This is a genomic window from Nonomuraea thailandensis, assembly GCF_024172165.1.
In the GTDB taxonomy this organism is placed as follows: domain Bacteria; phylum Actinomycetota; class Actinomycetes; order Streptosporangiales; family Streptosporangiaceae; genus Nonomuraea; species Nonomuraea thailandensis.
In genome coordinates this window covers 11,481,166-11,594,947 of sequence record NZ_JAMZEB010000002.1, presented here as the reverse complement: position 1 = coordinate 11,594,947, position 113,782 = coordinate 11,481,166, and the positions used below count along the sequence as shown (strand labels likewise).

Here is a 113,782-nt window from a genome sequence, read left to right as displayed (position 1 = left end):
CCCGAGCGGGCCGCCGACGTGCTGGAGGAGATGGGGCCCGACGACGCCGCCGACCTGCTGCACGACCTGCCCGAGGAGCAGGCGGCGAAGCTGCTGGCGCTGATGGAGCCCGGGGAGGCGGCGCCGGTGCGGCGGCTGCTGACATACCCCGAGACCAGCGCCGGCGGCGTGATGACCAGCGAGCCGGTGATCCTGCCGCCCACCGCCACCGTCGCCGAGGCGCTGGCGCACATCAGGCAGCAGGACCTGACGCCCGCCGTGGCCTGCCAGGTCTACGTCACCAGGCCGCCCACCGAGACGCCGACGGGGGCGTACCTGGGGGTCACGCACTTCCAGCGGCTGCTGCGCGAGCCGCCCTCCACGCTGCTCGGCGGCGTGCTCGACCCCTCGATCGACCCCATCAGGCCGGACTTCACGCTCCGGCAGGTGACCTACTACCTGGCCAACTACAACCTCGTCGCCGCCCCCGTCGTGGACGAGCTGGGCCGCCTGGTCGGCGCCGTGACGGTGGACGACGTGCTGGACCACATGCTGCCCGAGGACTGGCGCGAGCGGGCGGACGACCGTGACGACCTGTCGCGGGAGAACGGGCGCGAGGGAGCCGACGACCGTGACGACTGACCGCCTCGACCAGCCCCGGGACCTGCGCCGCACGCTGCGCCCGCACTACGACCCCGAGGCGTTCGGCCGCCTGTCGGAGCGGATAGCCCGCTTCCTCGGCACCGCCCGGTTCCTCGTCTACATGACCGTCTTCGTCGCGGTCTGGGTCGTCTGGAACGCCGTCGCGCCGCAGGGCTGGAAGTTCGACCCGTACCCGTTCATCTTCCTCACGCTGATGCTGTCGCTGCAGGCCAGCTATGCCGCGCCGCTGATCCTGCTGGCCCAGAACCGGCAGGACGACCGCGACCGCATCCAGTACGAGCAGGACCGTGAGGCCGCCGAGCGCAACCAGGCCGAGATCGAGTACCTGACCCGCGAGATCGCGGGCCTGCGCCTGGCGCTGAACGAGGTCGCCACCCGCGACTACCTGCGCGCCGAGCTGGGCCGGCTGGCGGAGGAGCTCAAGGGGAGCGGTCAGGAGGCGGGGCGCTGAGCTCGTCGCCGAGCTTGGCGAGCATGCGGCGCACCTGTGCGATCTCCCCCGCGTCCAGCATGCCGATGAACTGCCTCCTGATGCCGCGCAGGTAGGTCGGCGTCGCCTCGGCCAGCCGGGCCGCGCCGCGGTCGCTCAGCACCGCGTACAGGCCGCGGGCGTCGTCGGCGCACGCCTCGCGCGCCACCAGGCCGTCGCGCTGGAGCCGGTCGATGAGCCTGGTCAGGCCGCTGCGCGAGAGCAGCACCCGGTCGGCCAGGTCGTTCATCCGCAGCCGCCCGCGCGGGGCCTCGGCGAGCTGCGCCAGCACCTCGTACGAGGCCAGCGGCAGGTCGTGCGCGACGAGCAGCTCGCTCTCCAGATGGCGGGTGACGCGCACCTGGGCTCGTTGCAACATGCGCCAGACCGCCAGTTCTCCGGCGGTCAGGCCCTCGTCGCGCAGAAGAGTCACGGAGTAACCTTAGACGTTGTTGCACAGACATCTAACAGTGCGGATTAACCCAGCGCGGGCTTCGGTTCATACCATGGAGGGGCATCCTCGCTGGCGTCCTGCGCCTGTCACACATAGACCGACTAAGGAGGGACGGCACTCCCTCGTGCCGAGACTTCGATGGCACCAACCCAGGAACTCGTGACGGCGGCCCTGTCCACCGTCATCGACCCCGAGATCCGTCGCCCGATCACGGACCTCGACATGGTCAAGAACATCGAGATCGCTCCCGATGGGGCGGTGCGCGTAGGCGTGTACCTGACCGTGGCCGGATGTCCGATGAAGGACACCATCACCCGCGATGTCACCACCGCCGTCTCCAAGGTCGAAGGTGTGACCGGCGTCCAGATCGAGCTCGACGTCATGAGCGCCGAGCAGCGCAAGACGCTGCAGACCAAGCTGCGCGGCGACCGCGGGCCGGAGAAGGAGATCCCCTTCAACCAGCCGGGCTCGCTGACCCGCGTGTTCGCGGTGGCCAGCGGCAAGGGCGGGGTCGGCAAGTCGTCCGTCACGGTCAACCTCGCCGCCGCCATGGCCTCCAACGGCCTCAAGGTCGGCATCGTCGACGCCGACATCTACGGTCACAGCATCCCTCGCATGCTGGGCGCCGCCGAGCGGCCCACCAAGGTCGAGGACATGATCATGCCGCCGGTGGCCCACGACATCAAGGTCATCTCGGTGGGGATGTTCAAGCCGCCGGGCAACACGCCGGTGGTCTGGCGCGGGCCCATGCTCGACCGGGCGCTGCACCAGTTCCTGGCCGACGTCTACTGGGGCGACCTCGACGTGCTCCTGCTCGACCTGCCGCCCGGCACGGGCGACATCGCCATCTCGGTGGCCCAGCGGCTGCCCGGGGCGGAGATCCTGGTCGTCACCACGCCGCAGATGGCCGCCGCCGAGGTGGCCGAGCGCGCCGGCTCGATCGCCGCCCAGACCCACCAGCAGATCGCCGGCGTCATCGAGAACATGGCCTGGCTGCCCTGCCCCCACTGCGACGAGCGCATCGCCGTCTTCGGCGAGGGCGGCGGCCAGACGGTGGCCGACGCGCTGACCCGCACGCTGGGAGCGCGCGTCCCGCTGCTCGGCCAGGTGCCGATCGACATGCGGCTGCGCGAGGGCGGCGACGAGGGCAAGCCGCTGGTCCTCACCGACCCCGACGCGCCGGCCGCCACCGAGCTCAGGAAGATCGCCGCCGGCCTGAGCAAGCGCTCATCCAGCCTGAAGGGCCTCCAGCTCGGCCTCAACCCGCGCCGCTGACCGCTCCTGCGCGCGCACGGAGCCCCCTCTCACCGGAGGGGGCTCTTTCATGCCCTCCGAACGGCGACGGACGGCCGCCTCAGGTCGCCTCGGAGTCGTAGGGCGGCAGCTCGCCGTAACCCAGCTCATCGACCGGCTCAGCCGCGTACGGGGCCGGCGCGCCCGCGGGCTCCAGCTCGCGCTGCTTGTTGTCGTTCCAGTCGTCCTCTAGGTCGTCGAGGAGATGCTTGCGCACGAAGTTGCGCGGGTTCAGATCGGCGGGGTCGAAGTTCTGGAACTCCGGGCCCAGCCCCGCACGCAGGTCGTCACGCGCGTTGTTGGCCATCCGGCGCAGGTTGCGCAGCGTCTTACCCGCCTGCGCGGCGGCCTGCGGCAGTCTTTCTGGACCGAAGACGAGCAGCGCGATCACGATCAGCGCGCCGACCTCCATCCACCCGAGTCCGAACACCGTGAGCTCCTACCGCAGTCAAACCTCTCCGAGGACAACCCCGGCCTATCCACAGACTAAGGGCTCCATCGGGTAGGTCGGTCGTCACCCCTGGGTCATATCATCCGCCCACCCCGGGGAACAGTCACGCCGCGGGAGGCCCTAGGGCCCCGCCGCGGCGCGGTGGGCGAGGAGCGGGATGCGTCAGGAGGGGGTGGGGGTGGGCTCGTCCTCGGCCACCACCGTGAGCGTGGCGGTGCGCTCCTGCCCCGCCCGCTGGTACTTGATGTTGATCTTCGAGCCGGGGGTCTTGCTGCGGATCAGGGCGATCAGCTCGTTCCCGTCCTGCAGGGCCAGCCCGTCGATCTCCAGGATCACGTCACCGGCCTGCAGCCCCGCCTGGTCGGCCGGGCCGCCCTTGGTGACCGGCTGCTGCCCGCCGGCGGGCTCGGAGGCGATGCGTACGCCCTGGCCCCGGTAGTCCTTGTCGAGCACGATGCCGATCTTGGGCCGCTTGGCCTTGCCCGTCGTGATCAGCTCTTCGGCCACCCGCCGCGTCTGGTTGACCGGGATCGCGAAGCCGAGGCCGATGCTGCCGCTCTGGCTGCTCATCGAGCGGCCCAGGGTGGCGATGGCGGAGTTCACGCCCACGACCTCGCCCCTGCCGTTCACCAGCGGGCCGCCGGAGTTGCCCGGGTTGATGGCGGCGTCGGTCTGGATGGCGCTGATGTAGGCCGGCTCCTCCGAGCTGGTGCCGGTCTCGTCACCGGCGATGACCGGGCGGTTGAGCGAGCTGACGATGCCGGTCGTGACCGTGCCGGTCAGGCCCAGCGGGGAGCCGATCGCGATGACCGGGTCGCCGACCACCACCTGGTCGGAGTTTCCGAGGGTGATCTCCGGCGTGCCGAACGTCTCCTCCGGCTTGACCACGGCCAGGTCGGAGCCCGGGTCGCGGCCGACGATGCGCGCCGTGGTGGTCTTGCGGTTGTTGAACATGATCCGGATCTCGCCGCCGTTGGCGGCCAGCGCGACCACGTGGTTGTTCGTGACGACGTAGCCGTTCTTGATCAGGAAGCCGGAGCCGGACGCGCCCTCGGTGTTGCTGCCGTTGCCGACCTCCAGCGAGACCACGCTGGGCAGCACCCGCGCGGCCACGCCCGCCACCGAGTCGGGGGCGCGGTTGGTGGCTCCGGTCGGGAGCGGGCCGAGGCTGTAGGAGGGGTCGTTGGCGCCGCTGGGCCTGGTCAGCAGGTACGTGCCCACGCTGCCGAGCACCGAGGCCACCAGGGCGATGACCACGGCCATGGCGACCAGGAGGCCGGTGCCGGGCCCTCGCCTCACGGCGCCCGCGCCGCCCGGAGGCGGCGGCGCCCAGCCGGGGCCCATGCCGAGCGGCTGTCGGGGAGGGGGCGGCCGGCCCGGCCCGCCGTAATTCTGCCCACCGCCGAACGGCGGCCCCTCGTAGGAACGGGCGCCGCCGTCGGGTGAGCCGAAGAACGGGCTGTCGTAGGCGCGCGTGCCGTTGTCGGGCCGCGTGCCGCCCTCCGGCTGGCCGAAGGAGCCGTAGGAAGGGCTGTCGTAGGAGCGGGTCGTCCCGTCGGGCGGGCCGAAGGAGGGGCCGTCACCGATCCGGCTGCCGCCCTCGGGCGGGCCGAAGGAGGGCCGGCTGCCGCCGTCGGACTGGCCGAACGAGGGCGCGCCGTACTGGGGGCCGGTCTGCGCGCGGTTGTCCTGACCGGGGCCGGGTACGCCGTACTGAGGGCCGGACTGCGCGCGGTCGTCCTGGCCGGGTACGCCGTGCGAGGAGCCGTTCAAGGGCGGGGCGTCACCGTTGGAGGAGCCGTACGAGGGCCCGTAGGACGATTCGTACGAGCGCGACTCGTACGGCGGCGAGCCGTAGGTGTCGGGGCGCCCGGAGGGGTCGCCCCACGTGGTGCCGAACGAGGCAGGCGGCTCGGGCCGCCTCCCCTCCTGTCCGGGCCTGTCGTCAGCGGGTAGGAAGTCCGGCCGCCCCTGTGGCTCGGGGGAGTCCGACGGCGTGCGTCCCTCGGTGGACCGCGTCTCGTCGGTCATCTAAGTCTCACCACTCCTTGGCTCGGCCACCGCATCCTCGCTCCTGCGGCATACGAGGGTTATAAAGGTTTTGTCAGGACTTGCTTGTGACAATTCCCGAACCCAGATCGTATGCCCCGCGCGCCGCCGACTACGCCAACCGTTTGCTCCCCGGCATGACCCGGTCAAGGAGTGGCGGTCGAAGAGCCGTTCGTAGGCGTAGTACGGGCCTGCTGCTGGAACAGTTCAACCGGCGGGGCCGGATTGTTCTGGCCGATGCCGGTGGTGGCGAAGAAGGTGCCGATCGCCACGGCTGCCGAGACCACCCCGACCGCCACGTACGCCGAGCGCCTCCTACCACCGCGGCCAGGGCCCGTGGCTCCACCAGTGGCGTCCCTGCGCGGGCGGTTGTCCAGCGGCGCGATGGTGTGCGGCCCGGGGATGGGCACTCCCCCGAACGTACGCGTGGGGAAAGGGCGCTCCCTCGGCGGCAGCGGCCCGCCCGGCTCCGCCATCCGGAGCAGGGACATCGTCAGGTCCGCCGGCATGGCGGGGGTCTCCAGCGAGCGCAGGCGCGTCTTCAGCGCCCGCACCGACTCGACCTCGCGCCTGCAGTCAGCGCAGAAAGTCAGGTGCGCGAGCGCGCGCTCGCGCTCGGTGTGGTTGAGCTCTCCGTCGACCAGCGCGGATACACGCTCTCCAAGATGGGACATATCAGACTTCCTCCCCACGGATCACGGTCGGGGGGAGTTGTGAATTACGGGGGGCTCGATGGTCGAGCGCCTCCCGCAACTGCGCCCGGCCTCGGTGAATACGGCTTCGGACCGTACCCAGCTTGACGCCGAGCGTGGCCGCGATCTCCTCGTATGACAGGCCCTCGATGTCGCACAGCACGATCGCGGCCCGGAACTCGGGTGCGAGCGCGTCGAGGGCGGCCTGGATGTCGGGCTCCAGGTGGGCGTCGTCGAACGCCTGCGCCGGAGACGGCTCGCGGCCGCGCAGCCGCTCGGCCGCGTCGTCCGCCAGCCCCTCGAACCGGATGCGCTGCTTGCGCCGCGCCATGTCGAGGAACAGGTTGGTCGTGATCCGGTGCAGCCACCCCTCGAACGTGCCGGGGGTGTAGCTCGACAGCGACCTGAAAACCCGGACGAAGACCTCCTGCGTGAGGTCCTCGGCATCGTGGACATTGCCGGTCAGCCGGTACGCCAGCCGATACACACGCGCGGAGTGCGTCCGCACGACCTCCTCCCACGTCGGAGGAGTCCAATCAGACGACACGGGAGTATCGGTCTGGTGGTCGCTTTCGTCCACCAGAACTCCTCTCTTTGGGACCACCGCTACCGCCATAGTGCCTGGTTTCGTCCCTTCGTGCGCACTGCCTGCCTTCCGGACCGGCAAAGCCCGTTTAAACCTGCAACGCCTTAGGTCCCTCCTGAGTTCCCGTCCTGCCGCGTCTCCCCTAGGCTGCGATCGGTGCCTATCTCGCGGACCAATCGCACGAAAGTGGGGGGAGGAGGCCGATGACCACTCCGGTGGAGGCCACTCTGGCCTATGCGGAGCAGTTCCATCACGAGGATGAGATCCTGCACGCGGCGCGGCAGCGCGGGCTGGAGATGGGTGCGACGCCCGTCCTTCCCGGGGCCGGGGCGGCGTTGTGCTTCCTCGCGACCGCCGTCAACGCCAAGTCCGTCGTCGAGATCGGCACGGGCTGCGGCGTCTCGGGGCTGTGGCTGCTGCGCGGCATGCGCACGGACGGCACGCTCACCAGCGTGGACGTCGAGCCGGAGCACCAGCGGCTGGCCAGGAAGGCGTTCACGGAGGCCGGATTCTCCGGCAGCCGGGTGCGGCTGATCTCCGGCCGGGGGCTCGACGTGCTGCCGCGGCTGTCCGACGGCGGCTACGACATGGTGTTCGCCGACGGCGCCAAGCACGAGTACGCCGACTACCTGGCCGAGGCGGTACGCCTGCTGCGCGTGGGCGGCATCGTGGCCTTCGACAACATGTTGTGGCACAACCGCGTGGCCGACCCCGCGCAGCGCGACCCGGAGACGGTGACGCTGCGCGAGGTGGGCAAGCTGGTGCAGTCGGACGAGCGGCTGCGCTCGGTGCTGATGCCGCTGGGCGACGGCCTGCTCGCCGCCCTCAAGATCAGCGACTAGCCGCGGGTCAGCCACTCCAGCATCAGGCGCACGCCGAAGCCCGTGGCGCCCTTGCTCAGCACGCCCTCGTCCGCCGCGCTGCGCCCGACACCGGCGATGTCGAGGTGCGCCCACGGCCGCTCGCCCGCGAACTCCCGCAGGAACAGCGCCGCGGTGATCGAGCCCGCCCCGAACGTGGACCCGGACTCGACGTTGGCCAGGTCGGCGATCGACGACTCCAGCGCGGGCGTGTACTCCTCGATCAGCGGCATCCGCCACAGCCGGTCGTCGGCGCTCTGCCCCGCCTCCACGAGCTGCTTGGCCAGCACGTCGTCGGAGGCGTAGACGGCGCCGACGTGCGGCCCGAGCGCCACCGTGATCGCCCCGGTGAGCGTGGCGATGTCCACGACCGCGTCGGGGTCGAGCTCGGCGTCGGCGTAGGCGAGCGCGTCGGCCAGCACCAGGCGGCCCTCGGCGTCGGTGTTGAGCACCTCGACCGTGCGCCCGCCGTAGTGCGTGATGACGTCGCTGGGCCGCTGGGAGGTGCCCGAGGGCATGTTCTCGGCCGCCGCCACCAGGCCGGTGACGCGTACGGGCGCCTTCAGCGCGGCGAGCGCGCCGAGCACGGCGATGACGACGGCCCCGCCGGCCATGTCGGTCTTCTGGAACTTCATGTTGGCCGTCGGCTTGAGCGACAGCCCGCCCGAGTCGAACGTGATGCCCTTGCCGACCAGCACGACGTGCCGATCCGTCGGCTCCTCGGGCGTGTAGGAGAGCTGGATGAGCCGGGGCGGGCTGGCCGAGCCCCGGCCCACGGCGAGGATGCCGCCGAACCCGCCGGCCGCCAGCTGCTCCTCGTCCCACACCCTGACCGGCACGCCGGTCTCGGCGGCCCGCTCGGCCAGCCAGGCGGGGTTCTTGACGGAGGAGGGCGTGTTGGCCAGGTCGCGGGCGAGCGCGACCGCCCGCGCCACGGTCTCCGCGCGCCGCACCTGCTCCTCGTCCGCCCCGGCGAACGTGAGCGCGCGCACGGGCTTCTTGCCGGCGTCGCCGATCCTGAACGTGTACGCCGCCAGCAGCGCCGCCTCCACGAACGCGGTGACGTCGCCTTCGGGCGTCACCACGGTCAGCGTGTCGCGGCCCCTGGCCTTCCTGGTCAGCCCCGCGGCCGCGGTGCGCAGGGCCTTGGGCGAGCCGTCGCCCACGCCGTACAGCAGGATCCGGCCCACCCCGCCGGCCCGTGCCACCGGAACCTCGACGATCTCGCCCGCCGCGCCCTTGGCCTCGTAGTGGGCCAGCAGGTCGGACACCGGCAGGGACAGCTCGACCCCCGGGCTGAGGTCGGAGGCATAGGGAACGGCCAGCAGCTCGGGGTCGTCGGGAACGTCGGCGACCACCGTCGCAGTGGTCTCAATCGGCACGGAAAATCTCTCCTCGAACGTCAGCGACCCTGGCGCCGCTCTACGCCAGGGTCGTGGAACCAAGTTGTCTCTCGGGAGCGCTCAGCCGACGACGTTCTTCAACGCCTCGCCGAGCGCCTTTGCCTCGTCGGCGGAGATCTCCACGACGAGCCGGCCGCCACCCTCCAGGGGGACCCGCATGACAATGCCGCGCCCTTCCTTGGTGACCTCGAGCGGACCATCGCCGGTCCGCGGCTTCATCGCCGCCATGCGTGCATCCCTTCCTGCCTTGGGCTCCCGCGGCCCGCGATTTCCGACCTCCCGAGGGGGTGGTCGGCGCATTCACGTCTTCTGTGATGTCCTATTCTCCCGCATCGAGAGCCCTCATGGGTAACGATCTCCTCCCAGAATGCGTTGTCGAGGCGTGCGATGACGTCCAAACTGGACTTCGTGCACGCTCGCGCCGCTCTGTTCGACCTCTACGGAGACCACCTGCGCTCGCGCGGTGGCCAGGCGTCCGTCGCCGCGCTCGTGCGGCTGATGAAACCCCTGGACATCGCCGCTCCGGCGGTCCGCACGGCGGTTTCGCGCATGGTCCGGCAGGGGTGGCTGCGGCCGTTACGGCTTCCTCAGGGGGCCGGCTACGGGCTGACTCCGAAGTGTGTCAGGCGGCTGGATGAGGCGGCGCTGAGAATTTACCGAGCCGGGACACTCACCTGGCACGGCCGCTGGCACGTGATCGTCTTCGAGCCGGTGAAGGAGCGTCCGCGCAGGGAGCGGCTGCGGGCCGACCTGACGTTCCTGGGGTACGCGTCGCTGTCGGAGACCACCTGGATCGGCCCGCGCTCGTCCATCGAGCTGGACAACCTGCTCGAAGGCGAGGGGGTGGGCGCCGACCGGTTCGACGCGGCGCTGGAGGGCGACCCGCGCGAGCTGGTCGCCAGGGCCTGGGATCTGGCCGCCATCGGCGAGGCGTACGAGCACTGGCACGCCGAAGCTGTCACGCTGATCAGCACGCTGCCCGAAGGAGCCCCGCCCGACCAGGTGTTCGCCACCCGCAGCCGGCTGGTGCACGGCTGGCGCAACTTCCTGTTCCGCGACCCCGGCCTGCCGCCCGAGCTGCTGCCGGCGGGCTGGCCGGGCGAGAAGGCCAGGGCGTACTTCGAGCAGGAGGCCGCCCGGCTGCTGCCCGCGGCCGCCGCGTTCGTCGACAAGGAGTTGTGACGTGATCCGCTACGACCTGGCAGACGCCGTCGCCACCATCACGCTCGACCGCCCCGACGCCATGAACTCGCTGACCGTCGAGGTCAAGCAGGCCCTGCTCGACGCGCTGCGCCGGGCCGCCGGCGACCGCGGCGTGCGCGCCGTGCTGCTCACCGGCTCGGGCCGGGCCTTCTGCGCGGGCCAGGACCTGCGCGAGCACGCCGCCAACCTGGAGGCGGGCCGCGGCCTGGCCGGCACGGTGCGCGAGCACTACAACCCGATCGTGGAGCTGATCACCACGATGCCGAAGCCGGTGGTGGCCGCGGTCAACGGCGTGGCGGCGGGCGCCGGCGCGTCGCTGGCCTTCGCCTGTGACCTGCGGGTGGCCTCCGATCGCGCCAAGTTCGCGCTGGCGTTCGCCGGCATCGGCCTGGCGCCCGACTCGGGCGCGTCCTGGACGCTGCAGCGCCTGGTCGGCGCGGGCCGGGCCGCGGAGCTGATGCTGCTCGGCGAGCCGCTCGACGCGGCCCGCGCGCTCGAGCTGGGCCTGGTCACCCGCGTGGTGCCCGCGGGCGACGTGCTGAAGGCCGCCCACGAGCTCTCCGTGCGCCTCGCGAGCGGCCCCACCCTGGCCTACGCCGCCACGAAGCGCGCCCTGGCCCACGCCGCGACGCACCCGCTGCCCGACGCGCTGGCCATGGAGGCCGACCTCCAGGACGACTGCGTCGCGACCAGCGATCACCTGAACGCCACCAGAGCCTTCCTCGCCAAAGAGATGCCGACCTTCAACGGCGAGTAACCGATCGACCACGCTTCGATGGGTCAAGCTAGCGGCATGCGCTCATCCGACGCCTCGCGATCGTCTGCCACGCACGACTTCGAGGCTCTACGCACCACCGCCGTGACCCTCCTGACCGGCGGCGACTTCGACATCACCGACCCGGTCTACGCCCGGCCGCTGGCCGCGCTGAGCGAGCGGGCGGCCACCTGGCTGGCCCAGATGGTGCCCGGCCTGATCTGGCCCGACCTCCCGCTCGAAGGCCGTCCGGGGCACGTGACCGGCAGCTACGGGCGGCTGCGCGCCATCGCCGCCGCCTGGGCCACGCCGGGCACCGCCCAGCACGGCGACGACGCCGTGGCGGCGAAGGTGATCGAGGCGCTCGACCTGCTGTACGAGCGGCACTACAACGAGCGGCTGCCCGAGACCGGCAACTGGTGGTTCTGGGAGATCGGCACGCCCGCCGAGCTGAGCCGCGCCTGCGTGCTGCTCGGCGACCGGCTCGACGCGCCCCGGCTGGAGTCCTACCTCGGCGCGATCGACCGGTTCTGCCCGGACGCCGACCGCCGGGCGGGCTGGCCGGACGCCAGCGAGAGCGGCGCCAACCGGGCCGACAAGGCCGCGATCGTCGCCTTCCGCGGCGTGGCGGGGCGCCGCGCCGACAAGCTGGCGCTGGCCCGCGACGGGCTCTCGGACGTGCGCGACGGCGGGCGGCACAGCGTGTTCGGCTACGTGGACTCGGGCGACGGCTTCCACCGCGACGGCTCGTTCATCCAGCACGACGTGGTCGCCTACACGGGCTCGTACGGCCTGTCTCTGCTCATCGCGGTCTCCGAGACCGTGGCGCTGCTGCACGGCTCGCCCTGGGAGATCTCCGACCCCGGGCAACAGGTGGTGCTGGACGCCGTGGAGCGCTCCTTCGCGCCGTTCATCCACGACGGGCTGCTCATGGACACCGTCAGGGGCCGGGCGGCCACCAGGCAGGCGTTCCCCGACAGCGTGGCGGGCCACGGGGCCACCGGGGCGGTGCTGCTGCTGGCGCGCAGCGCGCCCGAGCCGTACCGCGGCCGGTTCAGGGAGCTGGCCAAGGGCTGGATCGAGCGCGGCAGGGCGCTGCCCTACCTGGAGCACGCGAGCGTGGCGGAGACCCGGCGGGCGGTCGAGGTGCTGGACGACAAGACGATCGAGGCCGCGACCGGGCCCGACGGGCACTTCGTGTTCCCCTCGATGGACCGGGTCGTGCACCGGAGGGCGGGATGGTCGGTGGCGATCAGCATGTCGTCGCAGCGGACCGCCGCGTACGAGGCGATCAACGGCGAGAACCGGCACGGCTGGTACACCGGCGACGGCATGACCTACCTCTACACCGGCGACCCGGGCCACTACGGGCACGACTTCTGGCCGACGGTGGACCCGCACCGGCTGCCCGGGACCACGGTGGACCCGCGCGAGCGCGAGGACCTCGACTTCCGCGTGCACCGGCCGCCCAGCGCGTGGGCGGGCGGGGTGGTGCTCGACGGCCTGTACGGCGTCAGCGCCATGGAGCTGATCGGCGACGGCGTGAGCCTGCGGGCGCGCAAATCGTGGTTCTGCCTCGAATCGGCCGTGGTGGCGCTCGGCAGCGGCATCTCCAGCTCCGACGGCCGGGCGATCGAGACCGTGGTCGACAACCGCGCGACCACCGCCGAGCCGCACGTCGGCGACGGCTGGGCGCACCTGCCGGGGACGGGCGGCTACGTGTTCGAGGGGGTCAGGACGCTCGTGGAGACGCGTACGGGCCGCTGGCGCGACATCAACACGGGCGACGACACCGCGGGCGCCTTCGAGCCGGTCACGCGCCGCTACGTGACGTTCTGGTTCGACCACGGCGTGGACCCGGTGGACGCCCGCTACGCGTACGTGCTGCTGCCCGGCGCCACCCGCGAGCGGACCCGCTTCTACCGTGGCGCCCGCCCCGCGCGGGTGTTGTCCAACACGCCCGAGCTGCAGGCGGTGGAGACGCGGGCGCTGTTCGGGGCCACGTTCTGGAGCCCGGGCAGCGCGTGGATCGTGAGCGTGGACCGGCCGTGCGTGGTGATGGTGCGCCGGGCGAGCCGGCGGCTCGTGCTGGCCGTGGCCGACCCGACCAGGACGGCGGACGTCATCACGGTCACGCTGGACCGCGCGGTCGGCGGGATCGTCCGCGCCGACGACACGGTCACGGTGCGGACCGGCAAGAGACCCGTCATCGTGGTCAGGGCCGGCGGCTCGCTGGGCCGCTCCCACAGCGTGGAGCTCACCGACTACGGGCCACGCAGCCCTCGAGGTGATCGTTGACCAGGCCGATGGCCTGCATCAGCGCGTAGGCCGTGGTCGGGCCGACGAACCTGAAGCCGCGCTTCTTCAGCTCCTTGGCCAGCGCCTTCGAGCCGGGCGTGACGGCGGGCACGTCGGCCATCGTCCGCGGCACCGGAGCGCCGGGGTCGGCGTGCCGCCACACCAGCTCCGACAGGCCGCCGGGCAGGTCGAGCGCGACCCTGGCGTTGTTGATCGCCGCCTCGATCTTGGCCCGGTTGCGGATGATGCCCGCGTCGCCGAGCAGGCGCTCGACGTCCTGCTCGGTGTACGCGGCGACCTTCGGGATCGAGAAGCGGTCGAAGGCGGCCCGGAAGTTCTCCCGCTTGCGCAGGATCGTCAGCCACGACAGGCCCGACTGGAACGCCTCCAGCGACACCCGCTCGAAGACGGCGTCGTCGCCCTGGACGGGGCGGCCCCACTCCTCGTCGTGGTAGGCCAGGTACATCGGGTCGGCCATGCCCGCCCAGGTGCAGCGGATCGGCTCTGTCACGGGCGCTCGTCACTCTCCTTGGCGGCCGAGATCTTGGGCTTCTCCCCGTCCGCCGCCTTCGACGCGGACCCGCCCTCGGCCTCGGGCGTGTCCTCGGGCTCGTCCGCGGCCCTGGCCTCTTCCGGCCCGTCCTCGGCCTTGGCCTCTTCGGCGGGCGGGTCGGCGGGCGGGTCGGCGGGCTCGCTCATGACCTTGCCGTTGGGCGCCGGCTCGGCGTCGCCCGGCCGCGGCACCCGCCACTCCGGCTCCTCCGGCGGCTGCGTCAGCTCCGCGCCACCGGCCCAGTCGACCGAGGCGCCGCTGACCGACACCGGGTCGCCCGACTCGGGCAACTCGCGCGGCGCGGCGGGGGCCTCGGGCTCGTGCTCGGTGCGCGGCCCCGCCCCGGGCGCGGCGTAGATCTCCTGCCGCGCGTGCAGGCGGCTGGACAGCAGCTCGGAGACGCGCTGCTCCAGCACCGCGATCCGGGTGTCCCGCGCGCTGATGGCGCCGGCGGCGCGCCGCAGGGTCTCATCGACGCTCTGCGTGTGGTAGCCGACCAGGTTGACCGGCAGTTGCAGCGCCATGAAGTCGACCGCCGTGAGATGACCGGCCTCTGGCAGGTCGAGCGGCGGCACGTCGGGCGGGAACTCGGTCAGCTCACCGCCCCTGCCCAGGGAGACCAGGACCACGCAGGCCAGGATGGCGATGGCGGCGATGGCGAGTATGACCAGCACATTGGCATCGTACTCACACGATGGGCCACATTCTGCGCGCCACCGCAAGTCGCCCATTCCGCGCGTACCGCCGCTACGCGGCTTCCGCCCAGGTCAGCCGGTGGCCTCGCCGAGCTCGGCCACGCTCGGCCGGACCGGCTGCGGGCGCGCTTCGAGCGCGGCGAACGCCTCGCCGACGGTCGAGGTCCAGGAGATCGCGTCGAAGACGTCGGGACGGGTGAAGCCCTCGTCGTACATGCCCTCGACGAGCTTCCTGAGCGGGGCGTACAGGCCCCACGGGTCAAGGAGCACCAGGGGGCGGTCGTGGATGCCGAGCACCCGCGCCGTCCAGATCTCGAACAGCTCCTCCAGGGTCCCGATGCCGCCCGGCAGCACGAGGAAGGCGTCGGAGCGGGCGTCCATGACGCCCTTGCGCTCGCGCATGTCCTCGGTGACGATCAGCTCGTCCGACTCCTCGTCGGCCACCTCCATGTCCACCAGGACCTGCGGGATCACTCCGACCGTGCGGCCGCCGGCGGCGCGGGTCGCCGCGGTGACGGCGCCCATGCACGAGACCGAGCCGCCGCCGCTGACCAGGGTGTGGCCGCGTTTGGCGAGCTCGGTGCCCACGCTCGCGGCCAGCTCGATGTACTTCTTGTCGATGCTCAGGCTGGAGGCACAGAAGACGCAGATGTTCACGTCGTCAGAGCCTATTGGGGCTCGGCGATCTGGGCCTCGGTGGCCTCCAGCTCCTCCTCACGCTGCTTGGACCTGGCCAGGTCGGCGTCCACGATGATGCGTACGGCCTCGTCGACGTCGTCGGTGACGCTGATCAGGTCGAGGTCCTGGGGCTTGATCTTCGCGGTGCTCAGCAGCGAGCCCTTGATCCAGTCGAGCAGCCCGCCCCAGAACTCCGAGCCCATCAGCACCACGGGGAACGAGGTGACCTTGTGGGTCTGCACCAGCGTGAGCGCCTCGAACAGCTCGTCCAGCGTGCCGAAGCCGCCGGGCAGGGCGATGAAGCCGCACGAGTACTTGACGAACATCGTCTTGCGCACGAAGAAGTAGCGGAACTCGATGCCCAGGTCGACGTAGTCGTTCATGCGCTGCTCGAAGGGCAGCTCGATGCCGAGCCCGACCGACACCGCGCCGTCGACGTCGCGCGCGCCGCGGTTGGCCGCCTCCATGACGCCCGGCCCGCCGCCGGTGATCACGGCGTAGCCCGCGTCGGCCAGCGAGCGGCCGAGCGCCCTGCCCAGCTCGTAGTCGGGCGAGTCGGGCGTGGTGCGGGCGGAGCCGAAGACGGTGACGGCCTGCGGCAGCTCGGCGAGCTGGCCGAAGCCCTCGACGAACTCCGCCTGGATGCGCAGCACCCGCCACGGGTCCATGTGCACCCAGTCGGACGGCCCCTGGCGGGCGAGCAGACGCTGGTCGTGGGTGGAGCTGGGGACGAGGCTCCCCCTGACGAAGGCCTGCCCCTGGCGGCGCTCCCGACGACGATTGTGTTCCATGTGGATCACGCTAGCCCTTCTCCCGGACGGCCGTTCCGCGCCCGTCCCCCTGCCCGTCGGCGCGCCCAGACTGCCTCGCCAGGGCGAACCCGCAGGTAGCACGGGTGGAACAGCGGCCTAAAAAATCTTGAAAGAAGTACGGAACCGAATTTCGGCTCCCTCGCGTCTAACCGCATGAGGGTGCTGCTCGGGACTGAAAGTGGTCTTCCCCGCCAAATGGCCGGCGAGGAAGGCCACTTTCATATGGTGAGCCAGTCGAGCATCGCCCGCTCGCTCTCCACGATCTTCGGCAGCGACACGTACTCGCCCTGCTGGTGTGCCAGATTCGGGTCGCCCGGGCCGTAGTTGACGGCGGGGACTCCCAGCGCGGAGAAGCGGGCCACGTCCGTCCACCCCAGCTTGGCGCGCGGCGTGCCGCCGACGGCCGCGGTGAAGGCCGCCGCCACCGGATGCGTCAGCCCCGGCCTGGCCGCGGGCGCGGCGTCCACGACGCTCACCGCGAACCCGTCGAACACCTCGCGTACGTGCTCCTCGGCGTCCTCGATCGACAGGTCCGGCGCGAAGCGGTAGTTGACCGTCACCACGCACAGGTCGGGGATGACGTTGCCGGCGACCCCGCCGCTCACGCCGACCGCGTTCAGCCCCTCGTGGTACTCCAGCCCGTCGACCACCGGCCGGCGCGGCTCGTACGCGTTCAGCCTGGCCAGCACCGGCTCGATGCCGTGGATGGCGTTGACCCCGAACCAGGAGCGCGCGCTGTGGGCCCGCTTGCCGGTCACCGTGACCTCGGCGCGCAGCGTGCCCTGGCAGCCGCCCTCGATCACGCCGTCGGTGGGCTCCATCAGCACGGCGAAGTCGGCCGCCAGCCATCCGGGGTGCTCCCTGGCGACCCTGGTCAGGCCGTTGCGCTCGGCCTCGATCTCCTCGCAGTCGTAGAAGACGTAGCTGACGTCCTTGTTCGGCGCGGGCACGGTGGCGGCCAGCTTGAGCGCGACCGCCACGCCGGCCTTCATGTCGGAGGTGCCGCAGCCGTACAGCAGGTCGCCCTCGACCCTGCTGGGCAGGTTGCCCGCGGTGGGGACGGTGTCGAGGTGGCCGGCGATCAGCACGCGCTCGGAGTGCCCCTGCTCGGTGCGGGCCACCACCGTCTCGCCCGACCGGGTCACCTTGAGGTGCGGCAACGCCGACAGCGCCCGCTCCACCTCGTCGGCCAGCGCCCGCTCGTCGCCGCTCACGGACTCGATGTCCACGATCGCGGCGGTCAGGTCGCGTACGTCCTGGGTCAGGTCCAGCATCAGGTGTTCACTCCATGTGCGCGCAGCGTCTCGTTGATCGCCGCCTTGTCGTGCCGCCGGCCCGGCTCCAGCCGCTTGATCACCAGCACGCACGGCAGGCCGAACGTGCCACCGGGGAACTCCTTCATCCGCGTGCCCGTCACGGCCACGCACCACGGGGGAATCTGCCCGCGGGCCAGCTCCTCACCCGTCTCGGTGTCGATCACCGGCATGGACGCGGACAGGATCGTGCCCGCGCCCACCACCGCGCCCTGCCCCACCCTGGCGCCGTCGACGACCATCGACCGGCTGCCGATCAGCACGTCGTCCTCGATCACCACGGGCACGGCGTTGGGCGGCTCCAGCACGCCGCCGATGCCCACGCCGCCGGACAGGTGCACGTTCTTCCCGATCTGGGCGCACGAGCCGACCGTGGCCCAGGTGTCCACCATCGTGCCGGCGTCCACGTACGCGCCGATGTTCGTGAACGACGGCATGAGCACCACGCCGGGCGCCAGGTACGAGCCCCAGCGCGCGATCGCCCCCGGCACCACCCGCACCCCGTCGAACGAGCTCTTCAGCGGATGCCGGTCATGGTGCTGGAAGTCGCCCACCTGCGAGCGCGCCAGGCCGAGCACCTTGAAGCTGAGCAGGATGGCGCGTTTGGCCCGCTCGTCCACGACCACCTCGCCGCCCACCACCCGTGCGGCCCTGGCCTCGCCCTTGTCGAGCAGGTCGACCGCGCCGACCACCAGGTGACGCGCCTCGGCGTCGGCGGGCGACAGCTCCGAGCGGCGCTCCCACAACTCGTCCACCACGGAGGGGAGCGGTGACGAGGTGCTCACTTGACTCATGGCCACGGAGCTTATCCGGCCGGGTAGGTTTTTCAGGGTGCGCCTGCGCTTCTCACGTGGAGTCATCACCATCGCGATCATCGTCGTCGTGCTCGCCGTGGGCGTCTCCGCCGGTCTCTACTGGGTGTTCAAGAAGGTGCCTCAGCTCGCCGCGCCACAGGACGCGTTCTGCTCCGTGACGACCCCCGACGGAGTGCGCTCCCTGCTGCCCGAGCAGGCGCAGATCGCCGCCACCATCGCGGCCGTCGCGGCGCGCCGCCGGCTGCCCGAGCGGGCCGTGGTCATCGCCTACGCCACGGCGATGCAGGAGTCGAAGATCCAGAATCTCGACTGGGGCGACCGCGACTCGGTCGGGGTGTTCCAGCAGCGCGAGTCGCAGGGCTGGGGCAGCAAGAAGCAGCTCATGGACCCGGTCTACGCCACGAACAAGTTCTTCGCCGCGCTGGTCAAGGTGAAGAACTACCGGAAGATCCCGCTGGCGGAGGCGGCGCAGGCCGTGCAGCGCTCGGCGGGCGGCTACGCGTACGCGCCGCACGAGACCGAGGCCAAGATCCTCGCCGCCGCCTTCACCGGCCGGGTGCCGAAGGCCGTGCACTGCTGGTACCCCTCGGACAGCACGCCCGTCCCCCGGCCGCGCACGGCCGAGGCCCGCAAACAGCTCGCCAGGGCGATGGGCAGCACGACGATCACCACGAAGAAGCGCGGGTGGCTGGTGGCCGCGTGGTCGGTGGCCCACGCCGAGACGTACGCGCTCAGGAAGGTGGACTACGACGGCGCCACCTGGGTCAACGACCTCGAGACCGACGGCTGGCAGCAGGGCGGCTCGGCCGGCGCGCGCAAGGTGGACCTGGCCTAGCCCGGATCAGGAGGCGCGCCGCACGATGGAGATGGAGCCCGGCGGGAGGGGCTGGGCGTAGCTCGCGGTCCAGGAGCCGCCCTGGATGCGCTCGAAGGACAGCAGCCGCCCGTCGGAGGCCCGGTAGTCGGCGAAGTCGAGCAGCCCCCTGTCGGGATTGCCCGTGTCGCCCTCGCTGCGGAAGGCGGCCGTGCCCCGGTCCATCGGGAAGAACTCCACACCCTCCATGATGATCATGCTCTTGGCCGGCACCATGCCCTGGGTGGGCACCTCGTTCCAGAGCTGCACCTCCAGGTGCGGCGGGTCCCCCGCGCGCACCTCGACCGAGAGCCACTGGAAGCGCCGCGAGGCGTCACGCAGCAGGAACTCGACCCACTGGTGCCCCTGCCAGGAGATGTGCATGGCGCCGAGCACGCGGGCGGGAGCTCCGAGCACTTCGATCCGGTCGCCGATCCGGATCGTGCGAGGGTCGGTGTAGTCGGTGCCGACATGGCCAGGGGCGCTCACCGGCGCGGCCAGCGGGGTCTCGATCGCGGCGACCTCGGCAGGCGGCGTGCTCGTACGGCGGCCCTTCCTGTCTTGCCGCAGCGTGGCCCAGAAGGCCCCGAGCAGCAGCAGGACGGTGGCGATGCTCAGCCCGAGTACGACCATGGAGGTCATGCTCATCGATCAGCTCGCTCCACTCGCGGTCTGCCTCGGCGTTAGCCCTTATTCAATGTATGCGTGACGAGCCGGCGGGCCCGGCTCGCTATGACGGGCGATCCTACTGGAGGCGGCGCACCGCCGCACCGATCCGTTCGTCGGTGGCGGTGACGGCGATGCGGATGTGCCGCCCACCTGCCGATCCGTAGAACTCGCCCGGCGCGACCAAAATCCCGATTTCGGAAAGCTTGCCTACCTGATCCCAGGCGCTCTGCCCGTTCGACGCCCAGAAGTACAGGCCCGCGGTCGAGTGGTCGATGCTCCACCCGGCCTTCTCCAGCGCGGGGCGCAGCAGGGCGCGGCGGGCGGCGTACAGCTCGCGCTGCCGGTCGGCGTGCTCGTCGTCGGAGAACGCCGCCGTCATGGCCGCCTGGACGGGCTGGGGCATCAGCATGCCCGCGTGCTTGCGGATCTCCAGCAGCCGCTTGACCAGCGCCGGGTCGCCGGTCACGAACCCGGCGCGGTAGCCGGCCAGGTTGGAGCGCTTGGAGAGCGAGTGGACGGCGAGCAGCCCCTCGTGGGAGCCGCCGCAGACGTCGGGGTGCAGGATCGAGACCGGGCGCTCCTCCCAGCCGAGCTCGATGTAGCACTCGTCGGAGGCGACGACCGCGCCGCGCTCGCGGGCCCAGGCCACGACCTTGCGCAGGTGCTCGGCGGGCAGCACCCGGCCCGTGGGGTTGCCCGGCGAGTTGACCCAGACGAGGTCCACCGGCTCGGGGCCGAGCGCGAGCGTGCTGTCGGAGGCCGTGCCGGTCGCCCCCGCCAGGCGGGCGCCCACGTCGTAGGTGGGGTAGGCCAGCTCGGGGAAGACCACCCGCTTGGCGCCCAGATAGGTGGGCAGCCAGGCGACGAACTCCTTGGAGCCGATCAGCGGCAGCACGTCCCGCTGGTCGACCGTGACGCCGTGCCTGCGGCCCAGCCACCCGGCGGCGGCCTCGCGCAGCGCCTTGGTGCCGTGGGTGAAGGGGTAGCCGGGGCTGTCGGCCGCCTGCGCGAGCGCGTCCTGGACGAGCCGGGGCACGGGGTCGACGGGCGTGCCGATCGACAGATCGACGATGCCGCCGGGATGTGCCAGCGCGCGCTCCTTGTACGGCTCCAGCCGGTCCCAGGGGAAGTCAGGCAGCTTGTTCACGATTCTCCAGGGTGTCGCGTTGCCGTACGTCGGCGCGGGCACGCCGCGCGAACGGGGCGCATCCACCTTCGCCGGATGCCCCCGTGCACGGCGTTGACGGGACGCTTAGTGGTCCTCGCCCTGCGGCGGCAGGGCCGCCACGACCGGGTGGTCCTTGTCGATCTTGCCGACCTTCGAGGCCCCACCGGGCGAGCCGAGGTCTTCGAAGAAGTCCACGTTCGCCTTGTAGAAGTCCTTCCACTGCTCGGGAAGGTCGTCCTCGTAGAAGATCGCCTCGACGGGGCACACAGGCTCGCACGCGCCGCAGTCCACGCACTCGTCGGGGTGGATGTAAAGCATGCGCTCGCCCTCGTAGATGCAATCGACGGGGCACTCCTCGATGCACGCCTTGTCCAGGACGTCCACGCAAGGCTGCGCGATGACGTAGGTCACCTCGAGCTCCTTCTTCTCCAGCACCATGGCATGACTCTGACCGCGGTTTGCTACGCCCTAGTATTGCCGTGCTTGCCGGCTGGCCGAAACGGAGGGTGGCAAACTCGTGGTCGCACGGCTCGTTATCGCCATTACAAGTCAGGACATAGGCGCACGGATCACCACTCGGAGACGGGTTCCCGGCGGGTTTCGGGATGCTGTCGGGATCCTCGTGTCGTGGGCGGACGGCGTGCTCGAAGTCCGCAAAAAAGACGGCACGGTGGTGACGATCCCCGAGGAGAGCCTGGTGGCCGCCAGGGTCGTTCCGGCCGCGCCTCCTCGACCTGGGCGAATGCAACAGTAAGTATTCGTTGTGTGACTGTACGTACCTGCGCCGCCGCAGCAGCCATCCTCGCCAGCGCCGGATGCGGCGCGTCGTCCACCGAATCCACCACCACGACGGAGAGCAAGAACCTGCCGCCCGTCAACGCCCAGGCCGGCTCGCTGAAGGCCGGCTTCGGCACCATGGAGCGCCTCGCCGAGGCCGCCAGGCGCGAGGGTGAGCTGAACGTGATCGCCCTGCCCCGCGACTGGGTCAACTACGGCGAGATCATCGACACCTTCGCCGACAAGTACGACATCAAGGTCAACCAGCTCGAACCGGGGGCCAGCAGCGCGCGGGAGCTGGAGATCGCGCCCAAGCTCAGGCCCGACGTGTTCGACCTGACCATGGACGTGGCCGTCTCGGGGGCCGACCGCTTCGCGCCGTACAAGGTGCAGGGCTGGCAGGACCTGCCCGACCACGTCAAGGACCCGTCCGGCGCCTGGTACGCCGCCTACGGCGGCTACATGTCCATCGGGTACGACCCGCGCGAGGTCAAACCGCCGGCCGCCTTCGCCGACCTGCTCAAGCCCGGCCACCGGGTCGCGCTCGACGGCGACCCCCTGCGCGCGGCGGCGGCGTTCGACGGGGTCATGGCGGCCTCGCTGCGCGCGGGCGTGCCGCGGCCCGAGCAGGGCGTGGCGCTGTTCGCCAAGCTCAAGCAGGAGGGGCGGCTCACCGAGCCGGCCAAGGCCAACGTGATCGTCGCCTGGGACCACCTGAACGCGGCCCGCGGCGCCAGCCACCCCGAGGCCTGGAAGGTCACCATCCCGCGCGACTCCGCACTCGGCGGCTACCACGTGCAGGCCGTCAGCAAGGCGGCCCCGCACCCGGCGGCGGCCCGGCTGTGGCAGGAGTTCCTGTTCTCCGACGAGGGCCAGAACCTGCTCCAGAAGGGCTTCGCCCGCCCGGCGCGCGGCGAGGCGATGCTCATGAAGGGCACGCTCGACACCGAGCAGGCCGCGAAACTGCCCAGGCCGCCCGGCCCGCCCGTGCTCATGACGATTCCGCAGGCCGACGCCGCGAAGGCGTACCTGAAGAGGGAATGGGCGAAGAGCGTGGGGTGAGTCCGAAGTGACTTGATATGTCGTAGGGACGATCAGGCTCTAAAGTGAACAGACAGCACGGCCACGGGGGCCCGATGTCTGATCGAATGTGAGCTGATCGTCTTGCGATACGACACACCGAGCTTGGAGCGGTGGAACAGTCGCGCCTACGACAGCAGCTTCGGCTACGTCTCCACGCAGGGCGCGCCACTGGTCGACCTGCTGGACCCGCGGCCCGGCGAGCGCGTGCTCGACCTCGGCTGCGGCACCGGGGTGCTGACCGCTCAGCTCGCCTTCAGGGGCGCCGAGGTCCTCGGGATCGACGGCTCCGCGGCGATGATCGAGAAGGCGCTCGCCCAGTATCCGGGCATCAACTTCATCATCGGCGACGGGCACGACTTCACGGTCGTGGATCCGTACGACGCGGTGTTCTCCAACGCCGCGCTGCACTGGATGAGCCGCGACCCCGGCGCCGTGATCGCCAGCGTCCGCGAGGCACTCGTGCCTGGCGGGCGCTTCGTCGCGGAGATGGGCGGGGCCGGCAACTGCGCCGAGCTGACCACCGCGATGCTGACCGCCTGGCGCGAGTACGGCCTGCGCGAGCCCGAGCTGCCGTGGTACTTTCCCACGCCTGCCGAGTACGCCCGCCGCCTCGAGCAGGAGGGGTTCGTGGTCAGGTTGCTCGAATACTTCGACCGGCCGACTCCCCTGGACGAGTGCCCCGGCGGGGCCGCCGACTGGGTGCGCATGTTCGCCGCCCCGGTGCTCGAAGGGCTTCCCCCCGAGATCGTGGAGCCCCTGCTCCGGCGCGTGAACGAGCTGGCCGCGCCCGCGCTTCGCAGGGAGAGTGGCTGGATGGCCGACTACGTGCGTCTACGCTTTGCCGCTGTTCGGCGTTGATGCGTCGAGCATGATGCGTAGGGCTGATTTGCCGGACTATGGTCTGTTCCGTGGGCGGCGAGATTATGGCTGCACCGCTGCGGCGGCGTGAGGGGCTGGTGAACGGAACGGGATGAACTTCTGCCTGAGCGACCTCGTACCACCGTTGAGGTGGAGCGACTCGTCGACGATCACGCTACTCACCGGGCAGCCGGACCTGCCGGATGCGTGGTGGCGCAGTTTGCCCATGCCGCTCGTCCTGGCGGCGATCGGCCCCGAGTCACTGGGTGAGCTGCTGACGGAGATCGCCCTTGAGCACTGGCCCGCGGCGGCGGTGGGCGACGTCCTGCCGGCGCTGCACGTCCTGGACCCTGAGGAGGCCGACGAGCCCGCCGTCGCGATCGCGCTCGACCGCGCCGGGTCGTGGGCCGGGCTGCTCGCGCTGACCAGCCGGGAGCTGGTGGACCAGCCGTTCATCCAGGCCCGGCCGGTGCTGAACACGCTGTTCTCGGCCGTCCTGGTGCGGCTGGCGCACCCGCGCGGCGAGGACGCGCCCAAGCACGTCACCTCCCTGCCGGCGGAGTCCTTCACCCACGCGCCAGCCGTCCACGAGCCCGTCGTCGCCCCTGAGCCCGTCGCCCCTGAGCCCGTCGCCCCTGAGCCCGTCGCCCCTGAGCCCGTCGCCCCTGAGCCCGTCACCCACGAGCCCGTCACCCACGAGCCGGTCTCCCATGAGCCCGTCGAGCAGGCGGCCGTCGAGCACGAGTCCGTCGCGCACGAACCGGGGGACGTCACCGGGCACGCTCACGTCGCCGGCGAGGCTGAGTCGCCCGCTGCGGCGCCGGAGCGGGCGGAGGTGGCCGAGGAGGAGGGCTCCGAGCCGGTCGCCGCGCAGCACGCCGCTGAGGGCGTCGAGGAGCGCGATGCCGCTCCGGAGGCTCCCGAGGAGCCGTCGGAGGATGCTCACCGCGCCGAGCCCGTCGCGGAGGACGAGCCCGGCGCCGGACGCGCCGCCGAGGACGCCTACGCCGCGGATGCCTACGCCGGGGATGCGCTCGACGCGCGTCACGACGAGCCCCGCGAGGCCGCGGCGCACCACGAGAGCGCCACGCTGGACGAGGAGGAGCCGGAGGAGGCCGAGCGGGTCCTGGACGCCGACGCCGAGCCGGCGGCCGACGAGGCCCGCGACCCGGAGCCCTCGCCGGTGCTGGACGCCGCCGACGAGCCCGCCCCCGAGCCGGCGATCCAGGAGGCCGAGGCGCTCCAGGCCGAGGCCGACGGGCGGGAGCGCCCGCTGCCCGAGCTCATCGAGGCCGCCTTCGCCGGTCTCGACGACAAGAGCTGGGCGGTGGCCCAGAACCGGGTCTTCACCGACGAGCCCTCGGCCGTGGACCAGCTCGCCAAGCTGTTCGCCGTCCCCCCGGCGGAGATCTCCGCCACCGAGGACGAGCTCCGCGCCCGCCTGGACTCCTGGCTGTCCAGCGACGAGGCGGCCCCGTACCGGGCGCACCTCGACGAGCTGACCAGGACCCTGGGCCCCGCGGCCCCCAAGGAGCAGCTCATCGACGCGGCCGACTGGCACAGCGTGGAGATCCAGGCGCTGGAGGTCCCCGCGTGGCAGTTCGTGCTGGCCACGCTGGCCCCGCCGCCGCCTCCTCCCCCGCCGCAGCCGGAGCTCCCGCCGCCGCCGCTGCCGCAGCGCAAGCCGTTCCAGCAGCAGCCGCAACCGCCGGTGGAGCTGGTGCCCTCGGCGTTCGGCCCGGTCGGGATGACGCCGCCGCCCCCTGGTCCGCCGCAGTTCCAGGCGTTCACGCCGGTCGCCCAGCCGGCGCAGGAGGCCAACGGCGAGCCGGACAAGCCGTACCAGCCGCTGAAGGACGTCTCCCAGACGCAGCGCTGCTTCAGGCAGCCCGACGGCCGCTGGTGGCTGCGCATCGACGTCACGGCCGAGCAGCTCGCGGGCGGTGAGTGCGCGCTGCCGACGGGGTTCGCCTCGTACCTGGGGCTGTCGCCGGGCGAGAGCAGGATGGTCAGGAGCGCCGCGGGCGAGCTGAACATGATCTGGCACGGCAAGCCGATCCTCCAGAGCATCGAGCGGCTGCTGGTGGACGTGGGCGCCCGGGAGGGCGGCCACCTGTTCCTGACGCTGTCGGACGAGGGGGTGCTGCGGGCCAGGCACCTCCCGGTCGCCGCCCAGGGGGCCGAGAAGATCACCAAGGCGCTGCGCCTGGTGGGGTACACGGCCCCGGGAGGCACCCGCGACCAGGCGGCCAGGGTGATCGCCACCAGGATCGGCATGACGGGGCCCGTCGCGCTGCCAGACTTGCTCGACAGGCTCCGCGAACGCGGGGATCACGACCTGCTCGAGCTCCTGGACTGAGCCGGTGCCGCGGCTCGCGATCGGCCCTGAGTTTCCCAGGGAGCTCAGCGCACTGGCCCAGCCGGTGCGCAGGGACGCCGTGGTCGCGCTGCGCCGGTTCCTGCTGAACGTGTCGGGCGCCCCGCACCCCGAGAGGGTCAGGGGCGCCAGGGACCCGCGGGTGGCGACCCTGCGGCTGACCGAGGGCCATCGCGGGGTGGTGGTGCGGCAGCGGGACGTCTACTGGCTGCGCACGCTGCTGCCCGACCCCGAGGCCTGGTCGTACGCCCGCCGCCACCGCTACGGCGTCAACCCGGCGATCGGCGTCGTGGAGGAGTGGGACGCCGAGGCGCTGGAGCGGGTGGAGCCCGCCTTACGCCGGTCCGCCAGGTCCGCCAGGCTGTTCGCGCCGATCTGCGACGGCGACCTGCTCGGGCTGGGCCTGGACCTGGCGGCGCTGCCGCTGTTCCGCCTGGTCACGACCGAGGCCGACGTGGCCGCGCTGGAGCCGCTGCTGCCGCCCACCCAGTACGTCCCGCTGGCGGTGCTGGCCAGGGGCGGCTCGCTGTCGGAGGCGTGGCGGGAGCTGAACGCCTGGCGCGCCACCGAGCAGGAGCCCGGCCCGATCGACCCCGAGGACCTTTACGCGGCGCTGCGACGCAGCCCTGACCGGGCGGCGTTCGTCTCCGACAAGGTCGCGCTGGACCGGGTGCTGGAGGCGCCGGCCTGGTGCACGTTCCTGTACCCGCCGCAGCACCGGCTGGCCAGGGCGGCCAGGTTCGAGCATCCGGTGCTGGTCGTGGGCGGCGCGGGCACCGGCAAGACGGTCGTCGCGCTGCACCGGGCGGCCCACCTGGCGGCGCGGGGGGCGGGCCCCGTGCTGCTGGTGACGTTCTCGCAGAGCCTGGCCGACGAGCTGTCGGCGAAGCTGGACCTGCTGATCGAGGACGAGGTGGTGCGCAAGCGGGTCGAGGTGGACAACGCCGAACGCCTGGCCGTCCGGATCGTGGCCGGCGCGGAGGGCCGCCGCCCCCCGCTGGTGGGCCCGGGCGCGCGCTCGCTGGCCCAGCTCACGGAGGACGCGCTCCGGTTGCTGTCGATCTCCACAGGTGATCTCCTCGACGATGTGGATCCGGGGCGCAAGCCGTACCGTCACATGGTCGTGGACGAGGCGCAGGACATCAGCCCGGCGCAGTGGCGGCTGCTGAGGGCGGCCGTGCCGCGGGCGCGCGACGACCTGTTCGTCGTCGGCGACCCGCACCAGCGCGTCACCGACACGAAGGTGGCGCTCGGCGCGGTCGGCATCCCCGCCGTCCAGCACTCGCTCGACCGCTCCCACCGGCTGCCGCAGGAGCTGCTCTCCTTCGCCGTGCGGCTGCGCGGCGGCAGCCCCTCGCCCGGCCTGGTCAAGGGCGTGACCGACCTGTCGGCCTTCAGCTCGGCCCGGCACGGCGAGCGGCCGGTCGTCAGGGCGTACGACTCGCCGGAGGCGGAGCTGGGCGGGCTGCGCGGCACGATCGACGCGTGGCTGGCGGACGGCGTGCCCGCCCGCGAGATCGCCGTCGGGGCCCGCGACCAGCGGTTCGTCCGCGCCGCCAAGCGCGCGCTGACCGGCCTGGACGTGCGGGCGTCGACCTTCCAGCAGTTGAAGGGGCTCGAGTTCGAGCGGGTGGCGCTCATCGGGGTGGCGGAGGGCGTGGTGCCCGCGCCGCCTCCGGAGGAGCCTTACGCGCGGGCTCGTGCCCTGCAACGCGAACGGAGCATACTGTTCGTCGCCTGCACCCGGGCGCGTTCGATGCTCTATATCTCCCATTCCGGAAGAGGCAGCCCGTTTTTACCCCTCTGATCACATAGTCTGAACTGCGGATATCTTCCCTTTGCCGGTTGGACCTCAATGAACCTCAGCCTGAGCGACCTCGCGCCACCCCTGCGCTGGACCTCCCCTGGTCAGATCGCGCCGATCGTGGAGGAGCCCCAGCTGCCCGAGGCCTGGTGGCAGGCGATCCCCCTCGACCGCGCGTGCGCCATCGTCGGCACGCAGACCGTCGCGGGCCACCTGGCCGACCTGGCCGTGGCCTGCTGGGGGCACCTCATGCTCGGCGACATCCTGCCGCTGCTGCGCTTCTCCGACCCCGCCGAGGCCGAGCGGTCGCCGGAGACGCTGGGCAAGGACGTGGTGCAGAAGCTGTTCAGCGGGGTGTTCGACCGGCTGCTCGAGCCCGCGCCCGAGCCGGTGCCCGCGCCGTCCCGACCGGACAGGCCGCTGCCCGAGCTGATCGACGAGCTGTTCGGCGCGCTGGACGACCGGCAGCGGGCCATCGCCCGCGACCGCCTGTACGCCACGCAGCGGGCCACTCTGGACGAGCTGGCGCAGCGGTTCTCGGTGACGCGGGAGCGGATCAGGCAGATCGAGCGCGACCTGCGCGACCACGTGGAGGCCTGGCTGAGCAGGCCGGAGGCCGCCGCGCTGGTCGCGCACGTGGCCTGGCTGCGCGGCCGCCTGGGCTCCGCGGCCCCGGCCGACGACCTCCAGGCCACCGTGCCGTGGCACCGCACCGAGCTGCGCACGCTGGGGATCCCGGCGTGGCGGTTCGTGCGCACGCTGCTGACCGGTTACGAGCAGGCCGACGGCTGGCTGGTGGCGGGCGGCGCCGACGAGCTGAGGGAGAAGACGCGCCAGCTCTTCGCCGACGGGCCGCACCCGCTGGGCGAGGCCGTGTCCATGGTGTCCCAGCTCGGCGTGCGCGAGGACGTCGCCGAGCGGTGGATCCTGGCCGTGCCGCAGCTGCGCGTGCTGGGCCAGCACGTGGTGCCGTGGCCGCGCAGCATCAACGAGAAGGCCGAGGCGGTGCTGGCGGTGGCGGGCGCGCCGCTGTCGCCCGAGGAGATCCAGGAGCGCATCGGCGAGGACTACAGCCTGGTCGGCATCCGCAACCAGCTCACCGCCGACGAGCGCTTCCGCCGGGTCGACCGCAACAAGTACGGGCTGACCAGGTGGGGCGGCGACGAGTACCTGGGGATCAGGGAGATGATCGCCAGGGAGATCGAGCGGGCCGGCGGCGAGGCCTCGGTGAGCACGATCGTGGCGAACCTGACCTCCCGCTACGACGTGAGCGAGAGCTCGGTGCGCGCGTACTCGGGCGGGCCGGGGTTCGAGCGCACGCAGCGGGGCTGGATCAGGGTGGCGGGCACCGCCCCCGGCGGTGAGGCGGAGCCGTACCAGCCGCGCAAGGACGTCTCGGAGACGCGGCGCAGCTTCCGCTCCCGCGACGGCCGCTGGTGGCACCGCGTGGACGTCAACGCCGAGCACCTGCGCGGGTCCGGGTCGCCGCTGCCGACGGGGTTCGCGGCGTACCTGGGGATGGCGCCGGGCGGGCAGCTCACGGCCTCCGCGCCGTCCGGCGACGTGGTGATCAGCTGGCACAACCAGCCCACGATGGGCTCGATCCGCAACGTGCTGGCGGAGTACAAGGCGCAGGAGGGCGACCACGTCTTCCTGACCGTGTCCGACGGCGGCGAGCTGCTGACCCGCTACCTGCCGGCCGCGCCCGTCAACATGCCGCCCATCAACCGGGCGCTCTACCTGTTCGGCTACACCGCGCCCGTCAGCTCGGAGATGGAGGGCCTGCGGCTGATCGGGGCCAGGATCGGGCTGCCCGACACGGCCACCCGCGAGGAGGTTCTGGGCAGGCTGCGCGAGCGCGGCGACAGGGACATCCTCGGTTTCCTGGGCGGATGACGCCGGGCTAAGCTCGGGAGATGTTGCGGATCTACGACACGCGTGCCAGGCAGGTCGAGGAGATCGCCGCCGGGCGCGCGGTGCGGATGTACACGTGCGGGCCGACGGTCTACCGGCACGCGCACGTGGGCAACCTGCGTACGTACCTGCTGTCCGACCTGATCAGACGGGTCCTGGAGCGGCGGCGGGTGCGGGTCGTGGCCTGTCAGAACATCACCGACGTCGGCCATCTCACCGACGACGCCGACGAGGGCGAGGACAAGGTCCTCGCGCGGGCGCGCGCGGAGGGCCGCTCGCCGCTGGAGCTCGCGCGCCACTACGAGGAGGCGTTCAGGGCCGACACGTCCGCGCTCAACCTCCGGCCGCCCGAGCACACGCCGAGGGCCAGCGAGACGGTCGACCTGATGGTCGAGCTGATCGCCAAGCTGGTCGAGCAGGGGCACGCCTACGCCGTGCCCGACGGGTCGGTGTTCTTCGACGTACGGACGTTCCCCTCCTACGGGGAGATCTCCGGCAACCGGCTCGACGCGCTCAAGCCCGCCCACCGCATCGGGGCCGTCGATCCGCGCAAGCGTTTCCACGCCGACTGGGCCCTGTGGAAGCCCGGCGAGGGCGAGCTGACCTGGGAGGCGCCGTGGGGGCGGGGCTTCCCCGGCTGGCACGTGGAGTGCTCGGCCATGTCGCTGCGCTTTCTCGGGCCGCGCTTCGAGATCCACACCGCCGGGATCGACCTGCGCTTCCCGCACCACGAGGACGAGCGGGCGCAGTCCAACTCGGCGACCGGCCACGAGGTGGTGGATCACTGGGTGCACGGGGAGCACCTGCTCTTCGACGGCCAGAAGATGGCCAAGTCCACGGGCAACGTGGTGCTGCTGTCGGATGTGGCGGCGGCCGGCCTCGACCCGCTGGCCGTGCGCATGGCGTTCCTGGAGCACCGCTACCGCCAGCAGATGAACCTCACGTGGGACACGCTGAAGGCCGCCGACCGCACGCTGCGCAGGTGGCGTTCCAGGGTGGCCGAGTGGGCGGAGTCGGTCAGCGCGCCCCTGTCGCGGGAGTACGCGGACCGCGCCGAGTCGGCCTTCGACGACGACCTCGACACCCCGGCGGCGCTGCGCGTCCTGCGGGAGCTGGAGCGGGACGAGGCGGTGGCGCCGGGGGCGAAGTTCGAGACGTTCCTGCATCTGGATCAGGTGCTGGGGCTCGATCTGTCCACCGACATCGGCAAGCCGCGGGTGCTGCCTCCCGGGGCCGCCGAGCTGCTGGAGGCGCGGGAGCGGGCGCGCGGGTCGCACGACTGGGCCGGCTCCGACCGCCTGCGCGACGAGCTGGCCGAGCTCGGTGTGCGGGTCTCCGACACCCCGGAGGGGCAGACCTGGATGGTCTGAAGCGTCCGGAGGAGTGATCACGAACTGCCAGACTTGATGCCAGTTCGGCATGAAGGAGGTGGCGGTGAGACCCTTTGCGTGGATGCCGCGGCCATTGCGGTGGTCCGCTCGGGTATTGACCGTTCTTCTCGCACTGGTTCTGGTGCTGGCAGGGGTCGTCGTCTACACGGTGCGCAAGTCGTTCCCGCAGGTGGACGGGTCGCTCCGGCTTCCGGGCCTGACCGGGAACGTCGAGATTTATCGGGATAAATCGGGGATCCCCCACATCTATGCCGACAGTGCCGCGGACCTGTTCATGGCCCAGGGCTTCGTCCACGCCCAGGACCGCTTCTTCGAGATGGACTTCCGCCGCCACCTGACCGCCGGACGGCTCTCGGAGCTCTTCGGCGCCTCCACCCTCGGCAACGACAAGGCCCTGCGCACCATGGGCTGGCGCAGGGTCGCCGAGCAGGAGGTGCCGGAGCTCGCCCAGGAGACGCGGGACTACCTCGACGCGTACGCCAAGGGGGTCAACTCCTGGCTCAGTGCCAACCCGAACGCCTCCGACCGCAGCCTCGAGTACTCCATCCTGAAGCTCCAGGGCGGCGGCGGCACGCCCGAGAAGTGGACGCCGGTCGACTCCGTGGCCTGGCTGAAGGCCATGGCGTGGGACCTGCGCTCCAACGTCGAGGACGAGATCGACCGCGCCCTGGCGCTGACCAGGCTGCCCAGGGAGCGGGTCGAGCAGCTCTACCCCGGCTACCCCTACGACCGGCACCTGCCGATCGTCAACGAGGGCACCCTCCTCCAGGGCCGCTTCGACCAGCGGGCCGAGCCGCGGCTGCGCGGCAACCGGGCACTGGCCGACGCCGCCGGCACGCTGGCGGACGTGCCGAGCACGATGAGCACCGCCGACCGCTCCGGCGTCGGGTCGAACTCGTGGGTGATCTCCGGCGAGTACACCACCAGCGGCAGGCCGCTCCTGGCCAACGACCCGCACCTGTCGGCCCAGCTCCCGTCCGTCTGGTACCAGGCGGGGCTGCACTGCCGGAAGATCACGGAGGCGTGCCCGTACGACGTGACCGGGTTCACGTTCTCGGGCGTGCCCGGCGTGATCATCGGGCACACGGACAAGATCGCGTGGGGCTTCACGAACCTCGGCCCCGACGTGGCCGACCTCTTCCTGGAGCAGGTGGACGGCGACACGTACCTGTACAAGGGCTCCCGGCTGCCGCTGGAGACCCGGCAGGAGAAGATCAAGGTGGCGGGGGGCAAGACCGTCACGATCACCGTCAGGAGCACCCGGCACGGCCCGCTGATCAACGAGGTCATCCCCACCGCCGAGCCCAGCGGGGAGGCCAACGCGGTGGCCCTGCAGTGGACGGCGCTGACGCCGGGCAGGACGGCCGACGCCGTCTTCGCGCTGAACAAGGCGGGCGACTGGCAGGAGTTCAAGGCGGCCGCGTCCCTGTTCGACGTCCCGTCGCAGAACCTCGTCTACGCCGACACCTCCGGCAAGATCGGCTATCAGGCCCCCGGCCGCATCCCCGTGCGCGCCGGCGGCGACGGCGCCTGGCCCGTCCCCGGCTGGACCGGCGAGTACGACTGGAACCCCGCCCCCGTCCCCTACGACCAGCTCCCCTCGGTCGAGGATCCGGCCGACGGCTTCATCGTCACCGCCAACAACGCCGTCATCGACCCCGAGCGGTACAAGCCGCTGCTCACCAAGGACTGGTCGTACGGCTACCGCTCGGAACGCATCCGCACCCTGATCAAGGAGGCCATCAAGAAGGGCCCGATCGACGCGGCCGTCATGTCCGAGATCCAGCAGGACACCCACAACGGCTTCGCCGGGACGCTCGTCCCCGCCCTCATGCGGGTGGACCTGGCGGGCCCGTCGGTCCAGGCGCGGGACCTGCTCAAGGAGTGGGACGGCGAGCAGGGCACGGGCTCGGCCGCCGCCGCGTACTTCAACGCCGTCTGGCGCCACGTGCTCACGCTGACGTTCGACGACGACCTGCCGGAGCCGGCCCGCCCCACGGGCGGGGACCGCTGGTACGAGGTCGTCAGGCGGCTCCTGGAGGCCCCTCAGGACCCGTTCTGGGACGACACCACCACCAGGAACCTCACCGAGACCCGCGACGACATCCTCCGCCAGGCCCTGGCCTCGGCGCACCAGGAGCTCGCCGACCGGCTCGGCACGGACGTCAAGGCGTGGCGCTGGGGCGACCTGCACCAGCTCGAACTGGTCCACGACTCGCTCGGGACCTCGGGCATCGCGCCGGTGGAGGCCCTGTTCAACCGGGGGCCGCTGCGGGTGGCCGGGGGCAAGGACGCGGTGAACGCCACGGGCTGGAACGTTCAGAGCGGCTACGGGATCACGGCCGTGCCGTCGATGCGGATGGTCGTCGACCTGTCGGACCTGGACAAGTCCCGGTGGATCAACCTGACCGGAGCCTCCGGGCACGCCTTCCACGACAACTACTGGGACCAGGCCGAGGCGTGGGCGCGGGGCGACCTGCTGCCGATGTGGTCCAGGCCGGAATCGGTCAGGAAGGCCGCGGTTCACACGCTGAAACTGACGCCCTGACGCCGGGCGCCGCCCCCCGCTCAGGGGTGGCGCCTCTTACAGAGCGTGTCAATCAGGAGCCCCTGGTGCGCCGCCACCACAGGTGCCTGTGCGGGTATCCGCCGTCGTCCAGACCGGCCAGGCGTTCGAAGACGTTGTACGAAGCCTGATGCCCGCAGACGATCACCGAGCCGAGCATGGCCAGCAGATAGAGCGGCAGCATCGGCAGCCCGAGGCACCAGGCCCACTGCGTGGCGTGCCGCCCTTCGTGCAGGACGAGCCGCTCGTCCAGCGCGTCTCTCCTGGTCAGGACCACGTTCCCGACCGTGAACGCCCCCGCGACGGGGAAGCGGTAGCGGTAGCCGAAGGCCAGGATGAGCCCGTCGGGGCCGGGCAGCCTGGACGCGCCGCCCACGATCGCGATCATGAGGCCGAGCGGTGTCGAGAGGTTCGCGTAGTTCACCGCACGCCGGAACCGGAAGCGCCTGTTCATGCGTCTGAGTCTTGACCAATCTTGACAAGTCGGAATAATGATCCCCGTCCTGAAATCTCCCACAAGAGCAGGATTATGAGATTCTCCATCCTGGGCGCGCTGCTCGGCACCGTCGCACTGGCAGGAGCCGGCGGAGTTGCGATCACCCAGACGTCAGCGACCGATTCCCTACGATTCACTGACACTCCTCTCAACGCGCAGGTGGCGTTAGCCGGCGACCCCTCAACGTCGCCGCCCCCCACGACGTCGCCGACCCCGACCGAGACCACGAGCCCCCCTACTGAGGGGGAGTACACCGCCGAGACGCGGGTGGTCAAGAGGCGAGGCGTCTCCTATCTGAACGTCTCGGTCACCTACGAAGGGGCGGCGTTCTTCAACGTCGAACAGCGAGTGTGCAAGAGGAGAGCGTGTAAGACCGCGAGCCTGGACCTCACGGTCGTCGGGGGCGAAGGAAGCGCCACCACCCGGCTGGGCCGGGGCACGTACAAGAAGCGAGGGCAGGCCGGCGTCAGCATGGCGCCCCTGCCGACCGTCACCATCCGGGAGACGGTCACGGTGACCGAACCAGGTCCCACGGTCACCGTCACCGAGCCCGGGCCGACGGTCACCGAGACGTTCACCTGTCAGCCGTACGTCGAGCCGACGGACACCCTTCCGCCCGCGGAGGAGCCCACGGCCACGGTCTCCCCGACGGTCACCGTCCCGGAAACCCCGACGCCGACGCCGACCGTCTCCGAAACCCCGACGGTCACCCCTCCGACGGACACCGTGTCCCCCACGGTCACCCCCACGGAAACCCCCACCGAGACCCCCACCACGACCCCGACGGACACTCCCACCGAGACCCCCACCGAGACCCCCACCGAGATCCCGACCTGTCCGCCGCCGACCGAGTCCCCGGCCGACACCCCGACCGAGCCCCCGGCTGACAGCCCGGCGCCGACCGACACGAGCGTTCCGACCGACACCAGCGTTCCCACCGACACCGCGACGACCTCGCCGTCGGAGTCGGTCAGCGCTCCCGCCGCCCAGTAGGGCCGTGACACCTTGATCGGGCCAGGCCACGTGCCTGGCCCGACTCGTTCCCAGGAACTCGCGGCGGCCCACGCGGCACGTCCCGAGGAGTTCGCAGCGACCCTCGCGGCTCGTTCACAGGGACTTGTAGCGGCCCTCGTGGTAGAGGAGCGGCGCCCCGTCCGCAGGCGTGCCCAGCGCCGTCACCGCGCCCACCACGATCGAGTGGTCGCCGCCGTCGTGCACCGCCGTGGTCGCGCACTCCACCGTGGCGATGGCCTCGTCGAACAGCGCCACCCCCGACTCCCCCTGATGGTGCGGCCACCTGGCGAGCTGCCCGTTCAGCGGCCTGCCCCGATGGGCGAAGAAGCGCGAGGCGTCCTCCATGGAGGCCGGCAGGACCGACACGCCCCACACCCCGGCCTCCATCACGGCGTCGTGGAAACGCGCCACCTTCTCGGCGCAGAACAGCACGAGCAGGGGATCGAGGGAGACGGAGGTGAAGGAGTTGATCGTCATCGCGTGATCGACGTCGCCCAGCCGGGTCGTCACGATCGCGACTCCGGTGGCGAAGCGGCCCACGACCTTGCGATACGCGCCTGGATCCACGTGCCGCTCGATGAAATGCACCTAGCTACTTTATGCCTCTACGTCTGTTTTTTCGGAGGGGTACCCCCGCAAGAGCCATGATCCCCCTCCTGACGTGGGCGAAAGCAGATAGGCCACGACGAGGCCCACCAACCCCCCGTACAGGTAGACGTACCCGGCCGGACCTGAGGCGATCACCAGGTCCCCCATCCCCAGCTCCAGGGTGAACGGCATGGTCACCAGCAGCCAGCCCAGCGCCGTCACCAGGGCGCCGAGCCTCGCGCGCATCAGCTTGCCCGCACCCAGGCACACCCCGAACAGCGCCGCCACCCAGACGATCGCCGACGCCGGGATCGCACCCACCTGCCACGCGGGATGCGTGAAGCCGCCCACGACGGCCATGACGACCCCGAGCACGAACAGCATGCCGTACGCCGCCCCGCCCAGAGCCGACTCGGCCTGGCTGCGATGTTCCATGTCGAATGAGGTTAGTGGATGCCCGCGAAGAGATCGTTCTCGCGGGTGTGCGGCTCACCGAGCCCTCCCGCGTCGACCGGCGGCCCCGGCACCGAGGGGCCGGGGACGCCGATGGCCAGCGTGTAGTGCTCGACGGCCAGCACCTCCTGGCCGATGTTGTTCGACAGCGCGTACCAGGGGGCGTGGACGCTGATCTGGGTGGCGTGCGCGCGCAGCGCCTCCAGCTTGTTGCCGATCCAGGGGCGGGCGTCGATCTCGGTGGTGATGTCCTCGTCGGGGCTGCCGAACGGCATGTCGTCGACGTTCTCCGTCAGGAACTCGACGTCCGCCTCGCGCAGCGCCTCGGCCGCGCGCCGCATGACCGACCTGGCGACGGCCGTGTGGTAGAACTTCGCGATCTGCCAGGGCTCACCCTCGCCGAAGCCCGGCTTCGCCGCCAGCTCGAACGCCCTGCGCGAGACCCGATGCGCCTGGATGTGGTCGGGGTGGCCGTAGAAGCCGTTGGCGTCGTAGGTCACCAGCACCTGCGGGCGCACCTCGCGGATGACCTTGACCAGCTCCCCCGCCGCCTCGTCGAGGTCGGCGCCCCAGAACGCGCGCGGGTGGTCGTTGGAGGCCACGCCCATCATGCCCGAGTCGCGCCAGCGGCCAGGCTCGCCGAGGAAGCGGTGGTCCTCGACGCCGAGCGCCTGGCAGGCCGCCGCCAGCTCGCCGATCCGGTACGGGCCCAGCGCGTCGCCGCGATCGGCGGCCAGGTGCGCGAGGTCGCCGGGGATGATCTCCCCCTCCTCGCCGAGCGTGCAGGTCACCAGCGTGACGTGGGCGCCTTCCGCGACGTACTTGGCCATGGTCGCGCCCGTGCCGATCGACTCGTCGTCCGGGTGGGCGTGCACGAGCAGGAGCCGTCGATCAGTCATGCCCACGAGCGTAGCAATGGCAGGATTGAGGCCATGAGCGAGAGCTTCCCGCGCCTGTCAGCCCGCACCCGACGGTTCACCCTGGGGGTTCCCCGCGGCTTCACGATCTCCCCGGACGGCGGCCGGGTGGTGTTCCTGCGGACCAAGTCGGGCACCGACCCGGTGACCTGCCTGTGGGAGCTCGACGCCGAGACCCACGTCGAGCGGCTCGTGGTCGATCCGCGCACGCTGCACGCCGACGAGGAGGACCTGCCGCCCGAGGAGCGCGCCAGGCGCGAGCGCAGCCGCGAGGCCGCCGGCGGCGTGGTCGCCTACGCCACCGACATCGCGCTGACCAGGGCGTGCTTCGCGCTGTCCGGCGGGCTGCACGTGGTCGAGCTGGCGAGCGGGCAGGCCCGCACGCTGCACACGCCGGGCCGGGTCGTCGACCCCCGCCTCTCGCCTGACGGGCGGCACGTCGCCTACGTCTCCGGCGGCGCCCTGCGGGTGCAGTCGCTCGACACGGGCGACGACCGCGCGCTGGCCTCGCCGGAGTCGGAGACGGTGACGTACGGGCTGGCCGAGTTCATCGCCGCCGAGGAGATGGACCGCATGCGCGGCTACTGGTGGTCGCCCGCCGGTGACGCACTCCTGGTCGAGCGGGCCGACGAGGCTCCCGTGCGGGTGTGGCACATCGCCGACCCCGCCAACCCCGACCGCACGCCGGTGGCCCAGCGCTATCCGGCCGCGGGCACGCCCAACGCCCGCACCGAGCTGTTCGTGCTGGGGCTCGACGGGTCGCGGGTGGCGGTGCCGTACGAGGAGGAGTACCTCGCCACCGCGGCGTGGGACTCCCACGCGCTGTCGATCGTGACGCTGACCCGCGACCAGCGGACGATGCGGCTGTCCACCGTCGACCCGGCGACCGGCGCGTCCACCCTCGTGCGCGAGGACACGGACCCGGCCTGGATCGACATCGTCGGCGGCGTGCCCGCGCACCTCGACGACGGCTCCCTGGTGTGGGTGGCCAACTCCGAGGGCGGGCACCGGCTGTTCGTGGGCGAGCGCGCGGTCACCCCGCCGACGCTGCAGGTGCGGGCCGTGCTCGACGTCGACCACGACAGCGTGCTGTTCAGCGCGAGCGGCGACCCCACCGAGATCCACCTGTGGACGTGGGACGGTCACTCGCTGCTGCCCGTCTCGACCCGTTCCGGGGTGTTCTCCGGGCGGATGGCGGGCGGGGTCGGCGTGCTGAGCGAGCAGAGCCTCGACGACGAGGGCGTCTCGACCACGGTCGTCCGCCGTGACGGCATGGCCGTCCCGATCCCGTCGTTCGCCGAGCGTCCCGGCCTCGACCTGCGCGTCTCGCTCGGCCGCTCCGGCAGCCGCGAGCTGGCCACCGCCGTGGTGCTGCCCACCTGGTACGAGCAGGGCTCGGGCAGGCTGCCGGTGCTGATGGACCCGTACGGCGGGCCGCACGCGCAGCGGGTGCTCAACCGGCGCGGCGCGTTCCTGGAGAGCCAGTGGTTCGCCGAGCAGGGCTTCGCCGTCATCGTGGCCGACGGCCGCGGCACCCCCGGCCGGGGCACCGAGTGGGAGCGCGCCGTGCTCGGCGACCTGGCCACCCCCGCCCTGGATGACCAGATCGACGCGCTGCACGGCGTGGCCGAGCAGTATCCCGACGCCCTCGACCTGACGCGGGTGGCCATCCGCGGCTGGTCCTTCGGCGGCTTCCTGGCGGCGCTCGCGGTGCTGCGACGCCCCGACGTGTTCCACGCCGCGGTGGCGGGGGCGCCGGTGACGGACTGGCGGCTGTACGACACCTGCTACACCGAGCGGTACCTGGGCGATCCCGAGCAGCAGCCGGACGTGTACGAGAAGTCGTCGCTGTTCGCGGACGCGGCCAAGCTGGAGCGGCCGTTGCTGCTCATCCACGGCCTGGCCGACGACAACGTCGTGGCCGCCCACACCCTGCGGCTCTCCTCCGCGCTGCTCGCGGCCGGCCGGCAGCACAGCGTGCTGCCGTTGTCGGGGGTGACGCACATGACGCCGCAGGAGGTCGTGGCGGAGAACCTGATGCTGCTTCAGGTGGACTTCCTGAAGAAGTCGCTGGGCTGACCCGGGCACGCATCCGGCCCCGGGGCACATCTGCTCCGGGGTCTGCCCCGAGCCGCATCCGGCCGGATGCACAGGCCGTCACGGCCCGCCACGCCATCGCCCACCGCGCCGCGACGCCACCAGCCACCCCGCAGGCTCCCGGCCACCCTCGCCGGCCGCCTCCGAGCCCATCCCGCCGCCTGGAAGACCCGTCCGGTGCCCGCGCCCGTACGCGTAGGCGAACCGGCTCCCCTCCCCCCTCCCGACCGCGCACATCGCCCCACCCGCGGGACCCGCTCTCACGCCCGGATCCGGCTACGGTCCATCAACCCGTGGTCCGACATCCCTCCCCTGAAGACCAAACCGTGGTCCGACGCGCCCGGCCAACCCGCTCCGGCATCGTGAACGCCATGCTGAAGCCCCTCACCCTGACCCTCGCTCTACTCGGCACGGCCCTGCACCCCTGGCAGGTGACGCCTCCCAGCACCACCACCGACAGCAGCGCACTCGCCTGGCGCCCATGCCCCAACGACAACGAAACCGGCATGGACTGTGCCGACCTCCAGGTTCCCGCCGACTGGCAGAAGCCCGAAGGCCGCAAGATCACCCTCAAGCTCGGCCGCCTGAAAGCCACCGGCGCCTCGAAGGGCTCGGCCCTGATCTCCTACGGCGGCCCCGGCGCCCCAGGCATCGCCGGCACCCGTTCCCTGCAGAGCTGGTGGACCGACCTGCGCAAGACCATGGACATCGTCACGTGGGACACCCGCGGCTACGGCAGCGACCAGTTCCAGGGCCTCAGCACGGGCCTGCCGTGCACGTGGACCCGCGTCCCCATCGCCGACCTTCCGCGCGACGACGCCGACTTCGGCCGCCTGTCCGACACCAACCGCGGCTACGCCGAGGCCTGCCGCCTGAAGGACCCGGAGCTGTTCGCCAACATGAGCTCGGCCGACCATGCCAGAGACATGGAGGCGATCAGAAAGGCGCTGGGCGACGGCAAGCTCAACTACTACGGCGCCTCCTACGCGGGCTTCTACGGCCAGGCCTACGCCCGACTCTTCCCGGGCAACATCCGCACGATGGTCCTGGACGGCACGTGGAACCACAGCGCCGCCGACTGGCAGCGAGAGCTCGAGGCCATGGCCACCACGAACGAGCAGCACCTGCGGCGCTTCTTCACCTGGTGCACCGCCAACGACTGCAAGGACGTCCCCGCCCTCTGGCGCAGGCTGATCACCCGCTCGACCGGCACCCCCGTCCCCACCAGGACGCCGAACGTCGCCTACAAGGCCGGCGACCTCCAGTCCTTCGCCGTGGGGCTGGCCCGCCAGGGCGCTGCGGCCTGGCCCAAGCTGGCCACCGCGATCCGCAAGGCGAGCAAGGGCGACGCCTCCGACTTCGTCCCCGCCAGGGGCGCCCGCTACCCCGATCAAGCCACCCCTGTCACGGAATGCACCGACTGGCCCCGCTTCGCCAGCCTCAAGCAACTGACCACCACGATCGCCCGGCTCCGCAAGCTCGCCCCCAACGCCGGCGCCGCCAACACGATCGCCACGAACACCCTCAACTGCATCGGCTGGCCCGTCCCCGTCACCAATCCACCGGCGCCCCTTCCCGACAACGTCCCTCCGCTGCTCGCCGCCGGCGCGTGGGGCGAGTCGGACGCAACGGAACGCGTCCTCGCCCAGGTCCCGGGCAGCGTCACGATCCGCCACGACGGCCCCGGCCACACCCTCTACGGCATGAACACCTGCGCCCGCGACCACATCAACCGTTACCTCACAGCCGGCACCTTGCCCCCCGCCAAAACCTCGTGCTGATCGCCACTCACCCCTTGACGCCTACATTTCTATAGTCTAACTCTAGTAAACATCACTAGAGATAAGCTCTAGCAATCAAGCCGCAGGGGGTCGTCATGCTCAACATCGCCAACACCCAGCAAGCGGAGGCCTGGAACGGATGGGAGGGCAAGCTCTGGGCCGACAACCCGCGCTACTACAACGGCATGCTCGACGGCTTCAACGACGCCCTCTTCACCGCCGCCGCGATCACGCCGGATGACCAGGTCCTGGACGTCGGATGCGGCACCGGCCGCACCACCCTGCTGGCGGCCGGCAGGGCGTCACGCGGCACCGCCCTGGGCATCGACCTGTCGGCCCCCATGCTGGAGCGGGCCCGCGCCGACGCCGCCGCCCAGGGCGTGCCCAACGCCGTCTTCGAGCAGGGAGACGCCCAGGTCCACGCCTTCGGCGACGGCACGTACGACGTGGCCATCAGCCGTGGCGGCGTGATGTTCTTCGCCGACCTCGTCGCCGGCTTCGCCAACATCGCCCGCGCCCTGCGCCCGGGCGGCCGCCTGGCCATCATCACCTCGGTCCCGTCATCCCCGGACGGCGACTACGCCCGCGCCACCGCCGCCCTCCGCGACCACATGCGCCGCCCGTCCCCCGCCGCCCAGGGCATGATGTCCATGACCGACCCCGCCCGCATCGACCAGGTGCTGACCGACGCAGGCTTCACCGGCATCGACATGACCATCGTCGAAGCCATGGAAAACCTCGGCCGAGACGCCACCGAGGCGGCCACCCACATCTGCGCCATGGGCCCGGTCCAGTTGAACCTCTCCCACCTCGACGAACCGACCGTCACCACCCTCCGCGACGCAGTCCGCGACGGGCTGCTCCCCCACGAAACCCCGGACGGCGTACAACTCCGCGGAAGGGTACGCCTGACCACCGCCACCCGCCTCTGATCGACGATGGAGCGACCGCCGCGCGCAGGGCCCGAGATAACTGCTTTCCGCCGGCCACCGACGACTGGGATCGGTAGGGCGTAGAGGCGGGGGTCAGCCGCTTGACGGCCGACGTCGTCGGTGGTGAGCCGGTGCGAGATGCCCTCCGGGGCTGGAACTCGGCGCGTATCGCCCAGGAAAGGAGAGAGAGCGTGCGTCGGGCGTGATCAAGCCCCTGACACAGGGGCTCTGATCGGCGCAGACAGCGTAGGAGAACGTGCGTCGGGCGTGAACCCCGGTGCGGGGCCTGCGTTCGGCACAGATCGCAGTGACAGCCCAGCGAGGCAGAAAGGCGGCGAACTTTGGCAGGAAATCACCTCGCCACCTGGCGGTCGCCTCCCTATATTGCGACCTGGCTCATCGATCTGATGCTCTCACGGGGGAAACATGCGCTTACGCTCTGGATTCATCGTGCTAGCCCTGGCCGCCGGAACGCTCCAGCCGGGTGCCGCCCCGGCCACCGCCGAGGCGGCACCGGTTCCCGGCACGACCACCTTGACCAACGACGCGTGGACGTTCACCTCCCGGCAGCAACCCACCATCTCGAACTGGAACGGCGGCTGGAGCCTGCCGGTCGGCCTCGACGAGAGTACGGGCGAGGTGAATCGTTCCTTCGTCCGCCTGGACCTGGACCGCTTCACCGGAACCGGTGCTGACATCACCAGGGCGTCCCTGCGGCTGAACCGCGCCGAAGCCTGCCGGGGCCGGGAGTCGGGCTTCGAGTTCTGGCTGACCTCGAAGATCAACGCGAGAACGACCTGGGACAGCGAGCCTGCCTGGACCGAGTCGCTCGGCTCCTACCCCGGCTCCTGGTCCTGCCCGCCGCCCGGATACGACGGGCACGACTCGTTCCACTTCGACGTGACGGCACCCCTGCGTGAGGCGCTCGCCCGTGGCGACCGCCGGGTGTCGTTCGGCATGCGCAGTGGCGACGAGGGCGACCCGTTCGGCCGCTTCCGCCTGTCCACCAACGTCCACGTGGAGGTCTCCTACACGACCCCGCCGCCCGCGCAGCCGCCGGCCATCCCGAGTTCCCTCGCGTTGAGCAGGCTCGTGCCCGCCGCCTGGACGCAGATCTCCCGCGACCATCCGGACATCCCGAACTGGAGCGGTGGCATCCATCCCACCATAGGCCGCGACCCGGACAGCGGCGACCGCACCCGTGTCCACCTCCGCTATGTGGTGCCGGACCTGGGAGACGGCCGGCTCCTGCACGCCCTGGTCCAGTTGCGGCCCCAGTCGTCGTGCCAGGATTACGAGCGGGGGTTCGCGCTGTGGGAGACCGGGCAGCTCACCGCCGAGACCACCTGGAACAACAAGGCGCGCTGGATCCGCAAGCTCGGCGAAACCCCGGCTCTGCCCCACTGCTCCACGCCCGGGCCGATCACCATCGACGTCACCGACGCCCTGCTGGAGGCGCTGGCGGCCGGCCGGCAGGAGATCACCTTCGGCCTGCGCTCCCGCGACGAGCGGGACACCCACGGCCACTACGTCTTCGAGCCGTCACCCGAGCTGACGCTGTACTACAACCGGCCGCCCGGCGCTCCCACCGACCTGAAGACCGGGTCCCGCCGGAAGCAGCCGACGCCGTGTGTCTCGGGGGATGAGCGACCGTACCTGCCCGACCTGTCCGCCATCGTGTGGGCGACCGTGCCCGACTCCGCCGGCGGTCCCGTCTCGGCCCGGTGGCAGTGGGAGACCCTGGCGGGAGAGAGACTCGACGAGAGGGTGACCGGCGCCAACTACGGCCCGGCGACGTTCGCCCACGACTTCGGCGACGCCCGGGTGACCGACGGCGGGGTCTACCGCTGGCGGGTTCGGGGCGAGGATCCCTGGGCCGGCGGTGAGTGGAGCCAGTGGTGCGAGTACGGCGTGGACGTCACCCGGCCCGCGACCACGCCCACCGTCTCCTCGGCCACCTATCCGCCGTCGCCCCAGCCGGGTGGCGGCCCGGGCGTCGCCGGGGACTTCACGTTCTCCTCCCCCGGCGATCCGGACGTCACTGGCTACCGTTACTCCCTCGACTGGAGCACCTGGATCGACGTGCCCGCCCTGCCCGACGGCACTGCGACCGTGACGATCAGGCCGACCTCGGCGGGCGACAAGGTGCTGGTCGTGCACTCAGCCGACCGGGCAGGAAACTTCAGCCTCAACCCACGCGTGTATCTCTTCACGGTGAAGGCATGACGACCTGAGACCAGCGGGGCCGGGTACGTCCGGCCCCGCTGATCGCGCCAAGGGATCCACACGGTTTGTCTGCGTGACCATCCGGCCACTCGTCCAGGAGCGCCTCTCCCAGGCACCGGACGCGCCTGTTGCCGGCTTGGCGGGTCGCCGCGTCCACGCCCCCACCGCACGGCCGACGGCCTCACCGGTCTTCGGCGGCCCCCGCGGTCGGCGCCCCGTGGCATGAGACGACCACCTCGGCAATCCTCCGCCGCGTCCACGACGCTGCCGCACAGCCGACGGCCTCCCCAGTCGGCGCCCGAGGTGGGAGCCGACCCGCCGCAGCGCTCAGGAGAAGGCGAGGCCGATGGCCAGGGCGGCGAGGAGGGACCCCATGGTGAGCCGTTGCAGCCGCAGCCAGGAGGGCCGTGCCGCCAAGAACCCGGCGATACCGCCCGCGGCGACCACGATCGAGAGGTTGACCAGGAGGGCGACCGCCACCTGCACGCACCCGAGAACGAGCCCCTGCAGCAGCACGTCCCCCCGCTCCAGATCGATGAACTGCGGGAGGACGGACACGTACAGGAGGGCGATCTTCGGGTTGAGCAGGTTGGTCATCAACCCCATGAGAAAGAGCCTGCGCGGGGAGTCGGGCGGCACCTCCCGCGTCGCGAAGACCGACACCCCGCCGGGCTTGAGCGTCTTCCAGGCCAGCCACAGCAGGTACATCGCCCCCGCGATCCGGATGACGGTCAACAGCCCGGGGAAGGCGGAGAACACCACGGCGAGCCCGAGGTTCGCCCCCACCAGGTAGACGAGGAAGCCGGCAGCGACCCCGGCCAGGGAGATGATCCCGGCTCGCCGGCCCTGGCTGGTGCTGCGGGAGACGAGGTACATCATGTTCGGCCCCGGGGACAGCACCATGCCGAGCGCCACGAGCACCACGCCGATCACCGCACTCTGTTCGACCATGACAGCGAAGCTATCGACGACGCAATCTCGGTACAATATGTACGATTGCACTCGGATCAATGTCGTGGTTGGATCCGAGGGCATGGAGGACTACCGGCGTATCGCGGATTCCGTCGCCGCGGACATCGCGGCGGGGCGGCTGCGCCCGGGTGACAGGCTGCCCCCGCAGCGGGTCTTCGCGCGGCGCCACGGCGTCGCCGATTCCACCGCCGCCCGCGTCTACCGGGAGCTGGCCGGCCGCGGGCTGACCGTCGGGGAGGTCGGCCGGGGCACGTTCGTCAGGGCCGCCGCTCCGCAGCCCGGGCCGGCGCTGGTCGAGCCCACCGGCAGCAGGATCGACCTCGAGCTCAACTACCCCGTCGTCCCCGAGCAGTCCAGGCTGCTCGCCGACGGCATCGGCCCGCTGCTGCGTGCCGACGTGCTGGAGGCGTCCCTGCGGCCGGTCGGCGCGGCGGGCACCCCGCCTGCGCGGCGCGTGGTCGCCGACCTGCTGGCGCGCGGGGAGTGGCGTCCGGACGAGGAGCGGCTGCTGTTCGCGGGCAACGGCCGCCAGGCGATCGCGGCGGCCATCGCCGCGCTGGTCCCCGCGGGCGCTCGGCTCGGGGTGGAGGAGCTCACCTACCCGGTGCTCAAGGGGCTCGCGGCGCGGGTCGGGGTCACGCTCGTCCCGCTGCGGGTGGACGAGGCGGGGCTGGATCCGGCAGCGGTCGAGGCCGCCGCACGCAGGGCCCCGCTCAAGGCGGTCTACGTGCAGCCGACGTTGCACAACCCGCTGTCGATCAGCATGCCCGCGGAGCGCAGGGCCGAGCTCGCGGGCGTGCTCGCGCGCCTGGACATGCCCGCGATCGAGGACTCCATCTGGTCGTTCCTGCGCGACGACCTGCCGCCTCTGGCCGCTTTCGCCCCGGAGCGCACGACACTGGTCGACAGCCTGTCCAAGCGGCTCGCGCCGGGCCTGTCGCTGGGGTTCGCCGTCGTGCCCGGCGCCGCCGTGCCGCGCGTGGCGACGGCGCTGCGCTCGGGCGGGTGGACGCCGATGCGGTTCGCGCTGGAGGCGGCAACCCGCTGGCTGACGGACGACACCGCCCGGTCGGTGGCCCGCGCCAAGCAGCGGGACGCGGCCATGCGCCAGGAGATCGCCGCTCGTCGCCTCGCCGGGTTCGCCGTCCGCAGCGATCCGCGCTCCTACTACTGCTGGTGGGAGCTGCCGCCACCGTGGCGGGCCGACACGTTCGTGGCTGCCGCCGCCCGGTACGGCATCGGCGTCACTCCCGCCGCCGCCTTCGCCGTCGGCCGCAACAGCGCACCGAACGCCGTCCGCCTCGGCCTGGCCTCTCCCCCGCCCGACGTCCTGGCCCGCGCCCTGACCACGCTCGCCGACCTCGCCCGAGCCGCACCGGAGGACCTGGTCGCCGAGTGAAGACGTCGGGTGAAGGTGTCAGGTGAAGGCGCCGGGTGAGAGCGCTGAGGGCTGAGGGCTGAGATCCAGAGTTGAGGTCGGGAGAGAGCCGAGGGCTGAGGTCGAGGGCTGAGGTCGGGAGGGAGAGCCGAGGGCGACGGCTCAGGACGTCGAGGTCCTGCCGGGGCTGCCGTGCCAGCTGCTCCAGAGTGCCGCGTACGAGCCGCCCTCGGCCACCAGCTCCTCGTGCGACCCCAGCTCGCTGATCCGCCCGTCCTCCACCACGGCCACCCGATCGGCGTCGTGCGCCGTGTAGAGCCGGTGCGCGATGGCGATCACGGTCCGCCCCTCCAGCACGGCCGCGAGCGAGCGTTCCAGGTGCCTGGCGGCACGCGGGTCGATCAGCGAGGTGGCCTCGTCGAGCACCAGCGTGTGGGGATCGGCCAGGACGAGCCGGGCCAGGGCGAGCTGCTGCGCCTGCGCCGGCGGCACAGCGAGCCCGCCCGACCCCACCTCGGTGTCGAGCCCGGCCGGCAGCCCCCGCATCCAGTCGAGGGCGTCCACGGCTTCGAGCGCCGAGAGCACGGCGTCGTCGGAGGCGTCGGGGCGGGCGATGAGCAGGTTCTCGCGCAGCGTGCCCTTGAACACGTGGTGCTCCTGGGTGACGAGCGCGACGTGCCCGCGCAGCTCGTCCAGCGGCAGGTCCACCAGCGGCACGCCGCCCACGGTGACGGACCCCGTGCGGGGCCCGTGGATGCCGGCCAGCAGCCGCCCCAGGGTGGACTTGCCGGCCCCGGACGGCCCTACCATGGCCAGCCGCTCGCCGGGCTGGACGGTGAGCGACACGTCGTGCAGCACGTCGCGCCCCTCCCGGTACGCGTACCGCACGCCGGACGCCTCCAGCAGCTCCCCGGACGGCCGCGCCGGGGCGGGCGACCGGTCGTCGGGCACGTTGGCCACTCCCAGCAGCCGCGCCATGGACGCCCCGCCCACCTGCAGCTCGTCCACCCACATCAGGAAGCGGTCGAGCGGGTCGATGAGCTGCTGCGCGTACAGGATGGCGGCGACGACCTGCTCCAGCGTCACCCACGAGCTGCTGTAGAACAGGCCGCCGACCAGCAGGGCGCCGACCACGGGGATGACGTAGCCCAGCTCGACGGCGGGGTACCAGGTGGTGCGCAGGCCCAGTGTGTACCGCTCGGCCGCGTACGAGCGGGCGATGTCGCCGTCGGTGCGCGCCCGCCGCCGCTCGCGCAGGCCCAGCGCCTCCACGGCCCTGGCGCCCTCGACGGTCTCGGCCAGCCCCTCGGTGACGTCGGCGTAGGCGGCGTTCTCGCGCAGGTAGCCGTCGCGGGCGCGCCGCAGGTACCACCGGGTGGCGATCCACAGCACCGGCCCGGCCGCCAGCATCGGCAGCATGAGCAGCGGGCTGACCAGCACCAGCGCGCCGATGGTGATCACGAAGGTGACCATGGCGATCAGCGTCTCGGGCACGGCGTGCCGGACGGTGCGCGACAGGGCGTCCACGTCTCGGGAGGTACGGGTGATGAGGTCGCCGGACCCGGCCCGCTCGACGGTGGACAGGGGCAGGCCGAGCACCCGGTCCACGAACTCCTCGCGCAGCTCGGCCAGCACCTTCTCGCCGAGCCTGGCGGAGGCCAGCACCGCGTACCGGACGAGGACGCCCTGCAGCAGCAGGAAGGCGCCGATGGCGGCGGCCACGACGGCGACGTCGACCTCGGCGCCGTACTGGATCTTCTGCACCAGGGCGCCGAGCTGCCACGGGACGACCAGCCCGGCGACGGCGGCCAGGCCGTGCAGGACGAGGGCCAGCGCGAGCCGGCGCGGGTACTTCAGTGTCAGCCGCCTGGCGTAGGCGCGCACGTGCCGCCGATCGGCGATCGGCAGGATCTCCCGGGCCATCAGTCCTCCGCCGGCCTTTCCGACAGCGCCATGCTTCAGTCCTCCCCGCGGGTCACGGTCGCGGCGTAGGCGGGGGAGCCGTCCAGAAGCTGGCGGTGCGTCCCCTCGGCCAGCACGCGGCCGTTCTCGACGTAGATCACGTGCTCGGCCCGGTCGAGCACGAGCGGGCTGGTGGTGCAGATCATGGTGGTGCGCCCGGAGCGGGCCTTGGCCAGCCGCTCGGCGATGCGGGCCTCGGTGTGGGCGTCCACGGCGCTGGTGGGCTCGACCAGGATCAGCACCTCGGGGTCGGTCAGCAGGGCCCTGGCCAGCCGCAGCCGCTGCTGCTGCCCGCCGGAGAACTCCCGCCCGGCCTCGGCCACCCCCGCGTCGAGCCCGTCGGGCAGGGCCTCGACGATGTCGGTGGCGCAGGCCGCGTCGAGGGCCTCGCGGATCTGCGCGTCGGTGGCGGCGCCGCGCACGTCGAGCTCGTCGCGCAGCCGGCCGTTGAACAGCCTGGCGCCGTTCTCGGCGACCAGGATGCGCGAGCGGACCTGCTCCAGCGGCAGGGTGCGCAGCTCCGCCGCGCCGAACGTGACGTCGCCCTCGACGTAGCGGCCGAGCCGGTCGGCGATGGCGATGGCGTCGCCGGGATCTCCTGCGGCGACGGCGGTGAGCGTGCCGGGCTGGAGCGTCACGCCGCTGTACGAGTCGCGCAGCACGCCGCCCTCGCTCGTGCCGCTGCCCCCGCCGACCTCGGGCTCGATGGACAGGATCCTGATCACCCGCCCGGCGGCGACGTGCCCCTTGGTGAGCTTGTCGGCGGCCTCGGTGAGCGTGCGCATCGGCCCGATGAGGAACACGGCGTACAGGTAGAACGCGACGAGCTGCCCGGTGGGGATGTCGCCGGCGACGGCGAACGAGGCGCCGATGCCGGTGACGATCGCGATGAGCAGCCCCGGCAGCACGACCTGCGCGCCTTCGAGCACGGACTCGACCCCGGCCACGCGCACCCCGGCGTGCCGCGCGCGCTGGGACTCGGCGCGGTAGCGGGCGGCGAACACCTGCTCCCCGCCGATGCCGCGCAGCACGCGCAGCCCGGCCACGATGTCGGCGGCGCGGGTGGACAGCTCGCCCGACAGCTCCCGCTGCGCCTGCTGCCGCCGGTGCAGCGGCCGCAGGAGCGGCCCGACGGCGACGGCCATGAGCGGCACGCCGAACAGCACGAGCAGCCCGAGCGGCAGCGACGTCGAGATGAGGATCACGGTGACGGTGACGATGGCCAGGATGGAGCCGACGCCGCGCAGCAGGATGTCCATGGAGCTGCCGATGTGGGCGATGTCGGAGTTGCCGACGCTGACGACCTCGCCGGTCGACAGCCGCTTCGGCAGCGTCGCGCCGAGCCTGGCGGCCTGCCTGGACGTGAGCTGCACGGTGCGGTACGCGGCGGCCAGCCAGTTGAAGACGGCCATCCGGTGCCGCATGATCCCGGTGAACGCCTGCAGCAGCCCGAGCCCGAGCAGGATCGCCGACCACGCCAGCAGCGAGCCGGTGTCCTTGGCGGTGACGGCCTCGACGCCCTTCCCGAGCACGGCCGGCATGAGCGCCTGCACCAGCCACCACAGGCTGGCGTAGCCGATGCCCGCGAGCAACGGCGCCGCCTGCCGCCGCGCGTTCCACCACAGGAAACGCAGCGGGTTGCGGAGGTCGGGCACGCCGGGATCGGCCTCAGGAAGGGAGCGCATAGCCTGACAACCCTGACAGCCGCCCCCGCACGCGGCAAACCATTTTCGTCACCGCCGGAACGCCCGCAGGGTGTACACCAGCGCCACCGCCGCCGTGACGGCCAGCAGGACGTAACCCACGGTGTACGCGCCGGTGGCGGCGTAGACGACCCCCATCACCAGCGGCGGGAAGTACCCGCCCAGCCCTCCGGCCGCGCCGACCAGCCCGGTGACGGTCCCCACCCTGGACGCCTCCACCACCTGGGCCACCAGCGCGAACACCCCGCCGGTCCCCAGCCCGAGGAAGAACGCCATGAGCACGTAGCTCAGACCGGCGGGCACCTCGACGGGCGGCTGCAGCATCAGCACGAGCGCCATCACCGCGGTCCCCGCGAACGAGATCGCCAGCACCTTGACCGGCCCGATCCGGTCGGCGACCGTCCCGCCGAGCGGCCTGGACAGCACGGCGGCGATCGAGAACCCGGCGGTACGCAGCCCGGCGTCGGTCTGCGCGAAGTGGTAGACGGTCTGCAGCAACGTCGGCAGGTAGGTGGAGAACGCCACGAACCCGCCGAAGGCCACCGCGTACAGGAACGCGCACTGCCAGGTCGCCTTGATCTTCAGTGCCTCCCGCATGCGCGGCAGCGCGGAGCCGGTGGCGGGCGACCAGCGGGGCGAGTCGTGGCTGCCGCCCAGCATGACGACGCCCATCAGGGCCAGCACCGCCGCCATGAGCACGTGCGTCTGGGCCCGGCCGAACTCCTCGACCAGGCGCGGGGTGAAGAACGCCGACAGCGCCGTGCCGCCCATGCCCGCCCCGAACACGCCGGTCGCGTATCCGCGCCGCTCGGGCTCGTACCAGGCGTTCACGAACGGGATCCCGATGGCGAACGACGTGCCGGGGATGCCGAGCAGGAACCCCCAGAACAGCAGCCACCCGTACGAGTCGGACCAGCCCACGAACAGCACGGGCACGATCGACACGAAGCAGATGATCGCGAACATGCGTCTTCCGCCGAGCCGGTCGGCCAGCATCCCGACCGGGATCCGCCCCAGCGAGCCGACCAGCACCGGGATGGCCACCAGCAGCGACGTCTGCGTCGGCGACAGGTGCAGCATCCTGTTGTAGCTCCCGGACAGCGGCCCGATGAGGTTCCACGCCCAGAACGTCACCGCGAACGCCACGGTGGCCAGAGCCAGGTTCCGCACCTGACCTTTACGCAGCTCAGAACCTTTACGAAGCTCAGACATACACCCTGTGTAACAGAGGGTCACCTTCTGTGATGAAGTGGGGGTATGACCGCCGAGGACCTCCTGCTGAAGACCGGCCGCTTCCTACGCCGGTCCACCACCAGCGGCGACCTGCACACCCTCTTCCTGAAGGGCGGCACGGAGGGCGACGCCTTCTACCGCGACCGCTGGAGCCACGACAAGGTGGTCAGGTCCACGCACGGCGTGAACTGCACGGGCTCGTGCTCGTGGAAGGTGTACGTCAAGGACGGCATCATCACGTGGGAGACGCAGGAGACCGACTACCCGAGCGTCGGCCCCGACCGCCCCGAGTACGAGCCGCGCGGCTGCCCGCGCGGCGCCGCCTTCTCCTGGTACACCTACTCGCCGACCCGGGTGCGCTACCCGTACGCGAGGGGTGTCCTGGTCGAGATGTACGCCGAGGCGAGACGGCGGCTGGGCGACCCGGTGGCCGCATGGGCCGAAATCACGACAAATCCGGAAAAGCGGGAAAAGTACCAGAGCGCCCGGGGGCGCGGCGGCCTCGTCCGCGTCTCGTGGGAGCTGGCCACGGAGCTGATCGCCGCCGCCCACGTCCACACCATCAAGGCGTACGGCCCCGACCGGGTCGCCGGCTTCTCCCCCATCCCGGCCATGTCCATGGTCTCCCACGCCACCGGCGCCCGCTTCGTGTCGCTGATCGGCGGCGCCATGCTCTCCTTCTACGACTGGTACGCCGACCTCCCCGTGGCCTCTCCCCAGGTGTTCGGCGACCAGACCGACGTCCCGGAGTCGGCGGACTGGTGGGACGCCGCGTACCTGGTGATGTGGGGCTCCAACGTGCCCGTCACCCGCACCCCGGACGCCCACTGGATGGCCGAGGCCCGCTACCGGGGCCAGAAGGTCGTCGTGGTCTCGCCCGACTACAGCGACGCCGCCAAGTTCGCCGACGAGTTCCTTTCCGTGCGGCCCGGCACGGACGGGGCGCTGGCCATGGCGATGGGGCACGTGCTGCTGAAGGAGTTCTTCGTCGACCGCGGGACGCCGTACTTCACGGACTACGTCAAGCGCTTCACCGACCTGCCGTTCCTCGTCACGCTGGAGGAGCGCGGCGACGCGTACGTGCCCGGCAGGTTCCTCACCGCGCACGACCTGGGCTCCCAGGAGGAGTCGGCCGGGTGGAAGACCGTGCTGCTGTCGGAGGAGACCGGCGAGCCGGTGGTCCCGAACGGCTCGGCCGGCTTCCGCTGGAGCGACTCCGGCGTGGGCCGCTGGAACCTGAACCTGGACGTCTCCCCGAAGCTCACCCTGCGCGGGGGCGAGGAGGCGGAGGTCCTGCTCCCCCGCTTCGACGGCGGCCACTCCCTGCTCCGGAGCGTCCCCACCGCGCAGGTGGCGGGCAGGACGGTCACCACGGTCTTCGACCTCCTCCTGGCCCAGTACGGCGTCGGCAGCGACTACGACGACCCCGCCCAGCCCTGCACCCCGGCCTGGCAGGAGCCCATCACCGGCGTCCCCGCCTCGCGGGTGATCAAGATCGCCAGGGAGTTCGCCAGGACGGCGGAGTCCACCCGGGGCCGCTGCATGATCATCCTGGGTGCGGGCACCGCCCAGTGGTTCCACGGCGACACGATGTACCGCGCGTTCCTGTCGCTCCTCCTGCTGACCGGCTGCCAGGGCCGCAACGGCGGCGGCTGGGCGCACTACGTCGGCCAGGAGAAGTGCCGCCCCCTGGCCGGATGGCAGCTCATGGCCGGCGCCCTCGACTGGGCCAGGCCGCCCAGGCAGGTTCCCGGCACGCCGTTCTGGTACCTGCACACCGACCAGTGGCGCTACGACCACTTCGACGCCAGCGCGCTGACCAGCCCGCTGGCCAGGGGCGACTTCCGCGGCAAGCACACCGCCGACCTGGTGACGGAGTCCGTGCGCAACGGCTGGATGCCGATGGCCCCGGCCTTCGACCGCAACCCGCTCGACCTGGGCGACGCCGACGACCCGATCGCGTACACCAGGGCCGAGCTCGAAGCGGGCAGGCTCAAGCTGGCCGCCGAGAACCCGGACGAGCCCCGCAACTGGCCCCGCGTGCTCACCCTCTGGCGCTCGAACCTGTTCGGCTCCTCCGCCAAGGGCAACGAGTACTTCCTGCACCACCTCCTCGGCGCCCGCTCCAACCTGGAGAGCCCCGACCCGGACGCCCCGAAGGGCAAGCTGGACCTGCTCGTCACCCTCGACTTCAGGATGACCAGCTCCACGGTCTTCTCCGACGTCGTGCTCCCTGCCGCCACCTGGTACGAGAAGTACGACCTCTCCTCCACGGACATGCACCCGTTCGTGCACGCCTTCAACCCGGCCATCAACCCGCCCTGGGAGACCCGCACCGACTTCGCCACCTTCCACGCCATCGCCCGCTCCTTCAGCGACCTGGCCAAGGACCACCTGGGCGTGCGCAGGGACGTCGTCGCGGTGGCGCACCAGCACGACACCCCCACCGAGCTCGCCGGCCGTACGGGCTTCGGCCTGAAGGTGGTGGAGCGCGACTACGGCGCCACGGCCGAGAAGCTCGCCGCGCTGGGGCCGCTCACGGAGAAGCTGGGCATCCCGGTCAAGGGCGTGACGTTCATGCCCGACGAGGAGGTGGCCTGGCTGGGCCAGCGCTGCGGCCTGGTGCCGCGCGGCGTGGCCAAGGGCAGGCCGGAGCTGGACACCGCGGCCAAGGCGTGCGAGACGATCCTCGCCCTGTCAGGCGTGAGCAACGGCAGGCTGGCCGTCCAGGGCTTCCGCCAGCTCGCGCAGCGCACGGGCACGAGCTTCGACGGCCTGACCCACGAGGACCACCGCATTGTCTTCGGCGACACCCAGGCCAGGCCGGTGCACGTCGCCGCCAGCCCCGAGTGGTCGGGCAAGGAGTCGCACAACCGCCGTTACTCGCCCTTCACGATCAACGTCGAGCAGGGCAAGCCCTGGCACACGCTCACCGGCCGCATGCACTTCTTCCTCGACCACGACTGGATGCACGAGTACGGCGAGGCCCTGCCGATCTACCGGCCCCCGCTGGACCTGGCCGCGCTGTACGGCGAGAGCGGCGCCCTGCGCTACCTCACCCCGCACAGCAAGTGGTCCATCCACTCCGAGTACCAGGACAACCTGCTGATGCTCTCGCTCTCCCGCGGCGGCCCCACGATCTGGATCTCCGTCGAGGACGCCGCCGACCTCGGGATCGCCGACAACGACTGGGTCGAGGCGGTCAACCGCAACGGCGTCGTCGTGGCCCGGGCCATCGTCTCCCACCGCATGCCGAAGGGGACCGTCTACATGTACCACGCCCAGGACCGCCTGATCGACGTGCCGAAGTCGGAGGCGACGGGCCGCCGCGGCGGCATCCACAACGCGCTGACCAGGGTCCTCATCAAGCCCACGCACCTGATCGGCGGTCACGCCCAGCTCTCGTACGCCTTCAACTACCTGGGCCCCACCGGCAACCAGCGCGACGAGATCACCGCCATCCGGCGCCGGTCCCAGGAGGTGAGGTACTGATGAAGGTGATGGCCCAGATCGCCATGGTGATGAACCTGGACAAGTGCATCGGCTGCCACACCTGCTCGGTCACCTGCAAGCAGACCTGGACGAACAGGCCGGGAGTCGAGTACGTCTGGTTCAACAACGTCGAGACCCGCCCCGGCCAGGGCTATCCCAGGCGCTACGAGGACCAGGAGCGCTGGCGCGGCGGCTGGGAGCTCACCCGCGGCGGCAGGCTCAAGCCGCGGGCCGGAGGCCGCCTGCGCAAGCTGCTGTCCATCTTCGCCAACCCCCTCATGCCCTCCATCCAGGACTACTACGAGCCCTGGACCTACGACTACGAGAACCTGACCAAGGCCCCGCTCTCGGACGACGTCCCCGTCGCGCCGCCCAGGTCCCTGATCAGCGGCGAGCCGGTGAAGATCGGCTGGAGCTCGAACTGGGACGACGACCTCGGCGGCGACCCCAGCCCCGACCCGGTGCTGGGGAAGGTGTCGGAGCAGGTCAGGCTGGAGTTCGAGCAGGCGTACATGTTCTACCTGCCGCGCATCTGCGAGCACTGCCTGAACCCGTCGTGCGTGGCCTCCTGCCCGTCCGGCGCCCTGTACAAGCGGGCCGAGGACGGCATCGTGCTGGTGGACCAGGACCGGTGCAGGGGCTGGCGCATGTGCGTGACCGGCTGCCCGTACAAGAAGGTGTACTTCAACCACCGGACCGGCAAGGCCGAGAAGTGCACGTTCTGCTACCCGCGGGTGGAGGTGGGGCTGCCGACGGTCTGCTCGGAGACGTGCGTGGGGCGCCTGCGCTACCTCGGCGTGCTGCTGTACGACGCCGACCGCGTCACGGAGGCGGCCTCGGTGGCGGACGAGCGCGACCTGTACGAGGCGCAGCTCGACCTGTTCGTCGACCCGCACAGCCCGGCCGCCGAGGCCGCCGGGCTGCCGTCGGGCTGGCTGGAGGCGGCCCGCAGATCGCCCGTCTACGACCTGATCAAGAGGTACCGCCTCGCGCTCCCCCTGCATCCGGAGTACCGCACGCTGCCCATGGTCTGGTACGTGCCGCCGCTCTCCCCCGTCGTGGACGCCCTGTCCACCACCGGCCACGACGGCGAGGACGCGGGCAACCTGTTCGCCGCCATCGACGCGCTGCGCATCCCCATCGGCTACCTGGCCGAGCTGTTCACGGCCGGCGACCCGGCGCCCGTGACGGCCGCGCTGCGCCGGCTGGCGGAGATGCGGTCGTACATGCGGGCGGTCAACCTGGGCGAACGGCCGCCTGAGGACCCGGAGCTGGAGGCCATGTACCGGCTGCTCGCGGTGGCCAAGTACGAGGACCGGTACGTGATCCCGACCGCGTACGGCAACGTGCCCGGCGTGGTCGAGGAGGGCGGCTGCAGCCTCGACTACGACGGCGGGCCCGGCATGCAGCAGCCGTTCGGCGAGGCGTCGGGGCGTCCCGTGCCGGTCGCGATCGAGAACTTCCACGGCCTCAAGGAGCGCCAGACGAGCAGCGAGGTCACCCACGACCGGGTGAACCTGCTCAACTGGGACGGCCGCGGCACTCCCGCCGGTCTCTTCCCGCCGAAGCGGAGGCACCCATGACCCGGCCGGTGATCTGGCAGGCCGCGGCCCACCTGCTCGCCTACCCCGACGAACGGTTCTGGCGCCGCCTGCCACTGATCGAGGAGGCCGCCGAGCCGTACTTCACGGACTTCCTCGCGCCGGCCGCGGAGCTCGGCCCCGGCGAGCTGGCCGCGCACTACGTGGAGACGTTCGACCTGCAGCGGCGCTGCTGCCTCTACCTGACCTACTACACCGACGGCGACACCCGCCGCCGCGGCGAGTCGCTGGCCGCGCTGAAGCGGCGTTACCGCGCGGCGGGCTGGGAGCTGATGGACGACGAGCTGCCCGACTTCCTGCCCGTCATGCTGGAGTTCGCCGCGTGCGAGCCCTCCGGCGCCGCGCTCCTCCAGGAGCACCGGGCCGGGCTGGAGCTCCTGCTGTCCGCCCTGAGCGAGCGCGATTCGCCGTACCGGCACGTGATCGGCACCGTCTGCGGCGCGCTGCCCCCGATCACCCCCGCCGAGCGTGCGAGAGCGGCCCGCCTGGCCTCGGCCGGGCCGCCGGCCGAGAGCGTGGGAGGTTACCGGTGAGCTGGGCGGAGAGCATGCTCTGGGTCGTCGCGCCGTACGTCACCCTGGTGGTCTTCATCGGCGGGCTGATCTGGCGCTACAGGTACGACAAGTTCGGCTGGACCACCCGCTCCTCGCAGCTCTACGAGAGCCCGCTGCTGCGCGTGGCCAGCCCGCTGTTCCACTACGGGCTGCTGGTCGTGATCGTCGGCCACGTGACCGGCCTGCTGATCCCGCTGTCGTGGACCAACGCCATCGGCCTGTCCAACGAGGCCTACCACGCCAACGCGCTCATCTGGGGCGGCCTGGCGGGCGTGGCCACGCTGGTGGCGCTGGGCCTGCTGATCTACCGCCGCCGCACCAACGGCCCGGTGTTCCTGGCGACCACGGTCAACGACAAGGTGATGTACGTGGTGCTCGCGGCCTCGATCATCGCGGGCGTGGTGACGACGGTGGCCGGGTTCGTGCCGACCGAGGTGAGCTACCGGACCACGGTCGCGCCCTGGTTCCGCGGCATCTTCGTGCTGCGGCCCGACGCGGAGGCGATGGGGCACGCGAGCGGTCTTTACAAGGTGCACACGCTGATCGGGATGGCACTGTTCGTACTTTTCCCGTTCAGCCGCTTGGTGCACGCGCTTTCCGCCCCGTTGGGGTATTTGTTCCGCCCTTACATCGTGTATCGGAGCCGCGCGGATGGCGCGCCGAGGCACCCGGCAGGGGTGCGGATGCGTCAGAATCGACCCTTGTGAAGCACGGGTACACCAACAGCACGTTCGGCGACGGCGCCCTGGTCGTGAAGTGCTACGAGGGGCCCGAAGCGGCGTTCAGGCTGAGCACGGAGAGCAGATACCTGCGGCGCCTGCGTGGCCGCCTCCCGGTCCCCCGGGTCCATCAGGTCACCGCCACGAGCCTGACCACCCGCTTCGTCGACGGCTCCCACGGCCAGGACCTCCTCGACGACGGCCGGGCGATGGAGGTGTTCACCGAGTGCGGGCGCATGCTGGCGCGCATCCACCGGCTCGGCATCGTGCACGGCGACTACGGGCCGCAGAACATGCTGTTCCACCCCGACACGTTCGAGACCGCCGCGATCCTCGACTGGGAGTGGGCCCACCCGGGGCGGCCGGTGGAGGACCTGGCCTGGGTGGAGTGGATCGTACGCAGCCACCACCCCGAGCACGTGCCGCTGCTGCCGCACTTCTTCACCGCGTACGGCGCGCCCGTCCCGACCTGGGCCGAACGGCAGGCGGCCATGATCGAGCGCTGCCGCGGCCTGCTCGACTTCTGCACCCGGTGGGAGCCGGGCGGGGGCGGGGAGAAGCTGTGGCGCGAACGCCTCGACGCCACGGCGGCCTGGACGGAGTGACCGGCCCGGCGCACCCGATCCGCCGCGGCCGGGCCTGCGCGCGGGACGCCTTCGGCTAGGGGCCTCCGGCGGCACGGGTGAGCCGGGCGGCCAGCCGGCGCAGGTGCGCGGTGAGTTCGGCCGGCTCGTGCACCTCGAACTCACAGCCGAGCGTCGTCAGCCGGAAGGCCAGCCAGTCGAGGGTGTCGGCGCGCATGCGCACGCGGCAGAGCGCCGCCCCGATCGGGGTGACCTCGCCCAGGCTCCTGAGCGGCTCCGTCGCGGGGGCGTGCACGGTGACGACGGCCTCGTAGACAGGCGCCGACGAGTACAGCTTGTCCGCCACGTACGCGGCCGCGTCCCCGGCGGGCGGCTCGCGCGGCGTGATCCTGGCCCCCGTGGGGTGCAGCTCGCCGATGCGGTCGATGCGGAAGATTCGCCAGTCGTCGCGGTCGAGGTCGTGGCCCAGCAGGTACCAGCGCCGGCCGGCCGCCACCAGCCGATGCGGATCCACCAGGCGCCTGCTCGTGGCGCCGTCGTTCGCCCGGTAGGTGAACCGCACCCGCTCCCCGCCCGTCACGGCCACCGCCAGCGCGGTGAGCCGGCCGGGATCCACCTGCGGCCCGTCGAGCGCGGGCATGGGCACGGTGGCGCCGCCCAGCGACCTGACCCGGTGGCGCAGCCGCGCGGGCAGGACCTGCTCCAGCTTCGCCAGGGCCCGCACCGACGCCTCCTCTATGCCCTGCACCGGATGCCGGGCGGCGGTGGACAGGCCGACGGTGATGGCCACCGCCTCCTCGTCGTCCAGCAGCAGCGGAGGCATGGCCGCGCCCGCGACCAGCCGGTACCCTCCCGCGGCCCCCATAGTGGCCTCGACCGGGTAGCCGAGGTCGCGCAGCCGGTCCACGTCGCGCCTGACGGTGCGGCGGCTGACGCCCAGCCGCTCCGACAGCTCGCCGCCCGGCCACTCGCGCGGGCTCTGCAGCAGCGACAACAGGGTCAGCAGACGGGACTCGCTCATGAACTCCACCATGCCCGACAAGTGGGACAGATCCTGACCTACTTGCGGCCTACCGTCGGTGACACACTTCGTTGGAGGAACCATGTCGATTCCCGAGGGCTACACCACCGTCACGCCCTGGATCATCAACGCCGACACGGACGGCGTCATCCGCTACCTGGAGACCGCCTTCGACGCCGTCGAACTGGGCCGCGTGACGGACGACGAGGGCCGCGTCGGACACGCCGAGGTGCGGATCGGGGACGCGATCGTGATGCTCTTCGACTCCGCGCCCGGCTGGCCGCCCACCCCGGCCTTCCTGCGTCTGTACGTCCCCGACGCCGACGCCGCCCACCGCCGCGCCGTCGAGGCGGGCGGCACGTCGATCACGGAGGTCACCCACCTGTACTGGGGCGACCGGGTGGGCCGGGTCCGCGACCCGTTCGGGAACCTGTGGTGGATCCAGGCCCGGGTCGAGGACGTCCCGGAGGAGGAGCTGGCCCGCCGCATGAGCGACCCGACGTTCGTCAAGGCCATGGAGTACGTCCAGAGCGCCCGCTTCTTCTGATCCCCTGCGCTCGTTCTGTCCCGATCCGCGAACCCAGGAGGCCATTGACCCGTTCTGTCGGTGCCCTTTGCTTGGCTGGGGGCATGACACGCGATGTGATGATCCTCGTCCTCGGTGCCACAGGCTCCACCGGCCGCCGCGTCGCGGAGCAGCTGCGCGCCGCCGGCCACACCGTACGGGGCGCTTCCAGGAGCGGCCAGGCCACGTTCGACTGGTCCGAGCCCGGCACGTGGGAGCCGGCCCTGTCGGGCGCCTCGGCCCTCTACCTGATGGCGCCCGACGGCATCCCGGTCGACCCCGCGTTCGTGGCGCTGGCCGTGGAGCAAGGCGTCGAGCGCATCGTGCTGCTGTCGAGCGGCGCCATCGAGGCCATGGGCGACGAGCGGCTGCTGGCGGCCGAGCGCACCGTGCGCGACAGCGGCGCCGACTGGACGATCCTGCGGCCGAGCTGGTTCAACCAGAACTTCGACGAGGGCTTCTTCCGGCCGGCGATCATGGCGGGTGAGGTACTGATCCCGCTCGGCGACGTGCGCCAGGCCTTCGTCGACGCCGACGACATCGCCGCCGTCGCCGCCACGGCCCTCACGCAGGACGGCCACGCCGGCCGTGCCTACGACCTCACGGGGCCCGGCTCGCTGGCGTTCGGCGAGGCCGTCGAGATCATCGGCCGGGCCATCGGCCGCGACGTGCGTTACCTTGGCGGCGACGAGGACTACATCGCCGCCAACGGCTTCTCCGGCGAGTCGATCCACGCGGCCAAGGCGTTCGGCGCCCTGCGCGCCCTCGGCGACCAGCCGGTCGCCGACACGGTGAGCGAGGTGACGGGCCGCCCCCCGAAGTCCTTCGAGGCCTTCGCCGCTCAGGCGGCAGCCCAGGGCGCCTGGCACTGACGCCACGACGGCCTCGTCCCGGTTTCACCTCGGCCCGGCCAGCCGCCTGATCAGCGCCACCGCCTCGTCCAGCAGGCCCACCTCGTGCGCGGTGAGCCCCCGGTCGGCGGCGCGCCGGGCCCGGGCGTCGTCGAGCGGCCCGCCCGGGTCCAGGTCCTCGCCCAGCGCCCCTGTCAGGACGGTGACCAGGGCCCGCGCCGCCTGCGCCAGGTCGCTCTCGCCGTCCACCGCCGCCTGCGCGAGGATCAGTGCCGACAGGGCGCAGTCCAGCGCGGGCCGCCCCTCCCTGGCGTTGCACCAGTCGATCACCACAGGCCCGTCCGGCGTCAGCATCACGTTGTCGGGATGCAGGTCCAGGTGCAGGATCCGATCACGGGGATCGCGGGACACCCTGGCCGGGACCCGGTGCAGCCGTCGCAGCAGCGCGGCGAGGGTGCGGCCCGCCTCCTCGATCCCGATCTCCCCGGCCAGCAGGGCGTGCAGCATCGTGGGCCCGGACAACCGTCCCATCACCAGGTCGGTGGCGCCGCTCTCCCCGGGGAAGACCTCCGGCACGGGATACCCGTGCGCGGCCACATGCGCCATGATCTCCAGCTCGCGTCCGGCGTCGGCGGCGACCCGGTAGCGGCGCAGCACCCGCCCGTCGCCGATCGCGTACACGTCGGCGCTGCGCCCCGTACCCACCAGCTCCCCGAGCTCCATGCCCTCAACCTACGCGGCCACGGCCCGATCCAGCTCGGCGAGATCGTCGGCGTGCTCGCGGGCCATCGTCTCCGCCAGCTCCCGCGCCGCCGCCGCGCCGCCAGAGTCCCGTTCACCGTTCGCGACCAGCACGAGCTGCCCCAGATGCGCCCGCAGCAGCTCGGCGAAACGCCGGTCGAAGGCGCCGTCACGCAGCCCGGCCAGGCTCTTCAGGTCCTCCGCCGTGGGCATGCCGGGCATGTCATGCCGCGTGTGCGGGTTCTCACCGGTGATCCCGGCCTCGGCGAGCAGGGCCCGCAACCGGCCGCGGCCCGCCTCGTGCGCCTCGCCGAGCCGTACGGCGAGGCCGGCCAGCGATCGGCTGGCCGCACGTCGCGGCGCGAGCTCCAGCAGGGGCAGGGCCCGCGCGTGCAGGGCGTCGGAGAGCTGCAACCACGCCACGTCGGTCGTGGTGAACGCGCCGGAGGAGGAGGCGCCGGACGTCGGCGTCCCGGCGTCCCGTCCGGCGGAGGAGCACCCCGCCAGCACGGCGACCACCAGCAGGAACGTGAACCACCGCAGCACCGCCATGACCGCCCTTCCACGAGGGGATACGTCCGGACGGGCACACCCGCCCGGACGTACCCGGCACCTACGAAGGACGCCCGTCGGCGCCGCACTTGATGATCGGCCGGATGCAGTCACGCACCCGCCGCTCCATCTCGGCCGCCGGCCAGGCGTTGAAGAAGTCGCCGTGCATCGTGAACCCGCCGCCCGACGACAGCCGGAAGCGGGACGGATCCCCGCTCACCGGGTACCGGATCACCTGACGCAGCTTCGGCACCGCCACGGGATGCGTGCCCGGGCACGCCCCCGCCACCGGGTAGGCCATGTGGCTCTTGTGGTCGGCGGAGTCCAGGTCCCGCCCGTTCCAGCACTGCGGGAAGTCCAGGTACGACTCCAGCATGGTGCCCGACGGGCAGTTCACGAAGTCCTTGGAGGCTCCCACGTGCCCGGCGTGCAGGCACGACCACCGGGAGATGGTCGTGCTGTCGGGCCCGGTCGCCCTGGCGTTGCCCGCCACGATCCGCAGCCCCAGCGGGAGCGGCTGGATCCTGGCGATGATGTCGTCCCGGACTCCTTCCCCGAGGTAGTAGAACGTGACGATGGCCGGCTCCACCGGGACGCCGTCCCGGTAGAGGGTCGGCACCCAGTACGACGACTTGTCCACGGCCGGGTTGCAGTTGGTGGCGCCGTTGAGCAGGTCGTTGAGCTGGGTGTGGGCGTTGGTCACACGGCTGCCGAAGAAGCTGTGCATGTGCGAGGCGCCCGGCAGGCCGGGGAAGACGATCGGGTCGTCGGGCAGCCGATGGCTGAACGGGCAGTCGGCGAGGAACTCCGCCACCCGTACGGGCGCGGCCGCGGCGGGCGCCGGAGCGGCCACCACGAGCGTGCCGAGCAGCAGGGACAACAGGGCTAAGATCCGCATGGCGGCTCCCTTGACGCGGGTCACCGGTAGACCCGCACGTAGTCGACGAGCATCCGTGACGGGAAGGGCGTGGCGGCGTCCGGCGGCCCCGGCCAGTCGCCGCCCACGGCGAGGTTGAGGATGATGTAGAAGGGGTGGTCGAAGATCCAGGGGCCGCGCGTCTGCTCCACCTGGTCCTTGCTGATCGTGAACACCGTCCGCCCGTCGAGCGTGTAGACGATGCCCTCGCTGTCCCAGTCGGCGGCCCAGACGTGGAAGTCGTCGGAGTAGTCGGCGCCGCCCGGCAGCGTGTACGGAGCCCCGACGCCGCCACCGCCGTTGTAGGCGGGCGCGTGCACGGTCGAGTAGGACGTCTTCACGTCCTTGCCGAGGACCTCCATGATGTCGATCTCGCCGTTGTACGGCCACGGCCGCCCGGTCAGGAAGTCGGCCCCCATCATCCAGAACGCCGGCCAGAGCCCGTTGCCCTTGGGCACCCTGATCCGGGCCTCGACGCGGCCGTAGGTGAAGTGGAACTTCGTCCCGGTGTTCATCCTGGCGGAGGTGTACTGGCAGGTGGTGCTGCCGGTGAGCGGGTCGGGCGGGCAGGCGGAGCCCGGCGTGGCCTGTTTGCGGGCCTCCATGACCAGGTGCCCCTGGCCGTCCATGGCGGCGTTGCCGTGGTCGGTGTAGTACTCCAGCTCGTTGTTCGGGCCGGTGCCGGGGTCCGCCCGCCACTTGGCGGCGTCGGGCCTGGCGCCGGCGGCGCCGTTGAACTCGTCGCTCCACACCAGGGCCGGCGGGTCGGCGGGGTCCGCGGGCGGGGCGGGCGGGGTGGTGGGGTTGCCGCCGGTGCCGTACACCTGGAACTCCCACAGGCTGTAGCCGTAGGGGCCGGCTCGCTGGGTGCCGTACATGCGGACGTAGCGGCCGGTGCCGCTGACGTTCAGCGTCTGCTTGAAGCCGGTGCCGCCGGTGGTGCTGTAGACGGTGGTCCAGGTGCTCGCGTCAGGAGAGGTCTGGATCTGGAACGACCTGGCGTAGGCCGGGTCCCACTGCAGCACGACCTTGCTGATCTGCGCGGTCGCGCCCAGGTCCACCTGGATCCAGCCCGGGTCCGACCACGCCGCCGTGGCCCACCTGCTGGCGGGGTCGAGGTCGAACGCCCTGGCCGGGGTGCACTCCCAGCAGTTCCCGTCGTGCTGGGAGCTGGACGCGACGCCGGGCTTGCCGTACGACAGCAGCCGCTCGCCGCCGGAGCTCCCGGCGCCGTACACCTTGAACTCCCACAGGCTGTAACCCCACGGGGTGGCGCGCTGGGTGCCGTGGACGCGGACGTACCGGCCGCTGCCGGACACGGCCAGGGTCTGGTTCCCGCCGGCGCCGGCGGCGGTGGAGTGGAGGGTGCTCCAGGTGGCTCCGTCGGTGGACGCCTGCACCTGGAAGGCGGTGGCGTAGGCGGCCTCCCAGCTCAGCTCGACCTGGCTGATGGCGGCGGTCGCGCCGAGGTCCACCTGGATCCACTGCGGGTCGGAGAACGCGCTGGACCAGCGGGTGCCGGGGTCTCCGTCCACGGCGGCGGAGGCGGGGAAGGCCGCGGCGCTCTCGGTGGAGGAGGCGGTGACGGGCCTGCCCTGGGACAGCAGCGGGTCGGCGGCGTGGGCGGGCGGCGCCGACATCAGTGGCACGGTGACGACGAGGGCGGCGAACGCCGCGAGACGGCGTAAGAGTGGGGTCACAACGTCTCCGTCAAACTGGGGGCTGTTTGGAGGGAGCGCTCCCTGAGAAGGAGAGTGCTCGCACAGCCACCTTCTGTCAAGGTGCCGGTTAAACCTCGACGACGCAGCAGGCGGCGCTCCCTTGGGCCGTGGAGCCGATTTTCCCACTCGGGACCGCCCTTGACTTGACTGTCTTCCAGCCTCCCCAAGGGAGCGCTCTCTCAATCACGCGCCGGATCGGCCGTCACCCGGCGACGACAGGCGGACCTGTTGATCGGCGAGCGTACGAAAGTGCACCATCTGGCCACCGGCGCCGGCACCGGCGGCCACTACGGGCTCTACCGGTGGGAGATGAGCGCCACGCCGTCAGGAGGAGGGGCACACTTCCACAGGACCTTCTCCGAGTCCTTCTTCAATCCTGAACGGAACGGTGAGCCTGTACGACGGCGAGACGTGGACCGACCTCTGCAGGCGCCACGACCAGTACATGGTCTGACCGCGGCCCCCGCACGACCTCGGACGGGGCCGGCGAGCGTCGAGCCGCTCGACCGGCCGCCGCTCAGCCCTTGACGCAGATGAGCTGCCGCAGGTGCGCGACCACCTGCACCAGATCCGTCTGCGCCGCCATCACGGACTCCAGATCCTTGTACGCGCCCGGGATCTCGTCCAGCACCCCGGAGTCCTTACGGCACTCCACGCCCGCCGTCTGCGCCTCCAGGTCCTTGACGGTGAACGTCTTCTTCGCCTTGTTCCGGCTCATCTTCCGCCCGGCCCCGTGCGAGGCCGAGTTGAACGCCGCGGCGTTGCCCAGACCCTTGACGATGTACGTCCCGGTGGCCATCGAGCCCGGGATGATCCCCAGGTCCCCGGAGCCGGCCCGGATCGCGCCCTTCCTGGTCACGAGCACGTCCACCCCGTCGTACCGCTCCTCCGCCACGTAGTTGTGGTGGCAGGAGATCGGCTGGTCGAACGTGACGTCAGGCAGGTGCCGCCGCAGCACGTCGCACACCAGCCCCATCATCAGCGCCCGGTTGCGCCGCGCGTAGTCCTGCGCCCAGAACAGGTCGCGCCGGTAGGCGTCCATCTCCGGCGTACGGCCGAGGAAGACCGCCAGGTCCCGGTCCACCAGCCCCTGGTTGTGCGACAGCCCGCGAGCCACCCCGATGTGGTGCTCCGCCAGCTCCTTGCCGATGTTGCGCGACCCGGAGTGCAGCACGACCCACACCCAGCCCTCGTCGTCCGCGCAGACCTCGAGGAAGTGGTTGCCGCCGCCGAGCGTGCCCATCTGCACCTCGGCCCGCTCGCGCCGCGCCTTCACGGCCGGCGCCAGCTCGTCGAAGCCCTTCCAGAACTGCGCCCACCCGGCCGTCTTCATCCCGGACACCTCGCCCGGATCGACCGGCCGCTTGTGGTGCCCGAACCCGACCGGCACCGCCTGCTCGAGCCTTCCGCGCAGGTAGGCCAGGTTGTCGGGGAGCCGAGCAGCCTGGTACGACGTCTTCACGGCCGTCATCCCGCACCCGATGTCCACGCCGACGGCCGCGGGCGAGACGGCGTCGCGCATCGCGATGACCGAGCCCACCGTCGCGCCCTTGCCGTGGTGCACGTCCGGCATGACGGCGACACCGTGCACCCACTCGAGGTTCGCCACGTTGCGAAGCTGCTGCATCGCCTGCGGTTCGACCGTCTCCGGCTCCGCCCACATCCGCAGCGGTCGCCGCGTTCCGGTCACCTCGTTGTACGTCATCTCGTATCGCCTCCTCCCGGTCACACTCCGAACGCGATCAATCAGGCCAGACTTCTCATACCCCCCGCAACCGATTTAGCGTCAGTTGCCGTACTGCGTGGTCTCCGGCTTCTCCACCAGGAGCGCGTGCGCCGGCTCGTCCGCCACCGGCCGGTGCCGCAGGCCGCGCGGCACGACGAAGACGTCCCCGGGCGTCATGACGACCGGCTCGCGCCCCTCCAGCTCCAGCCGGAACGTGCCGTCCCAGCACAGGAACAGCTCGTCCTCGTCGTGGTAGTGCCAGGGGAACTCGCCGTGGAGCTGGGCCAGCCGCACGACCGCGTCGTTCACCACGGCGAGCTGCCGCTGCTGCCAGGGGCCCGGCAGCGTCCCGATGACCTCGGGGACCGACACTGCGGCGCTGATGTCGACAGACATGATCGTTGCCTCCTCGATACGTTGGACAGCTCCATCAAATCGACCCGAATGGCCCGGCCACAGAGCCAATCTCGCTAAATTGGTTCGCCTCTCGGACCAATCGGCTCGCGTCCACGGCCGGAACCCGGCGTTGACCTCCTCGATCACCCGCCGGTTCTCGCCGGCCAGGCTCAGGTCCGCCTGGACGACACCGCTCCGGGCAGCGCCTTGGCCGCGTCCCTGCCCACGACGGCGAGCGCGTCGCCGCGCTCCGGGTACGTGCGGGCCGGCGCCCGCCCCACCCCGTCGGTGCCGCCGGTGACCACCAGCGTCCTCATGCGTGCGCTCCTTCTCGTACGGGCTCCGGCGCGCTGACCTTGCCCGGCAGGAGCGGGACGAGGGCCAGGACGACCAGGTTGGAGACCACGGCCAGCCAGAAGACGCCGCGCAGCCCGGCGATCGGGTCGTCGGCGGTCTGGACGACCAGCGTCACCAGGGCGACGCCGAGCGCCGCATCGACAAGCGGCAGGCGATCCTGGAGGGCGCGTTCACGGTGTTCGCGCGGGAGGGTTACGCGCAGGCCTGCGTGCAGTCGATCGCCCGCGAGGCCGGGGTCGCCAAGCCGACGGTCTACAACCACATGACCGACAAGGCGACCCTGTTCAGGCACGCCATGGAGGCCGCCGCCCGCGACATCCTGGACATCGTCCAGGAGAGCGGCCCCGACCGGCTCAACCAGGCGCTCGCCGACCGCCTGGCCCGCCTCGCCCTGGCCGGCCGCCTGCGGGCCGCGGATCCGGACCTGGCGGCCGAGCAGTTCCTGGCCCTGCTCCTCGGCCCGCTGGAGGCCCGCACTCAGCTCGGCACCCGCCAGTTGCAGGACGCGGAGCTGCGGACGATGGCCGTCGCCGCCGTGGACGCCTTCGTACGAGCCTGGGGCGCCCGGTAACCAACACGCATGGCGAAATCATGCCGACAAGACCCGTTGTCACTGGTAGCCAAGGGATATAGTCTGCCGCGTGTGGTAGAACGAGACGACTACGCGGCCATCCGCGATCGGATCATCGGGCTCTCCCATCTCCACGGCCTGCGCTGCGACTGGGCCGAGACGACCAGGCGGCAGCGGTTCCTGTTGCTGTGGGACGCCGAGGGCCGGGTCGCCGCCCGCGCGATCGTCCCGCTCTATCCCGGGGAGACACCGCACCTGGTGGACACCCTCGAGCGAGGGCTGGCGCACCTGTTCGGCGACGGCTGGCTGAAGGACTGACTGGAGCACCCATGACCGCAGACCGCGTCGACGTCCACGTCACCATGGCCGGCAACCTCTGGCTGGCCCAGGTGGACGGCGTGGCCGGCGGCATGTCCGCGCGCACGCTGCGGGAGCTGCACGCGGACGTGGCCGAGGGGCTCCCGTTCCTGTTCGGCGACCGGGACCGGCCGCCGGCGCCGGTCTTCCACTACACGCTGCCCGGCCTGTCCGAGCAGGATCTCGACGACTTCGCCGCCCTGCAGCGCCAGGCGGCCGCGATCGCCGAGGACTACACGCGGACGCTGAAGAAGCGCGTCAAGCACATGCACGAGCTGGGGCTGTCCGACGGCGACATCGGCGAGCTGCTCGGCCTGACCAAGCAGCGCATCCAGCAGATCCGTACGAACGCCAACGACGAGGCCCGCCAGAGCGGCTGACGAGCCCTCCCCATCAGGAGGCGGCGGGATCGCCGTCCGTCCAGCCCGCCTCGATCAGCGCGTTGGAGCTCCAGACCGTGCCCGGCTCGAACCCCGCCTGCAGCCCGCCCGGCTCCACCACCACGTACTCGCTGGCCAGCGCCCGCCCGGTCGCCTCGTCGAAGACCAGCCGGTTCTCCGAGACCCCGCCCCTCTCGTAACGCTCCTCCACCGACACGGCCGTGCCCTGCCGCCCCTCGGCGTCGGTCACGTTCTCGGCGACCCTCACCTCATCGAGCCCCGCCAGCATGCGGAACGCCGCCCCCCGCACCTCCGGCGTCACCGGCATGTCCATGATCAGCCCCACGCTGACCTTGAAGAGCCACGCGTCCCCCGACATCTTCTCGCTGGTGGACTCGGTGCCGTGCCCCGCGTAGGAGGCCATCAGCCACTTCTTCAGCGCGCCGGGCTCGCTCGGCAGCCCGCGCAGCTCCTTCATGGTCACGTTCCTGCCGAGCCAGAACACCTTGTCGCCGTCCACGAGCGGGGTGTGGCTGGTCGTGGCCCTCCCCTCGGACGTGGACAGGGTCATCCGCCCGTACGCGCCCTTCCCCCTGCCCTTGCCCGGGACGACGACCTCGATCTCGGACGGCGCCCCGGCCCGCTCCCAGGCCGTGCGGTCCGCCTCGGTGGCGGGCCCGGCCCCGAGCCGCCGGCTGCTGGCCCACTGGTCGCCCCCGGTGGCCTCGGGCGTCCACCCCTCGTTGCGTGAGGCGTCCATGACCAGGTAGCCGCCGTTCCTGGCCGCGTACAGGTGCCTGCTCACCGTCACGCTCCGCCACCAGTCACCGCTGCCCTCGGGCTGCCGGTCGGCCTTCTCCGCCGCGGCCAGCAGCACGTCCCGCGCCGACAGCCGCACCCGGGGCGCGCCCGTTCCCGCGCTCGCCGCCACCTGCCCGCCGTCGGTCGCCCGCGGCGTCGTCGGCGCCGCGCCGCTCCCCGACATGACCACCGCCACCGCCGTGACGGCGGCGGCCGCCGCCCCTGCCAGCCCCAGCCCCCACGCGGGCCTGCTCCGCCGCCTCCTGGAGGGCTGCGGCCTGGGCCTCGCCATGGCGCGGGCCAGCTCCACGGCCCTCGTCGCCTCGTCCACCTGCCGGTCGCCGAGGTGCGCGGGCCTGGCGGCCCGAAGCTCGTCGATGGGGTTCATGACCACTCCTCGCTGAGGTTCCGTACGTGGGTCCTGGACCGCTCGGGGACGCGCCCTTCCGGCTCCGCCTCCATCGCCTGCCTGAGCCGCTTGCGCGCCCGATGCAGCCGTACGCGGTACGCCGCCGACGAGCAGCCGATGACCTTGGCGGCCTCCTTGGGCGTCAGCCCGTGCCAGGCGACGAGGACGAGGATCTCCCGATCGTCCTCCTGCAACGCGGCCAGCGCGCGCAGCACCCCCATCCGCTCGGTCACCTGCTCGGCCACGTCCCCCTCGGTCCAGGCCCGCAGCTCGGCGGCCAGCGCCTCCCGCCGCAGCTCCGCACGCACGTTGTCACGCAGCACGTTCCTGGCGACCCCGAGCAGCCACGGCAGCGCCGGCTCGGGCACGTCGTCCAGCCGCCGCCAGGCGATGGCGAACGTCTCGCTCACCACCTCGTCCGCCACCTGCCGGCCCGCGCGGCTGACCACGTAGGCCCACACGCGTTGCCGGCATTCGTCGTACATGCCGGTGAACCGGTGCGCATCATCCGTCACCGCCCAGCCCCTTCGTTCGGGATGCGTCGTTCTTCTGACACCAGGAAGTGGTCCGAGCCCTCCCGTTGTTACGCACCACCCGAACTTCTCCAGCGCGATGACGCCGATCTCGTGCTGGGCCCGCCCCTGTCGGATCCCCTTACCGGTCGGCTCTCCCCAGCAGGTGCGGCGCGTACCTCTTGACGGCGTCCAGGAGCTGGCGCCGCGTCGGGTTGACCATCGGCCTGTCCGCCACCGTCACGGTCGGCACCGTCTCGAAGCCGTTCGCGACCGAGCGCACGAACGCCGCCGCCTTCGGGTCCTTCCAGATGTTGACGTTGCGGTAGCGGAGCCGGGTGAAGAGCAGGCTGAGGCGTAGCTTCATGCAGTACGTGCACATCGGCCGCCAGTAGAGGACGACCTCGTCGTCGCTTGCCACCATCGTTCCCACCCCAATCGTCGGTTGCCTGGGCCGCAGGGGAGCGTACGCGACGAGTCCGGCTCCTCCTGTAGGGTGGTGGCCGGTCGGAACGCCCATGGACAACGTAGGCGACCGACGTGACCGGGACGTAGCGCAGCTTGGTAGCGCACTTGACTGGGGGTCAAGGGGTCGCAGGTTCAAATCCTGTCGTCCCGACCAGATCGATGCTGGTCGGTGAGGGTGTCACCATGTCGGTGGCACCCTTTTTCGTCGGACGGATGCGCGAGGCGCGTTCATCGGCGACGATCAACGCATGGTGGTGACCACGAACCCCGGTGAGGCCGGCCCCGCCGGCCGCGTCGAAGTGCCGACGGAAGCGTCCGCGGGGTCATGAGATACACGATCATCGGATGCGGGCACGTCGGGCTGGAGCTCGCCCGGCGCTGGGCCAGGGCCGGGCACGCCGTCACCGGCACCACCACCACACCTCGACGCGTCCCCGAGCTGCTGAAGGTCTGCGCCGAGGCGGTGGTCCTGCGCGGCGCCGACCAGGACGCCGTCGCCCGCGCCGCCGAGGGCGCCGACGCCGTGGTGCTGACCGTGAGCCCCCGCCTCGGCAGAGCCTTCGACGCCGCCTCGCGGGTCGCCGAATACGCCGACACGCTCGTCGCCAGTGCCCGCGCCGCCGTCTCCGCGCATCCGCGCGTCGTCTTCACCAGCTCAGGCTCCGTGTACGGCAGCGGCAGCGGCCCCCGGATCGACGAGAGGGTCCCCACCACCGGCGATCCGGACGCCTCCCCGCGTTCCTTCGTGGCGGCCGAGCAGGTGGTGCTGGGCTCGCCCGGCGGGGCGGTGCTGCGGATCCCCGACGTGTACGGCCATCCGGGTGACCTGGACTATCCGGCTCGGGTGCGGTTCGCGCACGAGCGGCTGGGTGGGAGCGTGCCGTTCGCGGCGGAGGCGTTGCTCTACCGGATCGACTACCGGGATGCGGCCGCTGCCCTGGACTTCGTCGTGACCGAAGGGCTGACCGGTGTCTACAACGGCTATCCCGACGCGGTGACACCGCCCGCGAACGCCGAGTTCTTCGGCGCGATCTGTGCCGCCGAGGGGCTGCCTGAGCTGACGTACCGGGGCGAGATCCGCATGCCCGAGGTGCCGGTCAGCTCGGCCCGGTTACGGGGGCTCGGCTTCCGGTTCGAACGCTGACGCCACCGCCCGCCCGGAAGGCGCCGCTGCACGCGCGGACGACGCCAGGGCGCGGCCGACGATTCTGCCGAAGGCCAGTGCCGGTGTCAGGCACATGCCCGAGCAGAACGCGTTCCCGTTGACCGCCGCCGACCCGATGACCTCCCCGACGGCGTACAAGCCTGGCACGACCCGCCCGTCGGCCCGGCGTACCCGCAGGCACTCGTCGACGTCCACGCCGGCGAACGTGATGAGCGTGACGGGATGGTTCTCGATCGCGTAGAAGGGCGGCTCGGCGATCGGGGCAGGCAGATGACGCCGTCCGAAGTCCTCGTCCAGACCGCGTGCCACCGCCTCGTTGTAGCGCCGCACCTGCGCGGACAGCCCGTCGCCCGAGATGCCGGCGGCGGCGGCCAGCTCGGCCACGGTGGCGGCCCGGTGCAGCCCCCGCCGCCGCCCGCAGGCCTCCTCCAGTTCGGCCGGGCTCCATCCGTGCACCATGGGCCGCGACTCGCGCAGCGCCGCCGCGTCGAACACCATCCAGAACGTCATCTGCTCGATCCGGATGAGCGCCCGCTCCTTGCGGTCGAGGCTGGGGTCGTCCTCGGCGACCCAGCGGCGCCCGTGGCGGTCGACGTAGACCTCCCACGGCGGCCGTTCCTGGGCCACGAGCTGCGGCCGGTGCAGCCAATCCACGCGCGGGTCGCCGTCGTCGTGCGGCGGCAGCCCGCCGAACGTCGGCAGGTAACGGCCCATCCCCTGCAGGCCCGCGCCGGCCCGGAGCGCCATCAGCAGCCCGTCGCCCGTCGAGGTGGGCGCTGCCGAGGTGACCAGCGGAGCGCCCTCCAGCTCGGCGAACAGCTCGGGCGCGAACCCGAACCCGCCCGTCGCCAGCACCACGGCCGGCGCCCGCCACTGCCGCCCGCCGTCACCTGTGACACCCACCACGGCCTCGCCCTCGGTCACCAGATCCGCGACAGCCGTCCCGCACCGTACCTCGACCAGCCCACCGGCCGTGTGCGGCGCGAGCAGCCGCCGCAACGCCGCCAGCACGGCGGGCCCTCCAGGTGTCTCGGCGGCGTGCACGGTACGCGGAACCGTGTACGGCTCGTGCCCGTACACGATGCGCGGCGTCGAGGGAGCGGCCCTGAAGCCCGCCTCGAACAGCCACTCCAGCACCGCGGGCTGCTCGGCCAGCGACAGCCGGATGAGGGCCTCGCGCCCGGTCCCCCGGTTGATCCGCACGATGTCGGCGTAGTGCCGTTCAGGGTCGTCGTCGATGCCTCGCGCGCGTTGCGCGGAGAATCCGCCGGCCGACAGGTGCCCGCCCGAGTAGGGCAGCGCACCGCCGACTTCGCCGGCCTTCTCCAGGACGAGCACCCGCGCCCCGCCACTCGCAGCGGCGATGGCGCAGGCCAGACCGCCGGGCCCGGCTCCTACGACGATCACGTCCCAGGCCATCTGCCACCTCCCGAATGGAAACAATGTTTCCCTCCTGAGGTCTGCGGTCAAGAGCGCATTTGACAGCTCGTACGGCTAACCGCTAGCTATGAGCTAACCGTTAGGGGGATGCCGTGCAGGACGCAGTGCTGGCGATGCTCGCCAAGGAGCCGTCGCATGGGTACGGCCTGCGCGCCCGGCTGCGCCAGAGCCTGGGCCCGCTGGGCGAGTCGATGAACCCCGGCCAGATCTACGTGACCCTGTCCCGCCTGGAGAAGGCCGGGCTCGTCGTCTGCGAGCGCGCGGACGGCCTGCCCGAGCGGCCGGACCGCAAGGTCTACGCGCTGACGCCGGCCGGGCAGCAGCGGGTGGCCTCGTGGCTGACCGAGGTGGGCTGGCCCAAGCCGGACCAGGCGGAGTTCCATCTCAAGCTCGTCGCGGCGGCCGCGGCCCGGCTCGCCGACCCGGTCGAGCTCGTGGCGGCGCAGCGCCGCGAGCTGCTGCGCCGCCTGCGCGAGGCGCAGCACGCGATCCTGGCCGAGCCGGCGGGCTCGAAGGCCGTGCTGCTGCTGGAGGGCGTCGTGCTGCGGCTGCGGGCGGACCTGCGCTGGCTGGAAGCCTGCGAACGGGCCTGGTCCAGGGCCGACGACCCGCGGGCCGACGACCTCCGGGCCGACGACCTCCGGGCCGACGAGCCGTGGGCCGACGACAGAGTTGAGGATGTGTGAACGAGTCGAGTGCCGTGGTCCGGGTCCGCGACCTGGTGAAGGAGCACGGTCAAGGGGAGAGCCGCGTCCGGGCGGTCGACGAGGTCGGCCTGGAGGTGCCCGAGGGGCAGATGCTGGCGGTGATGGGGCCGAGCGGCTGCGGCAAGTCGACCCTGCTGCACCTGCTCGGCGGCCTGGAGCGGCCCACTCGCGGGGAGGTGTGGCTGGCCGGGCAGCGCATCGACACCTTGAGCGAGCGTGCTCTGGCGCGCATGCGGCGCCGGTCGACGGGGTTCGTCTTCCAGGCCTTCCACCTGGTGGAGGAGCTGTCGGCGGCGGAGAACGTGGAGCTGCCCGCGCTGCTGGCCGGCCGTTCGCCACGGGAGGCCAGGCGACGCGCGAGCGTCCTGCTGGAACGGGTCGGGCTCACCGGCCGCGCCCGGCACCTGCCCTCCGAGCTGTCCGGCGGGCAGCGCCAGCGGGTGGCCATCGCCCGCGCGCTGGCCAACGAGCCGCTGGTGGTCCTGGCCGACGAGCCGACCGGCAACCTCGACAGCGCGGCCACCCTCGACGTGCTGAGGATCTTCGAGGAGCTGCGTTCCGCAGGGCAGACCCTGGTCATCGTCACGCACGACGAGCGGGTCGCGGCCACGTCCGATCGGCTGGTGTCCATGCGCGACGGGATGTTCGTCGACGACACCAGCCTGGCCGGCTCCCACCCGCGCGGGCTCGGCGGGCTCATCGGGCTGGAGGGCTGAACGGCATGGGCTCCCTCGTGCTCGTCGCACGCCTGGTGCTCGCCGACGTGCGCCGGCACCGGGCCCAGGCCGGGATGCTCCTGCTCGCGGTCACCATCGCCACCGCCACCCTGGCCATGGGCCTGTCCCTGAGCGGGACGAGCCGGACCCTGTACGAGCAGACCCGCGCGGCCACCGCCGGGCCCGACGTGGTGGCCCTGTCCGGCGACACGGGCCCCGCCGTGACCTCGGCCCTGACCGCGCTGGCGGACGACCCCGACGTGGTCGGCCACCACGGCCCCTACCGCATCGTCTACGCCGGCCTCACCACGCGCGACGCCACGTCGTCCCCCGTGGTGGTGCACGGCCTCGCCGAGAAGCCCGGCGCGCTCAACCGGCCGCTGGTGACCTCGGGCCAGTGGGTGCGCCCCGGTGGCGCCGTCCTCGAACGCGGCTTCGCCACCGCGCTGGGCGTCGGCGTCGGCGACCGCGTCACCATCGCCGGCCGCCCGTACCCCGTCGTCGGGATCGCCGTGACCGCCGCCACCTCCATCTATCCCTGGGCTGCCCAGATCGGCCCGGGCGGGGGCCCCAGCGACTACACCGGCCTGGCCTGGATGACCCGGCCGGACGCCGGCGCGCTGGCCTCGTCCCAGGATCTGCCCGTGACGACGGCCCTGGACCTCAAGCTGCGCGACCCGGCCGCCACCGAGGCCTTCCGCGAGGCCCACCGCGGCTCCGACGTCAAGATCAACTTCCACTCCTGGCAGTTCAAGGCCGAGCAGGACGCCGTCATCCTCAGGGGCACCCAGCCGATCCTGGTCCTCGGGAGCTGGCTGCTCAGCTTCCTGGCCGTCACCGGGGTGGCCGCGCTGGCCACCGGCCGCGCCGTCCAGCAGACGCGCCGGGCCGGGCTGCTCAAGGCCGTCGGCGCCACCCCCGGCCTGATCGCCGCCGTCCTGCTCACGGAGTACCTGGCCGTGGCGCTGCTGGCCGACGTGCTCGGGCTGGTGATCGCGCGCCTGGCCGTGCCCGTCGTCGCCAGCCCCACCGCCAGCAGGATCGGCGACGTCGGCGGGCCGACCGGCTCCGTCATCGCCGCGACGACCGTCCTCGCCGTGGCGGTGGCGGTGCTGTCGGCCCTGCGTCCCACGCTGCGCGCCCTGCGCACCGCCACCGTCACCGCGCTGGCCGACACCGCCCACCGGCCCCGGCGCCGCCCGTGGCTCACCGCGCTGTCGGCGCTGCTGCCCACGCCGTTCCTGCTCGGGCTGCGGCTGACCGCCCGCCGTCCCGGCCGGGCCGCGCTGCAGGCGTGCTCCACCGCCACCACGCTGATCGCCCTCACCGGCCTGCTGTCCCTCTCCCTCCAGCCGCAGCGCGGCTACGGCCTGAACGGCTCCACCGCCCTGCCGAACCTGCGGGCCGAGAACGCCGGCCACCTGCTGATCGTGGTCTCCGCCCTGCTGATCGCGCTGGCCGTCGTGAACACCCTCACGTTCACCTGGACCACGGCGATGGAGGCCCGGACGAGCATGGCCGTCGCACGGGCGCTCGGCGCCACCCCCGGGCAGGTCACGGCCGGGTTGTCCATCGCCCAGCTCCTGCCCTGCGTGCCCGGAGCCATCGCCGGCGTCCCGCTGGGCATCGGCGTGTTCACCGTCTTCAGCGCCAGGAACGCGGTCATGGCGCCGTCCTCCGTGATGTTCCTCGCCGCGTTCGCCACCCTCCTGGTGACGGTGGCGCTCACCGCCCTGCCCGCCCGCCTGGCGGCCCGCCGGTCCGTGGCGCGGGCCCTCAGCGCCGAGGCCGCCTGAGCCGGCTCACGGGGCGTGGCCGCGCAGAACCTTGACGACCTGTTCCCGGGCCTGCTCCAGACCGACGCCCAGGGCCGCCGTCCCGCCCTCGTGGAGGAGGCCGAGCAGGAGATGCTCGGTACCGACATACCGGTGCCCGAGCTCGGCCGCCTCCTGACGGGCCAGCTCCGTGAGCCGGCCGAGGCCGGCGCTCACGGCCGGACCGCGCGTGCCGCCGGGGTCCACCCCGAGGCCGGCGAGCGTGGTGACGGCCACGCCCTCGCCCAGGCACGCCAGGGCCGCCAGCAGGTGATCACCGGTGGCCTCGTCATGGCCCCGCGCCGTGGCCTCCTGCTCGGCCAGCTCCAGGACCCGCCGGGCGCGAGCCGTCAGCAGGCGCTCCAGGGGCTGGCGACGGTTCCTCTTCCTCAGCATGCGGCCTCCGTCCGGACGGGCACCAACGAGAGTACGGAAAGCACCCGGCAGAAGGGACAGAGGCGATGGAGAGAGTCGTGTTCGTGGACTGGCATGGCGTGCTGTCCTGCGACCCCTGATGGGCGTCCATCCGCGACGAGCCCCGGCACCCGCTGCACGCACCACTGGTGGACGGCCTGGCGTCGGTCTTCGCCGGCGAGCAGGCGCACGCCTGGATGAGAGGCGAGCCCTGTGCTGGAAGATGGGCAACGACGACCTCACGGGGGTCGCGACCCTGCTGAGCCGATGGCTCGACGCGCCCGCCGCCCGGACGGCCCCTCCGCTCGTACCTGGGCCAGGCGATCGCTAGCGAGCAGCTCACAGCCAGTCGTGTTCACGCGCGTACCGCGCCGCCTCGTGCCGGGTCCGGGTCTGGGTCTTCTGCATCGCGCTGGAGAGGTAGTTGCGCACCGTACCCTCCGCCAGGTGGACCCGGACGGCGATGTCGGCGACCGAGTAACCCTCGCCGGCCACTCGCAGCACGTCGAGCTCGCGGTCCGTGAGCGGGCAGTCGTCGATGATGGCGAGGGCGGAGACGTCCGAGTCGATCCAACGCTTGCCCTCGTGCAGGGCCTTGATGACCGAGACGATGTGCGCCGGTTCGGCGGACTTGCTGACGAAACCCTGCACCCCGAGCTTCAGCGCCCTGCGCAGCACGCCGGGCCTGGCATGGCGGGTCAGCATCAGGATCACCTGCTCGGGCCGCTCCCGGCGGATCTCCGCGACGGCGCCGAGCCCGTCCACCCCGGGCATCTCCAGATCGATGACGAGCACGTCGGGCCGGTGCCGCAGCGTGGCCTGGACGGCCGCCTGGCCGTCCTCCGCCTCGGCGAGCACGGTGATCTCGCCCTCCAGAGGGAGCAACGACGCCAGCGCCTTGCGCAGGAGAACCTCGTCATCGGCGAGCACCACAGTGGTCATCGGTCGTCCTTCCATGATCTAGAGGGCGGGGTCCGAGCGACCGTGCGGGAAGGCCGCGGCGGTCAGGAACCGGCCGTCCTCCTGCTCCACCGTAAGCTCCCCTCCGTTGGCCACCACGCGTTCCCTCAGCGTGGCGAGTCCCCGCAACTCGGGCGGCGGGGACCCGCGCGCGCCGTCGTTGACGATGGCGATGCCCGACCTCGACAGGGCGATGCGTACCCGCGTGGCCTGCGCGTGCCGCAGGATGTTCGTCGTCGTCTCGCGCAGGACCTGGCCGAGCAGTTCGCCTGCGCGGGGGTCGACCTCGCCCTCACGCTCGACGACCACATGGATGTCTGCGGCCTCGAAGAGGTTCTTGGCGTTCTCCAGCTCCGCGGACAGGTTGAGCCGCCGCTGCGCGTAGGCGAGCTGCTTGGTCTGGGCGATGGTGTCGCCGACCAGCGCGTGGATCTCGCGCAGCTCCTGCTCGGCTCGATCGGCGTCGGTACGCACCAGCTTCTGCGCCAGTGCCACCTTCAGCTTCACGACGTGCAGCGTGTGACCCTGGATGTCGTGCAGATCGCTGGCGAACCGCATGCGTTCGCGGACGACGGCCAGCTCCGCCTCGCGCTCCCGTGCCTCCTCCAGGTCCGCGACGACGGCGTAGAACCTCTGGTTGGGGAACATCAGCCCGGTCACGACGGCGGTGATGCCCGCCGGGATGATGACGTATCCGAGGAGAACGCCGGAGACGTCGTCCTGGGTCACCAGCAGTCGCGCCGCGCCCACCGCGGCCACGTAGGCGGTCAGTCCCAGGGCCGCCAGGCCTCGGTGGCGGGGTAGCTGGGAGATGACGAGAGGGCCCACGATCGAGACGCCGTAGAACGCGGCGCTGCCGTCCATCGCCAGCGCGCCGAAGGCCCAGACGGCCGCCGCGACGACCAGGCACGGGAGCGCGACGCGGGAGATGTCGCGGGCCGCCCACCGGATGAACGCGACCAGGGCCGCGACCACGCCCAGCGCCAGAACCACGGCCTCCCCCGCGGTCCGCGCATCGACGGCCACCACCAGCGTCCCCATGGCGACGAGCAGGGGGAGGAACATGACCAGATTGAGGTCGCGCAGCCGTCCCCATGCCCTCGGGGCACGCTCCGGCCCGGCGCCCTCCTCCTCGCGGGTCATCCGTTCCGTTCCAGCACGTTCGTCGCCGGGCAGGTGGCCGGGACAGCGGCCGGAGCGATGCTCAGCGGGACGGTTTCCATGTGTGGGCGTGCTCCCCGAGGCAGGACAGCAGAGTCTGTCCAGTATTTTCACCGTTCCCGTGATGGCACCAGTGACACCGCGTCATGGCTTCGCCCGCGGGGGCGTCATGGTGAGGTCGTGACGCGGGGCCACTGACGGGTGAGTGCGGCAACCGGTGGAATCGGCTGAGATCACGAGAGCGAGGGGCTCATCACCATGTCGCCCGATCACGTTCACCACCCCCGCAGACCCACGTCCGCCGAGATCACGCCGCCGGCACCGCCGGGCCGGCCCGAGATCGTGGTCGCAATGCTCGCGCTGACCCCCGCCGCGTCCGTGGTCGTGCTCTTCGGCCCGCTGGGGCTGGACCCGGTGGTGTACGGGCTGATCGTGGCCGCCTGGTCGGGCCTCGCCGGCCTCGTCGGCTTCGCCGCGGCGGCGCTCGTACGCATCCGCTCACCGAGCGCCTTCAGTGTGCGCCGCACCACCCTGCGCTGGATGCTCATCGGCGTGGCGGCAGGCGCGGTCGCCCTCGTCCTCAAGGGTTTGCTGAACTACGCCGTCATCGCCCTGACCGGGTTGGACACCGACCCGCAGGGCATGTACTACGACGCGGCCGGCGGCGGCGTGCTGCCCCTGATCCCGACGATCCTGTTCCTCGCCGTCCTCACCCCGATGGGCGAGGAGCTCCTCTTCCGCGGTGTCCTCGCCAACGCCCTGCTGCGTTACGGGCCCGTCGTCGGCCTCCTGGGCAGCTCGTTGGTCTTCGCCCTCTTCCACGGCGTCAACATCGTCCTGCCCTCGGCCCTCGTGGTGGGCATCGCCGCAGCGGAGATGATGCGCCGCAGCGGGTCCATCTGGCCCGCGGTGGCCGTGCATGTCGTCAACAACCTGGCGCTGCCGCTGCTGGTGCTCCTCACCGGGACGGCTGGACCGGGAACGGCAGGCTGACCGCCCCTCCGACAGAGCCGGCGCGTTTCACACCCGCAGAACGGTGACCTGGCGGCCGGACGGCGTGGCCGCCTGCTCGAAGGCGCCCCGTTCCTGCCACGGCGGGGCCTCGGGGCGGCGGTCGAAGATCACCAGCACGCCGGTGGAGAGGGTGAGGCGGTCGAGGTAGCGGTCGAGCTGGGCCAGGCCGTCGGGCAGGGGGTCGTTCTCGCCTGCCCGCCAGACCTTCAGCTCCATCGCCTCGCGTTGCATCAGCCGCCGGCCGTCGGGGCCGGGGTAGGGCCAGCGAACCAGGACGTCCAGGCGTTTGGTGCCGGCGGCGTACTCGCGGTCGAGGTAGCCGCCGCCGTTGACCAGGCGGTGCAGGAAGGCCATCAGGATGATCTGGCAGGCCGCCTCGTGGTAGCCCTCTTGCTGGATGAGCACCTCGCCGTGCTCGCGCCAGAACACCACGAACTCCCGTAGCAGGCGCGGCAGGTCGAAGCGGCCGTCAGGGAGCACGAAGCTGTGCGGGTCGGCGTGGATGTTCTGTTCCGTCAGGTCGCCCAGCACGCGCAGGATGACCTCCCGGTAGATCGGGTTGGCCACCTGCGGCGGAGGCTTCTGGGTGATCAGGCCGAGATCGCGGACGTAGGACAGGTCGTCGGAGTTGCCGCGGTCGGTGTAGGAGCCACCGGCCACGATCGGTTCCATGACCCGCTTGACCCGGGGCTCGTGCAGCCGGGCCGCCAGGGAGTCCAGGTGGGTGGCGCGTGCCCGGATCAGCCGCTCCTTGGCGTCCTCCACCGGCTCAGCGGTGATGGTGCCGGTCACCCTCATCTTGATGGTCATCTCATGGGCGACGGCGTTGACCAGCCATGGCTGGCCCTGGGTCAGCTCGAAGACCCGGTCCACCGCGTCCTTGGTGAACTTCTGGCCGGTCGCCTCGGTGTGCTGGTCGTAGAGCTCGGCGATCTCGTCGGCGGTGAAGTCGCCCAGGCGCAGCGACTCGGCGACGATGTTGAACGGGCTGGCCGGGTTCGAGCCGCCGGCTTGGCCGCCCGAGGCGACCTTGTAGTCACGCACGTCGCGCAACCCGCACAACACCACCGAGGCGGGGAACGGATGGCCCTCCGGCCGCGCGTTGTGGCCGTCGCGGAGCTGGCTGAGGATGCTGACCAGGCTGTTGCCCTGCAGGGCGTCGATCTCGTCCATGAACAGCACCACCTGGCGCGGACAGCGGCGGCACCACGCGCTCAGCGCGGAACCGAACCGGCTGCCCGGCGTGACCTCCGGCCAGGAAGCCGGCGGCAGCAGCTTCTTCGGCCAGCCCGACCGTTCCGCGGCCTCGCGGAGGGAGTCCAGCAGAAGCGATTCCGCGGCGCCGTAGTCGTCGCCGGCCGACTTGGCGCGCTCGCAGGAGAACATCAGAGCGGCGAGATCGCCCTCGGCGGTCAACTCGGAGGCCAGCATACGCAGCGTGGTCGTCTTGCCGGTCTGCCGGGGCGCGTGCAGCACGAAGTAGCGATCCATCTCGATCAGCACCCGCGCGTCGGGAAGCCGCGGCGTCGGAGGCACCATGTAGTGGCGTCGCGGGTCGCACGGGCCGGTGGTGTTGAACGACATCGCTGGGGGTTGTCGCATGATCACATTCTGTCACATGTGCCTGCGCGCCCGCGACATGAATGGGCGACGCTGGAGGCTCCCGGAACACACCAGCCTGAGCCCGTACGTCCAGGCAGTTGTCCACCTCACCGTGCGGCCTCCGGCCCTGCCACTGCTGGCGCTCCGCAACGGAAGGCGGCCGGGAGTGGCTACGGGCCGGCCCACTGTTCAGCGACCAGGGTTCCTCGCACGGGCAACCAACTCTGGGACTCCCACCGGTCGGGGTGGGCATCGACGGCCCACCGCCTCCACGGGCAACGGGTAGGAGACGAGACGCCGGAGGCGTGGGGTGCGCCGGAGGCGCCTGAAGCAGGAACAGCCTGATGCCCGCCCGCGCGAAGCGCTTCCAAAGGCGAAGCCCTTCGTGCGGGCGGGCATCAGACGGTCAACCACCCAGAGGGGCAACGGGTGGGTGGCCGGGGCTACTTGGCGTTGGCCTTGAGGTAGTCGCTGTTCATCTGGGCGATCGTGTCCAGCGGGATGCCCTTCGGGCACACCGCCGTGCACTCCCCCGTGTTCGTGCAGCCGCCGAAGCCCTCCGCGTCCATCTGGTCCACCATGGCCTTGGCGCGGGTCAGGCGCTCGGGCTGGCCCTGCGGGAGCAGGCTGAGGTGGGTGATCTTGGCGGCGGTGAAGAGGGAGGCGGAGCCGTTCGGGCAGGCCGCGACGCACGCGCCGCACCCGATGCAGGTGGCCGCGTCGAAGGCGGAGTCCGCGTCCTCCTTGCGCACCGGGACGCTGTGGGCGTCCGGGGCGGAGCCGGCCGGGACGGAGACGAAGCCGCCCGCCTGGATGATGCGGTCGAAGGCGCTGCGGTCCACGACCAGGTCCTTGACGACCGGGAAGGGGGCGGCGCGCCACGGCTCGATGGTGATCTCGGCGCCGTCCTCGAAGTGGCGCATGTGGAGCTGGCAGGTCGTGGTGGCCCGCTGCTCGCCGTGGGCGACGCCGTTGATGACCATGCCGCACATGCCGCAGATGCCCTCGCGGCAGTCGTGGTCGAAGGCGATCGGGTCGTCGCCCTCCAGGATCAGCTTCTCGTTCAGGACGTCGAGCATCTCCAGGAAGGACATGTCCGGGGACACGTCCTCCACCTTGTACGTCACCATCCGGCCGGCGTCGTCCCGGCCGCTCTGACGCCAAACGCGCAGTGTCAGGTTCATGCCCGGGGCTCCTTCGCTTCGCTCAGTCGCCCGAACCCGGGCATGAACAGGTTGCTGTGTCCAACGGTCGGCTCGCTGCGCTCGCTCACTTGTAGCTCCGCTGGGTCATCTTGACGTACTCGTACTCGAGCGCTTCCTTGTGCAGTACCGGCCCCTCCGGGGAGTGCTCCCAGGCCGACACGTGCGCGAAGTTCTCGTCGTCGCGCAACGCCTCGCCGTCGGCGTCCTGGGACTCGGCGCGGAAGTGGCCGCCGCAGGACTCCGTACGGACCAGGGCGTCCAGGCACATGAGCTCGGCCAGGTCGAAGAAGTCGGCCACCCGGCCGGCCTTCTCCAGCACCTGGTTCAGCTCCTCGGCGGTGCCGGACACCTTGACGTTCTGCCAGAACTCCTCGCGCAGCTCGGGGATGCGCTCCAGCGCCTTGCGCAGCGACTCCTCGGTGCGCTCCATGCCGCAGTAGTCCCACATGAGCTTGCCGAGCTCGCGGTGGAAGGAGTCGGGCGTGCGGGTGCCGTTGACGGCGAGCAGGCGGTCGATCTTGTTGCGGACCTGGATCTCGGCCTCGGCCACGGCCTCCTCGTCCACGTCCCCGTACGGGCCGTTGGCGAGGTAGTCGCCGATGGTGGTGGGAAGCACGAAATATCCGTCGGCCAGGCCCTGCATCAGCGCGGACGCGCCGAGGCGGTTGGCGCCGTGGTCGGAGAAGTTGGCCTCGCCGATGACGAACAGGCCGGGGATGGTGGACTGCAGGTCGTAGTCCACCCACAGCCCGCCCATCGTGTAGTGGACGGCGGGGTAGATGCGCATCGGCACGTCGTACGGGTTCTCGCCGGTGATGCGCTCGTACATCTCGAAGAGGTTGCCGTACTTCTTCTCGACGGCGTCGCGGCCGAGGCGGTTGATGGCGTCCCGGAAGTCGAGGTAGACACCGAGCCCGCCGGGGCCGACGCCGCGGCCCTCGTCGCAGACGTTCTTGGCGGCGCGGGAGGCGATGTCGCGCGGCACCAGGTTGCCGAAGCTCGGGTAGATGCGCTCCAGGTAGTAGTCGCGCTCGGCCTCGGGGATGTCGCCGGGGGCGCGCTCGTCGTTCTTGAGCAGCGGCACCCAGACGCGGCCGTCGTTGCGCAGCGACTCCGACATGAGCGTCAGCTTCGACTGGTACTCGCCCGACACCGGGATGCAGGTCGGGTGGATCTGCGTGTAGCAGGGGTTGGCGAAGTACGCGCCGCGCTCGTGCGCCCGCCAGATGGCGGTGGTGTTGCAGCCCTTGGCGTTCGTGGACAGGAAGAACACGTTGCCGTAGCCGCCGGTGGCGAGCACCACGGCGTCGGCCAGGTGGCGCTCGATCTCGCCGGTGACCATGTCGCGCACGATGACGCCGCGCGCCCGCCCGTCGGAGATGATCAGGTCGAGCATCTCGTGCCGGGTGTGCATCTCCACGGTGCCGGCCGCGACCTGCCGCTCCAGCGCCTGGTACGCGCCGAGCAGGAGCTGCTGCCCCGTCTGGCCGCGGGCGTAGAACGTGCGGGAGACCTGGGCGCCGCCGAACGAGCGGGTGTCGAGCAGGCCGCCGTACTCGCGGGCGAACGGCACGCCCTGGGCCACGGCCTGGTCGATGATGTTCACCGAGACCTGGGCGAGGCGGTAGACGTTCGACTCGCGGGCGCGGAAGTCGCCGCCCTTCACGGTGTCGTAGAACAGCCGGTAGATCGAGTCGCCGTCACCGCGGTAGTTCTTGGCGGCGTTGATGCCGCCCTGGGCGGCGATGGAGTGGGCGCGGCGCGGGGAGTCCTGGTAGCAGAAGGACTTGACGTTGTAGCCCAGCTCACCCAGGGTCGCCGCGGCGGAGCCGCCCGCCAGGCCGGTGCCGACGACGATCACGTTGAGCTTGCGCTTGTTGGCCGGGTTGACCAGCTTGGCGCCGAACTTGCGCTTCTCCCACCGCTCCTCGATGGGGCCCTCGGGAGCCTTGGTGTCCCTGATCTCGGGGCCTTCGGTGTACTTCACTTGACAACTCCGAACGTGATCGCGAGGGGCGGGACCAGGAAGCCGACCACCAGGACGATGGAGACCAGTCCGGCGGTGGCGCGCAGCGCCTTGTTGCGGTCCTTGTTGGCCCAGCCGAGCGTCTGGAAGGCGCTCCAGATGCCGTGGCGCAGGTGCATGCCGACCATGACGACGGCCACGAAGTAGATCAGCGTGACCCACCACCGGGACGGGTCGAAGCCCGAGATCATCCGGTCGGCGGGCGCGGAGTCGAAGCCCTTGGGGTTGACCACGCCGAAGGTCAGGTCGAGCAGGTGCCAGATCACGAAGAGCACGATGGTCACGCCGCCCCATCGCATGATGTGCGTGGCGTAGCCGTTCGCCTGCGACTTCTTGGCCACGTACTTGACGGGCCTGGCCTTGCCGGCGCGGCGCGACAGCGAGATCGCGGCCCACATGTGCAGCACGACCGCGAGCACGAGGCCGATCTCCAGGATCGTCAGGACCGTGCGGTACGGCGCGAACGGCTCCAGCAGCGTGCGCAGCCAGTGGGCGTAGTCGTTGAAGGACTCACGGCCGAAGAAGATCTTCAGGTTGCCCAGCATATGGAGCACCAGGAAGCTCACCATCACGGCGCCCGTGACGGCCATGACGACTTTCTTGCCGTTGGACGAGCTCAGGAACCCGCCCGGCTTCTTCGGCGTTGGAGTCTTCTTGGAAGCAGGGGTGTTAACAGGCGCGGTGGCGGAGCCGCGCTCTATCGTGGCAGTCACGTTTAAACGCTAGGTATCCAGCGATGATCCGTCCAAGTCATGATGGGCTTGGTTTCGATAGCCACAGGCTATGATGTGGGTAGGCGCGGCTTTTACAGGCCGCTTATGCCGCGCCGGTGCGAGGAAAATCACATGCAGTTGCAGCAGCTCGCGTACTTCGTGGCGGTGGCCGAGACCCGCCACTTCACCCAGGCGGCCGAGCGCATGCGGGTCGCCCAGCCGTCGCTCAGCAAGCAGATCAAGGCGCTGGAGGACGACCTCGGCGCCCGGCTGTTCTCCCGGGCGCGCGGCAACGTCACGCTGACCGCCGCGGGAGAGGCGCTGCTGCCGCTGGCCCGCCGGATCCTGGCCGACGCCGACACCGCCAGGCAGGAGGTGGCCCAGCTCGCCGGGCTGCGCGGGGGGCGGGTGCGGCTGGGCGCCACGCCGTCGCTCTGCGCGGGGCTGCTGGCCGACGCGCTGGCCCGCTTCCACCGCGCGTACCCGGGCATCGAGCTGCTGGTGGAGGAGGGCGGCTCGCGCGACCTGGTCCGGGCGCTGGCCAGGGGGCAGCTCGACCTGTCGCTGATCATCATGCCGCTGCAGAGCGACGACCCCGCGCTGGTGACCGAGGAGATCCTGCGCGAGAACCTCGTGGTCGTCTCGCCCTCCCACGAGCAGATCAAGGGCCCCTACGTGCACATCGAGGACCTGCGCGGCCGGCCGATGGTGATGTTCAGGCGCGGCTACGACCTGCGCGAGGCCACGCTGGCGGCGTGCCGGCAGTCGGGGTTCGAGCCCAGGTTCGCGGTGCAGGGCGGGGAGATGGACGCGGTGCTGCGCTTCGTGGAGGCCGGGCTGGGGGTGGCCGTGGTGCCGTCGATGGTGCTCGACGGGCGGCCCGGGCTGCTGGGCACGCCGCTGGCGCCGCCGGGGCTGAGCCGTACGATCGCGCTGGCCCACCGCAAGGACGTCGAGCCGACCAGGGCCGCGCAGGCGTTCAGGGAGATCCTGCTGGCGTTCGTGGTCGAGGCCGGTCATGAGGGCACGCTTCCGCAAGGGGTGGCGCTCATCGCAGAATGAGCAACAAGTGGCCCCACTCCCCGAAGAGGCGTCTTGACGGCAAATCTCTCGGAAACGCTCACGCTGCTCCTCATAGAGGACGACGACGGAGACGCCCTCCTCGTCGAGGAGCTGCTCAAACACGCCATGGCCCCGCCCACCATCTTCCGGGCGCGCAGCCTGCGGGAGGCCAGGGCGAAGCTGACCTCCCAGATCCAGTGCGTGCTCGTGGACCTCTCCCTGCCCGACGCCAGCCGCCTGGAGGCGCTGGACGAGGTGCTGGCGGTGGCGCCGCCGCACACGGCCGTGCTGGTGCTCACCGGCCTGCGGGACGTGCACGTCGGCGTCTCCGCCGTGCAGTCGGGCGCCCAGGACTACCTGGTCAAGGGCGACGTGGACGCGCGGCTGCTGGCCCGCTCCATCAGGTACGCGATGGAGCGCAAGCGCGCCGACCTGGCCCAGCTCAAGCTCGTCCAGGCCGAGCTGACCGCCAAGGAGAACACCCGGCTGGAGGGCGCCCTGCTGCCCGACCCGCTGCTGCGCACCGCGGCCATCGAGCACATGACCCGCTACCTGCCGGGCAGCGGCGGCACGCTGGCCGGCGACTTCTTCGACACCGTGCAGACGCCCGACGGCGCGGTGCACGTCGTGGTCGGCGACGTGTGCGGGCACGGCCCGGACGAGGCCGCGCTGGGGGTGGCGCTGCGCATCGCCTGGCGCACGCTGGTGCTGGCGGGGCAGACGGGCGACACGCTGCTGCGCACCCTCGACCTGCTGCTGCGGGCCGAGCGCAAGGCCCCGGAGATCTTCACCACCCTGTGCATGGCCACGATCGGCGCCGACCTGGGCTCGGCCAGTATGCGCGTGGTCGGCCATCCGCCGCCCGTGCTGGTGCGCGACGGCGCCGTCGAGGTGGTGCCGGGCACGCCGTCGGGCCCGCCGCTGGGCATCTTCCCCGACGCGACGTGGTCGGTGCTGGACGTGCCGCTCGGCGAGGAGTGGTCGATGATGCTCTACACCGACGGCCTGATCGAGGCCGCCGTGGGCGAGCCCAGCCACCTGCTGGGCGTGGACGGCCTGGTCGAGCTCGTACGCGAGCACGGCGCCATCGACCTCGACCGTCTCATCACCCACGCGGGCACCCTGAGTGACGACCTGGCGGTGGTCATGCTGCGGAGGAGAAAAGAATGAGCATTCACCCGCTGCCGCCGCCCAAGGCGCCGACCGGGCTGGGCCGGCTGCCGGTGGCCCGATGGTTCGTGGTGATCGGGGCGCTGGCGGGCGTCACGTTCGCCGCCGGGTTCGTGATCGTCATGACGATGAGCACCCGGGCCGAGGCGCTCAACCCGCCTCCCGAGCTGGCCGCCCAGCTCGACCGGCTGAACGCGGCCCTGATCGTGGTGTTCGCCCTGCTGCTGGGGCTGGGCGTGGTGCTGGCGGCCGTGGTGCGCTACGCGGTGCTCAAGCCCATCGACCTGCTCACCGCGCAGGTCCGCAAGGTCGCCGGCGGCGACTTCGACCACGACCTGCACGTCGACCGGCCGGCGGAGCTGGCCGAGCTGTCCAGCCACATCGACTCCATGCGCGCCCGCATCGTCACGGCCTGGCGGGTGGCCACCGACCAGGCCGAGGAGCTGCGCAGGTCGAACGGGGAGCTGGAGCAGTTCGCGTACGTGGCCAGCCACGACCTCCAGGAGCCGCTGCGCAAGGTGGCCAGCTTCACCCAGATGCTGGAGCAGCGGTACGGCCCGCAGCTCGACGAGCGGGCCACGCAGTACATCCACTACGCGGTGGACGGCGCCAAGCGCATGCAACTGCTGATCAACGACCTGCTCGACTTCTCCAGGGTCGGCCGGGTCACCGGCGAGAAGAGCGAGGTCGACTCCGGCGCGGTGCTGGACCGGGCGCTGGACAACCTCTCGGCCACGCTGGAGGACGCCGAGGCCACCGTCACCCGCGACGAGCTGCCCCGCCTCAGCGGCAACGAGCTGCAGCTCACCCAGCTCTTCCAGAACCTGATCGAGAACGCCGTCAAGTTCCGGTCCGAGGAGCCGCCGCGCGTGCACATCGGGGCCAGGCGGGACGGCGAGATGTGGGAGTTCAGCTGCTCCGACAACGGCATCGGGGTCGAGCCCAAGTACGCCGACCGCATCTTCCTCATCTTCCAGCGCCTCCATCCGCGCGACGTGTATCCGGGCACTGGCATCGGGCTGGCCCTGTGCCGGAAGATCGTCGAGTATCACGGCGGGCAGTTGTGGCTCGACGGTGACTCCGACGGTCACGGCGCCACGTTCCGCTGGACGATCCCCGCGACGGGAGGCGGACGATGAACGGATGGCGCCCGATCGAGGTGCTCCTGGTCGAGGACGACCAGGGGGACATCCTGCTCACCAGGGAGGCCTTCGACCTCAACAAGGTCCGCAACCGCCTGCACGTGGTCAACGACGGCGAGCAGGCGATGGCGTTCCTGCGCCAGGACGAGGGCTTCGCCGAGGCGCCGCGGCCCGACCTGATCCTGCTCGACCTCAACCTGCCGAGGATGAGCGGGATGGAGGTGCTGCGGGAGGTGAAGGCGGACGTCATGCTGCGGACGATCCCGGTGGTGATCCTGACGACCTCGGAGGCGGAGGAGGACATCCTCCACAGCTACCGCCTGCACGCGAACGCATATGTCTCGAAGCCGGTGGATTTTGAGCAATTCATCCGGGTTGTCCGGCAAATTGATAATTTTTTCGTCACTGTGGTGAAGTTGCCGGTCCAGGGGTAGCGGTCTGACGCGCGTACGTGACAGGAATCACAGTCAGTCATCGAAAAAGTGAGTGACCCCGCTCACAAATTTCGATCCTGTCGTCGTAACGTATCCCCCACCAACGCGCGCCCGAGCGGATACCGCCGTGTGAGCGCGCCCAGCGAAACGAAACCACGGACCCCCTGCGCAGATGGGTCCGCGGGAGGTGGAGAGGTCCGCGATGACCCAGACGACGCCCGACGCTCCGGTCCGACGGCAGCGTGCGCAAGTCAAGGTGCGCACCCTGCGCACAGACAGATGGTGGCTGGTCCCGCTCCTGACATTCCTGGGGCTCAGCTCATTCCTGGTCTACGGTGTATGGGCGATCATCGACAGCAGCTACTTCGTCGATCCCTACATCGCCCCCTTCTCATCGCCCTGCCTGGCCACGTCGTGTCCCGAAGGGGCGCGGCTGTTCGGGTGGGCGCCCTTCGGCGACTGGTACGCCCTCCCGCCCGGCCTGCTGATCCTCGGCCTGCCCGGCGGCTTCCGGCTGACCTGCTACTACTACCGCAAGTCCTACTACCGCTCGTTCTGGCTGTCCCCGCCCGCCTGCGCGGTGCAGGAGCCGCACGGCAAGTACACCGGTGAGCGCCGCTTCCCGCTCATCCTCCAGAACGTCCACCGGTACTTCTTCTACGCGGCCATCGTGATCGGCCTCGTCCTGGCCTACGACGCCGTCCTGGCGCTCGTGCACAAGCCGCTGGGTCTCGGCACCTGGATCCTCATCCTGAACGCCGTCCTGATCAACGCCTACACGCTGTCGTGCCACTCCTGCCGGCACATCACGGCGGGCAGGCTCAACCACTTCTCCCGCCACCCGCTGCGGTACCAGGCCTGGACGTTCGTCTCCAAGCTCAACGCCAAGCACCAACCCCTCGCGTGGGCCTCGATGTTCTCCGTCATGGGCGCCGACCTGTACGTCCGCCTGGTGGCCAAGGGCATCATCGCCTTCCCGTACGCGTAAGGACAGCTTCAGTGGAAAACACCTACAACACAGAGCGCCACGAGTACGACGTCGTCGTCATCGGCGCGGGCGGCGCCGGCCTGCGAGCCGCCATCGAGGCCCGCCAGCAGGGCAAGCGGACGGCGATCGTCTGCAAGTCGCTGTTCGGCAAGGCGCACACGGTCATGGCCGAGGGCGGCGCCGCCGCCGCGATGGGCAACGTCAACTCCGACGACAACTGGATGGTGCACTTCCGTGACACCATGCGGGGCGGAAAGTTCCTCAACAACTGGCGGATGGCCGAGCTGCACGCCAAGGAGGCCCCCGACCGGGTGTGGGAGCTGGAGGCGTGGGGCGCGCTGTTCGACCGCACCAAGGACGGCAAGATCAGCCAGCGGAACTTCGGCGGGCACGAGTACCCACGGCTCGCACACGTGGGCGACCGCACCGGCCTGGAGCTGATCCGCACCCTGCAACAGCGCGTCGTCGCGCTCCAGCAGGAGGACTACGAGACGCACGGCGACTACGAGGCCTACATCAAGGTCTTCGCCGAGTGCACGGTCACCCGGCTGCTCAAGGACGGCGACGCGATCTCCGGCGCGTTCGGCTACTGGCGCGAGACCGGCAACTTCATCCTCTTCGACGCCCCGGCCGTGGTCCTCGCGACCGGCGGCATCGGCAAGTCGTACGTCGTCACCTCCAACTCCTGGGAGTACACCGGCGACGGCCACGCCCTGGCCCTGCTCGCCGGCGCGAACCTGATCAACATGGAGTTCATCCAGTTCCACCCCACCGGGATGGTCTGGCCGCCCTCCGTGCGCGGCATCCTCGTCACCGAGTCCGTCCGCGGTGACGGCGGCGTGCTGCGCAACTCCGAGGGCAAGCGCTTCATGTTCGACTACATCCCCGAGGTGTTCAAGGACAAGTACGCCACCACCGAGGAGGAGGGCGACCGCTGGTACACCGACCAGGCCAACAACCGGCGCCCGCCGGAGCTGCTGCCACGTGACGAGGTGGCCCGCGCGATCAACGCCGAGGTGAAGGCCGGGCGCGGATCGCCCCAGGGCGGCGTGTTCCTCGACGTCTCCACCCGGCTGCCCGCCGAGGAGATCAAGAAGCGGCTGCCGTCGATGCACCACCAGTTCAAGGAGCTGGCCGACGTCGACATCACCGCCGAGCCCATGCAGGTGGGCCCGACCTGCCACTACATCATGGGCGGCGTCGAGGTCGACGCCGACAGCGGCGCGGCGGCCGTGCCGGGGCTGTTCGCGGCGGGCGAGGTCTCCGGCGGCATGCACGGCTCCAACCGGCTCGGCGGCAACTCGCTGTCGGACCTGCTGGTGTTCGGCCGCCGGGCGGGCGCGGGCGCGGCCTCGTACGTCGACTCGCTCAAGGCCCGCCCCAAGGTGCTGCCCGAGCAGGTGGAGAGCGCCAGGGACGAGGCGCTGGAGCCGCTGGGCCGCAGCGGCGAGAACCCGTACGAGGTGCACCACGAGCTCCAGCGCACCATGAACGACCTGGTCGGCATCATCCGCAAGGCCGAGGAGATCACCGAGGCCCTCGGCGTCGTGGAGAAGCTCAAGGAGCGCGTGCGCATGGTCGGCGCGGCCGGCTCGCGCATCTACAACCCCGGCTGGCACCTGGCGATCGACCTGCGCAACATGGTGCTGGTGTCGGAGTGCGTGGCCCGCGCCGCGCTCATGCGCGAGGAGAGCCGCGGCGGGCACACCCGCGACGACTTCCCCGGCATGAACGCCGGCTGGCGCCGCAAGCTGCTCGTCTGCTCCACGCAGGACGGCAGCACCGTGAAGGTCGCGGAGCAGGAGCAGCCGTCGATGCGCGACGACCTGATCACCCTGTTCGACCGGGACGAGCTGAAGAAGTACCTCACCGACGAAGAGATGGCCGAGTTCGACGGGATAGCGAAGTCATGAGCTACAAGGCAAAGTTCAAGGTCTGGCGCGGTGAGGGCGGCGAGGGCAGGCTCGAGGACTTCACGGTGGAGGTGAACGAGGGCGAGGTCGTCCTCGACATCATCCACCGCCTCCAGGCCACGCAGGCCCCCGACCTCGCCGTGCGGTGGAACTGCAAGGCCGGCAAGTGCGGCTCGTGCAGCATGGAGATCAACGGCAAGCCGCGGCTCGGCTGCATGACCCGGATGTCCACCTTCGAGGAGGACGAGACGATCACGGTCACGCCGATGCGGACGTTCCCCGTCATCAAGGACCTCGTCACCGACGTCTCCTACAACTACCAGAAGGCCCGGGAGGTCCCCTCCTTCACGCCGCCGGACGGGGTGCAGCCGGGCGAGTACCGGATGAAGCAGATCGACGTCGAGCGCTCGCAGGAGTTCCGCAAGTGCATCGAGTGCTTCATGTGCAACAACGTCTGCCACGTGATCCGCGACCACGAGGAGAACAAGAGCAACTTCTCCGGCCCCCGCTTCCTCATGCGGATCGCGGAGCTGGACATGCACCCGTACGACGTGGCGGACCGGCAGGAGGCGGCCCAGGAGGAGCACGGGCTCGGCTACTGCAACATCACCAAGTGCTGCACCGAGGTCTGCCCCGAGCACATCAAGATCACTGACAACGCGCTGATCCCGATGAAGGAGCGCGTGGTGGACCGCAAGTACGACCCGCTGGTGTGGCTGGGCAACAAGATCTTCAGGCGCAAGTAGCACGACGACGAGAAGCGGGGGCCGGTTCTCCGGCCCCCGCTTTCGCGTGCTCGCTACTTCTTCTTCCTGCCGAACCGCTTGCGCGTCGAGTCCGGCAGCTCCTTGGTCGGCTCCTGCCGCTGCTCGGGCTCGGACGACGGAGGCTGCGGCAGCGGCTGCACGGCCGTCACGTCCTCGTCGGGGGGCAGGTAGGGCGGCGGCTCGTACACCGGTCCGGGCTCGTTGCCGCGCGCGGGCTCGCCGCCTCGCACGGGCTGGAACAGCGAGCCCGGCTGCTCCTGCTCCCACGGCACCGCGTCGCCCGCCTCGGCGGCCGAGGCCGGGCCGAGCGGCTGCTCGACGCCGCCGTCGTACGGGTCGGCGCCGCCAGGCGGGATGTCCGACGGCACGGGCGCGGGCGGGACCAGCGGCTCGAACATGTCGCGCTCGCGGGACCTGGGCGGCTCGCTGTAGGAGTCGAACTCGTCAGGGTGCAGCACGACGGGCTCGGGCTCCGTGGGAGGCGGCTCCTGCATGTAGCCCTGCGGCGGGTACGGGTGGTTCGGGTCCTGGTAGCCGTACTGGGGCGGGCCGCTCGGATAGGTCTGCACCGGCACGAAGCTGATGATCGGCGCGTACGCCGTGCCGCCCGGGTACGACGGCGCAGGAGCGGGGAAGCCACCCGCGGTGGCGGCGTAACCGGGCCCAGCCGGATAACCACCGCTCGGGTGCGGCTCCGGCCCCATCGCCGGGCCTGCCATCGGCGGGGGCCCCGCCTTCCGCACGGCCGCCGCGTGGGCCATCCTGCGCAGCCTGCCCTCGAAGATCAGGACCGCGAACAGCGCGAGCAGGACCAGCACCAGCGCCGGGATGCTCAGCTTGCGCGTCAGGTCGGTCTGGTCGAACTCCGGCGCGGCCCTGCGCAGCTCCAGCGGCACCTCCTCGGTGGAGGCGGCCTGCGTCTGGCTCGGCAGCGTGTTGCTCGGCGTGTCAGTCGGCGCGATGGCCGGCATCTCCACCGACTGCTCGGGCGTGGGGGTGGTCGGGATGACCGGCGGCACCTCCGCGCTCTGCGTGGGCAGGGGCTGCGGGTTCTGCGCCGGCGTGGTCGGCGTCTGCGTCGGCGTGGGGGCGGGCGCGGACGTGGTCTTGGTCGGGGTGGGCGACTTCGAGGTCTTGGTGGGGGTCGCGGTGACGGTCTTGGTGACCGTCGTCTCCGGCGCCTCCTCGGGCCCCGTCGGGCTCGGCGAGCCTAACGTGGTGGTGACCGTGATCGTGGTCTCGGGCGTGATGTCGCCGCACAGCGTCACGTCGGGGTCGCAGGGCTCCACCACGGGGTCGAACGCCACGGAGGCGCTCGCGCTCTGCACGATGAACGGCGTCGCACCGGCGCCCGTCAGTCCGAGCGCCAGGACGATTGCGGACACGGCTGTCGCTCGTGTGCGTGCCACCGGTGCCCTCCGCGTGGTCCCGGAACCATGGTCAAGGGAATACTAGCCGGGTAAAAGTAACAGTAAAGACGGAATTACAACACCTTTCTACGGTTACGGCACCGTTGTACCGTGACAACGGCCCACAGGGCCGCCATCAGTACTCCGATACCCCCGAGAACCATGGGCAACGCCTTCGGGCCGTCGATCGGGCTGTCCCATCGGACAGGCTCAACGGGCTTCGCGGACACGGCCATCCCCCACGGCAACGGCGCCTCCCCGGCGGCGGCCTCGGACTGGAACGAGACAATCCCCCCGGACGGCTGGGGGGCGGCTCCGGGAAGGGCGAACGACGGCTGCGGCACCGCGCCGGCCGGCGCCTGCGGAAGACCACCGGGCGCCTGCGGGACGCCTGAGGCGACACCCTGCGGCGCCACGCTCGACACCATGCTCGGGATCACGCTCGGCAACACGCTGGGCACGACGCTCGGCAACACGCTCGGGATCACGCTCGGCAACACGCTGGGCACGATGCTCGGAATCACGCTCGGGATCACGCCCGGAACGGCGAGCGACCCGCCCGCCGGCGGCACTGTCGCGGCCCGTGCCCGCCGCGGCGCGGCATGCGCCGGCCGCCGCACGGCCTGCGCACGTGGCGGCAAAGCATGCGCACGTGGCGGCAGGGCCCCCACCCGTTGCGGCAGGGCCTGCACCTGTTGCGGCGGGGCCTGCATCCGTTGCGGCAGGGTTCCCGGCCCGCCTCGCACGCCATCCCCTCGCACCCCGCCGGCCCGCTGCCGCTGCGCACGGCCAGAAGGCGCAGCCTGCCCACGTGCAGGAGGCGCATGAACACGCGCAGGCGCGGTCCGGGCGCGGTCAGGCACGCTTGTGGCTTGTGCGGGCGCGGCTCCGGCGGGCTGTGGCAGGGGATCCGCGGGCTCCGCGATCGTCGCCGCGTCGCCGGGGACGAGCTCGCCCGCGCGGACGGCGGCGGTCCTGCTCATGGTCGTCAGCCCGCCGCTCTCGACGTCCCGCACCCTGGCCACGGCCGCCAGCACCACTTCGTTCGCATCCGCCGGCGTCCTGAGCGTGATGTCCACGGCCCGCTCACCCACGACCTTCCCCAGCGTGCACACCCGAGCCCCGGGCGGCACGGGCCCCTTCAGTCCCTCCGCGCCCACCAGTGCCAGCGCCCGCATGGTCAACGCCCCCGTCACACCGACGTGCGACGTCCCGGCGACCTTGGGAACCACGCCGACGACGGAGGCCGTACCGGCCCGAGAGGCCGCATCCGCGCCAGGAGCCGCGCCGGCGTCAGGAGCCGCGCCGACACGAGAGGCCGTACCGGCGGCGGGAGGCGCGCCTGCGGACGCGTCCGGCGGAATCGCCGCGGCCCCTTCCCCGGATGCGCCGCTCGCCGGGGGACCGGGCCGCGGGCCCCACCCGGGCGCGGGCCCGCAGGCCACCTCGGACAGCGCCTCCACAGGACTGGCCGCGACCGCGACCCGGGCCCCCCGCCCCATCCCGTTGAGCCGTACCCGGAACCGCTGCGTGTCCCCGGTCCTGACCCACTTGCCGACCTCGTCGGCGCCGCCCACCCGCTCCAGCACCAGTGACACCCCGGCCGCCGCCACGGGCACGGAGGGCACCGCCACCAGGATCAGCGCGCCGGCGACGACCCAGCTCCTCCGCATCGCTCCCCACTCCCCCACCGCGACAAATTACGCACAGTAATCATTGTGTCACAGAGAGGGATGTCCTAATCACGCGGGAGCAGATTCTCCACGGTCTTCATGATGGGCAGGTCCGCCGCCAGCCACTCGACGTCGTAGTACTCCCGCGGCCCGAGCCAGCGCAGCGCCAGATGCTCCTTCGCCTCCGGCCGGCCCGACAGCAGCGAGCAGAGCCAGACGCGCATGACGTACCCCTCGGCCAGCGGCCAGTCACCGCCGACGCGCTCGCCCACGGCGACCTCCACGCCGAGCTCCTCCCGGCACTCCCGCACCAGCGCCGCGGTCTCGCTCTCCCCCGGATCCACCTTCCCTCCGGGGAACTCCCAGCCACCGGCCAGGGCGGCCGGCTCAGCACGCTGGGCGGCCAGCACCCGCCCGCCCGGTCCGACGATCACCGCGGCAACGACCACAATGCTCATAGGGAAGGATTCTGCAGCTTCTTGATCTGCTCCAGGACATCGGGGTTCTGCAACGGGCGGGTGAAGCCCACGCGGTTGTCCCGCGCCTGGTAGCTCGTCACCTTGATCGGCCCGCACAGCCGGCACCGGGCCTCCAGCATCTTGCCCTTCGACACGACCAGCCCGACGTGGCCGGGGTTGTCGGGAGAGGTGCCCGGCCCCGAGTTGAAGAACACCAGGTCCCCCGGCTGCTCCTCACCCTCTAACACCTTCACGCCGAACGGCCACTGCGTGAACGTCGTACGCGGGATCGCCAGCCCCGCCGCCTTGTAGGCCGCGTAGATCACGCCCGAGCAGTCGAAGGAGTCGGGCCCCGTGCCACCCCACAGGTACGGCTTGCCGCGCTGCGCCAGCGCGTACTGCAGGATCCTGGCCACGAGATCGCTCGGCGCGGCCTCCACCAGCGGGTCGTCGCAGTCCTCCGACGCCTGCGGCGGCACCTTGACCACGCCTGACCTGGCGTACTGCCTGGCGATCTCCTCGACCTGGTCGACGTACCACCAGGCCCGGTTGTAGACGAACAGCGCCTGCCGGACGTTCTCGGGCGCGCCGTTGCGCTTGAGCATCTTGGCGGCCCCGAGGATGGCGTCCGCCGGGTTGTAGACGTCGCCGACGCCGTCACCGTCACCGTCGGAGGCGTACCCGTTGAACTGGGACGACGTCGGGATCCTGGCCTTGCCGCCCCACGTGGAGATCAGGAACTGCATCGGCCCCGCCGCGCCGGCGGCGTTGGTGCCGCTGCTGACGCCCGGCAGGGTGGAGCGGCCGTGGTCGGTCTCGCGCTTGCCGACGGCGGCCAGGATGTTCCACTGGACGCCGATCTTCTTGCCGTGCTCCTTGTACAGGTCCAGGTACTCGGCCGGGATGTCGGACGCGGCCGAGTCGGAGGCCTCCTCCACCTGGGCGGTGTCCTCGCAGTCGACGGTGATCCCGCCGTCTGCCAGGAACGACGGCATCGACATCAGCAGCAGCGGCGACACCAGGACCGCGACCAGGAGCAGCAGCCCCGCCGCGCCGATGATCAGGGCGAGCCGTGCCCGGGAGAGCTTCACTGGTCACCCTCCTGGCCCTCGGTGGACGGCAGGATGTCGTAGATGCGCCAGTCGGCGCCGAGCTGGCTGACCGTGACCGCGTACTCCTCCGCCGCCAGCTTGTTGCCGCTCTTGGCGGTGACCTGCCGGCTCGCGGTGACGACGAACACGATGGAGGACTTCTCGACCTGCCTGATCTCCTTCAGGCGGGCCGTGGCGGTGGAGACGGTCTGGTCGTCGCGGTTCTGCTGGACGAAGCCGGCCGAGGTGACCGTCCTGGTCAGGGTGCCGGCGAGCTCCGGCGTCGTGTACGCCTTCAGCCTCTCGGCGTACGCCGCCGGGTCCTCGTCGTAGCGGAAGGTGCCGTACGCGGCGGTGAACCGCTCGGCCAGGTCCGCCGCCGCGGCGAGCTGCTCCTTCTGCATCGGCAGGTACGCGTAGATGTCGAACGGCGCGGCGCTCGCGGTCGCCAGCGGCGTGCTCGACGCCACGGCGGAGCTGGTGGCGATGCTCGCCTCCGGCTCCGGCGCGGCCTGGTCGGAGGAGTCCGGCCACATCGTCAGGTAGATGCCGACCGCGGCGATGACCACGACGATGACGGCGAAGGCCACCCCCCGCCTGTCACCCGGCTGTGCCATGTTCAGTCCTTGTCCGGGTTGTTCGGCTTGAGCCAGAAGGGCACGTCGGGGCTGTCACCGCCGGAGCCACCGCCGTTGCGGCTGCTGCGCAGCCAGAGCGGGGGCGCCTCGGAGGCGCGGGACGACGGCTCGTCGGAGCCGAAGATCCGGGGGCCGGGCGAGGTGCCGCCACCTGACCTGGACCCTCCGTTGCCCGAGCCGCCGAACAGGCCGCCGCGCGAGCCGTTCGAGCCGCCCGAGCCGCCGGACCTGCGCGAGCCGCCGCCACCGAACAGGCCGCCACCCGAGCCGCCCGAGCCGCCGCCGAACAGGCCGCCACCACCACCCGAGCCGCCGCGCGAGCGGGTGCCGCCCGCGCGGGAGCCACCGGAGCGCGTGCCGCCGGAGCTCGTGGAGCCGCCGAAGCGCGAGGTGCGCGCGCCCGTGCCACGCGTGCCGCCCGCCGAGCCGCCGGAACCGCCGCGCCGGGCCCAGCCGCCGCCGGACGCCCCGCCGAACCAGCCGCCGGCGGAGCCCGAACCGCCCGAGCTCGAACCGCCCGAGCCCGAGCCACTGGAGCCCGCGCCGCCTGAGCCGCCCGTCGGGGAGGCCGTGCCCACCCTGGGGCCGCCCGCCGATCCGCCGCGGGTGCGGGCCGGCGTGCCGTTCAGGTTCAGCGGGGGCGCGGTGCCCCTGCGCGGTTCGAGCGTGGCCCGGCCGGCCGCCTTGCCGCCCTGCTGGTCGGTGTCGAGCGGAGCCGCCGTGGCGGGGATGCGGGTGCCCGAAGCGGCGCCCTCCCCTTCCTCGCCGCGCACGCGCACCTGCCCGGCCGCCGCCGACGCCGCAGCGCCCGCCGGGTTGGCCGCGCTCGCCGCCCTGATGAGCGGCTCGGCCTTGCGCAGCCCCCAGCGGCCGATCCTGGCCGAGGCGACCGGCGGCAACGCGCCCGCCGACCGTTCGAGCACGGACGAGCTCGCGGCCTCGCCGAGCATGCGGGTGGTGACCGTGTGGCCGCTCATCGAGGCGAACAGGTGCTGGAACGGCCGCCGATAGAAGAACACCGCGATCGTCAGCAGCGCCATGAACAGCACCTGCATGCCCCATGGCATGGCCGTCGAGATGATCAGCGCGTACCCGTACACGAGCACGCTGAGCACGACCGTCAGCACGGCCTGCCGCAGCAGCGTGCCGATGAGCATCTCCACCCAGCGCATGGCGACGATCCGGCCGCTGCCCGGATGCACGCCGATCAGCAGGAAGATCGGCCCGAGGATGAGCAACAGCAGGAAGCCCACCTTCAGTACCAGCAGCGAGACCGCCACGAGGAAGATGAGCAGGCCCGCGACGATGGCCGCGATGAACGCTCCGACGGCCACTCCGAGCCGGTTCGACCAGTCACGGCCCGAGAAGGTCGCGTAGCGGGGGTCGTTCCTGAGCTTGTCGGCCAGCGAGGCGTACTCCGACTGCCTGGCCCCCACGTCAGGGGCCGGCTGGCCGGCCTGTGGCGGCGGCACCGACTGCATCTCCAGCACCTTGCGGCCCCAGTCGCGCACGATCGGCTGCTGCGGGTCGGAGGTGCCGAACAGGCCCACCAGCCATGGCTTGCAGACCAGGGTGGACCACAGCGCGTCGGCGTTCTGGTCCACGCCCGGCGTGCCGCTCTGGGCGTACCCGCCGGTCGTGACCTGCGGGTTGGCGTTGCCGGGCGGTGGCAGGCAGGACGCGCCGCCCGCGCCGGGCAGGCCGGAGAAGGCGGAGTTGACCACCTCGCCCGTCTTGTCCGTGACGACCTTGCCCAGGCCGGTGAAGTCGCCGGGACGGCTGAAGAACCAGACCGCCACGGTGACCGCCAGCACCATCCAGATGACGCCTTCCGCGGTCGTGGTGGCGCGCTTGCGGATCAGCCCGTACCAGGCCAGCCAGATGGCGCCGAGGATGACGATCGGGCGGAGGTACGGCCAGTACATGGCGTTGGACAGGTTCGTGACGATGTCGTCGACCACGTCCTTGATGGACTGGAGCGGCCCTTCTGTCGCCGCCGCCTGGTACGTGGTGATCGTCAGCCGGTCGACCGCCTTGGCCGCGGTGAAGATGCCGTTGGCCCACATGTTGCCGAGCACGGCCACGTAGTCGGAGCAGGTCAGCTCGTGCGTGTGCCAGAACTGGCCGCTCATGCCGAACTGCGTGTAGTTGGTGGTCGGCGCCGGCGGGGCGTCCGCGGTGGCCGGCGGCTGGATGAGGCCGTCGACGCCGCTGCCGACCATCTCGGGCGAGAGCGGGCCCGACAGGTCGCAGGGAGCCGCCGCGACCGGAGTGGTGGTGGCGCCCAGCACGAGCGGCACCGCCAGGACTGCGCCGACGAGCGCGAGCACGAGCGCCAGTCGTCGGGATAGCCGGATCTTCATGACCGTACCTCCTGCGCCCTGCCCACGCCCCCTTGATGATCATCATGCCCGGCGACGCCGGGTTTGTCGTGCGTCGGGTTCGTGTCGAGCCAGCGAAGAAGTTCCTCGGAGATCAGGTCTACTCCGATCCGGCCCGCCCTGCCATCCAGATCGCGGAATACGCATTCGCCGTTGCCCAGCGAACGCAGCACGGCCTTGTGCTCCTCCGACGACTCCACCCCGAGCAGGGACATGACGTGGTCCACCTCCACCCGTTCGGTGGACCTGAACGCGAACACGGACGACAGGCAGTTGGTCACCTGCTCGTTGAGCAGGTCTCCCGCGTTCTGCGAGACCAGCACCAGAGCGGTGTTGCGGGAGCGGCCCATCCGGCTGACCTCGGGCACCAGCTTGGCGCCCTCGGGCGTGGAGGTGATCGCCCACGCCTCGTCCAGGAAGATCGCCTTGGGGGCGCGCCGGTCGAGGCCGTTCATCAGCCTGCGCGCGAACTGCGACACCAGGTAGAGCAGGGCCACCGACAGCCGCTGCTCGTAGGAGTAGTCCTCTCTGCCCGTGGTCACGTCGGGCAGCGTCAGGCCGCCCAGCGTGAACACGGTCGTCCACCCCTCGGTGTCGACCTGGTCGCCGCCCGACGGGTCGAAGCAGAGCCTGGCCAGGTGCATCTCCGACATCGAGCGCAGCACCGCGCCGAGGTTCTTCGAGGCCGGGTCGTCGGCCTGCTCCAGGAAGTCCACGACCTTGCCCAGCGAGGGGTCCTCGCCGTTGGACACCGCCGCCACCGCCTGGATCATCGCCGACTCGCGCTCCTCCGACATGCGGGGCAGCAGCAGCCGCAGCGTCTCGGTCGCCATCGTCTTCTTCGCCGCGATGTCGTCGCCGAACGAGAACGGGTCCAGCAGGCCCGGCGCGGCCGAGCCGAGCGGGATCACCCGGGCCTTGCGCCCGCGCTTCTCCAGGAGCTGCACCAGCGACTCGGCGTCGCCCTTCGGGTCGATCACCGCGACCGTCACGCCGCGCAACGCCATCTGGTAGATCATCAGCAGCGCGAGCGTGGTCTTGCCGCCGCCCGGCTCGCCGGTGATCGCGATGGCGGTCGGCCGGTTGCGGGTGGCCGCCACCAGCGGGTCGAAGTGCACGATGCTGCGCGCCCTGCCGACGGTCTCGCCGATGTACGGGCCCAGCCAGCCCTCGCTGCCGTCGTCGAGCCGGTCGCCCAGATCGACCGTGGCCGTGGCCATGCCGCCCGCGATCGTACGCAGCGGCTGGCGCTGGGCGTAGGCGTTCAGGCGCACCTTCTCGCCCGGCAGCGACTCGCAGAACAGCGAGAACTGGTCGCCGGTCGAGTTCACCACGTCGATGCCCATGTCGCGGTAGTGCTCGACCACCGCCTCCACCCGCTGCACGCAGATGTCCTCGGTGGGGGCCGAGACGATCAGGCGGTGCCAGCCGTACACGAAGGGCAGCCGTTCCTTGGTGATGCCGTGCTCCAGCATGCGGGCCGCGTCGATCTGCTCGGCCAGCGCCAGCGGCGCCTCCGCGCCCGCCTCCCGGATGTGGTGGTCCATGTCGCGGGCGTGCGCCAGCTTGCGCGCCACGTCCTTGGACGCCTTGACCGGCGGGATCAGCCGCATCCGCGAGGAGATCTCCACCGGGAACGGCAGCTGGTCGGCGAAGTGCAGCCACGGCTCGCCGTCGGGGAACGGCATCAGGTCGGGGAACCGCGCGAACGACAGGTAGGCCACGTACGAGTCGCCCTGGGGCTGCACGATCCGCAGCAGCGACCTGCCGTTGTGGATCTCGCCCTCCACCAGCGACTCGATCTCTCCCCTGCCCCAGCGCCTGCGCGGGCTCGCCGACGGCGCCGGATCGCCCACCGAGCCGGCGGCCGCGTGCTGGAACAACCACGCCACCTCGGTCGAGGTGGCGTGACGGGCGTACAGGGCGCTCGACGCGAGCGCCCTGCCGAGCCGTTCGGCCTGCTCGGTCCACCGTCCGACCTCGCTGTCGGGCACGTGGTCGTCCTCCATGCCCAGCGCCTTCTCCGTCTTCTGGTAGAAGCCGAGGAGCTGGGACAGCACGCCGCTGCCGAGCTGCTTGCCGCGCGGGCCGAGCCTCACGCCCAGGTAGACCTCCTTGCTCCAGAAGTCCTTGGCCCAGACGTGCCGGTACATCTCCTCCAGGTAGTCGCGCCAGCCGGGCCCCTCGTCGGACGTGGCGTTCAGCGCCATGGCCCACTCCGCGGCGGGGTACGTGCGGTGCGCCACCCTCAGGTGGACCTCGGCGTCGGGCATCCTGATCGCCGCCAGCGCGATCGTGATGTTGGTGGCCAGCGCCTCGCGCTCCTCCGGCGTGACGAACTCGTAGCTGACCGTCGGAAGCCGGAAGTACGCCCATGCGCAGGTGTCCGTGAGCAGGATGCGGTCGTCGAAGTAGCGGACCGCGAGGCGCTGGTGCGCTCGGGACGCCCTGCTCATGCCGCCCCCTCGGCGCATGAACGGGCCAGACCTGCTCGCTTGTTCACTTATCGCTCACCGATTCTCGTGCCCGGGGGGTCACTCGCCAACTCCTCTTCGCTCGTCCGTACGGTCTGTGCCGCGAAGCCCGCGACCACCACACCGGCGAGGGCGAGATACGCCCGCCGCCCGGCCGCGCGCAACTGCCCTGGATCCACGGTCTCGGCGCCGCCCGGCGCCAGATCGTCCTCCCAGGGGACCCTGACGATGGCCCGGCACCTGCCTCTGGCCACCGACTCCGCCTGCTCGACGTCGGTCATCGAGCGCCTGCTGACGCCGTTGACCACCATCACCGCCCGCCTGCGCAGCTCCGCGCAGCCGTGCCCGTCGAGCCACTCGTACGTCATCGCCACCGCCTCGGGCGCCTCCTCGCTCGCCGGAACCACCAGGACGAGCTGGTCCGCGTACGGCAGCAACCTGGCCGCCAGGGCGGCGGCCGGGTCGATGACGGCCAGCTTGTAGTGGCGGTCGAGCAGGCGCATGGATTCGCCGAGCCGATGGTCGGAGAAGAAGGACCGGTCCGCGAGGCGCTGCTCGGCGCCCGCGTCGGTGTCCGCGCTGATCACCTCCAGGCCGGAGGCGGTCCGCGTCGTGTAACCCCGCATGGTGAGATAGCCGCTGACCCGGTCGAGTCCCGACAGCAGTGACGTCAGGGTCTCGGGGGTCTCCGGCTCGATCTTGCTGGTCAGCGTGCCGCCGCCGGTGTTGGCGTCGACGGCCACGACCCTGTCGTCGCGTACCTGGGCGAAGGTGTGGCCCAGCATGAGCGCCGTCGTGGTCTGCCCGGCTCCGCCGGTGCAGCCCAGCACGACGATCCGCCGGCCGCCCGCGAAGACGGCCCTGGCCCGCGCCTCGTCGATCTCCGACCCGTCGGTACGCACCCCGCCGCCGCCCACGACGACCTGCGCGATGCGGCGCCAGCCGCCGGAGTCCCTGCCCACCACGGACTCGACCCTGCGCACCCGGCCCTCACCCGGCCTCGGCACGGGCACGGGCGCCACGCCCTCCCCGGGCCTCCCACCCCGCGCCCCGCCACTCCGCTCGCCGCCGGCCTCCCGCGCCCCCTGCACCGAGCCGCCCGGCTCCTGCGCCACGCGACCGCCCGGCTCCTGCGCCGCGCCCGCGTGCTGGGCCGCTTGACCGCCTGGCTCCTGTGCCATGCCCGGGTGCCGGGTCGGGCCTGGCTCCTGCGCCCCGCCGCCCGGGTGCTGCGTCGCGCGACCGGTCGGCATCGCCGCACCTCGGGCATTCGCCGCCTCACGCCGGCCGGTGACGCTCGTGCCCTCGTGGGCCGCCTCGCGCTCGCCCATCGTGGGCGCCCTGTGCTCGGGCACCGCGGGGGGTCCCTCGGCCGCCGGCGCGACGCCGACCTCCGCCGACGCGGCACCGCGGCCGCTCACCGGCGCGTCGCCATCGCTCGCCGCCGTCTCGCTGCCGTCGCCGGCCACCGTCGCGGCGCTCTCGCGCGCCACCGTCTCGCTGCCGTCGCCGGTCGCCGCGACGCCCTCGTCGGCCCTCACTGGTTGCGGCCCCTGCGCGCCGCCATCGTGCCCGGCAGCAGCCTGGACCTCGGCGGGCGTCTCTGGCACGGCGTCCTGCGGCTGGGCGTGCTGGACATCGGGCGTCCCAGCGACCGCGCCGATCGCCTCGGCCGCGTCACCCGGGCCCGCCGCAACGCCCGCGTCGGGCACATGACCCGAGCCATCCCCCGCGCCGGGCGCATCGCTCGCGACAGTCGCATCGCTCACAGCCGGCACATCGCTCGCGGCCGTCTCCGCCGCAACGGATCCGGGCGTGCGGTCGTCGCCGGCCTCACCGAGGTCCGCAGGGGTGTCCGCGCGGACCTCCGACGCACTCTGGGCGGCCGGGCGGGGCAGCGGCTTGGCGTTCGGGTTGAGCGGGGGCCAGACCCGCCGGGTGCCGGGCAGCACCAGCCCCGGCTGGGCCAGCCGCGGCGGCTGCCCCTTCCTGTGCTGGTCCCTGGCGACATCGTCCTCGCCCCGCTCAGCCCCCCCGCGTCCCACGGCCGAGGCGCGGCCGGGAGCGTCGGCGGGCGCGTCGGCGCTGGCCGCGAGCCGCCGCAACCTCCGCAGCGCCTCGGTGTCGATGGGCTTGCCCGCGGCGGGCTTGCGGCTCTCGGTCGTCTTGATCGGCACACTCGCCTCGCGCGCCGCCACCGCCTCCGCGCTCATCTCCCCGTGCGCGCCCGGATCCCCATGCGTGTCCCGAGCTCCGTGCGCGTCCCGAGCCCCGTACGCGTCCAGACCCTCATGCGCGTCCGGATCCTCATGCGCGCCCAGAGGCTCCGAGCCCGGAGCCACCGCCGCTTCCTGCTCGACGACCGAACCCCGCGCATGCCCGCGAGCGCCGTCCGCGGCCTCGTCACCCCGCACGCCGGCGATGCCGCTCGCGGTCTCGATCGCGGGAGGCTCCGGCGCGGGGTCCATGCCCGCGTAGTCGGGCCCCGCGCCCACGGCCTCCTCCAGGAGCGACACCGGCCGCTCCGGACGCCGCCCAGAGCCGCCTGAGACCCCCTTCTCGCGCCATGCCGGCCCGGCCGTGGCTCCAGGTGCCGGGGACGCGGCTCCCTGGCGTACCCGGCCCTTGAGGGCGGGCGCGGTGCCGCGGCGGCTGCCCCAGCCCGTACGGGAGGGCGGCTCGGCGACGGGAGCCTGGGAGGCGGCGGCAGCGGCGGCGGCGACAGCGGGACGGACCTGGCGGGGCCCGGTGAGCCGCTGGCCCTCGCGCCCGCGCTGCGACTGGCGGGCCTTGCGCGGCGCCTTCGACTTGGCCCGGGCGGGGCCGGTGCGCCAGACGCGGCCGGAGAAGGTGACGGTCTCGGGCTCCGAGCTGGGCGCCATGCGGTACCACGCCTTCGGCTGGCCCAGGTAGCGGAGCTGGGACTCGAGCAGCTCGGTGAGCCGCTTGCCCTCGATGACCGGACGGGTGGACAACCACGTCACGATGCCCGGCGGCACCAGGAACAGCACGTGCCAGGGCATCTGCACCGGCACGCCCACCAGGACCAGCAGGAGCGACCACGGGACGAACACCCCGACGAACACGCCGATCCAGACGATGGGCAGCGGCATCGGCAGCCGTAGGTCGTACAGCTTGTACAGCCGCTTCTCTATCCGCCAGATGTTCGTATACGTGGGCAGGTCCACACGGTCCTCCTCTCCACCCGCTCGTTCATGACCGCCGCGAAGCGGTCTCAACCCTCATTGGATGCCCAGTGCGCCCGCGATCGCCCGCGCTGTCACCTCGATGATGTTGGGGACGTAGAAGATCACTCCGATGGCCACGGCCAGGATCAGGAACTGCACGAAACGTGTGATCTCGCGGGTGAAGAGGAAGAAGAGCGCGACCACGGAGACGACGACGAGGAACAACGGGGCGAAGAACGCGCGCAGGAAGTTGGCGAGCCCTCCGGTGTCGATGCCGGTGGACACCGGCGTCGGTGTCGGCGACATCTCGATCAAGGTGAGCATTACGGTCTTCAAGGTCACTTCTTGTCCTCCCGGGGGGTACCGATCAGCGGCGTGGCCGTGCCTCTATCCAACGACGCGGCCGCCACCGCGGATGTCGGCGACGAACCACTTGTCGCCCTGCTTTTCCACGGTCAGGCGGTAGACCTGCTCCAGCGTCCCGCCTACCGCCGCCGGGTCGGTGGCGTTGGGAGTGGGCGGGGCGTCGCCGCTGGGCACGGCCCACACCACGACCGCCTGGATCTCTCTGGTGGCACCCCCCACAGGCACCACGACTTCCTTGAGCTGCGAGAAGCTGAACGCGCCGCCGAAGCTGGGCAGGCTCTTGCCGGCGGCGACGTAGCGCTGCAGCCCGGCGGCGTCGCCGGACGCGTACTCCTTGAAGAAGCCCTCCAGCTGGGGCTTGAGCTCGGCGGCCGCCGCGTCGTCGGACTCGGGCGCGGCCACCTGGGGGAGGTCGGCCGGGGCCGGTGCGGGCAGGATCGCCGGGCGGCCCGCCACGACGAAGCGCCGTCCGGCGTCGTCGCCGGAGTAGTAGATCGGCACCGACAGCAGCATCCGGCGCGGGCCCGACTGGAACGCCACGCTGACCACGGCGTTGCGGGCGTCGCTCGCCTCGATGTCGTACGGCTGGACGGCGACGGCCGCCAGCTTGCCGTAGCCGTCCCAGCCCATCTGCGGGTCCATGCCCTCGGCGAGGAACGCCGCGAGCTTGCTCGACCTGCTGGCCGCGTCTTCCGGGCTGAAATTCAGATAAACCCCAGCGAACTGGGCGGCGAACGCCATGCCGCCGTCCGTGGGGAATCCCTTGTCGGCCTGCGCGGCAACATTGGACGAAGCAGGCTCTTGCTGGGTAAACCGCTCAAATGGGGCACGAATCCCATTCACCACGATAACCACGATAAGCGCCCAGAGAATGATGCGGCCGGTCCACACCAGCCATCGTCCGCCGCCACCCGACCAGCCGCCGCGCCGCGGCCTGCGGGGCGGCGGCGCCTCGAAGTCGGCCGTGTCCAGGGTTGCGGAAAGCCCGGGCCCGTCAGCGATCCGAGGATCGTGCTGGACGGTAGACCTACGAGCCATCACGCCTCCGCTCGCGCCGATCCCCCCGGCTGGCGCGGTGTCGTCCGTTGCCGATCCCCATCATCCGCGGTGAAGTAGTCACCCTATCCGGTCTCCGCCATTGTTCCGAGAAAGCCACGCCCATGCTGCGGCATGACCCTCCCCACCGGCAAACCGGGCCCGCATGACAGGCCACAGTGCCGATTCCTGTCAGTTCCCGTTGGAATCGCCTTTTGACCAGGCCAGACGCCTAAAATCGCATAGCGCGGCGGCCACGGATTCCTGTCCAAAACAGGCATGGACCTGTCTCGACCTGCGGAATCGGCATGGGTCGGAACCAGCGACCGACCGTCAGGCGGGCTCGGGATCCTGGCTCGTGCGCGCCTGACGCCTGCTGTGGAGGTCCACGACCGTCGGCCGCACCGAGCGCTCCAGCGAGCCCCGGAGATCGGCCAGCATCTCGGCGGGCTCGCGCTCGCGCATGCGCGTGGTCATCTCGACGCGCTCGTCCACCTTCCTGCGGAGATACGCCTCGCGGTTGACGCGCAGGCCGTACATGAGCTCGACCCGGATGAGGGCCAGCTCCTCCTCGAGGCTGATGCCCGCGAGCGTGGGCGCCGAGCGCCGCTTCCTGATGATGCGACGGAACATGAGGGCCTCCCGATTCAGCGTGAACGCCGTGACGATTCGACGCGCGGGGGCCCAAAGTGGTTGACGCATCAGTTATCCCTGGAACAAACGTCTGGTCGTTCCAGGGACACCAGACGTCTTGGGGGCATCGCCGTCGGCCGCCGTCGGTAACCTACCGTAGCGAAGTCTCGCGCTACGTGAGCGCCGTGCCGTCGAAGCCGTCAGACGTTGAAGCCGTCAGACGTTGAAGCGGAACTCCACGACGTCGCCGTCGCGCATCACGTAGTCCTTGCCCTCGATGCGCGCCTTGCCCGCCGAACGGGCGCCGGCGATGGAGCCGACCTCCACCAGGTCGTCGAAGGAGACGACCTCGGCCTTGATGAAGCCGCGCTGGAAGTCGGTGTGGATGACGCCCGCCGCCTCGGGCGCGGTGGCGCCCTTGCGGATCGTCCAGGCCCTGGTCTCCTTCGGCCCGGCCGTCAGGTACGTCTGCAGGCCCAGCGTCTCGAAGCCGACCCTGGCGAGCTGGCGCAGGCCCGACTCCTCCTGGCCCACCGACTGCAGCAGCTCCAGCGCCTCCTCCTCGTCGAGCTCCACCAGCTCCGACTCGATCTTGGCGTCGAGGAACACGGCCTCGGCCGGGGCCACCAGCGTCGAGAGCTGCTCCCTGAGCGCGGCGTCGGTCAGCTCGTCGGCGTCGAGGTTGAACACGTACAGGAACGGCTTGGCCGTGAGCAGGTGCAGCTCGCGCAGCTCCTCGCGGTCGAGGCCGCTCTCGAAGACGGTCTTGCCGGTCTCCAGGACGGCCAGGGCGGCCTCGGCGGCCTCCAGCGCGGCCTTCTTGTCCTTGTTGTTGCGCGCCTCCTTCTGCAGGCGCGGGACGGCCTTCTCGACCGTCTGCAGGTCCGCCATGATCAGCTCGGTGTTGATCGTCTCGATGTCGCGCTTCGGGGAGATCTCGCCGTCGACGTGCGTCACGTCGGGGTCGCTGAAGACGCGGATGACCTGGCAGATCGCATCGGTGTCGCGGATGTTGGCGAGGAACTGGTTGCCCCTGCCCTGCCCCTCCGAGGCGCCCTTGACCAGGCCCGCGATGTCCACGAACTCGACCTTGGCGGGCAGGATGCGGGCCGAGCCGAAGATCTCGGCCAGCACGGGCAGCCGGTCGTCGGGCACGCCGACGATGCCCACGTTGGGCTCGATGGTGGCGAACGGGTAATTCGCCGCGAGCGCGTTGCCGGTCTTGGTCAGCGCGTTGAAGAGCGTGGACTTACCGACGTTGGGCAGGCCGACGATGCCGATGGAGAGACTCACGGACAGCGAGTTTACTTGCTGAGAACGTACAGACAGGTCACCGGACGGTAGCCCTCGTCGGCGCGCAGGTAGCGGCGCGAGCCGGGCGGGCAGCGCGCGGGCGTGACCTCGAACGACACCACCCTGGCCCAGGCGTGCGGGGAGTCGCAGGGCAGCCGGGTGACGGCCGAGCGGGCGATCACGTCGGTGGCGGGCTCGGCCACGCAGGCGCCGCGGTCGAGCACCTGGCCGCCCCGGCCGAGGCAGATGACCCGGGAGTCGCCCTCCAGGGTGTCGAGGGTGCCGTCGGGGCAGGCGGAGGGCTCGGCGGTGAGGGCGAGCGCCCTGCCGTACCAGCCGGGCCGGGCGCAGGCCCGCTCGCGGCCGTCCAGGGTGACGCAGTCGCCCGGCCTGAGCAGGCCGCCGCCTCCCCCGGGGGCGCCGGGATGCGGCTCCAGGAAGTTGCGCACGCACGCCGTACGGCCCGCGCCGACCCGCAGGACCTCGTCGGTGTCCTCCGGGCATTCGCCGGGCGCCGGAGGGTCGGAGGCCATGGCCACCACCTCGGAGTCGCCGCCGTTGCACGCCGTCAGCGCCAGCGTGCCGGTGACGCACGCCCCGGGTGTCCAGCGCAGCACCGGGCGCGGCTGCGCCGCCTTCCCCGAGCCCGCGATGACCGCGCCGGCCAGCGCGACCAGGGCCGCCGCCACGGCGACGCCCGCGACGGCGAGCTTCGGTACCGTATCCATCCCAGTACTGTGCGTGACGGGTGATGAGGCGCACAAGCGGAACGCCCAAGCGTGTCGGGAAGAATCGTGCCCCGCATCCTGGGATCATCGCTGGGGTGGACGTCGTGTCGCTTCTCATCGGTCTCGCCGTCGGTCTGCTCGTCGGGTTCCTGGTGGCCAGGACCAGGGCGGCGGTGCGGGTGGCCGAGGCCGACGCGCGCGCCAGGTCGGCGGCCGAGAAGCTGGTCTACGTCGAGGAGCAGCTCGCCGAGCGGTTCCAGGCGCTGTCCACGCGCGCGCTCGACGTCAACAACGTGCGCTTCCTGGAGCTGGCCGAGACCAGGCTGGCGGCCACCCGCGCGGAGGCGGCCGGCGATCTCGAGCAGCGCAAGCAGGCCGTCGAGCACCTGGTCGAGCCGCTGAAGGACGCGCTGGCCCGGGTCGAGTCGCAGCTGCGCGACACCGAGTCCGGGCAGCGGGCGGCGCGGGCCGAGCTGGCCAAGCAGATGGAGTTCGTCCGCCAGAGCAACGAGCAGCTCCGCTCCCAGACCACCGCCCTGGTCAGGGCGCTGCAGCGGCCCGAGGCCCGCGGCCGGTGGGGCGAGCTGCAGCTGCGCAGGGTCGCGGAGATCGCCGGCATGCAGCGCTACTGCGACTTCGACGAGCAGGTCACCGAGGGCTCCATGCGGCCCGACATGGTCGTCAGGCTCGCCGGGGGCAAGAACATCGTGGTCGACTCCAAGGTCTCGCTGGCCGCCTACCTGGAGGCCGCCGAGGCGTCCGACGAGTCGCTGGCCACCGTGCGCCTGGACGCGCACGCCAGGCACGTGCGCGAGCACATCGACCGGCTGGCGGCCAAGGCGTACTGGCAGGGGTTCAACCCGTCGCCGGAGTTCGTGGTGCTGTTCATCCCCGGGGAGGCGTTCCTCGCGCCGGCGCTCGAACGCGACCCCGGGCTGCTGGAGTACGCGATGACGCGGCGCGTGCACATCGCCACCCCCACGACGCTGATCACGATGCTGCGCACCGCGCACTACGCCTGGCAGCAGGCCGCGCTGAGCGAGAACGCGCGGGCGGTGTTCGAGCTGGGCAAGGAGCTGTACGAGCGGCTGTCGTCCCTGGGCAGGAACGTCGAGTCGCTGGGCAGGGCGCTGACGCGGGCCGTGGAGGCGTACAACAAGTCGGTCGGATCGCTCGAAAGCCGCGTCCTGGTCACGGCGCGCAAGTTGCACGATCTCGGCGTCGTGGACGGCGAGCTGGACGCGCCCGAGATGCTCGAAGGGCTGCCCAGGCCGCTGGCCTCCCCCGAACTGCTCGAAACCTCATCTCTGATAACCCACGCGAACGGTAAGTTGGCAGGCGGGTCGCAGTAAATGGGGGTGGGCCAGTGGCAGGTGAGAAGGGCAGGCGCTCTGCCGTCAAGCTGACGGCGCGCGGCGCCATCGCGCTCGCCCTGGTGGCCACCCTGGCGGGCTACGTGCTGACGGCCGTGTTCGGCGTGGACCAGATCGTGGGCGCGGCGTTCCTGCTGGCCAGCGTGCTCGGCGTGGTGCTGGTCAACCGGCGCGAGCTGCTGTCGCTGGTGGTGACGCCGCCGCTGGTGTTCTTCTGCGCCACGCTCTTCGTGGAGCTGGGGCGGGCGTTCGGCTCGGTGTCGATCGTGCAGTCGCTGGCGCTGGGCCTCTACACGTCGATGACGCAGGGGGCGCCGTGGCTGTTCGCGGGCTCGGCCCTGGTGCTGGGCATCGCGTGGCGGCGGGGGCTCCGTGACAACGTGCGGGAGCTGCGGGAGGAGCTGAAGGCGGGCGCGGAGGTGTCGCGCCCGCGCCAGCCGTTCGTGCCGGAGCCCGAAGGGTACTTCGAGCCCAAGGTGTACGGGACCCCGCGCGGCGAGGACTGAGGTCAGGAGGCGCGCAGGTCCTTGCGCAGCTCGTGGGGCAGGGCGAAGCGCATGCTCTCCTGCACCGGCTCCACCTCCGTCACGTCGCCGAACCCGTGCCGGGCCAGCTTCGCCAGCACCTCCTCGACCAGCTCTTCCGGCACCGAGGCGCCGCTGGTGACGCCGACCGTGGTGACGCCGTCGAGCCACTCGTCGCGGATGAAGTCGGCGTTGTCCACCAGGTACGACTCCTGCGCGCCGTAGTCCTTGGCCACCTCGACCAGCCGCTTGGAGTTGGAGGAGTTCTCGGAGCCGACCACGATGACGAGCTGCGACTCTGCGGCGATCTCCTTGACCGCGACCTGGCGGTTCTGGGTGGCGTAGCAGATGTCGTCGCTGGGCGGGTCGATCAGCGTGGGGAAGCGCTCCTTGAGCCGGGCCACGGTCTCGGTGGTCTCGTCGACCGAGAGCGTGGTCTGCGACAGCCACACCAGCCTGCTCGGGTCCTTGACCTGCACCTTGTCGACCGCGTCGAGCCCGTCGACGAGCTGGATGTGGTCGGGGGCCTCACCGGAGGTGCCCTCGACCTCCTCGTGCCCCTCGTGCCCGATGAGCAGGATGTCGTAGTCCTTGGCCGCGAACCGCTTGGCCTCGTTGTGCACCTTCGTCACCAGCGGGCAGGTGGCGTCGATGGTGCGCAGGTTGCGCTGCCTGGCCTCCTCGTGCACGGCCGGCGAGACGCCGTGGGCGGAGAAGACCACGATCTCGCCCTCCGGCACCTCCTCGGTCTCGTCGACGAAGATGGCGCCCCTGGCCTCGAGCGTCTTCACGACATGCGTGTTGTGGACGATCTGCTTGCGGACGTAAACAGGTGCGCCGTACTGCTCCAGAGCCTTCTCGACCGCTACCACGGCTCGATCGACTCCGGCGCAGTAACCCCGTGGCTTGGCTACGAGGACTCGGCGGGAAGAGGGGGTCTGGGGCTCCATACTTCTTATGCTACGTGGAGCGGCCATCTGGCCCGCGCGTGCGTGGTCGCCCACGGTGCGCCAGACTGGCCGTCCAATACTGACCTCCCAGGGAGACGTTCATGTCCCTCAGCGACGTGATACGCAACATCGCAAGAACCGTCACCAACAAGGACGAGCTCAAGGAGAAGGCGAAGGACCTGCCGCTCATGGTCGTCCAGGGCACGCTCAGCGCCGCCGGTCAGGCGCTGCTGCTCGTGGACCGGATGAAGAACTCCATCAAGGGGCTCGGGGGCAAGGAGGAGCGCGAGGAGCAGGAGTACGACTCCCGCCCGACCGCCGCCGAGCAGGTGGCCGCCGCGCCCGCCGCACCCGCGGAGTCCGCCGAGTCCGCGGAGGACAAGCCGGCGCGCAAGGAGCCGGTCATCTTCGCTCCGCGTTCCGGAGCGGCCGAGCCCAACGGCGCCGCCAAGGCCAAGCCGGACCCGGTCATCTTCACGCCCGCCGCCAAGACGGAGCCCGCGGACAAGGCGGAGCCGGTCGCCCCGGCGGAGCCCGTCGCCAAGGCCGAGCCCGTCGCCAAGGCCGAGGCCGTGACGGTCACCGAGCCGAAGGCCGAGACCGCCCCCACGGCCGCGCCCACGGCCGCG

General features: G+C 71.6%; 104 protein-coding genes and 1 tRNA gene (2 of these 105 running past the window's edge). 48 read left to right on the top strand and 57 right to left on the bottom strand.

The window, feature by feature from the left end; all coding sequences use genetic code 11:
* A protein-coding gene (locus HD597_RS58025; RefSeq protein WP_253757328.1) for a magnesium transporter MgtE N-terminal domain-containing protein crosses the window boundary here: on the top strand, positions 1-621 show its 3' portion. It extends 636 nt beyond the left edge of the window; the window shows 621 of its 1,257 coding nt (coding positions 637-1,257); the start codon falls outside the window, past its left edge; it ends in the stop codon at positions 619-621.
* Entirely contained in the window at positions 611-1,093 is a 483-nt protein-coding gene (locus HD597_RS58020) for a DUF1003 domain-containing protein (RefSeq protein WP_253757326.1), read from the top strand. Before HD597_RS58025 ends, HD597_RS58020 begins: the two co-directional genes overlap by 11 nt.
* Here the strand turns inward: HD597_RS58020 and HD597_RS58015 are convergent.
* Positions 1,062-1,544, bottom strand: a complete 483-nt coding sequence (locus HD597_RS58015) for a MarR family winged helix-turn-helix transcriptional regulator (protein ID WP_253757325.1) — start codon at positions 1,542-1,544, stop codon at positions 1,062-1,064. The genes HD597_RS58020 and HD597_RS58015 overlap by 32 nt on opposite strands.
* A gap of 159 nt (positions 1,545-1,703) precedes the next feature.
* On the opposite strand from HD597_RS58015, the gene HD597_RS58010 reads away from it, so the two are divergent.
* Entirely contained in the window at positions 1,704-2,840 is a 1,137-nt protein-coding gene (locus tag HD597_RS58010; protein WP_253757322.1) for an Mrp/NBP35 family ATP-binding protein, read from the top strand.
* A gap of 79 nt (positions 2,841-2,919) precedes the next feature.
* Here the strand turns inward: HD597_RS58010 and HD597_RS58005 are convergent, their stop codons facing one another.
* The 4 genes from HD597_RS58005 to sigE form a co-directional block, all read right to left on the bottom strand.
* Entirely contained in the window at positions 2,920-3,288 is a 369-nt protein-coding gene (locus HD597_RS58005; protein ID WP_253757320.1) for a sec-independent translocase, read from the bottom strand.
* Positions 3,289-3,471: 183 nt separating this feature from the next.
* Positions 3,472-5,340: a S1C family serine protease gene (locus HD597_RS58000; protein WP_253757318.1), complete on the bottom strand. Its 1,869-nt coding sequence runs from the start codon at positions 5,338-5,340 to the stop codon at positions 3,472-3,474.
* Between the two features lie 164 nt (positions 5,341-5,504).
* On the bottom strand, positions 5,505-6,032 hold the full coding sequence (locus HD597_RS57995; RefSeq protein ID WP_253757316.1) for an anti-sigma factor family protein: 528 nt from the start codon (positions 6,030-6,032) through the stop codon (positions 5,505-5,507).
* Position 6,033: 1 nt separating this feature from the next.
* On the bottom strand, positions 6,034-6,666 hold the full coding sequence (sigE, locus tag HD597_RS57990; protein ID WP_138692395.1) for an RNA polymerase sigma factor SigE: 633 nt from the start codon (positions 6,664-6,666) through the stop codon (positions 6,034-6,036).
* Between the two features lie 173 nt (positions 6,667-6,839).
* Between sigE and HD597_RS57985 the strand changes: the two genes are divergently transcribed.
* Complete coding sequence (locus HD597_RS57985) at positions 6,840-7,478, top strand: O-methyltransferase (protein WP_253757314.1); 639 nt, start codon at positions 6,840-6,842, stop codon at positions 7,476-7,478.
* Here HD597_RS57985 and HD597_RS57980 read toward each other — a convergent pair.
* Together HD597_RS57980 and HD597_RS57975 are read right to left on the bottom strand one after the other, a co-directional pair.
* Positions 7,475-8,878, bottom strand: coding sequence for a leucyl aminopeptidase (locus HD597_RS57980; RefSeq protein ID WP_253757311.1), 1,404 nt, complete (start codon positions 8,876-8,878; stop codon positions 7,475-7,477). The two genes, HD597_RS57985 and HD597_RS57980, sit on opposite strands and share 4 nt — an antisense overlap.
* A gap of 81 nt (positions 8,879-8,959) precedes the next feature.
* The gene (locus tag HD597_RS57975; RefSeq protein ID WP_020545024.1) at positions 8,960-9,127 is read right to left on the bottom strand and encodes a DUF3117 domain-containing protein; all 168 of its coding nucleotides are present in this window, start codon (positions 9,125-9,127) and stop codon (positions 8,960-8,962) included.
* A gap of 159 nt (positions 9,128-9,286) precedes the next feature.
* On the opposite strand from HD597_RS57975, the gene HD597_RS57970 reads away from it, so the two are divergent.
* From HD597_RS57970 to HD597_RS57960, 3 genes are read left to right on the top strand one after another with little or no spacing between them, the layout of a single operon-like run.
* Positions 9,287-10,081 (top strand): PaaX family transcriptional regulator, encoded by a 795-nt coding sequence (locus HD597_RS57970; RefSeq protein ID WP_253757309.1) that lies wholly within the window; start codon positions 9,287-9,289, stop codon positions 10,079-10,081.
* 1 nt (position 10,082) lies between these two features.
* Positions 10,083-10,859 carry an enoyl-CoA hydratase-related protein gene (locus HD597_RS57965; protein ID WP_253757307.1) on the top strand — a complete coding sequence of 259 codons (777 nt, stop codon included), beginning with the start codon at positions 10,083-10,085 and terminating at the stop codon, positions 10,857-10,859.
* 36 nt (positions 10,860-10,895) lie between these two features.
* The gene (locus tag HD597_RS57960) at positions 10,896-13,154 is read left to right on the top strand and encodes a polysaccharide lyase 8 family protein (protein ID WP_253757305.1); all 2,259 of its coding nucleotides are present in this window, start codon (positions 10,896-10,898) and stop codon (positions 13,152-13,154) included.
* Here the strand turns inward: HD597_RS57960 and HD597_RS57955 are convergent.
* From HD597_RS57955 to HD597_RS57930, 6 genes are all read right to left on the bottom strand, one after another.
* Positions 13,114-13,632 carry a DNA-3-methyladenine glycosylase I gene (locus HD597_RS57955; RefSeq protein WP_253759926.1) on the bottom strand — a complete coding sequence of 173 codons (519 nt, stop codon included), beginning with the start codon at positions 13,630-13,632 and terminating at the stop codon, positions 13,114-13,116. The genes HD597_RS57960 and HD597_RS57955 overlap by 41 nt on opposite strands.
* 29 nt (positions 13,633-13,661) lie before the next feature.
* Entirely contained in the window at positions 13,662-14,381 is a 720-nt protein-coding gene (locus tag HD597_RS57950; protein ID WP_253757303.1) for a hypothetical protein, read from the bottom strand.
* A 93-nt stretch (positions 14,382-14,474) separates the two neighbouring features.
* Positions 14,475-15,059 carry an LOG family protein gene (locus tag HD597_RS57945; RefSeq protein WP_253757301.1) on the bottom strand — a complete coding sequence of 195 codons (585 nt, stop codon included), beginning with the start codon at positions 15,057-15,059 and terminating at the stop codon, positions 14,475-14,477.
* Between the two features lie 11 nt (positions 15,060-15,070).
* The gene (locus tag HD597_RS57940) at positions 15,071-15,871 is read right to left on the bottom strand and encodes an LOG family protein (protein ID WP_253757299.1); all 801 of its coding nucleotides are present in this window, start codon (positions 15,869-15,871) and stop codon (positions 15,071-15,073) included.
* Positions 15,872-16,110: 239 nt separating this feature from the next.
* Complete coding sequence (gene dapE, locus HD597_RS57935; protein WP_253757297.1) at positions 16,111-17,166, bottom strand: succinyl-diaminopimelate desuccinylase; 1,056 nt, start codon at positions 17,164-17,166, stop codon at positions 16,111-16,113.
* Positions 17,166-17,999: a 2,3,4,5-tetrahydropyridine-2,6-dicarboxylate N-succinyltransferase gene (locus HD597_RS57930; RefSeq protein WP_253757295.1), complete on the bottom strand. Its 834-nt coding sequence runs from the start codon at positions 17,997-17,999 to the stop codon at positions 17,166-17,168. Before HD597_RS57930 ends, dapE begins: the two co-directional genes overlap by 1 nt.
* Before the next feature lie 37 nt (positions 18,000-18,036).
* On the opposite strand from HD597_RS57930, the gene HD597_RS57925 reads away from it, so the two are divergent.
* Positions 18,037-18,855 (top strand): hypothetical protein, encoded by an 819-nt coding sequence (locus HD597_RS57925; protein ID WP_253757293.1) that lies wholly within the window; start codon positions 18,037-18,039, stop codon positions 18,853-18,855.
* A gap of 6 nt (positions 18,856-18,861) precedes the next feature.
* On the opposite strand, the gene HD597_RS57920 is transcribed toward HD597_RS57925, so the two are convergent.
* The 3 genes from HD597_RS57920 to fdxA all read right to left on the bottom strand — a co-directional run bounded on the left by HD597_RS57920 (position 18,862) and on the right by fdxA (position 21,121).
* Positions 18,862-19,521: a DUF4178 domain-containing protein gene (locus HD597_RS57920; RefSeq protein ID WP_253757291.1), complete on the bottom strand. Its 660-nt coding sequence runs from the start codon at positions 19,519-19,521 to the stop codon at positions 18,862-18,864.
* A 97-nt stretch (positions 19,522-19,618) separates the two neighbouring features.
* A complete protein-coding gene (gene dapC / locus HD597_RS57915) occupies positions 19,619-20,689 on the bottom strand; it encodes a succinyldiaminopimelate transaminase (RefSeq protein ID WP_253757289.1) in 1,071 nt (356 codons plus the stop codon).
* Between the two features lie 105 nt (positions 20,690-20,794).
* Positions 20,795-21,121 carry a ferredoxin gene (fdxA, locus tag HD597_RS57910; RefSeq protein WP_080047500.1) on the bottom strand — a complete coding sequence of 109 codons (327 nt, stop codon included), beginning with the start codon at positions 21,119-21,121 and terminating at the stop codon, positions 20,795-20,797.
* Positions 21,122-21,227: 106 nt separating this feature from the next.
* Between fdxA and HD597_RS67295 the strand changes: the two genes are divergently transcribed.
* From HD597_RS67295 to HD597_RS57875, 8 genes are all read left to right on the top strand, one after another.
* Complete coding sequence (locus HD597_RS67295; RefSeq protein ID WP_425572306.1) at positions 21,228-21,464, top strand: putative acetyltransferase; 237 nt, start codon at positions 21,228-21,230, stop codon at positions 21,462-21,464.
* Between the two features lie 11 nt (positions 21,465-21,475).
* Positions 21,476-22,549 carry an ABC transporter substrate-binding protein gene (locus HD597_RS57905; protein ID WP_253757287.1) on the top strand — a complete coding sequence of 358 codons (1,074 nt, stop codon included), beginning with the start codon at positions 21,476-21,478 and terminating at the stop codon, positions 22,547-22,549.
* A 102-nt stretch (positions 22,550-22,651) separates the two neighbouring features.
* A complete protein-coding gene (locus tag HD597_RS57900; RefSeq protein ID WP_253757285.1) occupies positions 22,652-23,428 on the top strand; it encodes a class I SAM-dependent methyltransferase in 777 nt (258 codons plus the stop codon).
* Positions 23,429-23,654: 226 nt separating this feature from the next.
* Positions 23,655-25,787 carry a hypothetical protein gene (locus HD597_RS57895; RefSeq protein WP_253757284.1) on the top strand — a complete coding sequence of 711 codons (2,133 nt, stop codon included), beginning with the start codon at positions 23,655-23,657 and terminating at the stop codon, positions 25,785-25,787.
* 4 nt (positions 25,788-25,791) lie between these two features.
* Positions 25,792-27,612 (top strand): UvrD-helicase domain-containing protein, encoded by a 1,821-nt coding sequence (locus HD597_RS57890; protein WP_253757282.1) that lies wholly within the window; start codon positions 25,792-25,794, stop codon positions 27,610-27,612.
* 48 nt (positions 27,613-27,660) lie between these two features.
* Entirely contained in the window at positions 27,661-29,505 is a 1,845-nt protein-coding gene (locus HD597_RS57885; protein WP_253757280.1) for a sigma factor-like helix-turn-helix DNA-binding protein, read from the top strand.
* A gap of 20 nt (positions 29,506-29,525) precedes the next feature.
* Entirely contained in the window at positions 29,526-30,893 is a 1,368-nt protein-coding gene (gene cysS, locus HD597_RS57880) for a cysteine--tRNA ligase (protein ID WP_253757278.1), read from the top strand.
* A gap of 82 nt (positions 30,894-30,975) precedes the next feature.
* Entirely contained in the window at positions 30,976-33,462 is a 2,487-nt protein-coding gene (locus HD597_RS57875) for a penicillin acylase family protein (RefSeq protein WP_253759924.1), read from the top strand.
* A gap of 52 nt (positions 33,463-33,514) precedes the next feature.
* Here the strand turns inward: HD597_RS57875 and HD597_RS57870 are convergent, their stop codons facing one another.
* A complete protein-coding gene (locus HD597_RS57870; RefSeq protein ID WP_253757276.1) occupies positions 33,515-33,934 on the bottom strand; it encodes a hypothetical protein in 420 nt (139 codons plus the stop codon).
* A 309-nt stretch (positions 33,935-34,243) separates the two neighbouring features.
* Here HD597_RS57870 and HD597_RS57865 point away from each other — a divergent pair, with 309 nt between their 5' ends.
* A complete protein-coding gene (locus tag HD597_RS57865) occupies positions 34,244-34,969 on the top strand; it encodes a hypothetical protein (RefSeq protein WP_253757274.1) in 726 nt (241 codons plus the stop codon).
* Between the two features lie 114 nt (positions 34,970-35,083).
* Here the strand turns inward: HD597_RS57865 and HD597_RS57860 are convergent, their stop codons facing one another.
* From HD597_RS57860 to mshB, 3 genes are read right to left on the bottom strand one after another with little or no spacing between them, the layout of a single operon-like run.
* Positions 35,084-35,578 carry a flavin reductase family protein gene (locus HD597_RS57860; RefSeq protein ID WP_253757272.1) on the bottom strand — a complete coding sequence of 165 codons (495 nt, stop codon included), beginning with the start codon at positions 35,576-35,578 and terminating at the stop codon, positions 35,084-35,086.
* Positions 35,579-35,587: 9 nt separating this feature from the next.
* The gene (locus tag HD597_RS57855) at positions 35,588-36,013 is read right to left on the bottom strand and encodes a DUF6113 family protein (protein WP_253757270.1); all 426 of its coding nucleotides are present in this window, start codon (positions 36,011-36,013) and stop codon (positions 35,588-35,590) included.
* A gap of 11 nt (positions 36,014-36,024) precedes the next feature.
* Complete coding sequence (gene mshB / locus HD597_RS57850) at positions 36,025-36,930, bottom strand: N-acetyl-1-D-myo-inositol-2-amino-2-deoxy-alpha-D-glucopyranoside deacetylase (protein ID WP_253757268.1); 906 nt, start codon at positions 36,928-36,930, stop codon at positions 36,025-36,027.
* A gap of 33 nt (positions 36,931-36,963) precedes the next feature.
* On the opposite strand from mshB, the gene HD597_RS57845 reads away from it, so the two are divergent.
* The 4 genes from HD597_RS57845 (at position 36,964) to HD597_RS57830 (ending at position 43,984) form a co-directional block, all read left to right on the top strand.
* Positions 36,964-39,027 carry a S9 family peptidase gene (locus HD597_RS57845; protein ID WP_253757266.1) on the top strand — a complete coding sequence of 688 codons (2,064 nt, stop codon included), beginning with the start codon at positions 36,964-36,966 and terminating at the stop codon, positions 39,025-39,027.
* 389 nt (positions 39,028-39,416) lie between these two features.
* The gene (locus HD597_RS57840) at positions 39,417-40,826 is read left to right on the top strand and encodes an alpha/beta fold hydrolase (protein WP_253757265.1); all 1,410 of its coding nucleotides are present in this window, start codon (positions 39,417-39,419) and stop codon (positions 40,824-40,826) included.
* Positions 40,827-40,921: 95 nt separating this feature from the next.
* The gene (locus tag HD597_RS57835; protein WP_253757263.1) at positions 40,922-41,758 is read left to right on the top strand and encodes a class I SAM-dependent methyltransferase; all 837 of its coding nucleotides are present in this window, start codon (positions 40,922-40,924) and stop codon (positions 41,756-41,758) included.
* A gap of 450 nt (positions 41,759-42,208) precedes the next feature.
* Positions 42,209-43,984: a hypothetical protein gene (locus tag HD597_RS57830; protein ID WP_253757261.1), complete on the top strand. Its 1,776-nt coding sequence runs from the start codon at positions 42,209-42,211 to the stop codon at positions 43,982-43,984.
* 327 nt (positions 43,985-44,311) lie between these two features.
* On the opposite strand, the gene HD597_RS57825 is transcribed toward HD597_RS57830, so the two are convergent.
* A complete protein-coding gene (locus HD597_RS57825) occupies positions 44,312-44,935 on the bottom strand; it encodes a LysE family translocator (RefSeq protein ID WP_253757259.1) in 624 nt (207 codons plus the stop codon).
* A gap of 64 nt (positions 44,936-44,999) precedes the next feature.
* Here HD597_RS57825 and HD597_RS57820 point away from each other — a divergent pair, with 64 nt between their 5' ends.
* Complete coding sequence (locus tag HD597_RS57820) at positions 45,000-46,355, top strand: aminotransferase-like domain-containing protein (RefSeq protein WP_253757257.1); 1,356 nt, start codon at positions 45,000-45,002, stop codon at positions 46,353-46,355.
* A 141-nt stretch (positions 46,356-46,496) separates the two neighbouring features.
* Here the strand turns inward: HD597_RS57820 and HD597_RS57815 are convergent, their stop codons facing one another.
* Genes HD597_RS57815 through HD597_RS57805 form a run of 3 tightly spaced genes read right to left on the bottom strand, consistent with a single transcriptional unit; the run spans position 46,497 to position 51,211 of the window.
* Positions 46,497-48,257, bottom strand: a complete 1,761-nt coding sequence (locus tag HD597_RS57815; RefSeq protein WP_253757255.1) for an ABC transporter ATP-binding protein — start codon at positions 48,255-48,257, stop codon at positions 46,497-46,499.
* Positions 48,258-48,292: 35 nt separating this feature from the next.
* Positions 48,293-49,981 (bottom strand): ABC transporter ATP-binding protein, encoded by a 1,689-nt coding sequence (locus HD597_RS57810; RefSeq protein ID WP_253757253.1) that lies wholly within the window; start codon positions 49,979-49,981, stop codon positions 48,293-48,295.
* 48 nt (positions 49,982-50,029) lie between these two features.
* A complete protein-coding gene (locus tag HD597_RS57805) occupies positions 50,030-51,211 on the bottom strand; it encodes an MFS transporter (protein ID WP_253757251.1) in 1,182 nt (393 codons plus the stop codon).
* 45 nt (positions 51,212-51,256) lie between these two features.
* Here HD597_RS57805 and HD597_RS57800 point away from each other — a divergent pair, with 45 nt between their 5' ends.
* From HD597_RS57800 to HD597_RS57780, 5 genes are read left to right on the top strand one after another with little or no spacing between them, the layout of a single operon-like run.
* Positions 51,257-54,724: a nitrate reductase subunit alpha gene (locus HD597_RS57800; protein ID WP_253757249.1), complete on the top strand. Its 3,468-nt coding sequence runs from the start codon at positions 51,257-51,259 to the stop codon at positions 54,722-54,724.
* Positions 54,724-56,307, top strand: a complete 1,584-nt coding sequence (narH, locus tag HD597_RS57795; RefSeq protein ID WP_253757247.1) for a nitrate reductase subunit beta — start codon at positions 54,724-54,726, stop codon at positions 56,305-56,307. The genes HD597_RS57800 and narH overlap by 1 nt, the downstream gene beginning before the upstream one ends.
* On the top strand, positions 56,304-56,858 hold the full coding sequence (gene narJ / locus HD597_RS57790) for a nitrate reductase molybdenum cofactor assembly chaperone (protein ID WP_253757245.1): 555 nt from the start codon (positions 56,304-56,306) through the stop codon (positions 56,856-56,858). The genes narH and narJ overlap by 4 nt, the downstream gene beginning before the upstream one ends.
* Positions 56,855-57,586, top strand: coding sequence for a respiratory nitrate reductase subunit gamma (gene narI, locus HD597_RS57785; protein ID WP_253757243.1), 732 nt, complete (start codon positions 56,855-56,857; stop codon positions 57,584-57,586). The genes narJ and narI overlap by 4 nt, the downstream gene beginning before the upstream one ends.
* Positions 57,583-58,203 carry a phosphotransferase gene (locus tag HD597_RS57780; protein WP_253757241.1) on the top strand — a complete coding sequence of 207 codons (621 nt, stop codon included), beginning with the start codon at positions 57,583-57,585 and terminating at the stop codon, positions 58,201-58,203. Before narI ends, HD597_RS57780 begins: the two co-directional genes overlap by 4 nt.
* A gap of 55 nt (positions 58,204-58,258) precedes the next feature.
* Here the strand turns inward: HD597_RS57780 and HD597_RS57775 are convergent, their stop codons facing one another.
* The gene (locus tag HD597_RS57775) at positions 58,259-59,215 is read right to left on the bottom strand and encodes a helix-turn-helix transcriptional regulator (RefSeq protein WP_308210991.1); all 957 of its coding nucleotides are present in this window, start codon (positions 59,213-59,215) and stop codon (positions 58,259-58,261) included.
* Between the two features lie 70 nt (positions 59,216-59,285).
* On the opposite strand from HD597_RS57775, the gene HD597_RS57770 reads away from it, so the two are divergent.
* The gene (locus HD597_RS57770) at positions 59,286-59,750 is read left to right on the top strand and encodes a VOC family protein (protein WP_253757237.1); all 465 of its coding nucleotides are present in this window, start codon (positions 59,286-59,288) and stop codon (positions 59,748-59,750) included.
* An 83-nt stretch (positions 59,751-59,833) separates the two neighbouring features.
* On the top strand, positions 59,834-60,640 hold the full coding sequence (locus HD597_RS57765) for an NAD(P)H-binding protein (RefSeq protein ID WP_253757235.1): 807 nt from the start codon (positions 59,834-59,836) through the stop codon (positions 60,638-60,640).
* A 24-nt stretch (positions 60,641-60,664) separates the two neighbouring features.
* Here the strand turns inward: HD597_RS57765 and HD597_RS57760 are convergent, their stop codons facing one another.
* From HD597_RS57760 to HD597_RS57730, 7 genes are all read right to left on the bottom strand, one after another.
* Entirely contained in the window at positions 60,665-61,342 is a 678-nt protein-coding gene (locus HD597_RS57760) for a phosphotransferase (protein ID WP_253757233.1), read from the bottom strand.
* Positions 61,343-61,351: 9 nt separating this feature from the next.
* Positions 61,352-61,912 carry a DUF305 domain-containing protein gene (locus tag HD597_RS57755; RefSeq protein ID WP_253757231.1) on the bottom strand — a complete coding sequence of 187 codons (561 nt, stop codon included), beginning with the start codon at positions 61,910-61,912 and terminating at the stop codon, positions 61,352-61,354.
* A gap of 61 nt (positions 61,913-61,973) precedes the next feature.
* The gene (locus tag HD597_RS57750; RefSeq protein ID WP_253757229.1) at positions 61,974-62,810 is read right to left on the bottom strand and encodes a DUF1996 domain-containing protein; all 837 of its coding nucleotides are present in this window, start codon (positions 62,808-62,810) and stop codon (positions 61,974-61,976) included.
* 20 nt (positions 62,811-62,830) lie between these two features.
* Entirely contained in the window at positions 62,831-64,528 is a 1,698-nt protein-coding gene (locus HD597_RS57745; protein ID WP_253757227.1) for a discoidin domain-containing protein, read from the bottom strand.
* Between the two features lie 538 nt (positions 64,529-65,066).
* Positions 65,067-66,254 (bottom strand): RtcB family protein, encoded by a 1,188-nt coding sequence (locus tag HD597_RS57740; protein WP_253757225.1) that lies wholly within the window; start codon positions 66,252-66,254, stop codon positions 65,067-65,069.
* Between the two features lie 81 nt (positions 66,255-66,335).
* The gene (locus HD597_RS57735) at positions 66,336-66,671 is read right to left on the bottom strand and encodes a cupin domain-containing protein (RefSeq protein WP_253757223.1); all 336 of its coding nucleotides are present in this window, start codon (positions 66,669-66,671) and stop codon (positions 66,336-66,338) included.
* 170 nt (positions 66,672-66,841) lie between these two features.
* Positions 66,842-66,988 carry a hypothetical protein gene (locus HD597_RS57730; RefSeq protein WP_253757221.1) on the bottom strand — a complete coding sequence of 49 codons (147 nt, stop codon included), beginning with the start codon at positions 66,986-66,988 and terminating at the stop codon, positions 66,842-66,844.
* A 2-nt stretch (positions 66,989-66,990) separates the two neighbouring features.
* On the opposite strand from HD597_RS57730, the gene HD597_RS57725 reads away from it, so the two are divergent.
* From HD597_RS57725 to HD597_RS57715, 3 genes are all read left to right on the top strand, one after another.
* Complete coding sequence (locus HD597_RS57725) at positions 66,991-67,599, top strand: TetR/AcrR family transcriptional regulator (RefSeq protein ID WP_253757219.1); 609 nt, start codon at positions 66,991-66,993, stop codon at positions 67,597-67,599.
* A 72-nt stretch (positions 67,600-67,671) separates the two neighbouring features.
* Complete coding sequence (locus HD597_RS57720) at positions 67,672-67,917, top strand: hypothetical protein (protein ID WP_253757217.1); 246 nt, start codon at positions 67,672-67,674, stop codon at positions 67,915-67,917.
* 11 nt (positions 67,918-67,928) lie between these two features.
* Positions 67,929-68,336, top strand: coding sequence for a hypothetical protein (locus HD597_RS57715; protein ID WP_253757215.1), 408 nt, complete (start codon positions 67,929-67,931; stop codon positions 68,334-68,336).
* 13 nt (positions 68,337-68,349) lie between these two features.
* On the opposite strand, the gene HD597_RS57710 is transcribed toward HD597_RS57715, so the two are convergent.
* The 3 genes from HD597_RS57710 to HD597_RS57700 form a co-directional block, all read right to left on the bottom strand.
* Positions 68,350-69,525 carry a CU044_5270 family protein gene (locus HD597_RS57710; protein WP_253757213.1) on the bottom strand — a complete coding sequence of 392 codons (1,176 nt, stop codon included), beginning with the start codon at positions 69,523-69,525 and terminating at the stop codon, positions 68,350-68,352.
* Complete coding sequence (locus HD597_RS57705) at positions 69,522-70,061, bottom strand: RNA polymerase sigma factor (RefSeq protein ID WP_253757211.1); 540 nt, start codon at positions 70,059-70,061, stop codon at positions 69,522-69,524. The genes HD597_RS57710 and HD597_RS57705 overlap by 4 nt, the downstream gene beginning before the upstream one ends.
* A gap of 139 nt (positions 70,062-70,200) precedes the next feature.
* Positions 70,201-70,482: a glutaredoxin domain-containing protein gene (locus HD597_RS57700; RefSeq protein ID WP_253757209.1), complete on the bottom strand. Its 282-nt coding sequence runs from the start codon at positions 70,480-70,482 to the stop codon at positions 70,201-70,203.
* Positions 70,483-70,603: 121 nt separating this feature from the next.
* On the opposite strand from HD597_RS57700, the gene HD597_RS57695 reads away from it, so the two are divergent.
* Positions 70,604-70,680 (top strand) — tRNA-Pro (locus tag HD597_RS57695).
* Between the two features lie 171 nt (positions 70,681-70,851).
* Entirely contained in the window at positions 70,852-71,670 is an 819-nt protein-coding gene (locus tag HD597_RS57690) for an NAD(P)H-binding protein (protein ID WP_253757207.1), read from the top strand.
* Here the strand turns inward: HD597_RS57690 and HD597_RS57685 are convergent.
* Positions 71,638-73,110 carry an FAD-dependent oxidoreductase gene (locus tag HD597_RS57685; protein ID WP_253757204.1) on the bottom strand — a complete coding sequence of 491 codons (1,473 nt, stop codon included), beginning with the start codon at positions 73,108-73,110 and terminating at the stop codon, positions 71,638-71,640. The two genes, HD597_RS57690 and HD597_RS57685, sit on opposite strands and share 33 nt — an antisense overlap.
* Positions 73,111-73,223: 113 nt before the next feature.
* Here HD597_RS57685 and HD597_RS57680 point away from each other — a divergent pair, with 113 nt between their 5' ends.
* The 3 genes from HD597_RS57680 to HD597_RS57670 are packed head-to-tail and all read left to right on the top strand — an operon-like array spanning position 73,224 to position 76,350.
* On the top strand, positions 73,224-73,817 hold the full coding sequence (locus HD597_RS57680; RefSeq protein WP_253757202.1) for a PadR family transcriptional regulator: 594 nt from the start codon (positions 73,224-73,226) through the stop codon (positions 73,815-73,817).
* On the top strand, positions 73,814-74,554 hold the full coding sequence (locus HD597_RS57675; protein ID WP_253757200.1) for an ABC transporter ATP-binding protein: 741 nt from the start codon (positions 73,814-73,816) through the stop codon (positions 74,552-74,554). The genes HD597_RS57680 and HD597_RS57675 overlap by 4 nt, the downstream gene beginning before the upstream one ends.
* 5 nt (positions 74,555-74,559) lie before the next feature.
* On the top strand, positions 74,560-76,350 hold the full coding sequence (locus tag HD597_RS57670) for an ABC transporter permease (RefSeq protein WP_253757198.1): 1,791 nt from the start codon (positions 74,560-74,562) through the stop codon (positions 76,348-76,350).
* Between the two features lie 6 nt (positions 76,351-76,356).
* Here the strand turns inward: HD597_RS57670 and HD597_RS57665 are convergent, their stop codons facing one another.
* The 3 genes from HD597_RS57665 to HD597_RS57655 all read right to left on the bottom strand — a co-directional run bounded on the left by HD597_RS57665 (position 76,357) and on the right by HD597_RS57655 (position 78,885).
* Entirely contained in the window at positions 76,357-76,764 is a 408-nt protein-coding gene (locus HD597_RS57665) for a Clp protease N-terminal domain-containing protein (protein ID WP_253757196.1), read from the bottom strand.
* Positions 76,765-77,121: 357 nt separating this feature from the next.
* Positions 77,122-77,724 carry a response regulator transcription factor gene (locus HD597_RS57660; RefSeq protein WP_253757194.1) on the bottom strand — a complete coding sequence of 201 codons (603 nt, stop codon included), beginning with the start codon at positions 77,722-77,724 and terminating at the stop codon, positions 77,122-77,124.
* A gap of 18 nt (positions 77,725-77,742) precedes the next feature.
* Positions 77,743-78,885: a sensor histidine kinase gene (locus tag HD597_RS57655; RefSeq protein WP_253757192.1), complete on the bottom strand. Its 1,143-nt coding sequence runs from the start codon at positions 78,883-78,885 to the stop codon at positions 77,743-77,745.
* A gap of 369 nt (positions 78,886-79,254) precedes the next feature.
* On the opposite strand from HD597_RS57655, the gene HD597_RS57650 reads away from it, so the two are divergent.
* Positions 79,255-79,896 carry a CPBP family intramembrane glutamic endopeptidase gene (locus HD597_RS57650; RefSeq protein ID WP_253757190.1) on the top strand — a complete coding sequence of 214 codons (642 nt, stop codon included), beginning with the start codon at positions 79,255-79,257 and terminating at the stop codon, positions 79,894-79,896.
* A gap of 27 nt (positions 79,897-79,923) precedes the next feature.
* Here HD597_RS57650 and HD597_RS57645 read toward each other — a convergent pair whose 3' ends face one another.
* The 4 genes from HD597_RS57645 to HD597_RS57630 all read right to left on the bottom strand — a co-directional run bounded on the left by HD597_RS57645 (position 79,924) and on the right by HD597_RS57630 (position 85,463).
* Positions 79,924-81,519, bottom strand: coding sequence for an ATP-binding protein (locus tag HD597_RS57645; RefSeq protein ID WP_253757188.1), 1,596 nt, complete (start codon positions 81,517-81,519; stop codon positions 79,924-79,926).
* Between the two features lie 443 nt (positions 81,520-81,962).
* Positions 81,963-82,703, bottom strand: a complete 741-nt coding sequence (locus HD597_RS57640; protein WP_253757186.1) for a succinate dehydrogenase/fumarate reductase iron-sulfur subunit — start codon at positions 82,701-82,703, stop codon at positions 81,963-81,965.
* A gap of 85 nt (positions 82,704-82,788) precedes the next feature.
* On the bottom strand, positions 82,789-84,711 hold the full coding sequence (locus tag HD597_RS57635) for a fumarate reductase/succinate dehydrogenase flavoprotein subunit (protein WP_253757184.1): 1,923 nt from the start codon (positions 84,709-84,711) through the stop codon (positions 82,789-82,791).
* Entirely contained in the window at positions 84,708-85,463 is a 756-nt protein-coding gene (locus HD597_RS57630) for a succinate dehydrogenase cytochrome b subunit (protein WP_253757182.1), read from the bottom strand. The genes HD597_RS57635 and HD597_RS57630 overlap by 4 nt, the downstream gene beginning before the upstream one ends.
* 132 nt (positions 85,464-85,595) lie before the next feature.
* Between HD597_RS57630 and HD597_RS57625 the strand changes: the two genes are divergently transcribed.
* The 7 genes from HD597_RS57625 (at position 85,596) to HD597_RS57595 (ending at position 92,918) form a co-directional block, all read left to right on the top strand.
* Positions 85,596-86,525: a LysR family transcriptional regulator gene (locus HD597_RS57625; protein ID WP_253757180.1), complete on the top strand. Its 930-nt coding sequence runs from the start codon at positions 85,596-85,598 to the stop codon at positions 86,523-86,525.
* A 33-nt stretch (positions 86,526-86,558) separates the two neighbouring features.
* Positions 86,559-87,695: a PP2C family protein-serine/threonine phosphatase gene (locus tag HD597_RS57620; RefSeq protein WP_253757178.1), complete on the top strand. Its 1,137-nt coding sequence runs from the start codon at positions 86,559-86,561 to the stop codon at positions 87,693-87,695.
* On the top strand, positions 87,692-88,834 hold the full coding sequence (locus HD597_RS57615) for a sensor histidine kinase (RefSeq protein WP_253757176.1): 1,143 nt from the start codon (positions 87,692-87,694) through the stop codon (positions 88,832-88,834). The genes HD597_RS57620 and HD597_RS57615 overlap by 4 nt, the downstream gene beginning before the upstream one ends.
* Positions 88,831-89,271: a response regulator gene (locus HD597_RS57610; RefSeq protein ID WP_253757174.1), complete on the top strand. Its 441-nt coding sequence runs from the start codon at positions 88,831-88,833 to the stop codon at positions 89,269-89,271. Before HD597_RS57615 ends, HD597_RS57610 begins: the two co-directional genes overlap by 4 nt.
* 202 nt (positions 89,272-89,473) lie before the next feature.
* The gene (gene sdhC / locus HD597_RS57605) at positions 89,474-90,259 is read left to right on the top strand and encodes a succinate dehydrogenase subunit SdhC (protein ID WP_253757172.1); all 786 of its coding nucleotides are present in this window, start codon (positions 89,474-89,476) and stop codon (positions 90,257-90,259) included.
* An 11-nt stretch (positions 90,260-90,270) separates the two neighbouring features.
* Positions 90,271-92,172, top strand: a complete 1,902-nt coding sequence (locus HD597_RS57600) for a fumarate reductase/succinate dehydrogenase flavoprotein subunit (protein ID WP_253757170.1) — start codon at positions 90,271-90,273, stop codon at positions 92,170-92,172.
* The gene (locus HD597_RS57595) at positions 92,169-92,918 is read left to right on the top strand and encodes a succinate dehydrogenase/fumarate reductase iron-sulfur subunit (RefSeq protein WP_253757168.1); all 750 of its coding nucleotides are present in this window, start codon (positions 92,169-92,171) and stop codon (positions 92,916-92,918) included. Before HD597_RS57600 ends, HD597_RS57595 begins: the two co-directional genes overlap by 4 nt.
* Before the next feature lie 53 nt (positions 92,919-92,971).
* Here the strand turns inward: HD597_RS57595 and HD597_RS57590 are convergent, their stop codons facing one another.
* From HD597_RS57590 to HD597_RS57530, 13 genes are all read right to left on the bottom strand, one after another.
* A complete protein-coding gene (locus HD597_RS57590; RefSeq protein WP_253757166.1) occupies positions 92,972-94,324 on the bottom strand; it encodes a hypothetical protein in 1,353 nt (450 codons plus the stop codon).
* A 98-nt stretch (positions 94,325-94,422) separates the two neighbouring features.
* Positions 94,423-96,021, bottom strand: coding sequence for a hypothetical protein (locus HD597_RS57585; protein WP_253760023.1), 1,599 nt, complete (start codon positions 96,019-96,021; stop codon positions 94,423-94,425).
* A gap of 65 nt (positions 96,022-96,086) precedes the next feature.
* Positions 96,087-96,479: a (deoxy)nucleoside triphosphate pyrophosphohydrolase gene (locus HD597_RS57580; protein WP_253757164.1), complete on the bottom strand. Its 393-nt coding sequence runs from the start codon at positions 96,477-96,479 to the stop codon at positions 96,087-96,089.
* Positions 96,476-97,570: a C40 family peptidase gene (locus HD597_RS57575; RefSeq protein WP_253757162.1), complete on the bottom strand. Its 1,095-nt coding sequence runs from the start codon at positions 97,568-97,570 to the stop codon at positions 96,476-96,478. The genes HD597_RS57580 and HD597_RS57575 overlap by 4 nt, the downstream gene beginning before the upstream one ends.
* Positions 97,567-98,187 carry a hypothetical protein gene (locus HD597_RS57570; RefSeq protein WP_253757160.1) on the bottom strand — a complete coding sequence of 207 codons (621 nt, stop codon included), beginning with the start codon at positions 98,185-98,187 and terminating at the stop codon, positions 97,567-97,569. The genes HD597_RS57575 and HD597_RS57570 overlap by 4 nt, the downstream gene beginning before the upstream one ends.
* 2 nt (positions 98,188-98,189) lie before the next feature.
* Positions 98,190-100,571: a type IV secretion system protein gene (locus HD597_RS57565; protein ID WP_253757158.1), complete on the bottom strand. Its 2,382-nt coding sequence runs from the start codon at positions 100,569-100,571 to the stop codon at positions 98,190-98,192.
* On the bottom strand, positions 100,568-103,045 hold the full coding sequence (locus HD597_RS57560) for an ATP-binding protein (RefSeq protein WP_253757156.1): 2,478 nt from the start codon (positions 103,043-103,045) through the stop codon (positions 100,568-100,570). The genes HD597_RS57565 and HD597_RS57560 overlap by 4 nt, the downstream gene beginning before the upstream one ends.
* 47 nt (positions 103,046-103,092) lie before the next feature.
* Positions 103,093-106,251 carry a TcpE family conjugal transfer membrane protein gene (locus HD597_RS57555; protein ID WP_253757154.1) on the bottom strand — a complete coding sequence of 1,053 codons (3,159 nt, stop codon included), beginning with the start codon at positions 106,249-106,251 and terminating at the stop codon, positions 103,093-103,095.
* Between the two features lie 54 nt (positions 106,252-106,305).
* A complete protein-coding gene (locus HD597_RS57550) occupies positions 106,306-106,575 on the bottom strand; it encodes a hypothetical protein (RefSeq protein WP_253759922.1) in 270 nt (89 codons plus the stop codon).
* 63 nt (positions 106,576-106,638) lie between these two features.
* Positions 106,639-107,358: a conjugal transfer protein gene (locus HD597_RS57545; protein ID WP_253757152.1), complete on the bottom strand. Its 720-nt coding sequence runs from the start codon at positions 107,356-107,358 to the stop codon at positions 106,639-106,641.
* 627 nt (positions 107,359-107,985) lie between these two features.
* Positions 107,986-108,285 carry a hypothetical protein gene (locus tag HD597_RS57540; RefSeq protein ID WP_253757150.1) on the bottom strand — a complete coding sequence of 100 codons (300 nt, stop codon included), beginning with the start codon at positions 108,283-108,285 and terminating at the stop codon, positions 107,986-107,988.
* A 216-nt stretch (positions 108,286-108,501) separates the two neighbouring features.
* The gene (ychF, locus tag HD597_RS57535) at positions 108,502-109,578 is read right to left on the bottom strand and encodes a redox-regulated ATPase YchF (RefSeq protein ID WP_253757148.1); all 1,077 of its coding nucleotides are present in this window, start codon (positions 109,576-109,578) and stop codon (positions 108,502-108,504) included.
* 11 nt (positions 109,579-109,589) lie between these two features.
* Entirely contained in the window at positions 109,590-110,306 is a 717-nt protein-coding gene (locus HD597_RS57530; protein ID WP_253757146.1) for a hypothetical protein, read from the bottom strand.
* A 95-nt stretch (positions 110,307-110,401) separates the two neighbouring features.
* Here HD597_RS57530 and HD597_RS57525 point away from each other — a divergent pair, with 95 nt between their 5' ends.
* Together HD597_RS57525 and HD597_RS57520 are read left to right on the top strand one after the other, a co-directional pair.
* Positions 110,402-111,658 (top strand): DNA recombination protein RmuC, encoded by a 1,257-nt coding sequence (locus HD597_RS57525; RefSeq protein WP_253757144.1) that lies wholly within the window; start codon positions 110,402-110,404, stop codon positions 111,656-111,658.
* 14 nt (positions 111,659-111,672) lie between these two features.
* On the top strand, positions 111,673-112,185 hold the full coding sequence (locus HD597_RS57520; RefSeq protein WP_253757142.1) for a DUF6542 domain-containing protein: 513 nt from the start codon (positions 111,673-111,675) through the stop codon (positions 112,183-112,185).
* 2 nt (positions 112,186-112,187) lie between these two features.
* Here HD597_RS57520 and HD597_RS57515 read toward each other — a convergent pair whose 3' ends face one another.
* Positions 112,188-113,153 (bottom strand): 4-hydroxy-3-methylbut-2-enyl diphosphate reductase, encoded by a 966-nt coding sequence (locus HD597_RS57515; RefSeq protein WP_253757140.1) that lies wholly within the window; start codon positions 113,151-113,153, stop codon positions 112,188-112,190.
* A 101-nt stretch (positions 113,154-113,254) separates the two neighbouring features.
* Here HD597_RS57515 and HD597_RS57510 point away from each other — a divergent pair, with 101 nt between their 5' ends.
* On the top strand, positions 113,255-113,782 hold the 5' portion of the coding sequence (locus HD597_RS57510) for a DUF8129 domain-containing protein (protein WP_253757138.1). Its footprint extends 417 nt past the window's final position; 528 of the gene's 945 nt are visible here — the first part of the coding sequence; the start codon lies at positions 113,255-113,257; its stop codon lies beyond the right edge, outside the window.

What these genes read in the sequence shown, in the direction of transcription:
- HD597_RS58010 (WP_253757322.1), top strand. Translation starts at nt 1,704, where the DNA reads ATGGCACCAACCCAGGAACTCGTGACGGCGGCCCTGTCCACCGTCATC.
- HD597_RS58000 (WP_253757318.1), bottom strand. Translation starts at nt 5,340, where the DNA reads ATGACCGACGAGACGCGGTCCACCGAGGGACGCACGCCGTCGGACTCC.
- HD597_RS57995 (WP_253757316.1), bottom strand. Translation starts at nt 6,032, where the DNA reads ATGTCCCATCTTGGAGAGCGTGTATCCGCGCTGGTCGACGGAGAGCTC.
- sigE (WP_138692395.1), bottom strand. Translation starts at nt 6,666, where the DNA reads ATGGCGGTAGCGGTGGTCCCAAAGAGAGGAGTTCTGGTGGACGAAAGC.
- HD597_RS57985 (WP_253757314.1), top strand. Translation starts at nt 6,840, where the DNA reads ATGACCACTCCGGTGGAGGCCACTCTGGCCTATGCGGAGCAGTTCCAT.
- HD597_RS57975 (WP_020545024.1), bottom strand. Translation starts at nt 9,127, where the DNA reads ATGGCGGCGATGAAGCCGCGGACCGGCGATGGTCCGCTCGAGGTCACC.
- HD597_RS57970 (WP_253757309.1), top strand. Translation starts at nt 9,287, where the DNA reads ATGACGTCCAAACTGGACTTCGTGCACGCTCGCGCCGCTCTGTTCGAC.
- HD597_RS57960 (WP_253757305.1), top strand. Translation starts at nt 10,896, where the DNA reads ATGCGCTCATCCGACGCCTCGCGATCGTCTGCCACGCACGACTTCGAG.
- HD597_RS57955 (WP_253759926.1), bottom strand. Translation starts at nt 13,632, where the DNA reads ATGGCCGACCCGATGTACCTGGCCTACCACGACGAGGAGTGGGGCCGC.
- HD597_RS57940 (WP_253757299.1), bottom strand. Translation starts at nt 15,871, where the DNA reads ATGGAACACAATCGTCGTCGGGAGCGCCGCCAGGGGCAGGCCTTCGTC.
- dapE (WP_253757297.1), bottom strand. Translation starts at nt 17,166, where the DNA reads ATGCTGGACCTGACCCAGGACGTACGCGACCTGACCGCCGCGATCGTG.
- HD597_RS57930 (WP_253757295.1), bottom strand. Translation starts at nt 17,999, where the DNA reads ATGAGTCAAGTGAGCACCTCGTCACCGCTCCCCTCCGTGGTGGACGAG.
- HD597_RS57920 (WP_253757291.1), bottom strand. Translation starts at nt 19,521, where the DNA reads ATGAGCATGACCTCCATGGTCGTACTCGGGCTGAGCATCGCCACCGTC.
- HD597_RS57895 (WP_253757284.1), top strand. Translation starts at nt 23,655, where the DNA reads ATGCCGCTCGTCCTGGCGGCGATCGGCCCCGAGTCACTGGGTGAGCTG.
- HD597_RS57885 (WP_253757280.1), top strand. Translation starts at nt 27,661, where the DNA reads ATGAACCTCAGCCTGAGCGACCTCGCGCCACCCCTGCGCTGGACCTCC.
- cysS (WP_253757278.1), top strand. Translation starts at nt 29,526, where the DNA reads ATGTTGCGGATCTACGACACGCGTGCCAGGCAGGTCGAGGAGATCGCC.
- HD597_RS57875 (WP_253759924.1), top strand. Translation starts at nt 30,976, where the DNA reads ATGCCGCGGCCATTGCGGTGGTCCGCTCGGGTATTGACCGTTCTTCTC.
- HD597_RS57870 (WP_253757276.1), bottom strand. Translation starts at nt 33,934, where the DNA reads ATGAACAGGCGCTTCCGGTTCCGGCGTGCGGTGAACTACGCGAACCTC.
- HD597_RS57855 (WP_253757270.1), bottom strand. Translation starts at nt 36,013, where the DNA reads ATGGAACATCGCAGCCAGGCCGAGTCGGCTCTGGGCGGGGCGGCGTAC.
- mshB (WP_253757268.1), bottom strand. Translation starts at nt 36,930, where the DNA reads ATGACTGATCGACGGCTCCTGCTCGTGCACGCCCACCCGGACGACGAG.
- HD597_RS57845 (WP_253757266.1), top strand. Translation starts at nt 36,964, where the DNA reads ATGAGCGAGAGCTTCCCGCGCCTGTCAGCCCGCACCCGACGGTTCACC.
- HD597_RS57840 (WP_253757265.1), top strand. Translation starts at nt 39,417, where the DNA reads ATGCTGAAGCCCCTCACCCTGACCCTCGCTCTACTCGGCACGGCCCTG.
- HD597_RS57835 (WP_253757263.1), top strand. Translation starts at nt 40,922, where the DNA reads ATGCTCAACATCGCCAACACCCAGCAAGCGGAGGCCTGGAACGGATGG.
- HD597_RS57825 (WP_253757259.1), bottom strand. Translation starts at nt 44,935, where the DNA reads ATGGTCGAACAGAGTGCGGTGATCGGCGTGGTGCTCGTGGCGCTCGGC.
- HD597_RS57815 (WP_253757255.1), bottom strand. Translation starts at nt 48,257, where the DNA reads ATGGCCCGGGAGATCCTGCCGATCGCCGATCGGCGGCACGTGCGCGCC.
- HD597_RS57810 (WP_253757253.1), bottom strand. Translation starts at nt 49,981, where the DNA reads ATGCGCTCCCTTCCTGAGGCCGATCCCGGCGTGCCCGACCTCCGCAAC.
- HD597_RS57805 (WP_253757251.1), bottom strand. Translation starts at nt 51,211, where the DNA reads ATGTCTGAGCTTCGTAAAGGTTCTGAGCTGCGTAAAGGTCAGGTGCGG.
- HD597_RS57800 (WP_253757249.1), top strand. Translation starts at nt 51,257, where the DNA reads ATGACCGCCGAGGACCTCCTGCTGAAGACCGGCCGCTTCCTACGCCGG.
- narH (WP_253757247.1), top strand. Translation starts at nt 54,724, where the DNA reads ATGAAGGTGATGGCCCAGATCGCCATGGTGATGAACCTGGACAAGTGC.
- narJ (WP_253757245.1), top strand. Translation starts at nt 56,304, where the DNA reads ATGACCCGGCCGGTGATCTGGCAGGCCGCGGCCCACCTGCTCGCCTAC.
- HD597_RS57775 (WP_308210991.1), bottom strand. Translation starts at nt 59,215, where the DNA reads ATGGTGGAGTTCATGAGCGAGTCCCGTCTGCTGACCCTGTTGTCGCTG.
- HD597_RS57770 (WP_253757237.1), top strand. Translation starts at nt 59,286, where the DNA reads ATGTCGATTCCCGAGGGCTACACCACCGTCACGCCCTGGATCATCAAC.
- HD597_RS57765 (WP_253757235.1), top strand. Translation starts at nt 59,834, where the DNA reads ATGACACGCGATGTGATGATCCTCGTCCTCGGTGCCACAGGCTCCACC.
- HD597_RS57760 (WP_253757233.1), bottom strand. Translation starts at nt 61,342, where the DNA reads ATGGAGCTCGGGGAGCTGGTGGGTACGGGGCGCAGCGCCGACGTGTAC.
- HD597_RS57755 (WP_253757231.1), bottom strand. Translation starts at nt 61,912, where the DNA reads ATGGCGGTGCTGCGGTGGTTCACGTTCCTGCTGGTGGTCGCCGTGCTG.
- HD597_RS57750 (WP_253757229.1), bottom strand. Translation starts at nt 62,810, where the DNA reads ATGCGGATCTTAGCCCTGTTGTCCCTGCTGCTCGGCACGCTCGTGGTG.
- HD597_RS57740 (WP_253757225.1), bottom strand. Translation starts at nt 66,254, where the DNA reads ATGACGTACAACGAGGTGACCGGAACGCGGCGACCGCTGCGGATGTGG.
- HD597_RS57735 (WP_253757223.1), bottom strand. Translation starts at nt 66,671, where the DNA reads ATGTCTGTCGACATCAGCGCCGCAGTGTCGGTCCCCGAGGTCATCGGG.
- HD597_RS57730 (WP_253757221.1), bottom strand. Translation starts at nt 66,988, where the DNA reads ATGAGGACGCTGGTGGTCACCGGCGGCACCGACGGGGTGGGGCGGGCG.
- HD597_RS57715 (WP_253757215.1), top strand. Translation starts at nt 67,929, where the DNA reads ATGACCGCAGACCGCGTCGACGTCCACGTCACCATGGCCGGCAACCTC.
- HD597_RS57710 (WP_253757213.1), bottom strand. Translation starts at nt 69,525, where the DNA reads ATGAACCCCATCGACGAGCTTCGGGCCGCCAGGCCCGCGCACCTCGGC.
- HD597_RS57700 (WP_253757209.1), bottom strand. Translation starts at nt 70,482, where the DNA reads ATGGTGGCAAGCGACGACGAGGTCGTCCTCTACTGGCGGCCGATGTGC.
- HD597_RS57690 (WP_253757207.1), top strand. Translation starts at nt 70,852, where the DNA reads ATGAGATACACGATCATCGGATGCGGGCACGTCGGGCTGGAGCTCGCC.
- HD597_RS57685 (WP_253757204.1), bottom strand. Translation starts at nt 73,110, where the DNA reads ATGGCCTGGGACGTGATCGTCGTAGGAGCCGGGCCCGGCGGTCTGGCC.
- HD597_RS57670 (WP_253757198.1), top strand. Translation starts at nt 74,560, where the DNA reads ATGGGCTCCCTCGTGCTCGTCGCACGCCTGGTGCTCGCCGACGTGCGC.
- HD597_RS57665 (WP_253757196.1), bottom strand. Translation starts at nt 76,764, where the DNA reads ATGCTGAGGAAGAGGAACCGTCGCCAGCCCCTGGAGCGCCTGCTGACG.
- HD597_RS57660 (WP_253757194.1), bottom strand. Translation starts at nt 77,724, where the DNA reads ATGACCACTGTGGTGCTCGCCGATGACGAGGTTCTCCTGCGCAAGGCG.
- HD597_RS57655 (WP_253757192.1), bottom strand. Translation starts at nt 78,885, where the DNA reads ATGACCCGCGAGGAGGAGGGCGCCGGGCCGGAGCGTGCCCCGAGGGCA.
- HD597_RS57650 (WP_253757190.1), top strand. Translation starts at nt 79,255, where the DNA reads ATGCTCGCGCTGACCCCCGCCGCGTCCGTGGTCGTGCTCTTCGGCCCG.
- HD597_RS57645 (WP_253757188.1), bottom strand. Translation starts at nt 81,519, where the DNA reads ATGCGACAACCCCCAGCGATGTCGTTCAACACCACCGGCCCGTGCGAC.
- HD597_RS57640 (WP_253757186.1), bottom strand. Translation starts at nt 82,703, where the DNA reads ATGAACCTGACACTGCGCGTTTGGCGTCAGAGCGGCCGGGACGACGCC.
- HD597_RS57625 (WP_253757180.1), top strand. Translation starts at nt 85,596, where the DNA reads ATGCAGTTGCAGCAGCTCGCGTACTTCGTGGCGGTGGCCGAGACCCGC.
- HD597_RS57615 (WP_253757176.1), top strand. Translation starts at nt 87,692, where the DNA reads ATGAGCATTCACCCGCTGCCGCCGCCCAAGGCGCCGACCGGGCTGGGC.
- HD597_RS57610 (WP_253757174.1), top strand. Translation starts at nt 88,831, where the DNA reads ATGAACGGATGGCGCCCGATCGAGGTGCTCCTGGTCGAGGACGACCAG.
- sdhC (WP_253757172.1), top strand. Translation starts at nt 89,474, where the DNA reads ATGACCCAGACGACGCCCGACGCTCCGGTCCGACGGCAGCGTGCGCAA.
- HD597_RS57595 (WP_253757168.1), top strand. Translation starts at nt 92,169, where the DNA reads ATGAGCTACAAGGCAAAGTTCAAGGTCTGGCGCGGTGAGGGCGGCGAG.
- HD597_RS57585 (WP_253760023.1), bottom strand. Translation starts at nt 96,021, where the DNA reads ATGCGGAGGAGCTGGGTCGTCGCCGGCGCGCTGATCCTGGTGGCGGTG.
- HD597_RS57580 (WP_253757164.1), bottom strand. Translation starts at nt 96,479, where the DNA reads ATGAGCATTGTGGTCGTTGCCGCGGTGATCGTCGGACCGGGCGGGCGG.
- HD597_RS57570 (WP_253757160.1), bottom strand. Translation starts at nt 98,187, where the DNA reads ATGGCACAGCCGGGTGACAGGCGGGGGGTGGCCTTCGCCGTCATCGTC.
- HD597_RS57565 (WP_253757158.1), bottom strand. Translation starts at nt 100,571, where the DNA reads ATGAAGATCCGGCTATCCCGACGACTGGCGCTCGTGCTCGCGCTCGTC.
- HD597_RS57560 (WP_253757156.1), bottom strand. Translation starts at nt 103,045, where the DNA reads ATGAGCAGGGCGTCCCGAGCGCACCAGCGCCTCGCGGTCCGCTACTTC.
- HD597_RS57550 (WP_253759922.1), bottom strand. Translation starts at nt 106,575, where the DNA reads ATGCTCACCTTGATCGAGATGTCGCCGACACCGACGCCGGTGTCCACC.
- HD597_RS57545 (WP_253757152.1), bottom strand. Translation starts at nt 107,358, where the DNA reads ATGGCGTTCGCCGCCCAGTTCGCTGGGGTTTATCTGAATTTCAGCCCG.
- HD597_RS57540 (WP_253757150.1), bottom strand. Translation starts at nt 108,285, where the DNA reads ATGTTCCGTCGCATCATCAGGAAGCGGCGCTCGGCGCCCACGCTCGCG.
- HD597_RS57530 (WP_253757146.1), bottom strand. Translation starts at nt 110,306, where the DNA reads ATGGATACGGTACCGAAGCTCGCCGTCGCGGGCGTCGCCGTGGCGGCG.
- HD597_RS57515 (WP_253757140.1), bottom strand. Translation starts at nt 113,153, where the DNA reads ATGGAGCCCCAGACCCCCTCTTCCCGCCGAGTCCTCGTAGCCAAGCCA.